Genomic DNA, 115,343 nt, shown 5'->3' on the forward strand with positions numbered 1-115,343 from the left:
CCTTGTGTCTACCGATTCCACCATCCGGCCAGGGAAGAAAGTGGAGGCGCGTTCCGGAGTCGAACCGGACTAGACGGATTTGCAATCCGCTACATAACCGCTTTGCTAACGCGCCTTAAATCTTTTGTCTCTCGACTCACACCCGCAATTGCCGATGTGTTTAATCTGGAGCGGGAAACGAGACTCGAACTCGCGACCCCGACCTTGGCAAGGTCGTGCTCTACCAACTGAGCTATTCCCGCATGTCACCAGGTAATTATCTAATCACTTGATTTCATTATCGTCCGGCTAGCTGTGCCGCCGTTCGATGCGTTGCATTCTACTTATATGACGTTTTGAGTCAACGTTATTTTTTGCATCCCTGGATCGTTTGCTGAAATTTACGGCGAAACGATCACTGTTCAAGCAAATCCCCGCGCGCAGCATTCAAATATTGCAACATTGACCACAATGTCAGAACCGCAGCGACCCACAGCAAACCAATACCGGCCCACTCAACCCAGGCGTTAGGACGCCACAGCATCCAGACCAGCGCTGCCATTTGCGCCGTTGTTTTAACTTTACCGATCCACGACACAGCCACGCTGCTGCGTTTGCCCAGCTCCGCCATCCACTCGCGCAGCGCAGAGATAATAATCTCACGACCAATCATCGTCGCCGCAGGCAGTGTCACCCACCAGGTGTGATAGTGTTCGGCCACCAGCACCATGGCGATAGCCACCATGACTTTATCAGCAACCGGATCAAGGAATGCGCCAAAACGGGTGCTTTGGTTCCAGCGGCGAGCCAGATAACCATCGAACCAGTCAGTTACGGCAGCAACAAGGAAAATCAGTGCACACGCGAAAGGCGCCCAGACAACCGGCAGGTAAAACGCCAATACAAAGAACGGGATGAGCACGACGCGAAAGAGAGTGAGCAACGTAGGGATATTAAATCGCATAATGACGGTAACTGTCTGTTGTCAGTAAAATTTAGCTCTATGTTGCTACAGAGCCCTCAATGTTTCAACGAGTAGTAGATCTTTTCTGCCAGTGCTTGCGAAATACCCGGCACTTTTGCAATTTCCTCAACGCTCGCATTGAGTAATCCTTGCAATCCACCCATATACTTCAACAGCATCTGGCGACGTTTTGGACCCACGCCATCAATGGTTTCAAGTGTACTGGTGTTCTTCACTTTTGCCCGTTTTTTACGGTGTCCGCTGATAGCATGATCGTGGGACTCATCACGAATGTGCTGAATCACGTGCAGCGCAGGAGAATCCGGCGGCAAACTGAACCCCTCACCTTCAGGCTCGAAGAACAACGTTTCCAGCCCCGCTTTACGATCCGCCCCTTTTGCGACCCCTAACAGCAACGGATGTTGTTTGTCCCAGGTCACGTCCAGCGATTCAAAAACAGCTTTCGCCTGACCAAGCTGCCCTTTGCCGCCGTCAATCAGGATAACATCCGGGATCTTGCTCTCTTCTATCGCTTTGCCATAACGACGACGCAGCACCTGATTCATGGCCGCGTAGTCATCGCCTGGCGTGATGCCGGTGATGTTATAGCGACGATACTCGGCCCGCACCGGACCGTTCGCATCAAACACCACACAGGACGCCACCGTCTGTTCACCCATCGTATGGCTGATGTCAAAACACTCCATACGCTTCACTTCAGGTAATTTCAGGCGCGTTGCCAGGGCGGTCAAACGCTGACTGACTGTCGACTGCTGCGAGAGCCTGGTGGTCAATGCCGTGGCGGCATTGGTTCGCGCCAGCTTGAGATAACGCGCACGATCGCCACGCGGTTTGGTCTGGACATTGACGCGCCGCCCGGCCAGCTCAGAAAGTGAATCGGCCAGCAGGGTTTTATCATCAAGATTGAAATCGAGCAGGATCTCAGAAGGCAGCGTACGCATCTGGCTGCCCTGGAGGTAGAACTGGCCCACAAAGGTTTCAACAACCTCGCCAAGTTCCGTACCTCCTGGCACTTTCGGGAAATAACTGCGGCTGCCGAGCACTTTGCCCTGGCGAATAAACAACACGTGAACGCAGGCCAGCCCGGCATCAAAGGCAACGCCGATCACATCAAGATCGTCACCCGTATTAGAAACAAACTGCTTCTCGGTCACCCTGCGCACGGCCTGGATCTGATCGCGAATGCGCGCAGCTTCTTCAAACTCCAGCGTGCTGCTGGCTTTTTCCATGCGGGCAATCAGCTGTGTCAGCACCTGATCGTCTTTTCCGGCTAAAAACAGGCGCACATACTCCACCTGCTGGGCATACTCTTCTTCCGTCACCAGGCCGGCAACGCATGGCCCCAGGCAGCGCCCAATCTGGTATTGCAGGCAGGGACGTGAGCGGTTGCGATATACGCTGTTCTCGCATTGACGAACCGGAAAGATTTTTTGCAGCAGCGCCAGGGTTTCACGCACGGCGTACCCGTTAGGGAACGGACCAAAATATTCACCCTTCGCATGTTTTGCGCCACGGTGCATTGCCAGGCGTGGATGGGTATCACCGCTCAGAAAAATAAAAGGGTATGACTTGTCGTCACGCAACAACACGTTGTAGCGCGGCTGATAAAGTTTGATGTAGTTATGTTCGAGCAGCAGCGCTTCTGTCTCGGTGTGGGTCACAGTGACATCAATGCTGTTGATAAGCGCGACCAGCGCTTCGGTCTTACGGGAGGCTAGATTGCTGCGAAAATAACTGGAGAGACGCTTTTTGAGATCTTTCGCCTTCCCCACATAGATAACCGTACCGCCAGCGTCATACATCCGATAAACGCCTGGCTGGCTGGTAACGGTTTTCAGAAATGCTTTTGAATCGAACACATCACTCACTGGCTGGTTAAGGTTTCTGCATTACACAGACCATGGCGAATTGCCAGGTGAGTCAGTTCGACATCGCCGTGAATGTTCAGTTTACTGAACATTCGATAGCGGTAGCTGTTCACCGTTTTCGGGCTGAGATTCAACTGCTCTGAAATCTCATTCACCTTCTGGCCTTTGGTGATCATCAGCATAATCTGTAATTCGCGCTCAGACAAACAGGCGAATGGCGATTCTGTTTTGTCGGGTTCAATCTGGCTCAACGCCATTTGTTGAGCGATGTCCGACGCGATATAACGCTGACCAGCAAACACTGAACGGATAGCATTGACCACTTCCTGCGGAGCAGCACCTTTGCTGAGATACCCGGCAGCACCCGCCTGCATCACTTTGGCGGGCAACGGATTTTCAGTGTGCACTGTCAGCATGATGACTTTTGTATCAATAAAGGTACGGGCGATTTTACGCGTGGCTTCCAGTCCGCCAATACCGGGCATGTTCATATCCATCAACACGACGTCCGCCGAGTTAGTGCGACACCATTTAACGGCATCTTCACCACAGCAGGCTTCGCCGGCAACTTTGATACCTTTTATATCTTCAAGAATGCGTCGTATCCCTGCGCGCACCAGTTCGTGGTCATCAACAAGAAGGACGTTGATCAAAGGAAATGTCTCCAGAATAGGGATAACGCAACTGACTGCTAATTTGGTTTATATTAACGGTTTTCCTCACAAGATTAAAACGTTAAAAAACCCGCTATTCGATTTTGCTCTCGTTTTTGGAAATTAGCCTGTACACCAGGTGGAAAGAAACGCAGCGCTGACAGGGTTTATGAGGCTATTTTTAAGCATCTGTATTCAAAAGGTTACAAAACAACCCTAAAAAAACCTAAGAAAAAACAGAACTCAAATTTTTGTAACAATAATTAACGGCAGCGGTACCAACGTTAAACAATTAATTGCAGATAATCTGGCGTACAGATTACCGCCGTTTGTTGTTTACGCGAATAAACAAAAAGCGGAAAAGTACAAAAAACAACCACTGCATTTTTTGGTGCGGCTTGTGGTATACTCCGCGGCCTTAACTTTCATCGTCGCGCTCAAGCGCTGTTTTATAATGAGGAAAATAAATGAGCACACCTGAATTCGCCACTGCGGAGAATAACCAAGAACTGGCACAGGAAGTAACCTGCCTGAAAGCGCTATTGACGCTTATGCTACAGGCAATGGGTCAGGCTGACGCCGGTCGTGTGATCATTAAGATGGAAAAACAAATCGCGCAAATGGAAGACCAGGCTGAATCAGCGGTATTTGCCAATACGGTTAAGCAAATTAAACAAGCTTACCGCCAGTAAAAAAAAACGGCTGGATGCGTCGCATTCAGCCGTTTTCCTCGTCTGCCACGCAGAACGTCTTTTGCTTCAGATAAGCCCCGTCGCCGCCGCATAGCAGGCAATCTGCGTTTTGTTGGGTGCGTTGAATTTCTTCTGCATATTCTTCTGATGGAAGTTAACCGTATTCTCTGAGATTGAGAGAATAATTGCTATTTCCGCAGAGGTTTTGCCTTCCGCAGTCCACTTCAGAATTTCCCGCTCGCGTTTGCTGAATTTCATCTCAGGCGGCATTACCGTCTCGTGTTCAAATCGAAGTAAAGACGTTAAGGCCATTTGCACCAGCATTTGTAAGCGCAGTTCTATTTCTTCGCTGACGAAGGTATTCTCCACCAGACTAGTACGCGATACAGAAAGGAAACCCAGTGCATGATTGGGAAGCATCAGGCATTGTGTTATTCCCTTACGCAAGCCGTGGTCGCGTGCCCCATCCCATAATTCCTGAGCATCAGTGAATAATTCATCTGTCCAGGGTAAATGCCCCTGAACGAAATTCTCAGGTTTCAGCACCGGGTCAATGGCGAAATAATTCTCTGACTGATATTGCGCTATCCACTCTGCCGGGTAAGTGGTCTGCACAGAAATCTTAGGGCGTGTAAATGGCACTGGATGACGAACGCAGAGAGCGAAATAATCAAATTCTAGTTCCTGAGTTTGTCTCTGAAGTTCGAGATAAACCTCGTCGGCGGTTGTCATTTCCTGAAACCGGAGGAAGCATTTCCGACGCCATGTGAAAAAGTCTGTATCCTTCATACTTACTGAATGAAGCCTCTGATAAAGATAATCATTATTATGGTGAATATAAACTAACACATAAAACTTATTTAGATATACAAAATATCGGCTATATGACTGTTAACTTCAGTTTTAATACGGTTAATCCGAACTGTGTGGAATAAAAAAACAATACGAATGCGCTCAGGGGAGAATAATTTGCTCCAGGGGGAAAATCTGGAGCAAATTAGTGCAAAAATGCTACTGCATAAGGAATTTTTCAAGGAACTGGCGGGTACGCGGCTGTTGTGGGTTAGCAAATAAGCTCTTTGCAGGCCCTTGTTCTACAATTCGCCCCTGATCCATGAATATAGCCCGGTCAGCCACATCCCTGGCGAAGCTCATCTCATGCGTCACGATAACCATTGTCCGTTTCTCTTTCGCCAGCTGGCGGATGGTGTTGAGCACCTCCCCCACCAGCTCAGGATCAAGCGCGGAGGTAGGTTCATCAAACAGGATCACATCAGGGCGCATGGCCAAGGCGCGGGCGATGGCGACACGCTGCTGCTGGCCGCCCGACAAACGACGCGGGTAGCTGGTCTCCTTCCCGGCAAGCCCCACTTTCGCCAGCAGTTCGCGAGCGCGGGCTGTAGCTTCGTCTTTAGGCTCACCTTTTACAATAACCGGCCCTTCGATAATGTTTTCCAGCACCGTCCGGTGCGGGAAAAGATTAAAGTTCTGAAAGACAAACCCGACATGCTGACGCAGGCGGCGGATTAGCCCTTTCTGCTGGTTGATGGACTTCCCGGTGTCGATGGTGATATCACCCACGCGAATAGTTCCACCTTCCGGTTGCTCCAGCAGATTGATACTGCGCAACAGCGTGGTTTTCCCGGAGCCGCTTGGCCCGATAATCGCTACCACTTCCCCTTGCTCAACTTCAAGGTCGATACCGTGCAGTACCGTCTGTCCGTGGAATTTTTTCACCAGGTTTTTGACGTCGATAGCACTCATTTCGGATCACGCTCCTGGCGGTTAAGCTGGTTTTCAAAATAGTTTTGCAGTGCAGACAGTACCGTCGCCATCACCCAGTAAATCAGCGAGGCCGCCAGATACATGGTGAACACTTCGAGTGTACGCGAGGTAATAAGCTGCGCCTGGCGGAACAGCTCAGGCACCTGGATAGTCGCCGCCAGCGAGGTGTCTTTCACCAGGCTGATAAAGCTGTTGCTGAGCGGCGGGAGCGCCACGCGTGCCGCCTGCGGCAGAATTGCCCTGCGCAGCGTCTGCCACGGCGTCATACCGATACTGGCCGCTGCTTCCCATTGGCCTTTATCAATAGAGGAAATCGCCGCGCGCAGAGTTTCCGAGGTATAGGCCGCGGTATTCAGCGACAACCCGATCATCGCCGCCGGGATCGGATCAAGCTCAATCCCAAACTGCGGTAAACCGTAGTAAATCATAAAGAGCTGGGCGATAAGCGGCGTTCCGCGAAAGACAGAGATATAAAAACGCGCCAGCCAGCGCACCGGCCCAACCGGCGACATCCGCATCAATGCCAGCAAAAACCCCAGCATCAGGCCAAAGAACATCCCGCCGATACTGAGCTGTAATGTAAATACCGCGCCTTTAAGCAGGAACGGCAACGAATCAATAACCAGTTGAATACTTTCTTGCATTATTATTTTTCGACCTGATGTTTAGACATGAGGATGGTAGGCAAACAACGCGGGTGCCCCGCCAGTGTGAACAAATAAGATCGGGCCTTCATCCTTAAAGCGTTTCTGCGCAACACCGTCGATAAGCCCTGCCATTGCCTTGCCGGTATAAACCGGGTCAAGCAGGATGCCTTCCAGGCGCGCCAGCAATTTTACCGCTTCCATGCCTTCTTCATTTGGCGTGCCGTAGCCTGGGGCAAAGTAGTCATCCCAGAGAATAATATCGGCCTTCGCCTGAAGTTCGAGTTGCTCTGCCACCGCCTGCTGCAAGGTCACCACTTTCGGTTTTTGATCGGCAACGCTTCGGGAAACCGTCACACCAATCAGCTCAGCGTCGGGCATCAGTTGCTCCAGACCTATCGCCAGCCCGGCGTGTGTTCCTGCACTGCCAGAGGCGACCACCACCGAAGACAAATTAACTGCGCCTTCACACTGCTGAGCAATCTCCAGCGCGCTTTCCACATAGCCCAGCGCCCCCAGCGCATTCGAGCCACCCACCGGAATAACATACGGACGAAAACCCTGCGCTTCCAGTCGCGTAGCCAGCTCATCAAGCTGTGCCGTCGGGTTGGTCAACGCATCACACATTTCGACCTGGGTATTAAACAAGTCCAGCAGCAGGCGGTTACCGTTGGTCAGGTAATTTTCTGCGCGCGTGCCAATCGGGTTTTCCAGCAGAGCGACACAATGCAGGCCCAGTTTTGCCGCCACGGCTGCCGTCTGACGTACATGGTTGGACTGAATCGCCCCGGCGGTCACCAGCGTATCCGCCCCTTCGCGCAGCGCATCTGCGGCCAAAAACTCCAGCTTGCGCAGCTTATTGCCGCCCATCGCCATTGGCGTCACATCGTCACGTTTAATAAAAATATCGCGCCCTAAATAATCAGAAAATCGCGGTAAATACTCCAGCGGCGTGGGTGCGCCAATGAACTCCAGGCGTGGGAAGCGCGTTAAATTTTGCAGTGACATGGATCCTCCGGTAACGCTGTCTTTAATAGATACTTTTTATTATGCACGCAGACGCGTAAGAAATAAAAAAGGCGCTTTTAAAAGCACCTTTTTTTTACAGCCAACGACTTATTTCGTGACGTCAGCACCGAACCACTTCTCGGAGAGCGCCTTCAGGCTGCCATCCTTTTGCATGTCGGCGATGGCCGCATCAATGGCTTTCACCAGATCGTCGTTGCCTTTACGCACCGCAATACCTGACTCCTGACGAGAGAACGCATCACCCGCTACGGCCAGGGTGTTGTTGGTTTTCTTCACCAGATCCAGCGCCGCCAGGCGGTCAACCAGGATGGCATCGATACGACCAACACGCAGATCCTGGTATTTAGTTGGGTCATCATCATAGGTACGGATATCAACGCCCTGCACGTTCTGGCGCAACCACTCTTCGTAGTTCGTCCCCAGACCAACACCCACTTTTTTACCTTTCAGGTCAGCAGCAGTTTTGATGCTGCCTTCGTTACCTTTCTTCACCAGCGCCTGGATGCCCGACACGGTATATGGCGTAGAGAAGTCATACTTCTTCTTACGCTCATCAGAAATGGTCACCTGGTTAATCACCACGTCGATACGTTTAGAATCCAGCGATGCCAGCATCCCGTCCCATTTGGTCGGTTTGAGCGATGCTTTCACGCCAAGATGTTTCGCCAGCTCTTCGGCAAACTCCACTTCGAAACCGGTCAGTTTTCCGTCATCGCCCTGGAAGCTGAACGGAGGATAGGTTCCTTCCAGCCCAACCAACAGCGTGCCGCGTTCTTTGACTTTATTCAGCAGATTTTCCGCCGCGAACGTTTTCACGCTCATGCCAGCGACCAGCGCAACTGCCATTACACCCATCAGCGCCTGACGACCCAGAAGTGCTAATTTCATAATTACCCCGATATAGTGGAATTTTTGAGTAGTGTAGTGAATTCGCCTGCAACGTCAAAGGCGGCTACGCTACATCTTATTCTTTTTTAATATATATCAGAAGTTGTCTCTGCGTGGACTTTCTGCTTCCCCACACCCGGCATTTGTACCTTATATTGCGCGTACTTGCGCAGTGCAATGCGGTAGTTATTGGTGCTGGTTGCAGGCAACCACGGCTCCAGATTTTCATCAAGATAGCCGGTCTTAAGCAGATCGCGAGAAATGTTATGCACGGTCAGATGCTGGCCAAGGCGACGCAGGCGAACCACATATTCGCGCACGGTGCCGTGACTCATCTCCGTTTGTTCAAACAGGAATTGTTTGAAGCCGATAATGTCGAAGAAGTCGCTTTGCTCTTTGCAGTGTAAATCGCCACAGAAGCGGCAAAGCGCCACCCACTCTTTTTGCTCTTCAAACCATGCTGATTCATCCATCAACGTGTCGAGGCGAGAGATCGCAATTTTGTTAACGATTTCGCCACGACGAACCAGCGTGATACGGTCGAGTAATTTATTACAGTGGGCGCAATGCGTCTGGCTGTGTTTAAAGTCTTTCAGGTAGCGGCTTAGAGGCCGTCTTTTTGATTGCTGCACCGTCATGATAACTCCTGGTTGTCAATACGTTGTGCGGCATTTCTCAGGTGAATCAATCACCTATAACTTACCCAGCTTAGTACGTAAGCGCTTAATGGCCTGGCTGTGCAGCTGGCTGACCCGCGACTCGCCCACTTCAAGAACAGCGCCAATCTCTTTGAGGTTGAGCTCTTCCTGATAATAGAGGGTCAACACCAGTTGTTCACGTTCTGGTAAAGCTTCAATAGCTTCCATTACGCGATGGCGTAAATTACCTTCCATTAAATGGTGTAACGGGTTTTCTTGCTGGTGTTCATCTGTTACCAGCTCGATGCTATCGCCATGCTCTTCACGCCACTCATCATAAGAGAAGAGTTGGCTATTATTGGTATCGAGCAACATCTGACGATACTCTTCAACAGCAATGCCAAGACGTTCCGCTACTTCAGTTTCCGTCGCGTTGCGTCCCAGTTCCTGTTCCAGCTGCCCCATCGCATGTGCCACTTCGCGTGCGTTGCGGCGAACACTGCGCGGCACCCAGTCACGGCTGCGCAGCTCGTCCAGCATCGCACCACGAATACGCTGTACTGCGTAAGTCGTAAATGCCGTTCCTTGCAGAGCGTCGTATCGGTCAACTGCATTCAATAACCCGATACCGCCCGCCTGTAGCAGATCGTCCAGTTCCACGCTCGCCGGCAAACGCACCTGGAGGCGCAATGCTTCGTGACGCACCAGCGGAACATAACGCTGCCACAGCGAATGTTTATCCATTACACCATCAGCGGTATAGAGTGAATTCACGATAAACAGCCCTGCGTTAATTGAGTTATCGGCATGATTATCCGATTCTGCAGGGGTTTTAATTGGGTGAATAGTGGGTGAAATGAGGGGTTATTTGGGGGTTACGAATGAATTCGAGCGGAAAAAAACCCCGCCGAAGCGGGGTTTGTGCGTAATCAGGCGATTAGCCCTGCAGCAGAGACAGAACCTGCTGAGGAACCTGGTTAGCTTTGGACAGCACGGAGTTACCAGCCTGCTGAACGATCTGCGCTTTAGACATATTTGACACTTCGGTCGCATAGTCGGCGTCCTGAATACGGGACTGCGCTTCAGACAGGTTAGTGGTGGTGTTGTTCAGGTTGGTTACAGCAGAGCTCAGACGGTTCTGTACCGCACCCAGAGAAGAACGGAATTTATCAACAGAAGCGATAGCTTTGTCCAGCAGAGCCAGTGGATCTGCGGTAGAAACGCCGGTGAACTCGCCAGCGGTGTTCAGGGTCACAGGTTCAGCAGTGTTCAGAGTACCGGCCGCGCCGCCATCAGCGATAGACGCTGCACTCAGGGAGTAGTTTTTACCCTGAACTTGCGCGTAACCAGCCGCAGCACCAGCACCAGTAGCATCAGCGCCAACTTTAACTGCAACGCCAGTCAGAGTACCAGTACCACCGGTAGCATCGGTATAGGTCACGTCAGCGGTGTTCAGTTTCACGCTGCCAGTTGCATCGTCAACAGACACAGCGTAGTTGTCAGAACCAGAAGAAACCACGTAGGTAGACGTCGCGGCACCAGCAGAAGTCTGCACGTTGTGCAGGCTCAGGCTGCTTGCATTCACACCCAGAGAAGTTGCAACTGCGCTCAGGTCAACATCTTTCAGAGAGCCGCTTGCGCCAACCTGAGTGATAGAATCGCTCAGTTTCAGTGCATTGTTAGAAACAGAGAAGCCGCCCAGGCCCAGAGTAGAAGAGTCGATTTTCTGCAGGTCGATGTTGATGGTCTGACCATCGTTCGCGCCAACCTGAATCGCCATAGAACCGTTTTTAGCCAGTACGTTCACGCCGTTGAACTGAGTCTGACCAGATACGCGGTCGATTTCAGACAGACGGGATTTGATTTCGTCCTGGATTGAAGACAGGTCAGAATCGGAGTTAGTACCGGTAGTTGCCTGAACAGTCAGTTCACGAACACGCTGTAAGTTGTTGTTGATTTCAGACAGTGCGCCTTCAGTGGTCTGTGCCAGAGAGATACCGTCGTTTGCGTTACGCGCAGCCTGAGTCAGACCTTTGATGTTAGAAGTGAAGCGGTTAGCAATCGCCTGGCCCGCAGCGTCATCTTTAGCGCTGTTGATGCGCAGACCGGAAGACAGACGCTCGATAGAAGAAGACAGAGCAGACTGGTTCTTGTTGATGTTGTTCTGAGTGATCAGCGAGAGGCTGTTGGTATTAATGACTTGTGCCATGATTTCGTTTCCTGTTGTTCATCAAATCTGTTTGGTTAGATTTGGGTTTCCACCCTTCGGCTTCATCGCCGTCAAAGGTGTTATCGTCTGGTCCAAAACAACCTTTAGATTTTTTTTCAGGATCTCGTTATTTTTTTTAGCCACAGAAATACTCTTCTCTATTAGCGTTATTCCCGCCATTAAAAAAAAAGAATTAACCGTAAACTTTCCCCTGATGAGGCCGATAACCCCAGTATTCGTTCTACGTGTCGATACATTAAGGAATAAATATGGCAAGTATTTCAACGCTGGGTGTGGGCTCGGGTCTGCAATTAAGCGATATTCTGGACAGCCTGACAGCCGCAGAAAAAACGCAGCTGACCCCGATTTCAAATCAGCAGTCGTCTTATACAGCCAAGCTGAGCGCTTACGGCACCTTAAGTAGCGCTGTGTCAGCATTCCAGACGGCAAACACCGCGCTGAATAAAGCCGACCTGTTTACTGCAACCAGCACGTCGAGCAGCTCCACTGCGTTTAGCGCCACCACAACCGGTAGCGCTATTGCGGGTAAATACACCATTAGCGTGTCACAGCTGGCGCAAGCCCAGACGCTGACAACCAAAAGCACGCAGACCGATACCAAAACGGCTATCGCCTCGGCCGACAGCAAAATCACCTTTACCGCGGGCAACGGAAAAGACCCGGTGAGTGTGGATATCAGCGCTGCGAACTCGTCGCTGTCGGGCATTCGTGATGCCATCAACAAGGCGGATGCCGGCGTAACAGCCAGTATTATCAACGTCGGCAATGGTCAGTATCGTCTGTCTATCACCTCTACCGAAACCGGTTCTGATAATGCGGTAAGCGTCAGCGTAAGCGGTGACAGCGCCCTGCAATCCTTTATGGGTTACAACGGCACCAGCACTGATGCCAGCAACGGCATGACCGAAAGTGTGACTGCACAAAACGCAAAATTGAAAGTGAACAACGTTGATATCGAAAACAGCAGCAACACCATCAGTGATGCGCTGGAAGATATCACCCTGAACCTGAATGACGTCACCTCCGGCAACCAGACGCTGACTATCTCAAAAGATACGTCTAAAGCGGAAAGTGCACTGAAAGCCTGGGTAGATGCCTATAACACCCTTCAGGACAGCTTTGCGTCGTTAACCAAATATACTGCCGTTGATGCGGGCACCAGCTCACAGGATTCCAGCAACGGCGCACTGCTTGGCGACAGCACGCTGCGTACTATCCAGACTCAGCTGAAAAGCCTGCTCACAAACTCTGCGGGCGGAACGTCATATAAATCTTTAACCCAGCTTGGCATTACCAGTGATCCATCGACAGGTAAATTGTCGCTGGATAGCACCAAACTGGAAACTGCCCTGACAAACAACCCATCGGCCGTGAAAGATCTGGTTGTGGGTGACGGTAAAACGACCGGCATCACCACCACCATGGCGACCAAACTGACTGACTGGCTTTCAACGAAAGGCATCATTCAGGCTGCAAAAGATGGCGTCAGTAAAACGCTGAACAATTTGACCGACCAGTACAACGCTGTAAGCACGCGTATTGATGCCACCGTGGCACAGTACAAGGCCCAGTTTACCCAGCTGGACGTACTGATGACGTCACTGAATAACACCAGCAGCTACCTGACTCAGCAGTTCGATACTTCATCGTCCAGTAGCAAAAGCTAATCACACCCGAGGGGGATAACATGTACGGCGCAAAAGGCACGCAAGCCTACGCAAAAATAGAGGTTGAAAGCGCGGTGATGAGCGCCAGCCAGCATCAGCTGGTTATCATGCTATTTGATGGAGCCCTCAGCGCGCTGGTACGCGCGCGTCTGTTCTTGCAGGACGGCAATATCCCGGCTAAAGGACTGGCGCTTTCGAAAGCCATCAACATTATCGAGAATGGGCTGAAGGTTGGCCTGGTCGAAAATAATGGTGATGAGCTGACACAAAACCTGATCGCACTTTATGCCTATATGGTAAGACGCCTACTGCACGCCAACGTGAATAACGACGCCAGTGCCATCGAAGAGGTGGAAAACTTGCTGCGCAATATCGCTGACGGGTGGAAGGAAGTTGCCGGTTCGCCACAACTGATTCAGGACGCCGTCTAATGAGTAATGCACCGCAACTCTACACCCTTTATCAGCAGCTCCTGGATCAAAGTCAGATGATGCTGCGCCTTGCTCGTCAGGGCTTATGGGATGAACTGATCGCCTGTGAAACCGATTATGTTAATGCGGTGCACTCGCTGGCTCAACTCACAGAAGAAATTCAGCCCTCTTCACAAGTGCAGGAACAACTTCGACCTACCCTGCGGGTGATCCTGGACAACGAAAGCCAGGTCAAAATGCTGCTGCAAAACAGAATGGATGAACTGGCAAAGCTGGTTGGTCAAAATTCTATGCAAAAGTCAGTTCTTTCTACCTACAGCAACCAGGGCGGCCATGTTCTGGTTCCGCAAAGCAATTTCGATTTAAATTAGCCATCAGTTGGCGAACGAGCGTTTCTCGCTTCGTTCGCCAAGCATTTCTGCGCGACCTATCCCATACTTGAGTTTCGCGACCTCATGGAGATGGTACATGCGCAATCCAACCTTACTGCAATGCTTTCACTGGTATTACCCCGCTGGCGGTGAATTGTGGCAAGAAGTGACAGCTTTAGCCCCTAATCTTAACGAAATCGGCATCAATATGGTCTGGCTTCCCCCGGCTTATAAAGGGGCATCGGGCGGATTTTCTGTTGGATATGATTCTTATGATCTCTTTGACCTCGGTGAATTTGATCAAAAAGGATCTGTTCCCACCAAATATGGCGACAAAGCACAGTTGCTGGAAGCTATCGCCGCGTTAAAAAGTAACGATATCGCCGTGCTGCTGGACGTGGTGGTGAATCATAAAATGGGGGCAGATGAGAAAGAGCTTATTCACGTTCAGTGTGTAAACGAACAGGACCGCACGCAAATTGACGATGAAATCATTAACTGCGAAGCCTGGACCCGTTACACCTTCCCTGCCCGCGCGGGTGAATATTCGCAATTTATCTGGGATTTTAAATGTTTCAGTGGCGTTGACCACATTGAAAATCCCGATCTTGACGGCATCTTTAAAATCGTTAATGACTACAGCGGTGAAGGCTGGAATGACCAGGTTGATGATGAACTGGGTAATTTTGATTACCTGATGGGCGAGAATATCGACTTTCGTAATCATGCCGTAACCGAAGAGATAAAATACTGGGCACGCTGGGTCATGGAGCAAACCCAGTGCGATGGTTTTCGTCTGGACGCGGTAAAACATATTCCGGCCTGGTTTTACAAAGAGTGGATTGAGCACGTCCAGGAGGTAGCCACGCACTCCCTGTTTATTGTGGCGGAATACTGGTCTCATGAAGTGGATAAATTGCAGAATTACATCAACCAGGTTGACGGCAAAACCATGCTGTTTGATGCGCCTTTGCAAATGAAATTTCACGAGGCCTCACGCCAGGGGCGTGATTATGATATGAGCCAGATTTTTACCGACACGCTGGTTGAGAGTGACCCTTTCCATGCCGTTACTCTGGTTGCAAACCACGACACTCAGCCCTTGCAGGCCCTGGAAGCACCGGTTGAATCCTGGTTTAAACCGCTGGCCTACGCCCTGATATTACTGCGTGAAAACGGCGTACCGAGCGTGTTCTACCCGGATTTATTCGGCGCAAGCTATGACGATGTGGGCGGTGATGGCGAGACTTATCATATTGATATGCCGGTTATCGAACAACTGCACGAGCTTATTCTGGCGCGCCAGCGCTTTGCCCACGGTATTCAGACGCTGTTCTTTGATCATCCAAACTGTATTGCGTTTAGCCGTAGCGGGACGGAAGACTATCCTGGCTGTGTGGTGGTGTTGTCTAACGGTGATGATGGGGAGAAAACCCTGTGTCTGGGCGAGAACTACGGGAATAAAACCTGGCGTGATTTTTTGGGCAATCGCGAAGAAACCGTCACAACGGCAGCAGACGGTGAAGGGATTTTCACCTGCAACGGCGGAAGCGTTAGCGTGTGGGTGATGGAGGATGTTCTGTAAAAATCAGCGGTGATTTATAGGCCGGGTAAGGCAGAGCCGATACCCGGCAACAACGCTTAAGGCAGCTTACTCTCCAGCGGATTTTTGCTCAGGTAATCTGCGCATTCCACGGTAGGACGGTCAACCTTTTGCAGTTCCAGGCCATCGTACTCCAGCGTTGAACCATCACGTTCAAGCGGATAGATATCCAGTTTACTGGTCACGTTATAATAGCTGTCTGAACGCAACATGATTTTCCCCGGCACAGCCAAAACGCGCTGCCACTGACGGCAATCCAGCGTATCGCCCTCTTCCGTTACCACCAGCGTGGCAATCGCCTTCGGGCTCACCATTTTGCTTTGCGGCCCTTTCGACTGCCAGTACCCCGCCAGATGCTTTGGAACCGGATGCTTGATGACATCCTGATAGTTATCCACCTGAACACACCCGGTCAATGCCAGCAGCGCGCCAGCAATTGCTATTTTTTTCATCATCTTTCCTGTGTGCGAAGAAAAAAAGATTGTGGCATTAAAGCGTTGAGGGTGCCAGTGGAAGATAATTTCCTGCCATGCTCAAGATTGTTTTTTCGACGAAACCAACAGAGCACTGTATAGAATTACAGTTCACTTAATAATTATATGTTGCCATTACTGCCAGTGATCTGGCCTTTACCGTTTGAACCGCGATCTCTTGCTAACTTCATCTTTGTATTGCTAGATAAATTTACGCCAGATGTATTGATACATGAGTCGTTCAAAAAAACAACCAATACATCTATCTTATTGAAGCATTGATCATGAACACCTGAGATATGACGCTGTAGATACACAGAGTCATTGCAATTGATTGTCGACCACATGATTTTCTGATGTTAAACTATATTCATGACAGAGTTAATTAATTTCTATAGGCTTAAATTACAATCGCCATAGTTATAAAAAATTGCAACAATCGAAAAATAAAGAATTACCCTCCCTGGGTTTTATGAAATAGTTACTTATCCCTTTGTGTTATATCCAAAGTGGCCATGTTTAATGACTAATCACCGCATCTATTCTGTGAACACGAATTTCTTCGCACATACTAATTTTCCTCTACAATTTTCCGCATAGCTCGATGTAACCATGACAATACAAAAAAGCAGAGTCAAAAGGTTAAGGTAGATTTGTTGTAGAAATAAATATTATTAATCGACTGATAGATATGGCATTGTGATGTGATGCCCTGCACTGATAGAATGGGTATTACTGAAGGATAATTCTATGGCCACCCCATGAAAACAGACAAAGACAGTATCATTCAAAAGCTTACGAATGAACAGCGCACAACAGTGAAGGAAGTGTCGTGGCTGGTGTCAATACTCCCTCGGATCCCTTTCATCATCATGACTATCACGCTTCATAGTCCGACAGAGGCATATGATTACGTTCTGGACAATCTTTCCTGATGTGGAGACAGGGCACATATGCGAAATTATCTATACTGGAAATGTAACGCATGGCTTTTCTGATTTTTCCTGTTGCTTTGCTCATTCTTGCGATCGTTGAGCAAAGAGGACTTTTTAAAGTATCGGTTCTCGTTACCGGGATCTACTTTGGGTGTACCTGGGGCTATGGTTACGATTGGATCAACTATCGTGATACATACGATATGCTCCATAATCCGACCTACGGATACTTCTTTGCAGAACCTGGACTCTATTGGTTGATGCTTGCCGGAAGTTATCTGGGGCTGTCTTATGGTATGTTCTCATTCTTTGTGACGATGTTCATCTACTATGCAGTGTATAAATTCTGTGATCGACTTAATAACCCATCTGCTGCGTTCTTTACTGTCTTTGCATTTCTTGGATATTTTGTTTTCACCGAGTGGGTACGACAAGGTCTTGCAATTTCCATAATAATGTTAAGCATTAAACATCATGAAAAAGACCATTATGTACGGTTTGTTCTTAGTGTTGCACTTGCTTGTCTTTTCCATGCATCAGCTGTAGTTGCTCTTTCTTATCTGCTTATTTCTTCAAAAAGCCGGCTGCGCATGAAGATGTTCCTTATCATCGCATCTGCCGTCATGTTCTCTGCAATGCTGATTATCTACAATCCATCAGTGACTGCGAACTTACCCTTCATCGGAGCAAAGGTTACTGCGTATAGTAGTCTCCTCCTTGAGAATAATGATGGGTTCTGGAAGTACATCCTCTCTTCTAAAGTGGTTTTTGCATACCTGATCATTCTGGTTATGCTATATAGCCAAGCCAGAAAATATCATTCTTTGTTTTCTGCGATTAGTGCGATGTACTTCATGCTTCTCACCCGCTTTGTCAGTGTACTTATCCGGGTTGGGTATATTCTGGTCCCAGTCTTTGTCGTATCAATGGATGAGTATCTAACCGCTAAAGGGAGGGGGTTTCATACAAGATTTCCGAAGCTTGTTTATCTGGCGCTTATTTTTGGAGTGTCAACAATCCCAGTATGGAATGCCGTTTTTTGGGAAGCAGCCAGAAGCAATTTAAATATTGTATCTGACAAATCTGAAATAGAGAGCGAGATCGCTAATAAATGCAACATTATCAATAAGTATTATGATTACAATGTTATTGAACGTTGCCGATAAAATATAAAAACGGGTTTAAAACCCCGTTTTTATTGAATTTCATTAATGATGAAAGCAACAACATTCAAATATCATCTCTCCTGTTCATGACACCAAAACAGAAAAATCAGAATATCGTCAACATCCTTAATGACTGTTTTACTGAAAACGAGGTGCCACTTTTGCTCCACACCATGCGACGGGATGGTGCTTAACAATCCATATAACCAGCTCAAATAACCTAAACCTGCATTCCCATCACTTCCTGGTACGCAGAAACCATCTTATTCCTTACCTGGATCCCCATCTGCAACGACACAGACGCTTTTTGCAAATCGGTCATCACATCGTTAAGCGCCACGCCTGGTTCACCAAGACTGAACTTCTCCGCCTGTGTACGCGCAGCGGTCTGGGTATCGCTGATACGGTCAAGAGCGGCGTGCAGTTGTCCCGCAAAGCTGATGGTCGGCTGTTCTTCTGCCACGTTCTGATTACGGGCCGTCATCGCCGTTGCCTGCAACTGACTGATCACCCCTTCAATGCCCTGTATAGCCATGACTCTCCCCTGGATGGTTTTTTACGCGGACAAGACTAACAGCTTGTCAATAAGATAAAGGCGGTAAATAGCGTGAAAAAACCAGGTTATTTGACGCATAGAAAATCCCGAATCATCAAATAATGGCAGGGCCATCAGTATGGAACTTTTGTCGTGTTTGCCGACCCGGGAGTCAGTTTTGTTTCTCTACACGAATAACGTAACCCACCAGGATTTAAGAGGTGTGCAATGAGTGCGACAGCATCGACAGCACCGCAGACTAAATCACTAGAGTGGATGAACCGCCTTCGCGCGAATCCTAAAATCCCGTTGATCGTGGCAGGCGCTGCCGCAATTGCGATTATTGTTGCGATGGTCTTGTGGGCGAAAAGCCCTGACTACCGCACGCTCTACAGTAATCTTTCCGACCAGGATGGCGGTGCCATCGTCACCCAACTTACCCAGATGAACATCCCTTATCGCTTCGCCGATAATGGCGGTGCGCTTGAGGTTCCGGCGGATAAAGTGCACGAACTGCGCCTGCGTCTCGCGCAGCAGGGTCTGCCAAAAGGCGGCGCGGTAGGTTTTGAACTGCTGGATCAGGAAAAATTCGGTATCAGCCAGTTCAGCGAGCAGGTTAACTACCAGCGTGCGCTGGAAGGTGAACTGGCCCGCACCATTGAAACATTAGGCCCAGTGAAAAGTGCCCGTGTGCACCTCGCCATGCCAAAACCTTCTCTCTTTGTTCGTGAACAAAAATCCCCGTCTGCTTCTGTGACTGTTAACCTCGAGCCTGGCCGCGCGCTGGATGAGGGGCAAATCAGCGCGGTGACACATCTGGTATCCAGCGCTGTTGCCGGTTTACCGCCAGGTAACGTTACCCTGGTTGATCAGAGTGGCCATTTGCTGACGCAGAACAACAGCGCAGGTCGCGATTTAAATGATGCACAGCTGAAATATGCCGCCGATGTCGAAGGCCGCCTGCAACGTCGTATCGAAGCCATTCTTGGCCCGGTCGTGGGGAATTCCAACGTCCATGCGCAGGTTACTGCTCAGATTGACTTCGCGAATAAAGAACAAACAGAAGAACAGTACAGCCCGAATGGCGATCCTGCTCAGGCCGTGATGCGTTCTCGCCAGGTTAATGAAAACGAACAAGTCGGTGGTCCTTACCCGGGTGGCGTACCAGGCGCGCTGTCTAACCAGCCTGCCCCGGCTAACGCTGCACCAATTTCTACTCCGCCAGCAAACCAGCAGAACGGTCAGCAAACTAATCAGCAAACGACCTCTTCAGGCACGTCTTCTGGCCCGCGTACCAGCAGCCGTAATGAAACAACCAACTACGAAGTCGACCGTACCATTCGCCACACCAAGCTGAACGTGGGCGATGTTCAACGTCTTTCAGTTGCCGTGGTTGTGAACTACAAAACGCTGCCAGACGGCAAACCGCTGCCGCTGACCGCAGAACAAATGAAGCAGATCGAAGACCTGACCCGTGAAGCCATGGGTTACTCCGAGAAGCGTGGCGATACCCTCAACGTGGTGAACTCACCGTTCAACTCGGTTGATGAAACAGGTGGCGAACTGCCGTTCTGGCAACAGCAGGCGTTTATCGATCAGCTGATGTCTGCCGGTCGCTGGCTGCTGGTTCTGATTGTCGCGTGGCTGCTGTGGCGTAAAGCGATTCGTCCGCAGCTAACGCGCCGCGCGGAAGAAGCCAAAGCCGCTCAGGAACTCATGAGTACGCGTCAGGAAGTAGAAGAAGCCGTTGAAGTTCGCCTGAGCAAAGACGAACAAATGCAGCAGCGCCGTGCTAATCAGCGCATGGGTGCTGAGGTAATGAGTCAACGTATTCGCGAAATGTCAGATAACGATCCGCGCGTCGTCGCGCTGGTCATCCGCGGCTGGATGGGTAACGAACATGAGTAATACGCTTACAGGTACCGATAAAAGCGTCATCCTGCTGATGACCATTGGCGAAGACCGCGCGGCAGAGGTGTTCAAACACCTCTCCCAGCGAGAAGTGCAAATTCTCAGTGCGGCAATGGCGAACGTTCGTCAGATCTCCAATAAACAGCTGACCGAAGTGTTAGCTGAGTTTGAGCAGGAAGCCGAGCAGTTTGCCGCGCTCAATGTCAACGCCAACGAATACCTGCGCTCCGTGCTGGTTAAGGCGCTTGGCGAAGAACGCGCCGCCAGCCTGCTGGAAGATATTCTGGAAACCCGCGATACCGCCAGCGGTATCGAGACGCTCAACTTTATGGAGCCGCAGAGTGCCGCCGACCTTATTCGCGACGAGCACCCACAGATTATCGCTACCATCCTGGTTCACCTCAAACGTGGCCAGGCGGCCGATATTCTGGCGCTGTTCGAAGAGCGCCTGCGTCACGACGTTATGCTGCGTATCGCCACCTTTGGTGGTGTCCAGCCGGCAGCACTGGCAGAACTGACTGAAGTCCTGAACAGCCTGCTCGATGGCCAGAACCTCAAGCGCAGCAAAATGGGCGGCGTGAGAACGGCGGCAGAGATCATCAACCTGATGAAAACGCAGCAGGAAGAAGCGGTTATTACGGCGGTTCGCGAATTCGACGGCGAGCTGGCACAGAAAATTATCGACGAGATGTTCCTGTTCGAAAACCTGGTCGAAGTGGACGATCGCAGCATCCAGCGCCTGCTTCAGGAAGTGGACTCCGAATCGCTGCTTATCGCCCTCAAAGGCGCCGAACAGCCACTGCGCGAGAAGTTCCTGCGCAACATGTCTCAGCGTGCGGCCGATATCCTGCGCGACGACCTTGCCAACCGTGGCCCGGTGCGTCTGTCTCAGGTGGAAAACGAACAGAAAGCCATCCTGCTTATTGTTCGTCGTCTGGCAGAAACCGGCGAGATGGTGATTGGCAGCGGAGAAGACACGTATGTCTAATGAGCTGCCGTGGAAGCGCTGGACGCCCGACGATCTGGCCCCTCCTCTTTCCGAGTTTACCCCGGCTATGATATCGCCCGACGAGGGCGATACTGGCACAGAACCCCCTGCGCTCAGCGAAGAAGAGCAACGCGCGCAGATGCTGGCGCAGATGCAAATGCAGGCGCACGAACAGGGTTATAACGCGGGTTTGAATGAAGGACGGCAGAAAGGCCAGGAGCAGGGTTACCAGGAAGGTCTGGCGAAAGGGTTAGAGCAAGGTATTGAACAGGCGCGCCAGCAACAGGCGCCGCTTCATGCCCGGATGCAGCAACTGGTCAGCGAATTCCAGCACACCCTCGATGCGCTCGACAGCGTGATTGCCTCACGCCTGATGCAGATGGCGCTTGAAGCCGCACGTCAGGTGATTGGCCAGACGCCAACGGTAGATAACTCGGCGCTGATCAAACAAATTCAGGGCCTGCTTCAGCAGGAGCCGTTGTTCAGCGGCAAACCGCAGCTGCGCGTTCATCCTGACGATTTACAACGTGTGGAAGAGAGCCTCGGTGCCACGCTCAGCCTGCACGGCTGGCGTCTGCGCGGCGATCCGTCCTTACACCACGGCGGCTGCAAAGTCTCTGCGGATGAGGGCGATCTGGATGCCAGCGTCGCCACCCGCTGGCAGGAACTGTGCCGCCTGGCGGCACCGGGAGTCATCTGATGACCGCACGGCTCACTCGCTGGCTTACCACCCTTGATAACTTTGAAACGAAGATGGCGCAACTGCCATCTGTTCGTCGTTATGGACGTCTGACCCGCGCGACAGGCCTGGTGCTGGAAGCCACGGGCTTGCAGCTTCCGCTGGGCGCCACTTGCGTTATCGAACGTCAGGACAGGAACGAAACACGCGAAGTGGAAAGTGAAGTCGTTGGTTTTAACGGCCAGCGTCTGTTCCTGATGCCGCTTGAAGAGGTCGAAGGCATTCTGCCCGGCGCGCGCGTCTATGCAAAAAACAACTCAGGCGATGGCCTGCAAAGTGGTAAACAATTGCCGCTTGGCCCGGCGCTGTTAGGCCGTGTGCTGGACGGGAGCGGCAAGCCGCTCGACGGCCTCCCCTCTCCTGACACCACCGAAACCGGGGCGCTGATTACTCAGCCATTTAACCCGTTGCAACGTACCCCTATCGAGCATGTGCTTGATACCGGTGTGCGCCCGATTAACGCCTTGCTCACCGTTGGGCGCGGGCAACGTATGGGCCTGTTCGCCGGTTCCGGCGTGGGTAAATCGGTACTGCTCGGCATGATGGCACGCTATACCCAGGCCGATGTCATCGTCGTGGGGCTTATCGGTGAACGTGGTCGTGAAGTAAAAGACTTTATTGAAAATATTTTGGGTGCAGAAGGCCGCGCACGCTCGGTAGTGATCGCCGCCCCGGCGGATGTTTCGCCCCTGCTGCGTATGCAGGGTGCAGCCTATGCCACCCGTATTGCCGAGGATTTCCGTGACCGCGGGCAGCACGTGCTGCTGATCATGGACTCCCTGACCCGTTATGCGATGGCGCAGCGTGAAATTGCGCTGGCTATCGGCGAACCGCCAGCCACCAAAGGCTATCCACCTTCAGTGTTTGCCAAGCTGCCAGCACTGGTTGAACGTGCCGGTAACGGCATCACCGGTGGCGGTTCGATTACCGCGTTTTACACGGTTCTGACCGAAGGCGATGACCAGCAAGACCCAATTGCCGACTCCGCGCGTGCAATCCTTGACGGCCACATAGTGTTATCGCGTCGTCTGGCCGAAGCCGGGCACTATCCGGCTATCGATATTGAAGCATCGATTAGCCGTGCGATGACGGCACTGATTACAGAGAAGCATTACGCCCGCGTGCGTAACTTCAAACAACTGCTTTCCAGCTTCCAGCGTAACCGTGATCTGGTGAGCGTAGGGGCGTATGCCAAAGGCAGCGACCCGATGCTCGACAAAGCGATTGCTCTGTGGCCGCATCTGGAGGCATTCCTGCAACAAGGTATTTTTGAACGCGCCGACTGGGACGATTCGATTCAGGCTCTGGAGCTGATTTTCCCGCAGGTGTAATACAGGTGGAGGGCGAAGGTCATGGCGCAAAATAGCGCGTTATCAACGCTAAAAGATCTGGCAGAAAAAGAAGTTGATGATGCCGCATTGCAGCTTGGCGCAATGCGACGCGGGTGCCAGCAGGCTGAAGAACAGTTGAAGATGTTGATCGACTATCAGCATGAATATCGCACCAACCTCAATACTGACATGACGCAGGGCATTGGTAGCCAGCGCTGGATTAACTATCAGCAGTTTATCCAGACGCTCGAAAAGGCGATTGAACAGCATCGCCATCAACTTAACCAGTGGACCCAAAAAGTCGATACGGCGCTGAACTTTTGGCGTGAGAAAAAACAGCGGCTCCAGGCATGGCAAACCTTGCAGGACCGGCAGGTGGCTGCAACAACCCTCGCCGAGAACCGACTGGATCAGAAAAAAATGGATGAGTTTGCACAGCGCGCATCAATGAGGAAACCTGAATGATCACACTGCAACAACTGCTGATGACCGACAGTGACCTGTCAGCCGGCACGCAGACGGGAAAAGGCACCGACGGTGCGCAAGATTTTCTCTCCCTGTTGGCTGGCGCCCTGACGGATGCGACCGGTCAGGGTAAAGATGCGCCGCTGACCCTTGCCGACCTGAAAGCGGCCGGCAGCAAGCTGGCAAAAGTCGCACAGGATAAAGACGGCGATACCACCCTTCAGGCAAAAATTGCCGATCTGTTGTCACGCCAGGACACGCTCACCGGGGATGAAACCGCGCAATCCACCGCGCTTCAAAGCCTGGTATCCGGGCTAATGCCTGCAACCCACAGCGATGCCCTGAAAAGCCTGACATCAACGGCCGCCAAAGATGACACCAAAACCGACCTGAACGAAGAAGAGCTGGCCGGATTAAGCGCGTTGATGGCGATGCTGCCACACCAGCAGACCGCAACCGCGGTAACTACCCAGGCCGTCAGCACTGAGGGCCAGGCGGAGAATGTGCTGGCAGGCACTTCACTGGCGCAAGCCAGCACCGGGCAACAACCGGCCCTGACGACTGCCCCGGCGGCTCATGAAAAAGCGCAAACTCCGCTTCAGTACGCACCTCAGCCACAAACCGCTGATGCTTCAGCCGCTAACGCCCCACTGACGCCCGCTGTAGCCGTTACCGCTGAAAAGCAGGACCTGGCAAGCCAGTCCTCTTCAACCAGCCCAACGGCAACGCTTGCGCCGATCGTCAGCAGCCAGGCTACCTCACAGCCAGCCGCTACGGTCGCTACCGCGCCGGTACTGAGCCAGCCGCTTGGCACCAGCGAATGGCAGCAGACACTGAGCCAGCACATCACCCTGTTCACCAGACAAGGGCAACAAACGGCTGAGCTGCGCCTGCACCCGGAAGATCTGGGCCAGGTACAAATTTCGATTAAGATTGATGATAACCAGGCGCAGTTGCAGATGGTGTCTGCGCACAGCCACGTACGTGCGGCACTGGAAGCAGCGCTGCCGGTTCTGCGTACTTCGCTTGCTGAGAACGGTATTCAGCTTTCACAAAGCAGCGTCAGCAGCGAGAGCTTCTCAGGCCAGCAGCAGTCTTCATCACAGCAGCAACAGCAGGCCTCGCGTTCCGACCAGCAAGGCGGTTTTAATGAAGAGAGCGACGAGTTACTGACAGCCCCTGCCGCACTGCAATCCGCCGCGCGTGGTAACAGCGCTGTAGACATCTTTGCCTAAACGCCAGAGGTAGCGTGATTATCCCCGTCTTTTCCACGCTTTGAGATAAGGCGGACACGGGATAATCACCTTATTAAGCTGTACCGAAACAGGAAGCTCGTATCAGATGACTGACTCCGCTATAACCAAAAAAAGTAAGCGTTCCATCTGGATCCCGCTGCTGGTGTTGATCACGCTCGCCGCCTGCGCTACCGCGGGCTATAGTTACTGGCGTATGCAGCAGGAACCTTCCTCTGCTACGGCCAAAGCCGAACCACCACCACCACCGGCCCCGGTATTCTTCCCACTGGATACCTTCACCGTTAACCTGGGTGATGCGGATCGGGTGCTTTATGTTGGCATCACGCTGCGCCTGAAAGACGAAGCCACCCGTTCTCGTCTGAACGATTACCTTCCTGAAGTGCGTAGCCGTCTTCTGCTGCTGTTCTCTCGTCAGGATGCTTCCACGCTTGCCACCGATGACGGTAAGCAGAAGCTGGTCGATGCCATTAAACAAACGCTGGCCACGCCGCTGGTAAATGGTCAACCTAAGCAGGAAGTCACTGACGTTCTGTATACAGCCTTCATTCTGCGGTAACGACATGGGCGACAGTATTCTTTCTCAGGCAGAAATCGATGCGTTGCTTAACGGCGACAGCGATAAGAGTGATGATCCGCAACCGGGTCTGAGTGGCGATGACAATATTCGTCCCTATGACCCGAATACCCAGCGTCGCGTGGTGCGCGAGCGTCTTCAGGCGCTGGAGATCATCAACGAACGTTTTGCGCGTCAGTTCCGTATGGGGCTGTTTAACCTGCTGCGTCGTAGCCCGGATATCACCGTCGGTGCGATCCGCATTCAGCCGTATCATGAGTTTGCCCGCAACCTGCCGGTGCCAACCAACCTTAACCTTATTCATCTGAAACCGCTGCGCGGCACCGGGCTGGTTGTGTTCTCGCCAAGCCTGGTCTTCATTGCGGTTGATAACCTGTTTGGTGGCGATGGCCGTTTCCCGACGAAAGTTGAGGGACGCGAGTTTACCCACACCGAGCAGCGCGTTATCAACCGGATGCTGAAGCTAGCGCTGGAGTCCTATAGCGACGCGTGGAAAGCGATTAACCCGCTGGATGTGGAGTACGTCCGTTCCGAGATGCAGGTGAAATTTACCAATATCACCACATCGCCGAACGATATCGTCGTTAACACCCCGTTCCATGTCGAGATCGGAAACCTGACCGGTGAGTTCAACATCTGCCTGCCGTTCAGCATGATTGAACCACTGCGCGAGCTGCTGGTGAACCCTCCGCTGGAGAACTCACGCCACGAAGATCAGAACTGGCGTGAAAACCTGGTGCGCCAGGTTCAACACTCTCAGCTTGAGCTGATCGCGAGTTTTGCCGATATCCCGCTGCGGTTATCCCAGATCCTGAAATTACAACCCGGCGATGTTCTGCCGATAGAAAAACCCGACCGCATTATTGCCCATGTCGATGGCGTGCCTGTGCTGACAAGCCAGTACGGCACGGTAAACGGCCAGTATGCATTACGCGTTGAGCACTTGATCAACCCGATATTGAATTCGCTGAATGAGGAACAGCCCAAATGAGTGACATGAACAATCCGTCCGATGAAAACAGCGGAGCACTGGACGATCTGTGGGCTGACGCGTTAAACGAGCAACAATCCACCCCGAGTAAAAGCGCGGCGGATGCGGTATTCCAGCAGTTAGGCGGCGGCGATGTCAGCGGCACATTGCAGGATATCGACCTGATTATGGATATCCCGGTCAAGTTGACCGTTGAACTGGGCCGTACCCGCATGACCATTAAAGAACTGCTGCGCCTGACGCAGGGTTCCGTGGTGGCGCTGGATGGCCTGGCCGGTGAACCGCTGGATATTCTGATCAACGGTTATCTGATTGCCCAGGGTGAAGTTGTGGTGGTGGCCGATAAATACGGCGTGCGTATCACTGACATCATCACCCCGTCTGAACGTATGCGTCGTCTGAGCCGTTAAGAATGAAAACCGAGGCAACAGTATCGCAGCCTTCAGCCGTACCCGGTTCGCCCCTGCTCCAGGTGAGCGGCGCGCTGTTTGGTGTTATTGCCTTTATTCTTATCGTCGCCTGGATTGCTAAACGCTTTGGTCTGGCGGGTAAAACCGCCGCCGGGCGAGGCATTAAGGTCAGCGCCAGCACCACGCTTGGGCCACGCGAACGCGTGGTCATTGTCGATGTTGAAGACGCGCGGCTGGTGCTGGGCGTTACCGCAACAAACATCAATGTATTACATAAACTGCCGCCTGCGCCGGATACGGCTGAAGCGAATGCAGAACCCCCAGCGGATTTTCAGTCCGTCATGAAGAGTTTGCTTAAGCGTTCCGGGAGATCCTGATGCGCCGTTTGTTATCCCTTACGCTTGCGGGCATCGCCCTGTTTGCGCCTTCCGTTTACGCGCAACTACCTGGTCTGGTCTCCACTCCGCTCGCTGGCGGCGGTCAAAGCTGGTCGCTTCCCGTTCAGACACTGGTGTTCATTACCTCGCTGACTTTTATCCCGGCAATCCTGCTGATGATGACCAGCTTTACCCGCATCATTATCGTCTTTGGTCTGCTGCGAAATGCGCTGGGTACTCCATCCGCACCACCTAACCAGGTGCTGTTGGGCTTAGCCCTGTTTTTAACCTTTTTCATTATGTCGCCGGTTATCGACAAGATTTATACCGACGCCTATCAGCCCTTCAGCGAAGACAAGATTTCAATGCAGGATGCGCTTGAGAAAGGCGCGCAACCGCTGCGTGAATTTATGCTGCGTCAGACCCGTGAAGCGGATCTGGCCTTATTTGCACGCCTGGCGAACACCGGCGAATTGCAGGGGCCAGAAGCCGTGCCGATGCGCATTCTGCTGCCCGCTTATGTTACCAGCGAACTAAAAACCGCTTTCCAGATTGGTTTTACCATCTTTATTCCGTTCCTGATTATCGACCTGGTGATCGCGAGCGTGTTGATGGCGCTCGGTATGATGATGGTGCCGCCGGCAACCATTGCCCTGCCCTTTAAGATCATGCTTTTTGTGCTGGTTGATGGCTGGCAATTGCTGGTCAGCTCGCTGGCACAGAGTTTCTACAGTTAAGGTACGCGCAATGACGCCAGAATCGGTCATGATGATGGGCACGGAGGCGATGAAAGTCGCGATTGCCGTTGCCGCTCCACTGCTGCTTGTTTCACTGGTGACGGGTCTTATCATCAGTATTTTGCAGGCCGCCACCCAGATTAACGAAATGACGCTGTCGTTCATTCCGAAAATTATCGCGGTCTTCGTGGCGATGATCATTGCCGGGCCGTGGATGCTGAATTTGCTGCTGGACTACATGCGTAACTTGTTTACCAATCTGCCGTACATTATCGGCTGAGATAACGATGCTGCACATCACAAGCGATCAGTGGGTTCAGTGGCTGGGAGTCTACTTCTGGCCAATGCTTCGCATCATGGCGCTTATCTCAACTGCCCCCATTCTTAGCGAAAAGTCTGTCCCCAAACGGGTCAAAGTAGGGCTGGGCATCATCATTACCATCATTGTGGCCCCTTCGCTGCCGCCAGTGAATATCCCGATTGTGTCAGCAAATGCGCTGTGGGTTGCCATGCAGCAGGTAATGATTGGCGTTGCCGTTGGCTTTACCATGCAACTTGCCTTTGCGGCGATTCGTACCGCGGGCGAGCTGATCGGCCTGCAAATGGGCTTATCCTTCGCGACCTTTGTTGACCCGGGTAGTCACCTGAACATGCCGGTACTGGCCCGTATCATCGACCTGCTGGCAATGCTGTTGTTCCTGTCGTTCAACGGACATCTGTGGTTGATCTCGATGCTGGTGGATACCTTCCACACGCTGCCGATTGGCGAGTCGCCGGTCAACAGTAATGCGTTCCTGGCGCTGACGCGTGCCGCCGGGCTTATTTTCCTGAACGGGCTGATGCTGGCGCTGCCGATCATTACGTTGCTGCTCACCGTTAACCTGTCATTAGGTTTACTGAACAGAATGGCACCACAGTTATCGGTATTTGTCATTGGCTTCCCGGTGACGCTGATGGTCGGCCTTTTATTAATGTCATTACTCATGCCACTTATCGCTCCGTTCTGTGAACATTTATTCAGCGAGATATTCAACCTGTTAGCAGATATTGTCAGTGAACTGCCACGTAAATAATAACCCGCAATGTTTACATTGTCTTTCTGAGGATATTCCTAAAATAAAACCCGTAAAACATCTTCCAGGATATATCTGACGCGGTTTAATTGTTTCTAAGCAACTCACAATACTTAATATTTACTTTACTTTAAGATGATTCCTGGCAAATTATACGTAACTTTACGGGATAGTGAGTCCGCCTGAAAGTCTTTGTCATGCTCACAGGTTTATTATGTTTTTCCATCCCGTATGGCTGTTTATGAGCTCTCAGGCAGATGGTGAATTATCGTTACGCATTGAGTGAGGGTATGCCATGTCAACGATCATTATGGATTTATGCAGTTACACCCGGCTAGGGTTAACCGGGTACCTGGCAAGCAGAGGGGTAAGAAAGAGGGACATCAACGATGCACACACCGTTGACGAACTTGCAGCCGCTTGCGATGAACTTAAGCCAGGCGTGGTGTTTATTAATGAGGACTGTTTCATTCACGACCCAGCCAACAGTCAGCAAATAAAGCAAATCATTAATCAGCATCCTAAAACTCTGTTTATTGTTTTTATGGCGATCGCAAATATCCATTTCGATGAATATTTGTTAGTCCGTAACAATTTATTGATCAGTTCTAAGTCGATTAAACCAGAGTCGCTGGATGACATTCTGGGCGATTATTTGAATAAAGAAGTTAAGAATGTAGGAGCGGTTAACTTACCGACCCTATCATTAAGCAGAACTGAATCAAGTATGTTAAAAATGTGGATGGCAGGGCAAGGGACAATTCAGATTTCTGACCAAATGAATATCAAAGCCAAAACGGTATCGTCACATAAAGGAAATATTAAAAGGAAAATTAAAACGCATAATAAGCAAGTGATCTACCACGTCGTCCGCCTGACCGATAATGTGACGAACGGGATTTTCGTTAACATGCGCTAACCCGCTTTTTATCTTTCGTACTCTACCTTTGATCTCTGGCCTGGCCAGAGATTTTTGCATGTATTTAGCCAGATGCCGGGCACGCAGAGTGCTGCCCGACCCGCGATTATTCCACCGTTTCCACAAAAATCCCATCCGGGTGCCCCAGTTCGTTAAAGAACCAGATACCGAGCGGGTAGTCTTCCAGCGACACCAGGTACATGATGCCTTCATTGAACTCTTCTATTGCCAGCACGACGCCTGGGCGGCGCGGCCCACCGTCCGTTTTGACAGTTACCCGATCGTTGACCTTCATACATTCCTCCTGTGGTTTTGAGCCAGTGTAGAACAAATCTCAAAAACTCACATCGGCGCCTGGCGCGAATGGCGTTTTTGTGTGCGGTCTATACTTAAGAGTGGACGGGTTGAAGGAGGTGTAAGTAATGAAGACCGGAAATGAGAAGAGCGATATCGATGTGAATGTCGATGCCCTGCTCGCCGCCATTAATGAAATTAGTGAGAGTGAAGTTCGCCGGAGGGAAGACGACCCTACGCGAGTCATGGTAAACGGGCGGGATTACCATACCTATCGCGAGCTCGCCGAAGCCTTTGAGCTTGATATTCACGACTTTAGCGTGACGGAAATAAACCGTTAACGCGAAAAAAATCCCGGTCATGGGGATGGCCGGGATGAAACTTGCTTATGCAAGAAGCACTTGAAAATTCGTTACACCAGGAAATCTGATGTGCCATCCACACTATCCCCAACAATTTTGTATGACAAGCAAATATTCTCTATATAAATATTACTTAGTACCAATGTTCGTTTGAGTTATGTGTACCAACATGCGACGTCAGCGGGTTTAACGGTATCGGTTCCATAACAAAACCATTCGACGCGTGGCTCTTTTTTAGGAATATTCTTAAAAAATAGCTAATTCTATATCAGGAGTTGTTATGCCTTCACTACAGGACACCCTGCTGGTTTTTACTGACCTCGACGGTACGCTGCTGGATATCCATACCTACGACTGGCAACCCGCGATGCCCTGGCTGGACAGGCTCCAGGACTATCAGATCCCGGTCATTCTCTGTAGCAGTAAAACGGCAGCGGAGGTTATTGCTATCCAGCAGGATCTGGGTCTTGAAGGATTACCGTTCATTGCTGAAAACGGCGCGGTGATACAGTTGGATGTACGCTGGGAAGCACACCCAGCGGCACCCCGGCTGATAAAAGGCATTTCGCACAGCAACATTCGCCACTTTATCGAACAACTCCGCCAGCAAGAGGGCTACAAATTCACCACCTTTGACGACGTTGACGAGCGCGTCATCAGCGAGTGGACCGGCCTTAACCGCCCCCGTGCAACGCTGGCGCGCCGGCATGAGGCTTCCGTTACGCTTATCTGGCGCGACAGCGATGAACAAATGGTACGCTTTGAAGATGATCTCGCCCGTCGGGGGCTGAAGTTTGTTCAGGGTGCCCGCTTCTGGCACATACTGGATGCGCGTGAAGGGAAAGATCGGGCGGTAATCTGGTTAATTGAACAATACCGCGTGCTTGAAGGGATAACACCCACCACGCTGGGCCTGGGTGATGGTCCCAATGATGCCCCGCTTCTGGACAGCGTTGATTTCGCCGTGATAGTCAAAGGGATCAACCGCCAGGGTGTACAGCTTAAAGATGATAATCCCGCGCGGGTGTATCACACCAGACTCCCCGGCCCTGCTGGCTGGCACGAGGGGCTGGATCACTTCTTATCCTGATCGTCCCACACTACCTGATTACGCCCACCTTGTTTTGCCAGATACAACCGGGCATCCGCTATAGACTGAAGTTGCTCGAAGTCGTAGTTGCCCTTTTCCTGCGCACAGCTCACGCCAAGTGATGCGCTGACGCGCACAGTGGTGCTTTTTTTCACCAGGATCTCTTTGCTGTTGATGCGTGACCGAATGCGCTCTGCTATCTCTGCCGCCTCTTCCAGGGCAATACCCGGCAGTACCACACAGAACTCCTCTCCACCCACGCGTCCGGCGACATCGTTGGTACGAAGCGCGCTGACAATCAGCCCCGCCGAATGTGATAACACCCGGTCCCCGGCCTGATGGCCGAAGCGGTCATTAATGTTTTTGAAGTGATCGAGATCGATCTGGATAACCGAGAATGGCAGCGACTGCTGAGAACAGCTCTTCGCCAGTATTTTTGCGCGTTCGAAGAGTGCACCGCGATTATTCAGACGAGTCAACGGGTCATGCCACGCCTGCCATTGCAAGGTGTGCTGAAGCGCATACATGTTACTGACCATCCGACGGATCACCAGCCAGGAGATCAACAGCATGGCGGTAAAGAGCGCCCACAACAACGCAAGAACAATGCTGATACTGCCAAAATCACCCCGTACACCGTCATGCAGCGTATGAACGCGCAGAACAACGCCATCAAAGTGATCCAGCCGTTCCCAGCTCACAAAGCGACTGCCCAGGCGGATCCCGCCCTCAGTATCGCTTTCGATATCATAGGCCATCTGCGCCAGCTCGCGTTCGTCAAAATGGTTAATGTTGCCCGCGGTGGGCGCTGAAGTGGCAATCAGATTGAGCCGGGTATCGTAAAGCTGGTACTCCCCTTCCGTTTGATCGGACGTCGCATCTTTCAGGAGACGCTTCATGGTGGAGAAGGAAAAATCCATCGCCACAACACCGTACCAGTAATGGTCGAAATAGATGGGCACGCTGGCGGTAATTGCCTGCTCCCCACCGGTCCAGGAGGACGGTGGGGAGATAAACCAACGCACCGCGCGCGCGCGATTCGCGCGCTCAGATTGCTGTACAAACCACGGCTGCGTCACCAGTTGATAATAGCGAGGAACGATATCTTCCGTGTGGGAGACGGTGTCCGTTGAGAGATAAAATCCGGCACGAGAAACGTACACAACCCGCTCTTCCTGACGCGTCGACGAGGAGCCAAGACGCAGCAAATACCCTACTTCAAGCGCTGCAGAGAGTTCGTTATTCAACAGATCGTCATCGCGATTCAGGAGCGTGGTTTTCTCTACAAACGCATCCGACACGCCATTTATCGGTAGCGTGCGGTCTTTATCAACCGCGAGCTGCCAGGAAGGGATGTTACGCAGGTCTTCGAAACGCTGAACGGCTTCATGTAATACGCCGAAAGCCAGTGGGAGCTGGAGCGCATCACGCATACCGTGGCGGAAAAAAAGCAGTTTATCCACGCTGAACTGCAATTGTCTGTCCAGCGCCGTAGCGACCGTTTCCAGGTGATTGTGTTGGCTGGAGACATACGCCCCCTCAAGCACCACCACTTCACGCCAGGTCAGTAGGGTGGAAAAGACTAACACCACCAGAAAACAGAGATTAACAATCAAGCGGGGATTGCTGCGTTTGCGCAGCCATTGCAGAAAAGTTTGTTTCACCACATAGGTATCGCGCTGCACACACACTCCCTGATTGCCACTCTACAGTCTCCGCCCCAACCCTGGCGCAGAAACGTGCAGTACGATTTACCTGCTTATCTGTAAAAACGCCCGGCGAGGCCGGGCGTTACGTGATTAAGCCTTGTCGCGCTTTTGCCGGCCTTCACCAGGCAATAGCTCGTCCTCACGAAAAGCCTCCCGCTTGATACCGTAACCATCATGCCACCGACACTCCACCATTCCGCTGGAATATCCGGTGACAATCATGCGTGGACCGCCATTCTTGGGCTTAACTTCATCACTGACCAAAAAGACCATACCTGCCTCCTGTATCAGGGTGAAACTGTTTCAATTTAGACGAGGAATGGCCTTTTTGCATCCCTGAGAAGGTAACAATTAGTGCGACGTTCCACGCATCTTTTCGACCAGTTTTACCACCGCGACCACCACGCCACCGATGATAAATCCCAGTACCAGATTTACCAGAGTTGGTACAACCGCCGCCGCAATGGCTCCTTGCCCCGAGGCAAACTGTTCAATAGCGTGGTGAAGTGGTGCAATGCCGTGTACCACAATCCCGCCCCCCACAAGGAACATAGCCAGGGTGCCCACAACCGACAATATTTTCATCAGCCACGGCGCCAGCACCAGTAACCCTTTACCAACTGTCTGCGCAATAACGCTCGACTTCTCGGCCAGCCAGTAGCCCATATCGTCCAGTTTGACGATAATCCCCACCAGACCATACACCCCCACGGTCACCAGAATCGCGATACCAGAGAGGATCAGCACCTGATTAAGCAGCGGCGATTCAGAGACAATCCCGAGTGTAATCGCCACGATTTCCGCCGACAGAATAAAGTCAGTACGAATGGCGCCTTTGATCTTATCGCGCTCGAAAGCCGTCGGGTCCTGAGCGGCAAGCGCCTCCAGACGTTGCTGGCGCGCCAGTGGCGTCTCATTTTCTTTTCGGGACGCAAATGAATGCAGGACCTTTTCCACGCCCTCAAAACAGAGAAACGCCCCCCCCACCATCAATAGCGGTGTAATGGCCCACGGAATGAAGGCACTAATCAGCAGCGCCAGCGGCACCAGGATCACTTTGTTAATAAACGATCCCTTTGCCACGCCCCAGACAACCGGCAATTCACGGTTTGCCCGCACCCCGGTCACCTGCTGGGCATTCAGCGATAAATCATCCCCCAGGACGCCGGCGGTCTTTTTTGCCGCCAGTTTTCCCATGACCGAAATGTCATCCAGCAAGGTGGCAATATCGTCCAGCAATGTTAACAAGCTACTTCCTGCCAAAATCTCTATCCTTCTTTTTTTGGTAATTAGGTGAATAGTATGGAGCAAAAGCCAAAACCCTGGAACAGGCACCTCAAGTCAACAAAAAATTCACATCAACTACACAATTAAAGGGCTCGCCAGCGAGATAGTTTTCACGTTTACTATCAGCGACCTTTTTATTTCGTCGTGAGGGACTATGCGTTTCCGGCACCTGTTACCGCTCCTTGGAGCGCTTTTTTCACTGTATATCATCTGGGGTTCCACCTATTTTGTCATTCGTATCGGTGTGGAAAGCTGGCCCCCCCTGATGATGGCGGGTACGCGTTTTCTCTCGGCGGGCGTGCTGCTGACGGCCTTTTTATTGCTGCGTGGGCATAAACTCCCGCCTCTGCGCCCGATGTTAAATGCGGCCCTGATTGGCGTACTGTTGCTGGCCGTGGGTAATGGTTTTGTAACCGTGGCAGAACACCAGAATGTGCCATCCGGCATCGCTGCGGTGGTCGTGGCCACAGTGCCGCTGTTTACGCTGTGCTTTAGTCGTCTTTTCGGTATCCGGACCCGTAAACTGGAATGGATGGGAATTGGTATCGGGCTTGCGGGGATTATTCTGCTTAACAGCGGCGGCAATCTGAGCGGAAATCCGTGGGGGGCAATTCTTATTCTGATTGGCTCTATGAGCTGGGCGTTCGGTTCCGTTTATGGCTCCCGCATCGAATTGCCGTCCGGCATGATGGCAGGTGCGATTGAGATGCTCGCGGCAGGTGTTGTGCTGTTCATCGCCTCCATGATTTCCGGTGAAAAACTGACAGCAATGCCGGATTTATCAGGTTTCCTGGCCGTAGGGTATCTGGCTCTGTTTGGCTCCATTATCGCCATCAACGCATATATGTTCCTGATCCGTAATGTTTCGCCGGCTGTGGCAACCAGCTATGCCTACGTCAACCCGGTTGTGGCCGTATTGCTGGGAACGGGATTCGCGGGCGAGACACTGTCGCCAGTTGAATGGCTGGCGTTAGGGGTGATTATTATGGCGGTTGTGCTGGTGACATTAGGCAAGTATTTGCTGCCCGCTAAACCTGTGGTGACGCCTTGTGAGGCGGATAAACTGTAAAAGGGTGAATGCCCTGAGTGTCTATCTGCGCGGCCTGACCGCCGCCGCAGATCCACTCTTCCAGACGCTCGGTAAGCCCTGCATCATCCAGCTTCATTTTGCCGCGTAATGCGCATTCCCACACCACCAGCACCCGCCATCCTTGCGAGATAAGCAGCCCGATATCGCGCGTGTCGCGCGCCACATTCTTGCCAATTTTGTCCAGCCAGAAATCGGTGCGGGTAGCAGGCACTTTGAACAGATAGCAGTTGTGGTGATGCCAGAAACAACCGTGGGTAAAGATGATGCACTGGTAGAGATCGATAACGAAATCAGGACGCCCCGGAAGCGCGGCATCCTGAACCCGAAAATCAAACCCTGCCTGAGCCAGCAACCCTGCCAGCCGTTTTTCGATTGCGGTATCACGCGTGCCGATAGCACGCATGTTTTTGCTGCGGGTGGCCTTATTGTGCACATCCGTCATTGACGGTCTCACTCTCACGAAGCGCAACGGCCTGTCTGATGCGCGATGCCAGCAATTTTGCTACCGCAGCAAACGCCGGAACTACCACCGAGTTACCAAACTGACGATACGCCTGGGTGTCGGACACCGGAATACGGAAGTTATACCCTTGCGGTGTTTCAAAACCCATCAGCCGGGCGCACTCGCGTGGAGTTAAACGGCGCGGTCGGTGAAGCTGGTTCTGCGGGTCGTCAAAATCCTTCTCGCCCAGTGCTTTATCCCATCCACGGTCGATGAGGATCTCTGCGCCATCTTTGTAATAGCGGGCCGATAAAGTACGGGTCACACTGCCCGGCTCTTTCGGGTTAACCATACCGAAACCGAAGCCATTACCTTTGGCCTGGTGCTTTTTGGCATAGCGATAGAGGTACTTCCACAGCACTGGCGTCAGGATGAACTTCGCGTCCACAGCAGGTTCCAGTAGTTCAGCAACGGTTAGACGACGCGCCGGATACAAAGACGGGATATCCCGCAGGGTGAAATCCCCCTTCAGATTAAGGTCGCGACGGAATCCCACCAGCACAATGCGCTCACGATGTTGCGGCAGGAAATGTTTGCCATCGATAATTTTCGGATCGTCGGCTCCCATATCCTGTGAATCCGCCACATCGTAACCAAGGTCATCGAGCGTTTGCATGATGATACGGAAGGTTTTCCCGCCATCGTGGCTCTTTAAATTCTTCACGTTTTCCAGCACAAAAATGGCCGGACGGCGGGCATCAATAATACGGGCCACATCAAAAAACAGCGTCCCCTGGGTGTCGCAGGCAAAGCCGTGGGCGCGTCCTAACGCATTTTTCTTCGACACCCCGGCTAACGAAAACGGCTGGCACGGGAAGCCCGCCAGCAGCACATCATGTTCCGGGATGGTCTGGCGTATATGTTCAGCAGCGTCTTTATCGGTTACACCGTCTTTATGGCTCAGGGTCGCTTCGCGGATATCGGCATTAAACTGGTGGCTGGCAGGATCGCAATACCAGTTCGCTTTATAGGTGCGCACGGCATGTTTGTTCCATTCGCTGGTAAATACGCACTGGCCGCCAATGGCTTCAAAACCGTGCCGGATACCGCCGATACCGGCAAAGAGATCGATAAAACGGAAAGCATAGTTCGGGTGTGCAGCCGGAGGGCGCGGAAGCAAATTTTGCAGATAGCGATATTCACCGTCGCTCAGACGATGCCCCGCCCGCTCGCTGGTCAGCAGTCTTTTCAGTATTGCCGGGCTCCAGTGGCTTTCACCGTAAGCCTCCAGCTGGTTTGCCAGGCTTTTTGCATCATAGATATCCAGCAACTGACGCAGTAATGCCTGCACAGCTACCGTAGATTTCGCCGCCTGCGCTGGCGCGGGTTCAGTCACTGATCGATTTTCCTGCATTCTTTTAACCGGACAATAAAGACTGGAAACAGATTACCACAGTTCAGGCCTGCAAACTGCGACGGAAGCGGCTCTGCACCTGGCTGTCGACACCCAGGCAGTCGCCCTGTAATTCGGCGCTCAGTTTCGCCATAAACTGAATCAGGTAATCGGCATTGTGACGTGCCATGTCGCGCCCGATTTCCGTTTGCATGGTTTCGGGCAGACGCAGCAGTTTGGTCTGGAAATGATCCAGTGCAAAGGCTTTGTCATTCAACGTACGTGAATCGGCAAAGGGATCATTAGCATCAAACAATGGCACGCCTAATGCCCCCGATACGGCAAAAACACGCGCCAGGCCAATGGCGCCAAGTGCTTCAAGCCTGTCAGCATCCTGGACAATTTTCGCCTCCTGAGTGCGAGGCGCGATCCCGGCGCTAAAGCTGTGCGCTTCTATTGCATGTTCCACGGCACTGTAGCGCTCTGGCGGAAAATCAGGGAAATCGTCCGCCAGGATCTGGCGTGCCTTGCGTGCCGCAAGCGCTGAGGACTGGCTGCGTTCAGGGTGATTTTTTGGCAGGCTGACAATGTCATGGAAATAGCATGAGGTGAGCACCACCAGCGGATCGACGGCCTCGTTGACCATCATCTTCTGTGCCGTCAGCCAGACCCGGCGAAAGTGCGAGATATCATGTGCGGTATCATCGGTAGAATGATGTTGCTCCAGCCAGCTTTCGAAGCGGCGTTGCCACTGCGCAAGTTCCATAATCTTGTCCTGTCGCCAAAACGGCTACAATAGCAACTTTCCGTACGGCTATCACGGCCTGTCGGCACGGGGACGCGTGTACCAGGCAATCCCACCCAGAATCAGGCCAACAGCACCCAGAACTAAAAACCCCAGGAATGCGCCAAGCCATTTACCGCTGGTTGACCCTAAATCGCCCTCCACAACGGCACACGACACGGCAGGAATTTTACTGACAACCCACACATAGCGGACCATGGCCCACATGAAATATCCACAAAATGCATAGAACACCCACAGGGCCAGTTTGCCTCCCAGGCTACGATCGTTTTTTTGTTCCATTCTCAACCCCAGTTTCACGGTCGCTACGTTACCGGTTTCACATCGCACATTCGTTTTTTGTGATTTTTATCACATTTTTTCGCTGAATGCTGGCCCTGGCGGCACTTTCTGCACCTCAGTTTGCGTTAAGTTGATCTCAGACAAATTTCCCACACTGCGCTTGCCACTTTGCATGGTGAAGGCACTAATTCCGATTCCCCTTCATTTAAACCGTTTGCGTAAAATACAATTACAGCAGAAAACGTTTTTCTTCCATCACCTATTTTTATAGCCATTTATTTCAATGAGATATTTAATGAACGTGTTTTAAAACCTCGAATAAATACATACAAAATACAAATACCAAAGCCCAAAATTCGTTCTAACTCATTTACAAAATCAATAACCGCAACTCACAGCCAATACATAACACCATGAAAATATAAGCATAACTCATGAAAATACTTTTCCAACACTCATAGATTTGAAAAATAAAGAGATTAATAGAAATATATTGAAATAAAAATAATCATTTAATTACATTTATTTTTGAACGAATTTCACATCACATAGAATAGTATCGACGCTGTAATTACGGAGGGTGATTACGTATATTCATAGAATCTATATTTATAGGGAATATATAATGAAAAGAAAAGTTCTGGCAATTCTTGTACCCGCAATGTTAATCGCAGGCGCAGCAAATGCGGCTGAAATTTACAACAAAAACGGTAATAAAGTTGACTTGTACGGTAAAGTCGATGCACGTCATACCTTCTCTGATAACCCTGGCGACGATGGTGATGAAACCTACGTGCAGATTGGTTTCAAAGGCGAAACCCAGATCACTAACGATCTGGTTGGTTACGGTCAGTGGGAATATAAGACCTACGCAAATGACACTGAGGGCGCCGGTGATAAATCATTCAACCGACTGGCATATGCTGGCCTGAAGTATGGTGAATACGGTTCATTTGATTACGGTCGTAATTACGGCGTTGTCTATGACGTTGAAGCCTGGACGGATATGCTTCCAGTATTCGGTGGCGATTCTTACACCTGGACTGACAACTTTATGAATGGCCGTGCTAACGGTCTGGCAACTTACCGTAACTCTGATTTCTTCGGCCTGGTTGATGGCCTGAACTTCGCGTTACAGTATCAAGGCGCTAACGAAGGTCAGGATCAAACAGAAGATCAGGAAGGCACCAAAAACGGTCATGACGATGTACGTTTCCAGAACGGTGACGGCTTCGGTATCTCCACGTCTTATGACTTCTCTGGTGATCTGTCTGGCCTGAGCCTCGGTGCAGCATACTCCTCTTCTGACCGTACTAATGAGCAAGTTGCATATGGCAAAAGCTCAGAAAGCGTCGGTTATGCTGGCGGTGAAAAGGCAGAAGCCTGGACCGTTGGTGCGAAATACGATGCTAACAGCATCTATCTGGCAATGATGTATGCTGAAACCAGCAACATGACGCCAATCGGTAACTTTGGTATCGCCAACCAGACTCAGAACTTTGAAGCAGTCGCACAATACCAGTTCGACTTCGGACTGCGTCCTTCTTTGGCATGGGTTTACTCAAAAGGTAAAGATCTGGACGGTAAGGGATTCAATAAGGACTTGGTTAACTATATCGACCTGGGCATGACCTATAGCTTCAACAAAAACTTCTCCACCTATGTTGATTATAAAATCAACATGCTGGATCAGGACGAAGCTTTGTATGATGCATACGATATTTCTACCGATGACATCGTTGGTATTGGCATGACCTACCAGTTCTAATCCCCCAAAAACACCAAAGCCCGCTTCTTGCGGGCTTTTTTGTCTCACGCTTTAGTGATTAAGGCGCTTCCTGCAAGGCCACCCGAATAAACCCATTATTCTGTGAAAGCAGTTCATGGGCATTCCACGCATCCAGGCCGGTCAGCACCATCAGCACGGCGGTTTTACAGTTGTGATTGCAGCTTTCCAGCGCGGCTTTCGCTACCGCCCGGGTACAGCCGCCCGCTTCCATCACGATTGCAATTTGCCGTTCTGTCCATTTGGTACTGCTGGCTTCAAGATCCACCCGCAGATTGCTGTAAACGCGCCCGCTACGAACCGCCAGACCGGTGGTCACCATATTAAGGATCATTTTCTGGGCGATCCCGGCTTTAGTGTTGCTAAAACCCGCCACCACATCAGCGCCCAGCTCAGGTGCGATCACCATGCTCGCCAGCTGTGCCGCTTCACTTTGCGCATCGCTGGTGATGACCGCCAGCGGCGACCCCAACGACCAGGCGTGTCGCATTGCTCCCCACACCCACGGCGTTTTACCGCTGACGGTCAGGGCCAACATCATATCGTGCTCGCCAAATTTGATTGCCTGGAGTTCGGCCACACCCCGTTCATAATTTCCGGCGCCGTCACCCGCCGTAAGGGCAATAACGGGATGCTTGCCTGGTGCATACTCTTTCGCCGCCTGTTCTGCTACCCGCCCGGAAGGCCCCGCCCCCACAATCACCAGGCGGCCGCCATGGCTCAGGGTTGCCGCAGCGTTATCAACCACGCGGGCAATGGTGTTTAAAAATGGGGTAATGGCAGAGGAGATGTTTGCGTCTTCCTGGTGAATGACTTGCAGCATGTCCAGCGTGGATAATCTATCAATGTTGATCGTGCTGGAATGCCGTCTTTCCTTGACTGAACCGGTAAGCATAGTGCTCATAAACAGCCTCCTTATTATGAGTTCACACACACTATAAAGGGTTTTATATAGATGACATGCGAGGAGGTTCACGAAAAGAGGAGCAAAGGCAAGTTTTACATAGCTTTAAGAAACGCCCGTCATCGGCGATAATTAGCCCTTTCTTATTCATCGCGGAGTGTTGATGAGCGATTTGCAGCCTTTTCCCCTGACGCGCAAGCGCCCCATGAAGCTGAACACACTGGTCACCCTGATGGTCTGCGCCATTATCGGATCGGTACTGCTGGTCGTGTTCGCGCTCTATTCTGTGCAAATCACCAGGGCAACGCGCGATGATGTTAAAGATACCGCCCTGGGGATTGCCAGAACGCTGGCCGACAGCCCGGAGGTCAAGCGCGGGCTGATGCAACCGCCGCAGGCCGATATCATTCAGCCCATTGCACAGGCCATCACGCAGCGCAACGATCTGCTGTTCACGGTCGTGACCGATATGCGGGGGATTCGGTACTCTCACCCGAACGAAGCGCTCTTAGGGCTACATTTTATCGGGGATGACCTGACCCCGGCGCTGGAGGGAAAAGAGAACGTCTCCGTCAATCGGGGCGTACTCGCAGAGGCGCTGCGTGTGTTTACCCCCATCTATGATGCGCAACACGAACAGATTGGCGTTGTCGTGGTGGGGATTTCACTCAATAAAGTTGAAGAGCAAATCACGCGCGGGCGGCAAAATGCCCTCTGGACCATCCTGTTCAGTATCCTGATGAGCTCTCTTGGGATCTGGGGCCTGGTCCGCGTCCTGAAGCGTATTCTGTTTGGCCTGGAGCCTTATGAAATCTCCGCGCTGTTTGAGCAACGTCAGGCGATGTTACAGTCCTTGCGTGAAGGAGTTGTCGCCGTCGACATTCACGGACGGGTCACGATGATAAACCACGCAGCCCGGCAGATTTTGCTGCTGCCATCGGGCCAATCCGCTGAAAACTCGGGTGAACCACCCCACTCCCCTCTACTGGCAAGCCTGAGAGAGGTGTCAAAAACCGGGGTTGCCCGTCAGGATCAGGAGATCAGCTGCAACGGCCGTTTGCTGCTCTGTAATATGGTGCCTGTTAAGAGCCAGAATCAGGTGATTGGGGCCATCAGCACTTTCCGTGATAAGACTGAAATCAGCCAGTTGATGCAACGCATTGACGGCATGGTCAACTACGTCGATGCCCTGCGTTCCCATACCCACGAGTTTATGAATAAGCTGCATGTCATCCTGGGTTTGCTGCACATGAAGCGTTACGACAAACTGGAAGAGTACATTATCCAGACCGCGCAAAATTACCAGACTGACATCGGCGCGATTCAGGGCAAGATTAAGTCCCCGGTGATCGCGGGCTTTTTACTGGGCAAAATTAATCGCGCCAAGGAGGCCGGTTTTACCCTGACCCTGGCCGATGAGTGTCTGCTCCCGGATTGCACCAACGAAGAACAGGTCGCGGTGCTCATTACCGTGCTCGGTAATTTGATTGAAAATGCACTGGATGCGATGACGGGCCAGCGCGAAGGCGAAATTAGCCTGCTACTGCACTACCAGAATGGCTGGCTCAGCTGTGAAGTTAGCGATGACGGCCCCGGAATTGACCCCGTGCGGCTGGAAGATATTTTTAATAAAGGCTACTCAACGAAAGGTGAAAACCGTGGTGTTGGGCTGTTCCTTGCTCGCCAGCAGATCCACAACCTCGGCGGAGACATCACCGTCGAGTCGGAACCTGGCGTTTTTACCCAATTTTTTGTTCAGATCCCCTGGGATAGCGAGAGGAATATCGCGTGATAAATGTATTAATTGTCGATGATGATGCCATGGTAGCCGACCTCAACCGTCTGTATGTTAACCGCGTTGAGGGATTTAGCTGCTGCGGCGTCGCCTCCACGCTCAACCAGGCCGAGGCGTATATTAATAATCCGGCTCAGCCTATCGATCTGGTGCTGCTGGACGTCTACATGCAGCAGGATAACGGGCTGGATCTCCTGCCTGTCATTCGCGCATCTGGTCGCCAGATTGACGTCATCATGATCTCTTCAGCATCCGATGCGGTGACGATCCAGACATCCATGCATTACGGCGTGGTGGATTACCTGATTAAACCGTTCCAGTTCCCGCGTTTTGAAGAGGCGCTGAACGGCTGGAAGGCGAAACACAGCCTGATGGGATCGCACCAGTATTATGAACAGGCGGATGTCGATCGGCTGCTGCACGGTGGCGCGCCGGAACTGGCAGACAGCAAGCGTCTGCCGAAAGGTTTAACTCCACAGACGTTGCGCACCATTTGTCAGTGGATCGACGGCCACCCGGATATGGAGTTTTCAACCGACGACCTGGCAAACGCAGTGAATATTTCGCGGGTGTCGTGCCGCAAATACCTCATCTGGCTGGCGCAAATCACCATTCTGTTCACCAGCATTCACTACGGCGCAACGGGGCGTCCGGTGTATCGCTACCGGCTCCAGCCGGAACAGATTGGCCTGCTCAGACAGTACTGTCAGTAACGCGGTAATCGTTATCCAGTAAGGTAAAGCGGAAGAGGTGTTTAGATGAGAAAACCACCTCTTTCGCTTTCGTGACGAAGATGGCTTCAATGTCAGGCCGCGCCCGCAACGCCACGCAGCCCTTCTCAACCCCCATGCCAAACATCAGCGTAGTCCAGATATCGCCGTCGATAGAGTTCTTTGAAACAATCGTCACGCTGTCCAGCTCATTATCCAGCGGATAACCGGTGCGCGGGTCAAGAATATGGTGATAACGTTTACCGTCTTGCTCAAAGTAACGCTCATACGTTCCGGAAGTCACAACGGACATATTCTCGACGTCCATCGAGCCAATCAGTTCATCCGCGGCAAACGGTTTTTTCAGCCCCACGCTCCAGCCGCCTTCCGGCGATCCCAGCGTCTGGATGTTGCCGCCCAGGTTAATCAGCCCCAGGTCTGCGCCCTCTTTACGCAGGTAATCGCGCACCCTGTCGGCGATATACCCTTTGGCGATGGCACCCAGGTCAATTTCCATTCCCGCTTTGGCCAGCCATACGCTGCTGTTTGCCTCATCAAGCAGGACATCTTCGGGCCGGGTAATCGAAAGCAGTGAAGCAATGTCGTCAGCTGGTGGTACGGTGTCGCCCTTAAAACCAATTTTCCAGCGTTTCACCAGCGGGCCGATCGCCAGATTAAAGGCACTTCCCGGGTACAGGCTGGTGGCTTTTGCGCAGCGAATAAGTTCAAATACAGGCTGGCTGACGGAAACCGGGTGACGCCCGGCCGCATGGTTGATATCCATCACCTGAGATTGCGCGCGGTTTACGGTGAGCAAATCTTCATACTGTTTGATTAAACGGAAAACGCGGGAGGCAAGCGCCTCGTCGTGGGAAAAAAGTTTCAGAAGGATGGGCGAACCCATCAGCACGGCGGAATAACTGTAGACACGATTGGCAGACGGCATGGACAGGGCTCCTTGGTTGACATGCCGGATGCGCAACGCGTATCCGGCCTACGGGTCAGGTGCCATTTGTACGTTTCATGCCCGGTAAGCACAGAGCTACCGGGCATGAGGCCATTACATTTTCGAACGCATCGCTGCCTGATGTCCGGCAAGCGTACCAAAAATAATGATATCTGCCACTGCGTTCCCCCCAATACGGTTACCACCGTGAATACCGCCAACCACTTCACCTGCGGCGAATGCCCCCGGGATAACCTGGTAGTCGTTGTCCAGCACACAGGTTTCGGTGTTGATGGTTACGCCACCCATCGTATGGTGTACGCCCGGCGCAATCTGAATGGCATGGAATGGCCCTTCGTTGATTGGCGCACGCAGTGCGGTGGTACGGCCGAAGTCATCATCGTGCTGTTTTTCAACAAAGCCGTTATAGCGTTCGAGCGTTGCCAGGAAAGCGTGATAATCCATTCCTAAGGTTTCAGCCAGGGCTTTTGGTGAGCTGGCACTGGTGACGAAACCTTTGGCGATATACTCATCAGCAGCTTTGTTTTTCGCACGGACATGCTCATCAAAGACGATGTAAGCGTATTTTTCAGGCAGGGCAATAATCTGGGCAGAGACTTTATCGCGCGTCTCCATTTCATTGAAGAAGCGGTTCCCCTGCTGGTTCACCAGAATCGCACCACCACCACGGATGGATTCGGAAATCAGGTAAGAGGTTTTCTGCTCAACGGTCGGGTGAATCTGAATTTCGCCCATATCAACAGTGCCAGCGCCGATACGCTCCAGCAGCGCGATACCGCCACCTGTTGCACCTTTATGGTTAGTGGTCACGAAACCTTCCAGATCCGGACGGTATTTCACGACCATCTGGCTGTTGGCGCTGAAGCCGCCGGTGGCGACAATTACGCTTTTGGTGGCCACGGTGACGGTTTCGTTATCCTCGGTTGTCAGGCGTACACCGGTCACTTCGCCGTTTTCGAAAATGATGTCACTGACGGAGGTATCCAGCATCACGTCGATGTTGCGTTTGGTGACGTTACGCACCAGGCCGCTTATCAGATATCCGCCCACCGCAGAACCATCTTTCGGACGGTGAGTACGGTCAATGCTCATCCCACCGGTGGTGGTGATGTCGTTCAGCATGATGCCGCGGGTTGCCAGCCATTCGATCGCCTCTGGCGCGTTTTCCACAAAGCGACGCAGCAGTTCCGGGTTGTTCTTGTTGCCGCCGCCTTTGAGGCTTTCCTGGTAGAACAGCTCTTTGCTGTCCTGAATGCCTTTCACACGCTGGAAGCGGGTTTCCGCTGCGTTCATCCCGGCAGACGCTTTAATGGTGTTACCGCCGATGGTTGGCATTTTTTCGACAATCAGTACACTCGCACCTTCGTCATGCGCCTGAATCGCCGCCGCCAGGCCTGCGCCACCGCTGCCGATAACCACCACATCAACAGATTTGGTTTCGTTTGGGTCGGCACCTTCTTCCGCTGCCAGTGCTTTGCTGGATTTGAGCATTGCTTTGGAAACAGCTTTTTTCACCGCTTCGCTCTGGCTGGTGGCACCAGTGATGGCATCCACATGCGGGGTGTTGGCATCCAGAATACGGGAGCGGATCTCTTCAAAACTGGTTACAAACTCCACGTCCTGGCTCGGGCCGAACGCCAGTTCGATGTCCGCAATACGGTCCGTTTCGAGGCTGACGTTAATCACCAACTCGTTTACATCGTCCTGCACTTTTTCAGCGAACATGCCCGGTTTGAATTTTGATTCGCCCATGCTCATATCGCGGATCATCGCTTCCACCAGCGAGAAGCGCCACAGCGGTTCCGGGATGCTCAGCGCTTCGCGTTGGGTGCTGTCCATAAACAGCTCAAGGGTTTCACCGGCAGCAATACGGTCGGTCCAGTCAGGATACGCGATGGTCGCACGACCAACGGCAATCAGATCGTAACCCTTGTCTATGGCGTTATTAGCATCAGCGGCATTCACCACACCGCCCACGCCCATGACCGGGATTTGTGCCAGCGTGTCGGAACGCATCGCGCAGTATTTTTCGATAAGTGGGGTTGGGTCTTGCGTGTCGACAATTGACGGGCGCAGCGTTGCCCCCACGGAGAAATGCAGATAATCCACGCCACGGGCCGCCAGTTTTTCCAGCAGGTACATGGTGTCATCAAAACGGATGCCAGGGACTTCCATCTCTTCAGGCGAGAAACGGTAGCCAATAATGAACGCGTCATCCGCGTACTGGCGTACCATTTTATGGGTTATCTCCAGTACGGCCAGCGGGAATTTCGCGCGGTTATCGCGGCTGCCACCCCACTCGTCAGTACGCTGGTTAGAGTTCGGGGAGTAAAACTGCTGGATCAGGTAGGTATTTGCGCCATGGATTTCGACGCCATCAAAACCCGCCTGAATCGCACGACGTACGCCTTCACCAAACTTGCCGATCATGCCTTCCACTTCTTTGGTGGTCAGGGCAACCGGAGTTGCGGCGCCCTCGCGCGGCGCGGCAACTGCGCTCGGCCCAACCGGTGTACGCCCGCCGATCAGTTTTGGGTCGACCATACGGCCGCCGTGGTAAATCTGAAGAAGCGCTTTAGAACCATTGGATTTGATCGCCTCGGCGATTTTTGCCAGGCCGGCGATTTTTTCGTCGTTATCGATACCGATAGCGCCCGGGAAGGCAAGCCCAAGATCGTCGATAAAGCAGCATTCAACAATGATGGTACCGATGCTGCCGGAGCGTGCCCGATAGTACTCCACCAACTCGCTGGTTACCGTACCATCGTAATAGCCGGTACAGGTTGTCATCGGAGCCATTAATAAGCGGTTTTTAAGTTCAGTACCGTTTGGCAGAGTGAAAGGGCTAAGGATGCGTTCGTTAGTACTCATAATAGAAACTCCAAACTTTAAAATTTAAGAATTCGTTATCGGGCTCAGTTTTATTTCGATTTTTTATGCCGATGTCATGATATTAATATAATGATTTTTTTAGTTTCTAAAGCTATTACGTTAGTTATAAAACTATTTAATCCCTTCGGTAACATTAATAACACATTGGTGTTAGTGATATAAATTACTTTATTCACAATAATTTAAACACCGTTAACCTTTCACTTACCAATCAGCACCTGAGTAACGCACATAAAACCCAACAAAAACAATAAAATAACCAAAACAACCCATCTCGAATGTTATCAAAAAGAAACAATTTAAATAATAAAACCAATAATATCCACATAGCTCTATAGGGTTATTTTCGAAAGATTAAAAATACTCCTGCGATTCTATTTTATTGATCGCGATCAACAGATCTGGCATCCAAAGGCGCAATATATAAACATCATCATTTTTTAATTTAACGCATCCAGAAATGCGTTGAGTCGTTATTAATGAAATTACAAAAACGCACCTTTAATAACTAAAAAAAGCAAAGAAACTAAAGAAAGCGAATTTGTCATTTCTGCATAAACCGAATTTTTGACAACTTAAGACGTGAAATTATGAATACAAAAACTGCTGTAACGCCCCCGGTGGCGAGTAAGGCAACAGACGGAAACGCAAAACGTCTGCTGATGATGGCTCTGCCAATTATCGTTGCCGTGCTGCTTCTGTTTGTTCCCGTTCCTGAAGGGTTGCCACCTTATGCATGGCACTACTTCGCTATCTTTGTGGGCGTGATCGTGGGGTTAATCTTCGAACCCCTGCCAGGCGCCGTTATCGGCCTGACGGGTGTCGTGGCTATTGCCCTGTGCAGCCAGTGGGTGCTTTTTAGCCCTGAACAACTGGCCGACCCTAAATTCAAACTGGCGGGCGCCTCCTTTAAATGGGCGGTGAGCGGTTTCGGTAACTCGACCGTCTGGCTGATTTTCGGTGCTTTCATGTTTGCAGCAGGTTATGACAAAACCCGCTTCGGTCGCCGTCTGGCGCTGATTCTGGTGAAGTATCTGGGCCGTCGCAGCCTGACGCTCGGTTACGCCATCACCTTCGCGGACTTGCTGCTGGCACCGTTTACGCCATCCAACACCGCACGTAGCGGCGGCACAATCTACCCTATCATCGCTAACCTGCCGCCGCTGTATGGTTCAAAACCTAATGACCCAAGCGCGCGTAAAATTGGTTCGTACCTGATGTGGGTGGCGATCACTGCGGCCTGTATCACCAGTTCTATGTTCCTTTCTGCTCTGGCACCTAACCTGCTGGCGCTGGCGCTGGTGAAAAGCACCGTAGGGATTAACATCTCCTGGGGTACCTGGTTCATCGCCTTCCTGCCGCTGGGCGTGCTGTTGATTATGGTGATGCCACTGCTGGCCTACTGGTTCTACCCACCAGAAGTCAAAGTGAACGACGAAGTGCCGCTGTGGGCAAGCCGTGAACTGGAAAAACTGGGCAAACTGTCCCGTAATGAAATCCTGCTGTTGGTGTTCGTGTGCTGTGCGCTGCTGATGTGGATCTTCGCTGCTGCGTGGATCGAACCGGCAATGGCTGCCCTGTTAATCGTGGGTCTGATGCTGTGGACTGGCGTACTGGAATGGAACGACATCACCGGTAACAAAGCCGCATGGAACACCTTCGTCTGGTTTGCCACCCTGGTCGCACTGGCCGATGGTCTTTCCTCAACCGGCTTTATCAGCTGGCTGGGTAAAGAAGGTGGCCAGCTGATGAGCGGCATCTCTCCGGGTGTTGCAACTATCGTTCTGCTGCTGGCGTTCTATCTGCTGCACTACCTGTTTGCCAGCACCACCGCGCACACCACGGCTCTGTTGCCAGCGATGCTGACCATCGCCTCCACCATTCCGGGCATGAATATGGAAGTGTTTGTCCTGCTGATGGTGACGTCGCTGGGTATCATGGGGATCATCACCCCATACGGTACTGGCCCAAGCCCGATTTATTACGGTAGTGGTTACCTGCCAACCAAAGACTACTGGCGCCTGGGCACTATCTTCGGTGCCATCTTCCTGGCAGCCCTGCTGCTGATTGGTTATCCGTGGATGTCCATGATGTTCTGATTTCTGACCGCCGGACCAATCCTCCGGCGGTTTAATTTTTGTGGAGCAAGTTATGTCAAACAAACCCTTTTACTACCAGAACCCCTTCCCTCTCGCGCACGACGATACCGAATACTATCTGCTGACCAAAGAGCACGTTTCTGTTAGTGAGTTCGATGGAAAGGAAATCCTCAAAGTTGAGCCTGAAGCCCTGACTCTTCTGGCACAGCAGGCCTTCCACGATGCCGCCTTTATGCTACGCCCGTCTCACCAGAAGCAGGTCGCCGCTATCCTGAACGATCCGCAAGCGAGCGAAAACGACAAGTACGTCGCGCTGCAATTCCTGCGTAACTCAGAGATCGCCGCCAAAGGCGTATTGCCAACCTGCCAGGACACCGGCACAGCAATCATTATGGGTAAAAAAGGCCAGCGCGTCTGGACCGGCGGCGGCGATGAGGCCGCACTCAGCCAGGGCGTGTATAACACCTATATTGAAGACAACCTGCGTTATTCACAGAATGCCGCGCTGGATATGTATAAAGAGGTGAATACCGGTACCAACCTGCCTGCGCAGATCGATCTTTATAGCGTTGATGGCGACGAGTACAAATTCCTGTGCATGGCAAAAGGCGGCGGTTCAGCCAACAAAACCTATCTGTACCAGGAAACCAAAGCGCTGATCACCCCGGCGAAACTCAAAAATTACCTGGTCGAGAAGATGCGTACCCTGGGTACAGCGGCCTGTCCTCCTTACCATATTGCCTTCGTTATCGGCGGGACTTCTGCTGAAAGTACCCTGAAAACCGTGAAGCTGGCGTCTACCCGTTACTACGATGGTTTGCCAACTGAAGGCAACGAACACGGCCAGGCGTTCCGCGATATTCAGCTCGAACAGGAACTGTTGCAGGAAGCGCAAAACCTGGGGCTTGGCGCGCAGTTTGGCGGCAAGTACTTCGCCCACGATATCCGCGTGATCCGCCTGCCGCGTCACGGTGCTTCTTGCCCAATTGGCATGGGCGTCTCTTGCTCCGCAGACCGTAACATCAAAGCGAAAATCAACCGCGACGGTATCTGGATTGAAAAACTGGAACATAACCCAGGCCAGTACATTCCTGATGCACTCCGCCAGCAGGGCGAAGGCGAGGTGGTCAGCATTAACCTGGATAAGCCAATGACCGAGATCCTGGCACAGCTTTCTGCTCATCCAGTGTCTACACGCTTGTCTTTGAACGGTACCATCATCGTGGCGCGCGATATCGCCCACGCCAAACTGAAAGAGTTGCTCGACAATGGCGAAGAACTGCCGCAATACGTAAAAGATCATCCGATCTACTATGCAGGCCCGGCGAAAACACCTGAAGGCTATGCCTCCGGCTCGTTAGGCCCAACCACCGCTGGCCGAATGGACTCGTACGTGGATTTACTGCAATCGCATGGCGCGAGCATGATCATGCTGGCAAAAGGTAACCGCAGCCAGCAGGTGACCGATGCCTGCCACAAACACGGTGGCTTCTACCTCGGCAGCATCGGCGGCCCGGCAGCGGTACTGGCGCAAAACAGCATTAAGAGCCTGGAATGCGTGGCGTACCCGGAACTGGGCATGGAAGCTATCTGGAAAATCGAAGTGGAAAACTTCCCGGCGTTCATTCTGGTGGATGACAAAGGTAATGACTTCTTCCAGCAGATCCAGAACAAACAGTGCGCGGGTTGTACGCAGCGTTAAGCACCATCGCGTAACCTGGTAAAACAGACTGCACTATTCAAAAGCCTGCTCCCGCAGGCTTTTTTATTCCCATCGCTTTCATATAAAAGGCCCCCTTCGCTTGTTGCTAATTGTGTGAACTCAAAGGGATAAAATTGGGTGCTAACCAGCAGATGACATGATAAAAAAGGCATCGTAACGTGAGACAGGATCAGGCTGATAAGTTTGAAGCAACACTGGCAAAGAGAGGGGAATTTATCCTTCCGGTAGCGTAACCTCTACTCTGGTTATCAACACAAATCTGTTCAGACGCTCTGGCAACCCTGTTTTGGTGGTTGCCACCATGCCGGATTGTTTGGCATGTTAACAGACCTGACCTTCCAATTTTGTTCAAGTAACGAGTTTGCGAGCAAAGCGATGATTAAGTGGCCCTGGAAATCGAATGATGCAGGTCGAAATACGGCGCTGCCCTGGGATGAAGCGCTGGCTATCCCTCTACTGGCTAATCTCCCGCCGGACGACCAGGCAAGACTGGTTCAGCTTGCCGATCGTTTCTTGCAGCAAAAACGCCTGGTTGCACTTCAGGGATTTGAACTGGATGCGCTGAAAAGTTCGCGTATCGCCCTGCTCTTCTGCTTACCGGTTCTGGAACTCGGCATCGAGTGGCTCGATGGATTCCACGAGGTGCTGATTTACCCGGCGCCGTTTGTTGTTGATGACGAATGGCAGGATGATATCGGGCTGGTGCATAACCAGCGTGTCGTGCAGTCGGGGCAAAGCTGGCTGCAAGGGCCAATTATCCTCAACTGGATGGATATCCAGGACTCTTTCGATGCATCCGGGTTTAACCTTATTGTTCATGAAGTGGCGCATAAGCTTGATACCCGCAACGGCGACCGGGCTAGCGGCGTACCGCTGATACCCTTACGCGAAGTGGCGGGATGGGAACACGACCTGCACGCGGCGATGGATAATATTCAGGATGAAATTGATCTGGTTGGTGAGAGCGCCGCCAGCATCGATGCCTATGCAGCTACCGATCCTGCGGAGTGTTTCGCCGTGCTGTCGGAGTATTTTTTCAGCGCCCCCGAGCTTTTTGCACCGCGTTTCCCGGCCCTGTGGCAGCGCTTCTGCCATTTTTACCAGCAAGATCCGTTACAGCGTTTACGTAAAAATAGCGAGTATGGTGGCAATTCATCCACTCAAGTACACTAAAACAACATTTTGAAGCTTAATTAATCATTTGAATCAGCATGTTAATTTTAGTGTTGACACAAATTAGAGAGGCCATTAACATGCGCCTCGTTCACACGATTCCTCTGTAGTTCAGTCGGTAGAACGGCGGACTGTTAATCCGTATGTCACTGGTTCGAGTCCAGTCAGAGGAGCCAAATTCTTGTTTTCATGCCTCTTTGCGAATCCTTATGTGATTTAGATTCAATAAGTTAGCGTGAAAAATATTCCCGATGCATTTTTAGTTTTCCCTCTGCATCGGGAGAATTTGGTGGTCAGATTTGGGGTCAAGTTGGTTCGATGACGGAGTGACCCCCAAATGTCTCTTAACGACACAAAAATCCGCAGCTTAAAACCATCCGCTAAACCTTTCAAAGTTTCCGATTCTCATGGCCTGTACCTTTTAGTCAATCCAGGCGGTTCACGTCTCTGGTATCTCAAATATCGAGTCAATGGTAAAGAATCCCGCCTCGGCCTAGGTGCCTATCCCGATGTTTCTCTGGCTTACGCTCGTCAGCAACGTGATGGCATACGCAAACTGCTGACGCAGAATATCAATCCATCACAGCAACGTATCGCAGAGAAAGCTGCCCGCTCACCGGAAAAAACATTTAAGCACGTTGCATTGAGCTGGCATAAAAGCAACAGAACATGGTCAGAGAACCACGCCTCCCGTCTTCTTGCCAGCATGAACAATCATATATTTCCTGTGATTGGACACTTGCCAGTAGCTGAACTGAAACCTCGTCACTTTATCGATCTGCTGAAAGGCATTGAGCAAAAAGGTCTGCTGGAAGTCGCAGCACGTACCCGGCAACATATGTACAACATCATGCGGCATGCCGTGCATCAGGGGATGATTGAGAGCAATCCGGCGTCGAATCTCGAAGGTATCATCGCAGCACCGGTTAAACGACACTATCCCGCCCTTCCCCTTGAACGACTACCCGAACTGTTGAGCCGAATTGATGGTTATCATCAGGGACGGGAATTAACCCGGCTGGCTGTTTCTCTCACCCTGCATGTCTTTATTCGCTCCAGTGAACTGCGGTTTGCCCGCTGGACGGAAATAAGTTTCAGAAACAAAATCTGGACTATCCCCGCCACACGAGAGCCGATCCCCGGAGTCCGCTATTCCGACAGGGGGACGAAAATGCGTACGCCACATATTGTCCCGCTGTCACATCAGACCATCGACATACTGAAGCAGATAAGAGAAATCTCCGGTGATCAGGAGTTGCTGTTCCCCAGCATCCGGAATCCATCCAGACCAATGAGTGAAAATACGGTTAATAAGGCGCTGCGGCTGATGGAATATAATACTAAAGAGGATGTCTGCGGCCACGGGTTTCGGGCAATGGCCTGTAGTGCCCTGATTGAATCAGGTCTCTGGTCACAGGATGCGGTTGAGCGTCAGATGAGCCATCAGGAGCGCAATAGCGTTCGGGCAGCATACATCCACAAGGCGGAGCATCTGGAAGCCCGCAAGGCGATGATGCAGTGGTGGTCAGATTATCTGGACAGATGCAGAGAGGAATTCGTGCCATCCTATATTTTGGGCCATCAGCAGTCCAAAGTCTGAACTTCGGTATATACCGATTGATAAGCTTGAAAAAGGGCTCAGCTAATGGGCCCCGTTTAAGACTAAATACTTCGCATATAGAGTTAAAATACCGTCAACTTGATACAGAGTTTGGTTTTTAGTCACAGAATGGAGCAGGATATTGAATTTGGTCCCTCACAAATCAAGCGCAATTGCATCTGTGTTGGGGGTCAAGTATTTATTCCTAACGCCGCCAGCAATGTACTGATTTTAGGCGAACGATGGCGCGATTTTGCATAAATTAATGAAAGCGGAATCGAAGCCTCGGAGTATTCTTGTAGTATCTCGACCAGTTTACCGTTTTCCAGATATTTACCGACCGCAAAATCCATTATTTGAACAACTCCCATCCCGCTAAGTGCTGCCTCTAACAGTACATCCGCAGTATCGACGACCAGATTACCTTTAATATCAAACGCCTGCTGTTCTCCCGCTATATAATAAAACCACTTTGTGCTACGCCCAGTTTTCTGTGCTTTAACAGCCAGACAGTTATGCTGTACCAGTTCCGCTGGCTCTTTAGGAATTCCGTGGCTGTTTAAATATTCCGGTGACGCAACGGTGACAAAACGTAAATGCTTGATGGTTCTTGCGATAAGCCGTGAGTCCTGTACGCTGCCAATTCTAATCGCCGCGTCAAAGCCTTCTTCCACCAAATCAACCAATCGGTCAGTCATAACCGCGTCAATTGTTAATGCCGGATATCTGTCCAGGATCTCTTTGAGCATAGGAATAATGACCAATCGGCCATAGGCAGAAGGTGTCGTTATTTTTAGTTCGCCTTCAGGGAATACAGTTCTGCCGGTAATCGAATGCCCAACTTCATCCATTTCATGCATCAGGCTTCTTGAGGATTCATATAAAAAAACGCCATCGGTAGTCAGACTTACAGAGTGGGTATTACGGTTAAGCAAGGTAACACGAAGGTCGAGCTCAAGTCTGGTAATTGCACGTGAGACTCCTGATTGGGTGAGGCCCAATGCCTGCGCAGCTTTGGTAAAACTCTGCGTTTCCCCTACCTTGATAAAGATTTTAAGCGCGTTTAAATCCATAAGTCTTCTCTTGCATCTCTTACACGAACATCTATGCCTCGTGGAGGTATCAAGATACAAAAAAAACTGACAGAAGTTAAATATCAATGTGTGATTAGTTAAAAGATAACGCTATGTCGCCACAATTATTGCAATATCTTGCGTGGCGACACACATAGAGGACTATGTACGAGTTGAGCTTAGTCCTGAGGCACGTTGAGCGTGACTTTGCCTGGAGCGAGAAGATGCAGGAAATCCTGTTTAATGACTTTATCCCAACTACCAATATTATCCGCGTATACTTTAATGATCTTCTCGGCAACGAGAGTGAGCAAGGTGTTTAAATCTTCTCCGGCCGGGGAATAATCCTTATAAGAAATCAGATCGATTCCTCGTGATACCAAAATTGTGGTGTCTATGCTCGCCACCTGCCCCGAGGCAACGCCCAGAATGAGAACTGTGCCATTAGGGACAACATTGTCTAATAGATGAGCCAGTAAATCGCCACCGACGGTATCGACCAGGGCATCAAAGGTTCCCTCAAAAGGATATTCTTTAGCCAATAGTACCTCGTTGGGTTTAACGTCGCTGGCTTGCAGCCAATCGAATCCACGCTGACTGTGCGCCACCGCCGAAACTTTAATACCGGCATGCATTGCCAACTGAACCAACAAATGCCCGACTCCGCCCGTTGCGCCGGTAACGGCCAGAGACTGGCCCGGCTGCAAATGAAGGGTCCGCAGAGAACGCAACGCCGTTAATCCTGCCACCGGCAACGCTGCTGCAACCGCTGCTGATACACTCTCTGGCACGATAGCGACATTGACACGATCGACAACGCGATATTGGCTCCAGGCCCCCGAAAAACTCCATGTTAATACCCGCTCCCCAATTTTTGGTCCCTGACCGTCGCTGCTGGTCTCGATCACAATACCAAATGCATCCCATCCGGCAGGCTTATCCGATTCCCAGGGAAAGTCTAATTCTCCCCGATTAAGTGATATATTGGAAACTCTGATTAAAATATCACTTTCCGTCCTTCTGACCGGCCGCTGTACATCGGTGAATCTAAAACCACCGGTATCTGATTTCACAATTGCTTGCACGTATTCACTCATTGTTATTTTCCTTTTCGATATTTACACATTCATAAAAATCCATTAAATAACATTTAAATAAATAACATTATCTATTTTTAAGATAAGCCAATGACGATTTAATAACCAAAATTCGATATCTCAACCTCCTAACCTAACACGACAACTCGATAAACCATCCGGTTATATTGGTGAAAAATGTCATAACAATTATGATTCATATTCTGTTTACAAAAGCCAATAATCGAGGGTATTAGTTTCATTACTGTTAATCACATCGAGTAAATTTTTATGAACAAACCACTTCCAGCGGCAATATATGTTTTAGGTTTTACTCTATTTGCCATGACAACATCTGAATACATGGTCGCAGGATTAATCACATCCATGTCATCTGATTTAGGTGTTTCCATTCCTAAAGTTGGATATTTAATTACTATTTATTCATTAGGTATGGTTTTCGGTGGCCCCTTGCTTGCTACATTTTTAGTTAAACTTAGCAATAAAGCAGCATTATTGACTATTACTGGCATATTTCTTGTCGCCCAAGTCGTCGCAACCGTTTCTGCAACTTATGATCTTTTAGCAGTAGCGAGGTTTGCGACCGGATTATCTTCGGCAGCCTTCTTCGGTTTTGCTCTGTTGACAGCGGCAAAAATGGTTCCGCCGGAACGCTTTGGCGTTGCAGCCTCCATCGTATTGGGCGGGATGATGATAGCGACGGTGGCGGGACTGCCACTATCAGCAATACTTGATCAGTATTATGGCTGGAGAGTTTCCTTCGCATTAATTATTGTCCTTACAGCTTTAGCCGGAATAGGTATTATACTGATTGTTCCTAAATTCAAGGCGGAGGCTAAGGGTAGTATTAAGGCTGAATTCGGTTCAATTATAAACAGATCAATCTGGGGGGCATTTATTACGAGTTTCTTTATTATTGCTGCAACATTCGCGACATTCAGTTACTTCGTTCCCTATTTTGAAAACACTGTCGGTTTCGATACTTCATATATCCCGGCTATTCTTTTCGGGTAATGACTCCAACTTATTGATAGTGTTTTATGTTCAGATAATGCCCGATGACTTTGTCATGCAGCTCCACCGATTTTGAGAACGACAGCGACTTCCGTCCCAGCCGTGCCAGGTGCTGCCTCAGATTCAGGTTATGCCGCTCAATTCGCTGCGTATATCGCTTGCTGATTACGTGCAGCTTTCCCTTCAGGCGGGATTCATACAGCGGCCAGCCATCCGTCATCCATATCGCCACGTCAAAGGGTGACAGCAGGCTCATAAGACGCCCCAGCGTCGCCATAGTGCGTTCACCGAATACGTGCGCAACAACCGTCTTCCGGAGCCTGTCATACGCGTAAAACAGCCAGCGCTGGCGCGATTTAGCCCCGACATAGCCCCACTGTTCGTCCATTTCCGCGCAGACGATGACGTCACTGCCCGGCTGTATGCGCGAGGTTACCGACTGCGGCCTGAGTTTTTTAAGTGACGTAAAATCGTGTTGAGGCCAACGCCCATAATGCGGGCGGTTGCCCGGCATCCAACGCCATTCATGGCCATATCAATGATTTTCTGGTGCGTACCGGGTTGAGAAGCGGTGTAAGTGAACTGCAGTTGCCATGTTTTACGGCAGTGAGAGCAGAGATAGCGCTGATGTCCGGCGGTGCTTTTGCCGTTACGCACCACCCCGTCAGTAGCTGAACAGGAGGGACAGCTGATAGAAACAGAAGCCACTGGAGCACCTCAAAAACACCATCATACACTAAATCAGTAAGTTGGCAGCATCACCTTCTTTTCGCTTACGGTGCATTCACGGTAATTGGTAACTTCCTTGTAGGTCGACTAGCAGATAAATCGCCGATTAAAGTTGTTTTCACTGGTAGCGTCGTGCTAGTACTTGCACTGTTTGGACTTTATACCTTCTACGACAATAAAATATTAGTGCTGATATCTGTAATGATTTTAGGACTTACTGGTATTACTCTCACTCCTGCCATGTCCTCACGCGTGTTTAAAGCAGCACCAAATACCTCATTGATTAACACCATGCATACTTCTGTCATTTGTCTTGGTGTAGTGATTGGCTCTTGGGCCGGTGGCTATGCAATCGATCAAGGTTATGGTTACCGTGCACCAGCGCTCATCGGCATTTTTTTAGCCGGATTGGCGATTGTCACCCTACTCCCTGTTTTGAGAAATAACCGTTACGATGAGTCTGCTGTTAATCCTCAGGCAAATATCTGACTATATCTATAGGAATAGACCATGAACAGTGAAATTAATTCATTAGACTATGAAAATAATATTCAAACTATTCCGGAGTCACATTTATTTTCCGAAAATAATTATAAACAAGGAATCCCAATTATTTACCACAGCGAGAGTGATAAAATTATTGACCAACGCTGTGAGACAAGGTTATTAGATGAGACACCCAACAAGAGGTCAATCACACATAAAATTCATGTAATACGAAAATGCAAGCCAGAACACATCGGGGATATTTTCCTGCGCTCATCAGAAAATGATGAGAACAGTATTATTTTGGATATTAGCATTCATACACCCTTAGGAGAAAAAATAAAAACTGGACTATTCCGAACACTTTCGATGCTTTTATTTAAAAAATATAAAGCACTGAGAATTGAGACGCGAACTCTGATTGACAATCATAAAGTTATTAATAGTCTTGTATTGAGTGGGTACAGTTTTGAAGGCATTTCACAAAAACTCAATTCAAAATCAGAATTACAGGAATTCGCAGTTTTTTCCTTATTGAGGGATCACAGTAATGCGGCAAAAAGTCTATTATTTCCTGCAGTGGATAGCAATATTTATCGTGATGAGAAAATTGCACTGCGTTTGGCTGAACCAAAAGACACATTTTGTATGTGGCTAGAGCAATCAAATCCTGAATCATCTAAGTGGGGTTTATTCGAAACAGCATCGCTTGATGAAATTAAACAAAAAATTAGTCGTTGTGGGCTTAATTCAGCCGTAGGCCCTAATATTTTGCTCACTATTATAGAATGCTCAACTGGTAATGCTGTAGGAAAAATTGTTATCCGTAATGTTGTACCACCTCATGTAGGTGATGTTGGTTACGGGATATTGCCGGAATATCGTGGTTTGGGCTACGCCGTAAGAGCACTGAATCTTTTGAAAAAATGGGCCTTTAATGAAGCTGGTTATGTACGTTTAGAACTTGGTGTCAAAGAAGGCAATATCGCGTCAGAAAGAGTCGCGCAAAAGGGAGGGTTTGAATTTGAGGGGATGCGTCCGGGACGATTGAAAAATCACGATGGTTCATACAGTAATGAAATGCACTATTTCTTTCTGAACCCGAATATTAGCTATCGCAAAATAGAGGATTAATTAAATGAACAAAAAGTTCATCTCCTTTCTCGAACAGCATTTAGATCATAAAAACGTCGTCACCTATGTAAACACACCGAATGATGTTGGCGAATATACTTCCCCAGCGGTTTCTGGCCGAGTGGATGTTTCCAGTATTGAACAAGTAATTCGTATTGTTAAGCTTGCAGATCAATTTGACGGGGAAACAGCGCTTTATCCCTACTCAACTGGATACAATTGGGGGTTAGGTTCAACAAAACCTCCGTCAGACAACGCCGTGCAGTTAAAGCTGACCGGATTAAATAAAATCCGCGAGATTAATATCGCAGAGGGTTATGCTGTCATTGAGCCAGGTGTGACGCAGGGAACATTATCGCAAAAATTACTGAACACCCATCGCTTTATTAATGTGACAGCCTCATCTGCAGAAACGAGTTTTTTAGGTAATGCTCTCGATCGGGGCGTAGGGTTGAGGCACCAGCGTACAGAAGATCTTCTCGGCCTGGAAATTGTTCTCGCCAACGGGACACTGCACCGAGTGGGCTGGTGGCCGGAACAGGGAAAACATAGCGCATTATACTCCCACGGGATTGGCCCTTCACTGGTACAGTTATTCACCCAATCGAATCTCGGAATTATAACCGGTGGCGTTGTACGACTACTTAATCGACCAGACAAATCTCGCGTCGCCTATATTTCCTTTTCTCCCGAAAACTTAGAGTATGCTATCAATACCTTCCAGCGTTGGTCAGCACAAGGGTTAATTCACGGTGTACTTAAGGTTTATGATGAAACCTCAACACTGACGTATGGTGCGAATAAGGGCGAGTTTCTCGTTCACCTGCCCCTTTCGGGAGCCGCCTCAGTAGTGTCGGCACTTTCCACCGCGCTGGAAACCGAGTTTGTAAAAGCTGGCGAGAAATTCATCTCTTTGATCTGGAGCGACAGCCCTACGAATCCTTATCAAGATGATATCGTCGCCAATCTAGTTACCTCTGCCTATCAAGGGGATACTAAATATCATGATATCCTTCTGGAGAAGACGCTCGGTACTACACCGGCTGAAATAGATGCCGAAGGCAAAGGCTGGATATTTTTCTTGCCTCTGCTTCCTTTTACCGGTCAGGCTATTAAAGAGGCTTATCTACATTTTGACGATATCTTCGAGTCTACTGGCGTGCGCTGCGGCGCCACAATTAATACGCTGAGTGATCAGATTATTGATCTCGTCGTATCCATTCGTTTTGAACGCGTGGAAGAGGAAATAAAAAAAGCTCATCAGGCTCTGAAACTTCTTCATGAAAAATTCAGTGCTTCAGGTTTTTATCCTTATCGTTTGGACGTCGAACATCCTCTCGCCAATAGTCGCAATGCCAGAACGCTTCGTGAAGGCGAAATCATCAGAAGTCTGCAAAAAACTTTAGATCCAAAGGGAATTTTCGCATCCGGACGATATAGTTATTAATCCTACCTAATATGTACTTTTAATATTTAATTATATAGATTCATTTATTGAGGTGTATCCATGATAACTCATGACATTAATACATTTAGCAATATATTAGTTAATCTAAGAGATTTACGCGGTGAATTACGTAACTCCTCTCGTGAAATAGAAGAGCATCGCAGGATACCACTCAATATTATTGAAAGACTACGTGGCATTGGGATATTTGGAATGTGTTTCCCGCAATCATGGGGCGGTGCCGGACTGACGTCGATTGAGCAAATCCTTGTGCTGGAAGAACTCGCCCAGGGCGATACGGCTACCGCCTGGTGCGCCATGATCGGTTGTGACTCAGGTATTTATTCAGGTTTCTTGGAAGAAAAAAGCGCCAAAGAGATCTTTCCACACGCCAATCTGGCCGTGGCGGGTTGGATACACCCGCAGGGAAAAGCCGAGATAGTTGATGGCGGCTACATCGTCACTGGCAAATGGCGTTTTGCCAGCGGATCGCCTCATGGCGATGTCATCTCGGCAGGTTGCTTCCTCTACCGTAACGGCAATCTTGTACTGGATGACAACGGCAAGCCCCTTTGGCGAGTCATGCTGGCGCGTCCTGCCGACTTCCTTTTTTCCGATACCTGGTTCACCACCGGCCTGCGGGGAAGCGGCAGTCAGGACTACTCCACGCAAGGATTGTTCATTCCCGAACAGCACGCGTTCAATTTCTCGGCACCAAAACGCCAAGGGCCACTGCACAAAACGCCGGATGCAATTTTACGCAAAATGTCCGGTATCCCGCTGGGGCTTGCGAGAGCCTGTCTGGACTATATCTACGACGTCGCCGACGACCGCACAGACAGAATCAATGATGTGAAATGGCGAAACTCAAAGCGCGTCCAGACGGCGGTGGCTAACGCAGAGAATCAGTTATTTATCACCAGAAACGCGGTGCTCACCAGCGTAAGTACATTATGGCAGGCGCTCGAAGCCGATGCCGCTCATGACGATATTACTCATTGGCGCGTGCAGTCAGCTCTGAGTCGAAGAAATGCCTTTCAAACCGCGCGAACCATCGTTTCAAGCTTGTATGACCTACAGGGCGGCGGTTCTATCTACACCCATGAAACACCTTTTGACCGCGCATTACGTGATATCAACACCATTTGCCAGCACGCTGTCGCGCAGGAAAAAGTCCTGCAGGTGTGCGGCGATATTCTCCTTGGTGGCAAAGTCGAAGATTACTTTATATAAGGAAGAGAACCGATGAGTGGTATTTTTTCGCAAAAGAAAATTCTTGTAACCGGCGCAGGCAGTGGACTTGGCAGAGAAATAGCCTTGGCATTTTCACGGCTTGGCGGAACCGTTATTCTTGCAGGTCGAAATACGCAGAAACTCGAAGAAACGGCGCAAGCGATCTCCGAGACCCCTGGCAAATCATGGGTTATTCCTTTCGACGCAAATAATAATCAATCAATAGATAACCTGTTTGATGAAATAAAACATAAAGTCGGCACTCTTGATATTGCCGTTAATAACGCCGGAGTATTTTCTTTTGGTTTTGTCGATGAAGCCTCCAATGAAGACTTTAATCACGTATTCACTACTAATGTCATTGGTTTGTTTGAAAGTCTGAAGCGCGAACTTCAGTCGATGAAAGAAAACCGGGCCGGGACTATCGTTAATATTTCATCCAATATGTCTATCGGGCTGAATATTCCGGGCACGGCGGCCTACACCGCTTCAAAGGCTGCCGTCGATGCATTGACCCGCGTCTCGGCAAAAGAGGCTATCACGCACGGCGTGCGGGTTTTCTCAATAAACCCTGGCCCATTGGCCACCGAAATGACACAACTTCCCGGCGAATCGGCGGCAGACCGTGACAAAAGATGGCGCGATTTAATCCCCATTGGGCGTATTGGTGATGTTAAAGAGATCGCTGAAGCCATTATTTGGTCCTGCTCAGGCCAGTCTGACTACTTAGTGGGTTCACGAATAGTTATCGATGGTGGCCATTCTCTTTAAATTATTATTCCCGAGGTATAAATCATGCAGCCATTTATTATTCGAGACAATGAAGGCATTCCGCTCTGGTTAAATAACAACACCTATACTATAAAGCTGGATAAAGAAAACACCGGGGGAAACATCTCTATTATCCAGGGATTTGTGGGTCCAGGCGGGGGTCCGATTTGGCATCTTCATGAAGACGCTGATGAGATTTTTTATGTACTAGATGGACAATTAACAGTAAGAGCCGGAGAAAATATTTTTCATGCCAATCCAGGCGATTTTGTTTATGTTCCCAAGGGGATTTATCATCAATTTAGAAATAACAGCATTAAACCTATCAAGATATTACTGATGTTCTCTCCTGCTGGATTCGAAGGGTTCTTTAGGGAAACAGGAATCGTAGCAAAACAGGGCGTTATACCACCACTACATATTCATGATGCCGAAGCAAACAGACGGGCTATTAAGATTGGTGGGAAATACCTTTCTTTTGTTCCTGACTTTGAAAACCCCGATGTTAATCCAAATTTATAAGAAACCAAAATGCCGCGAAGTCTTTGCGGCATTTTTATATTACAAATAAATCTGAACGGGTGTTACTTAAAAAGCCCTCTAACCTTCCATCAACCGTCATCCTTTATTCATCTTATGTGAGGACATCATATTTATCAGCACGGATATGTAAAAGGAGATATGTTATGTCAGACAGGCTCGCTTTTTTTAAGAATAAAAATCTAAACTCAGACTGGTTAACTATCAAAGAAGCAGTTAAAACATCAAAGAAAAACGGCATCAGGAAAATACAAGAAAGTGATATCTATCGATATGCTCTGCAGGGTAAAATCCTCCTTTCGATATACTTTCAGTCTCCCATTACCTTGAGGAAAATAAAATCCTATAACCATAAATTAAAGCTAAAAACTAAAGACAATAACTTACCGGACGACAAAATTATGTTGGATGAAAGCGATTTTTTTAGCGAGAGTAATTTAACTTTTAGCACCGAAGGTAAATATTTTCACACTGCTCATGGCGTCATTGATACAAGTCTTTTTGGATATGAATATTTTCTCATACAATGCCTACTTGCTCACCATCTAAAAATACCATCACCTGTACTAAGAGGGCACAATAACTATGGAATTACTGTTTCCTTATCTGGGGAAATCTTTCTAGTTCACAATAGAATTTCATTACGCGACGGAATGTCATTAAACGGCATAGATTTAAGCTTTAATGATGCCTACTTTCCTATTTATAACTTACCGAAGGATGCATGTTTTGTTATCAGGCAAACTGAGTTAAATAAACTATTCAACTGGCTGGCTGGAAAAAAAATCACCCTCGGATTCTTCCACACGCATATCATCCCCTCTATCAAGACTATTTTGGCTTGCCTGTAGAAATAATGAAACCATCAGTCCGTTAATCATGCAACCGTATAAACTATTGTCCATTTTTGAACAATGGGCATCTGAGGAAGGCATTACCGATCGATTCAGTGGCGACACGCTCAAGACTGCGCTTGAGCGCGGCTCGCCCCCTTCTCTACCAACACAAAAATAAGATGATGCCCTTCGCTATAAAAACCCGTATTAAGGATTGGATTTTCCGTAATACGGGTTCATCAACTTTCTCCACACCACGACTTTGTGTTGTCGTGTTATCTCCCGGCTAGCGCTATATCTGCCACAGGAGAAAACCGTGACATCTCATCAGTTATTACGTCTGAAACAGGTTGAAGAAAAAACTGGCCTGAAGCGCTCTCAAATCTATCTGTATATGAAAGACGGTACCTTCCCCCGCTCAATCAAGATTGGCCCGGCCAGTGTCGCCTGGCTCGAATCGGAAATTGACGAATGGATCAATATTAAATTAGTCCGCCGCTCAATAGGCTGAAGGGAGAAAATACCATGATTATCCCATCACTTAATTACGCCGTATTAACCGATGCCCTGCATGCATTGAAGGATGGCAACATTCGTTACTGCGAATCGCTAGGATTCACTTTCGACGAAATGAATGCCCTCAACCAGTTGTCACTAGACGAGCTGTTTATCATCAGTCGGGAGTCTGCACAGTTTTTGACTGTGACGGTTCATCACGACGCATTACACCTGCTTCTGGCTAAATCCCGTGAGGAGGTTCTGCAGCAACAGCGTATCAACCACGCCATCCGGCTGGGTGGATCAATTGCGCTACTCAACAAGTATTTTGGCCTCACTTCCAACGAAGTTTGCCTTCGCCGCCGGTTACTGGGCGTCCGTGTGCCTTATGGCCGGACGCCAGAGCCGGACGAAGAGACGGATGCGGCCATCTGGCTGCAATGGCAACAATGCCGGGTGGCCAACCTGGAATCGACCGATGCGCTGTCCGCCATGATGCAGGTAACGCAAACCCTGCTGCCGAAAGTCGAAGGGTTGTCACTGACCAGCGTCTGGAAACGTATCGCACTTTGCGAACAGGAGGCGTCAGACCGGAGGGCCGCACATGCCAGATGAGATCGACCGCGATCAGGAATTTAACGAGCAACGACTGGAGGAGATGATTGAACAGAGTCGTTTTAAGCCAGGGTCTACGCCATCATTATTCCATTGTCGTCTATGCGGCAAGCCCATTCCTGAAAAGCGACGGCAGGCACTGCCGGGCATAACAACCTGCACGGAATGTCAGGAAAAACTTGAACGTCGAAGATGTTAATAATGGTCACAGAGACATGCAGGAATATTTTCCCTGCATGTCTCTATCATTAACTATAAATCCACAGTCGTCTTTATTAACTATTTCACTTCCTTTTATTTACCCCAAAGCTTATCCCCCTCCACCGCTAGTTTATCTCTCTCATTTTAACTTTGAATTTATCGTTCATATACCGCCCCGGATATCTGATCCTGAAAACCTCATTACATAATAGTTACCCGTATTGACGTTAATTCGCCTGAATCAGGCATTGCTCTTTAAAAATATGGTTCGGGCTGTCACGAAACCACAATTCAGGGTGCCGCTGAATGTTCTCGCTGACCCGTTAAAACCGGAATGCAGAATTGGGATGTGACATTTATTTAACTCATCGTTGTTTTTAGTAGAGGAGACCTCATGCGAAAACCCATTTATCACGTATTTGTCACCCAGGAAAGTCAGCCCGACCCACAGGGCGAAAAAAACACCTGGTGGACGAAAGTCGGCGTGGCTTTTGCCCATCACGGTAAACCCGGCCTGAACGTGGTACTGACACCCGGCATTGCTGTCTCCGGCAAGCTGGTGCTCCTTGAGCCCAGGGATGACGGCGACGCGACACAGGATACTCAACCCGTTTAATCGCCCTTTCTTCTTTCCGGCCCTGTACCGTCTGATGGCGGTACGCGTTGCCCAGTTTATCGTTCCGAGGCCACCATGCTTTCCACCTCCGTGTTTCTGGCGGCGGCCATGCAGTGCGCCGCCAGCGTTCACCCGTCGACGGCACTTGATGTGGCGCGGGTCGAATCCGGTTTGAATCCGTATGCCATTGCTGAAATCCTGCCCGGTGGCAAAGGCGTGACTTCACATTTCCCCACGAGCAAGGATGAGGCCGTCAGCATCACCAGACAGTTGACGGCAGAGGGCCGACGTTATTCGGTCGGGCTGATGCAAATCACCAGCACCAATTTCCGTCATTACGGCGTGAACGCCCGTGACCTTCTTGACCCCTGTACCAACCTGTCCGTCTTTGAGCACATCCTCACCGACTGCTACCGCCGCGGCGGTTCCCTCAAGCGTGCGCTCAGTTGCTACTACTCGGGAAATTTCACGACCGGCCAACAGCCGGAATCCGCGTTTAACCAGACCAGCTACATCCAGCGCATCGGATACGCCGTACCGTCAACGCGGGAAGACCGGCAGCGACCTCCCACCGAAAAGCTCGTGCCGGCAATCCGTTACCCCGCCGCCGTCATGCGTGGCGAGCTTACCGATAACGCCACGCCAGTTCTGACATCCCTACGCTACCCCAACGCCCTAATACGCGGCGCGTTACCCATTCCCGGCCCCCAGGAGGAACAATGATGAAACGAAAACAGACTGACTGGCCCGTCCTCACTTGCCTGTTAATGGCAAGCCCGGTGCTGGCAGCAGACAGCGGGTTTAATAAAGCCAATGAGACGCTGAGCAACACCTCTACCGGCCTGCTCGGGCTGGCCGCCGTCACCATCACGCTGGCCACCATGTGGGTGGGGTACAAAGTGTTGTTTGACGGTAAGAGCCTGCATGACATGCGCAACGTCATCATTGGCGCCATCCTAATCGTCGGTGCGTCAGGTTTCGGTGCCTACTGGGCGTCATAAGGGAGGCAACGATGGCTACGCTGAACAAAGCGCTGACGCGACCTGCCGCCATAGCCGGCATTCCCCTCGTGCCGTTCGTGATGGTCAGCGGGGCCATCGTCCTGCTGGCGGTCTATGTCAGCTATTACCTGATATTACTGCTTATTCCCGCCTGGCTGGAGATGAAGGCAAAGGCCAGAACCGATATTCACTATTTCGGGCTGCTCTGGCTGGCCTTTAAAACCCGTGGCCGGTTTGGCACCAATAAACATTTTGGTGCCAATGCCCTGCTGGCAAACCGCTATGACGCTGTCGACGTTTCGGAGTTTATTGAAAAGATGAAGTTAAACGAGCGCGTTACGCTGGATAAGCATATTCCCTACTCATCCCATATCCATCCCCAGGTAATAAGAAACCGCCAGGGTGATTTGGTTGCCAGCTGGGAGCTGGAGGGCACCGTTTTTGAATGCGAGGACGAACATCACCTGACGTTAATGGCGACGCATCTCAATAACGTGATTCGTGCATATGAAGGCCTGCCAGTCACTTTCTATCTTCACCGTATCCGGGAAAAATACCACGATGCCTTTGATGCAAATTCAGGTATTCCCTTTTCTGATGAAGTGACCCGGCTGTATTCCCAGCCGATCAACGAAAAGCCGTTCTGGCGGCACCGGCTGTTTTTCACCGTCTGCTATGCGCCCTTCTCTCCGCTGGAGAAAAAGGCCATGAAGGCACAGCCGTCAGGTAAACGCAAAGCGGTGCTGGATGATGCCCTGAAAGTGATGCTGGAACACCGGGAGGCGCTGGCTTCGGCGCTGTCCCGCTATACGGCGACGCCACTGGGGATGTATGAAGGCAACGGGCGGGTGTATTCCGCCCAGCTGTCCTTGTATCACCGCCTGCTCACCGGCAAGTGGCAAAAGGTGGCGGTCACGCGTGCGCCGTTTTATGAAACATTAAGCACGCCGGATGTCTTTTTTACCACTGACACCGCCGAGTGCCAGACGGTCGGCGGCTCCCGTTTTTTCCGCAGTCTGGAAATCAAAGATTATTCGCCTGAAACCGCGACCGGCCTGCTGGACGCGCTGCTGTATGCCGAAAGCGAGTACGTGCTGACGCAGTCCTTCACCTGCATGGCCCGCGATGAGGCGCAGAAGCATATTCGCCTGGCGGAAAAGCGCCTGAATTCGGCGGACGACGACGCCATTTCACAGCGGGAAGAGCTGACTGTCCTGCGTGACCTGCTCCAGTCCGGGCATGTCTCGTGCGGGAAATACCACTTCTCCCTGCTGGTATCTTCAGACAGCCCAGAGCAGGTGGTGAAGGATACCAACGCGCTGGCGCAGCCCTTCGCCGACCTCGGCATCATGACGACGCTGTCCACGCTGTCGCTGCCCGCCGCGTACCTGGCGCAACTGCCGGGGGTGTATACGCTGCGCCCCCGTCTGGTGGCCGTCAGCAGCCAGAACTTTGCCGACCTGGCGAGCCTGCACAACTTTCATTCCCACAAGCGGAGCGGCAATCCCTGGGGTGACGCCATCGCGATACTCAAATCACCCGGCGGTGGCGGATATTACCTGAACCTGCATGACAGCCAAAGCGGGCGGGATGACTTCAACGAAAAAACGCCGGGTAATACAGCGATTATCGGTAAAACCGGCTCAGGGAAAACGATGCTGATGACCATGATGCAGCAACTGATGCAGAAGTACCGAAATCCGGCGACGTTCTCCGCCTCAGCCACAATCCAGCGGCTCACCACGGTGTATTTCGACAAGGACCGGGCGGCGGAGATGGCGATACGCCAGATGGGCGGACGCTACTTCCGCATCCGTACCGGCACTCCCACCGGGTTTAACCCGTTTTCGCTGGCCCCAACCCGGCGGAATATCAGCTTTATCAAACGACTGGTACGCATACTGTGCGGCCGCAACGGCAAGCCGCTCGATCCGCGCGATGAGGAGCGGATCAGTGCCGCCGTGGATACCATTATGCTCGACTACCCGCCGGAATACCGCAAGTTCGGTATCACCCGGCTGCTGGAAGTCCTGCCGGAGCCGCCAACCCCCGACGCCCGCATCAACGGGCTACGTATTCGCCTTAAACAGTGGGCGCAGGGCGGCGAGTTCGGCTGGGTCTTCGACAATGAGGAGGATACCTTCAACATCAGCAACATTGATAACGTGGGTATCGACGGTACGGAATTTCTCGATGATGACGATATTCGCGGCCCCGTCACGTTTTATCTGCTTTACCGCGTCACCAGCCTGCTGGACGGTCGCCGGCTGGTGATGTTCATGGACGAGTTCTGGAAATGGCTGGCCGATATCGAATTCTCCCGCTTCTCGCTTAATATGCTGAAAGTGATACGCAAGCTGAACGGCATCTTCGTCCCCGCCACGCAGTCGCCTGACGAAATCGTCAAACATCCAATTGCCCCGGCGATTATCGAGCAGTGCAGCACGCAGATATTTCTTGCCAACCCGAAGGCCAGCCGGGCGGATTACGTGGAAAAGATGAAAGTGCCGGAAAGCGTGTACGACATCGTCAGAAACCTCGATCCGGGGGAGCGCTCTATGGTGGTCCTGAAAACACCATTACGCGCGGGTGAAACCCGGCCTTTTGTGGTGATGGCGAAAATGGATTTAGCGGGCCTCGGGAAACTCACCAAAATGCTGAGCGGCAGCGAAGACAACCTGAAACTATTCGACACCCTGTATCAGGAAGGAATGCAGCCTGATGACTGGAAAGCCGCCTTCCTTGAACAATCCCTGTAATATTCACGACGGAGGTAATGAAAATGCGGTTCAGAGATATCATACTGACATTAGCGTTGTTTATTTCCACCCAGGCGATGAGCGCCGGAATACCGGTATTCGACGCCGTACAGAATACCGAATCCATGAATCAGTGGATCCAGAAACTCCAGCAATGGCAGGAAACCGTTACCCATTACAGAGGTGAACTTGATGCCTACAAGCAGCAATTAGCCACGGCAACGGGTGTGCGGGACATTCAGGCATTTCTCCGCGAGGCCAAAAGCCTGAAAACCGATATTGATAATCTTCGTCAGCACGGTATTTCACTGGATGACCTGCTGAGCAACCAAAACGGGTCATATTCGTCTGAACTGAATAGCTTGTATAACAAATATAAACCGTTCGATACCTGTAACCCCTCCAGCTCTTCACAACGCTATCTGGACAGCTGCAAACAGACGATCCTGAATCAGGCTGTAGCAATAGAAAATACGTCAGAAGTTGAAAACAAGATCACGGGCACGCTCGACGATATATCAGATTTATCAGACCGTATTGCTAATGCGCAGGATTCGAAAGAGTCACAGGACCTGGCTAACGCCATCGCGGCCAAAAGCGTACAATTGAATGCGCTGACCAGCCAGTGGGAAATGTCAGTCAAACAGGCAGAGCAACGTTCCACCATGCTGACTCAGCAGCGGCAAAAAACTTTCAATGAGCAGCAACTCACCGCGCCTGTTCCTGACTTTAATGATTGAGAGGGCAAACATGAAAACATCAATTTTGTTGATTCCAATTATTTCTGGATTCTTATTACTGACAGGATGTGATAACCCGAAATCAACGCAATGGTATAAAGAACACCAAGATGAAATGAATATCCGATATAAGACGTGCGAATCATCCGGTGATGATTCCCAAGATTGTAAAAACGTACGTGAGGCACGATTTGAACTCCGTCAGGGGAATGCAAAGGTTCCCGATTTAAATTAACGAGGTGACCTATGTCAGGTGGTATGTTTGTTGGAATGAACAACACTATCACTGGCGGTTTAAATGCCGTACTACAGGGACAAACTTCCGTGTACGGCAATATGATCAGTGTTATCGCCGTCAGTTCATTTACATTATTTATCACTTATCGTGGGTATCAGACTCTGGCAGGAAAACTTCAAACCCCGATAGAAGATGTCGTATGGGATGTCGGACGAATGTTGTTGATCATGACGTTCGTTTTAAATCTTGGCAGTTGGCTGGATTTAGCCATCTCGGCCATTAATGGATTAAAAGATGGTGTCAGCGGCGACGATAATGTCTGGGCATTGCTCGATACCGTATGGGAAAAAGCACAGACAATCGGACAAAAACTTTATCAAAATGATGATTCCAACTATGTAAAACTTAACGGAGGGATTGCTGAAATTCTGGTCTGGGGAGGTGCTATCGTTACCCTGCTATTCGGCTCGACCGTTAACCTTTTAGCCGAAATCACAATAGTATTAATGACCACTACCTCGCCGATTTTTATTTTCTGCCTGCTGTATAGATTCCTAACCTCCATGTTCAATAACTGGTTGAAAACTATATTTACCGTTATTCTGACGATTATGTTTTCAGCATTGTCAATCAGGATCGTGATTAATTATCTGAACGGAATATTGGATAAGGCGGTCAGTTTCGCGGATAACGCCAATATCATCACGCTCGGCGTTCAGTGCTGTGTCGCCGGTGTTATTTCAGGCGTCATCATCTACTTCTCGGCAAAAGTTGCCAGCGCATTAGGCGGTGCCGCCGTACAGGCCGTGTTACAGGGTGCAGCCATGAGCGGACTGAGCGGGCTGGTGAGCAAATCTGCCGACGTCGCCAGACCCGGCATAAAGGCCGGGGGTCGACTGACCGCCAAAGGTGGCATGGCCGCAGCAGCGACAACCGGCAGGTTCATTGCCGCAGGGGCAGGCAAAGCCGTGAGCGCCTGGCAGAAACGTGCCACCGCCATTGAAAGCATGAAACGCCAGAATCAGCAGCGTCACCGTTAATCCTCCCGACCGCTAATCTCTTTTCTCCGTCACGCCGTGGCCACTGCCAGCAGTGCGGCTTTCCTGCATTTATCCGATAAGAGGCTTCCATGAAATTCAGCATTTTGCTTCTGGTGCTGTGCGCGCTTACGGGCTGCGCGCAGCATCAGGGCGACCTCCCGCCGGTGTCCGGCGATCCCCAGCCGGTTAATTCCCCCGCCATCATTCAGGAGCTGACTCACCATGTCTGATATTCAGCGCATCATTAATGTCTCGCGCTCTTTTGAATCCATCCTGCTGGAAAAGGAAGAGAGTTCCCGTAACACCGCCTGGCGGGTGGCCGCTGCCGGGCTGATTCTGGCTGCACTGGCAATTATGGCCATTCTTATTCTGCTGCCGCTGAAAACCACTGACATTGAATTGTGGTCGGTGGATAAACAAACCGGCCGTTATGAGTATATGACCCGCATTAAAGAGCGGGATATTGCGTCTGAAAAAGCGCTGGCGCATTCACTGGCGGCACACTATGTCAGACTCCGCGAAGGGTATAATTATTTCTCCCTCCAGCGTGATTACGAAGACGTACAATTATTTAACAGCGACAGCGTGAACCGGGATTATCTGGACGGGTTTAACGGCGACCAGGCACCGGACGTTATTTTTAATAAAGCCGAATATGTCGTCTATATCGACATTATTTCCAATGTGCATGCGCCTGCCACCGGGCCGGATAACCTGGCAACCCTGCGTATCAAGCGTACCCTTCGCCGTATCTCTGATAATTCAGTGAAAACGGACTTCTGGAATATCCGCCTCACTTATCGTTATGTCCCGCATCAGCAACTGACGGACAGTCAGCGTGAAGTGAACCCGCTGGGCTTTATCGTCACCAGCTACCAGCGCGATAAAGAACTGAGGAGCGAATGATGCTGAAAAACATCCTGCTCCTGACGGGTTTAATGGTGTCATGCGCGGCATGGAGCGCCGCCACCCCGCGTGGCAGCGGCTATGACAGCCGGATGCAGAACGTATCGTATAACAGCCAGAACGCCACCGTGGTGAATACCCGCCCTGGCTACGTCACCACGCTGCTGTTTGACGATGACGAAGCTGTGATTGATGCGCAAGCGGGTTTTCCCAAAGGCTGGACGGTGACGAAGAGTGATAACCGGGTCGGCGTCAGCCCGAACCCCATCACCCAGCCGGTGACGGACGCCAGTGGCAACAACGTCAGCCAGGTGTTCCTGCCCACGGCAAAGGACTGGAAGACCAACCTCTTCGTGGTGACCTCAAAGCGTGATTACAGCCTGGAGCTGAACGTGCTGGACCACGATTCCCCCGCGCAGGCGTTCGTTATCCGTTACCACTATCCGGCCGAGGTTCGCCAGCAATCCGCCGCCGCCAGCGCCGCACGTCAGACGCAGCAGCGTGAAAGACAGGAGACGCAGCAAATAGCAGCGGCATTCGGAGAGGCCAGCATGCCACGCAACTGGCGCTACACCAAACGGGTAGCCGCCGGTTCGACCTCCATCGCACCGGATTTTGCCTGGGACGATGGTCGTTTTGCATATATCGGTTTTTCCCCCATCAGAACCCTGCCTTCCGTTTTCCAGGCGGTTAACGGACGGGAGCAGGCGGTCACGCCCAGGACGGTTAAACAGGGTAACTACATCGTGATGGTGGTGCCGGTATCACCACAACTGGTGCTGCGTTACGGCACCTCAGTGGTGGGGATCGAAAATGACGGATTCGGGCGCATCCCGATAACCCGCAGCGACACCGTTTCACCGTCCGTTACGCTGGAGGCCAAATGACCGATAAACCCGTCCCGGACGAACCGGAAAAAACCACCGCAGAGCGGGAAGCGGAAGCCCGCGAACGCGCCCGTGCGGCAATGGCGTATCAGGAGCCGGAGCAAAGAACACCGCCCGGCCAGCCGGAAGTGACCCGTTTTCGTAAGGCATCCGGTCGCCGCACGCTGATCGTCAGCCTGCTGAGTCTGGCGCTGGTGATCGCCCTGGCATCCGGCGGCGATCGTCTTTTCAGTGCATTGAAAGTGGGTAATGAGAAAGAAGCCGACACCGCGCCGCCGCCCTCCGCCGGGAAGACGCTGCATGAGCGTCAAAATCTGGGCATGGACAGTAACCCGTTTGGCCTGTTCGGGCCGCACACACAGGACGGAACAGACCCTGTCAGCCAGACCGTCTCCTCCGCACCCACCCTGCCAACAGCCCCACCCGCCCTGAACAAGGCAGCCGCGCTGGCTGAAGGGCTGAACAACGCCCGAACAATGCCGGGCGATAATACACGCACGTCCCCGGGCCAACTTCGCAGCAACGCAGAAACGTCCGACAGTCCGTCATCATCCACGACGTACACATCCTGCCCGTCAGTACTGACCCGAGGAAAGGATGGCCGCCTGCGCTGCCCGGAGACTGCCGCGCCGGAAACGGGTAACAACGACAATCCAGACGTCGCCCGTGTCACCGGCGTCAGACGGTTGGGTCTCAATCCTGATCTCTATATCCCGGTGGACCGCTATATCCCTTGTTCGATGATGTGGCGCTTCGTGTCCGATGTCGGGGGGCATATTTCCTGCCTGATCAGTGAAGATGTTTACAGCGCCAGCAACCATGTGACGCTGATCCCGGCGGGAACGGTCGCCCGTGGCATCTACCGCGCCGGGGCGCTGCAACACGGACGCAGCCGGATGTTTGTGCTGTGGACGGAGCTGCGCACGCCTGAGCCCGGCAGCCTGCAAATCCCGCTCAGCAACACGCAGGCCAGCGGCCCGCTCGGCGAGGCGGGGATCTCAGGCTGGATCGACAATCACTTCTGGGAGCGCTTCGGCAATGCCCTGATGCTTAGTACGGTGCAGGACGTGGCAGCGGCGGTGTCGGATGCTGCCCCGGGGAAAGACCGCAATACCGACTACACCGAAAACACCCGCGCCGCCACGGCTGAAATGGCGAAAACGACGCTGGATAACAGCATCAATATTCCGCCCACCCTGTACCTGAATCAGGGTGATGTCATCGGCATCATGACCGGTACCGATATTGATTTCTCATCCGTCTGGCAGCTGCGAGTGAAAAAGAGGTGGTATGAACGCTGAAAACCTGTCGCTGGATTTTATGAAAAACCAGCTGTTTGGTGATTTTATTGCGCAGGACGGCCTGACGGATATTGCCGTTAACCGGCCGGGTGAACTGCATACCAAAATCCGGGGGAAATGGCGAAGACATGAAGCCCCGATTACGCTGCGTCAGTGTTACGCCTTTGCCAGAGCGCTGGCGTCGTGGCAGGAAGATAATATCGACGACATATCGCCGATCCTTTCCGCCACGCTCGAGTCAGGCGAGCGCATTCAGGCCATTATTCCCCCGGCCTGTGAGCGTAATACCGTGTCTATTACGCTGCGCAAGCCCTCATTCGGGCAGAAAACGCATCAGTCATGGATTGATGCGGGATTTTATAACCGGGTAAGCGGTCAGGAGCGAACGGAAGGCAAAGATGTTGAACTGACCCGCTATTATCAAGATGGGGATATTTCCCGCTTTATGGAAAAAGCGGTGGAATATGGCAAGACGATTTTTATCGTCGGTGAAACCGGATCCGGCAAAACCACCTATATGAAAACGCTGCTGCACTCTATTCCCCGGCACCTCAGGCTGACCACCATCGAGGACAACCCCGAAATCCGATTCTATCATCACACCAATTATGTCCATCTCTTTTATCCGGCGGACGCCGGGGATAATGCCATTGTCACGCCCGGCAGACTGATACGTGCCAATTATCGTATGAACCCTGACCGGATATTACTGGCTGAAATTCGCGGTCGGGAAGCCTGGGATGCACTGAAAATCGTCGGTTCCGGGCATGAGGGATTGATGACCTCCCTGCATGCGGGCAGCCCGGAAGAATGTATTGAAGGGATAATTGACCGCTGCTATGAAAATCCCGACTGCCGGAACATTCCTTTCGACGTTCTGTTACGCAAGGTGCTAAAAAGCATTGATGTGATAGTCAGCATTGATATTCACGGTGACATACGCAGGATGAGTGATGTTTATTTTAAACCCCTTCATCTTAATGGCATGAGAGGTGTATTCAGCAAAGGACTTCAATAAATAACTTATCGAATTACGCAGCACTCGTTTGAATATGAAGGTGATCGAAATGAAAAAAGCAATATCCTCCGCATTATTGCTCTGCATTATGGCGTCATATTCCACCTCCGGCATGGCCGCTGACGCCTGTGAAGTGGTGTTATGCATGTACGGTAAAGCCACCGGGAACGGCGGCAATGAATGCCATTCTGCTGAACGCACATTCTTTAATATCGTCACAAAGAACAAGCACGGTTTTCTGCCGGACCATACTGCCGATGCCAGAAAATCGTTCTTACTTGAATGTGATTCAGCAGACCCGGCAATAATCAGCCAGATTATCAATAAATTTGGCCGCGTGCGTGGTTAATTAGCGGAGGTTACCTTTATGACAAAACCGGGTTTTATTCAGCATCCCTGGACACATCAGCGCGGGGATTCCATGAGCGCAGCCTGTATTATTGAACACATTGAAAATGAGGCGATGCACGGATGCGGCCTTTATTATGAAATTTATCACTACCGGGTTGCCTGCCGGTTATTGCAGTTGCTGCAAACGTTAAACGCCACCGACAAAATAACGCTGACAGAAGAAGCTAACCGGCGTGGATTTACACTGGATGAAACCAGCATTAAAGAAAGTCGTCAGTGTTATTCCGACATCATCAGGGAAATCCGCGAGAGCCACTATTAATCCCTGCATTAATTTTATTCTCAGGTCCCCTATAGCGCCAAAATATTTCAGCCGAATCAAGCTTAAGGCGTGCCGGTTTTCAGGTTTTTACGGCTCCACATTTTTCGCGGATTAAGGCGTGAAGAAATGCGGCCGTAAAAATGAGGCAGCGGACAGAATTATTTTCGCGGGTTAAGGAGCGAAAATATTTCAGGCACCGCGCCTCACCGGCAAACAGCCGCGCCCACGCGGATTTTGCCGGCCGGGGGGAGCCGAATAAATTTCGCCGCCCCGGCGAGCGAAAAGCTGTCGCCCACGACAGCGGTTTATTTGGGGGGCATCGCCCCGCACACCGTCGCGGCTAAGTCTCCGGCCAAAAGCCGGTAGCGTGGCGCGACCACCCTCTTTAAAGGTCAGCTTCCCTTTTATTCCCGCTGCGAGGAACGAGCAAAGGGAATAAGAAGGCGAAAGCGACCGTCTTAAAGGGGGTGGTCGCGCGTAGCGGGCGACGGTGTGCCGCCGTTGACGTCGGGGGTTTTGGCGCAGCGTCCAGCCGCGACATTACCCCCATGTGACATTACATAAGGGCGTCCAGCCCGCATGTACTGGCGCACGCCGTTCGGGCAGGCAAGCATGCTTTCCTGCACATGGCCGCAACGCGGCCACCTTCTTCGTCCCATACGCTCGCCCCACCTTTTCGCCCGACACCGTGGGGCGAACTGATGGGGCGATGTCATGGGGCGAACCGCTGACGAAGGAGGCATCGTGATTTTGAATAAGCTGGCCGTTTCACTGTCGCCGATAGTGAATGGCGCGCTGAGCTTCATTGCTTTTATGCAATATCATCAGCTGATGCTGGCGCTGTTATCGGGGCTGACGATGCCGCTTTTCGCGTCGATGAAAAGCGATGAACGCCAAAAAGCCCCATTGTGGCAAAAGCTGATTATTGCTTTTTCCATGCTGTGTTTTCTTTCCGGTACGATGGGGCCGGTTGTTATCTGGATTTTCCAGTGGCTTTATCAGGGTCGAACAGTTACCCGCGTTCCAGTTCTGGAATGGTCAACATTAATTACTTTCACCATAGCAGGCTTTATTTTCCATATTCTGTTGCGCAGGGTACTAACCCCTGAATTAGACAGAATAAAGAAACACCTCGTCAGAAAAACCACGCTAGAACGGGAATTACGCACCGATGTCCGTACGGTGAAATCACTGCTACCTGAAACACTGCATTATGACCCGCTGGATTATATAGACCTGAACAAAGGGTTATTTATCGGCATGGACCGCGATATTCAGCCGATGTATTTGCCGTTAAAAGACTGGCAGAAACAACACGCGGATATTATCGGCACCACCGGCGCCGGCAAAGGGGTTGCCACCGGGATATTACTTTATCAAAGTATTCTGGCCGGTGAAGGCGTATTTGTTATGGACCCCAAAGATGATGAATGGGCACCGCACCTTTACCGCAAAGCCTGCGAGGATGCAGGAAAACCTTTTGCCCTGATTGACCTGCGAAAACCCCAGTACCAGTTAAATCTGATTGAAGAGATTACCGCCGATGAACTGGAAGAGCTTTTTGTTGCCGGGTTCAGTCTGGCAGAGAAAGGTCAGGAGTCAGACTTTTATCGGATTGACGACCGGAAAGCAGCCCGGATAGCCGCGCAGTTTGTCACCCGTAATACTGCCTCAACCATTCGGGATGTTTATAACGGAGACTACGTTCAGGATATTGCCGATAAAATAAAAGCCTTTTTCGGTAAAATTGAAGAGCTGGCTTTACTCAATGCCATCAATGCCCCCACCGGATTTTCGCTTAATAAAATATTTGAGGAAGGCGGTTGCTGCTATGTGATTGGCTCAATGCGCAACAGCAAAATCATTACCGCTCAGCGCATGCTGCTGGTTCGACTATACCAACTGGCAGAAAGGCGCGAGCGGGTGAAGGACGTGCCCCGCCCCATTGCAATTTATCTTTCCGAACTGAAATACCATTTATCCAGGCCCGCGCTGGAAGGTTTAGGCGCGGCACGCGATAAAGGCGTGCACATTATTATGGACCATCAGTCGATTGCCGATTTAAAAGACTGCCCGGCAGATTTGAAAGGTGACGCCGTTGTCGGCGCGGTCGTTGAGAACGCTAAATTCAAACTGGTTTATCGGGTCATGGATCCGGACACCGCTGAATGGGTGGCAAGGATGTCCGGCACCATATTAGTCGATGATGAGGTCCGCAAAGCGAAAACCGATGCCGTACTGACAGAGACTATCGACGATGAACGCACCATCAGGCAGGCGGAGCGTTTCTTTACCGACAGCAATATGATTCTGAATCTACCCGATTTTGTCAGCTTCATCTTTACGGCAAAAACACTCCCCTCAGCTTCTCTGATTTCGCCCATCAGGGTGAGAAAACGCGAGCTGGAAATCTGTGCCGTATCGCCCTCGATTGCCGCCACCGCCGCAACGATAAACATCACCCTGGATTTTAGCGAGGAGGAAACCTCCCCCGAACCCGCATCAACACCGGATATCACCACAACGCGTCCCGATCTTTTTTTTGATGAGGCGGACAAAAAAGACATGACAACACAGAATATCGGTAACGAAGAAAGCCCGTCATTGCTGGATTTTTAAAGGGGGAATGATGCTCATCACCGCATACCGCGAACGCCAGACGCGACACCACGAAAAAATACAGCGACTGCTGAATTTTCTGAAGGAAGAGACGTACAGTGACTTTAAAACGCTGATGCTGCTGTTTGGCTTCCGGGATCATAAATCAATGTATTCCCTGCTTTCAAAAGTCGAGGCCATGGGCTTAATACACAAGCACGTCCTGGTATCGCGTACGATGAAAATTTCATTGTGGGGCATAACCAGTGACGGACTGGCCGTTGTATTAACACCCGACGATGCGCTTTTCCCGGCGCGGTTTGAGCCTTCAAAAATTACCGGCTGGACGCTGGAGCACCACCTTTATAATCAGGCAGCCCGGATCATCCTTGAGCAAAAAGGCGCATCCGGGTGGGTCAACGGCGATCGCACGACTTTCCTCAACCGGTATCAGGTCGGTCATCGCCCGGACGGTCTGATTACCCTCCCCGGCGGCACCGTGATCGCTATTGAGACCGAGCGCCGCCTGAAAACCAGAGCCCGTTATCAGTCGATCATCGCCAGCCATTTGCTGGCCCGAACCCGTAAAGACTGGATTTACGTTTTTTATATCGTGCCGGACCCGCAGAAAAAACGCGGTCTTGAACGGCTGTTTGACAGCATCCGGCACGTCATCGTTAACCATCAACACATTCCGCTGGAAACCCGCCACCGGAATGTCTTCCGCATCTATACGCTCGATGAACTGCAACGGCTCGATTTAGACCACGGCATATAGTTCTTCTGTATCACTTACAGCCCCACCCCGCCAACCGGCAGCGCAACGACCTGAAATGATGCCCCTCGAAATACTCACCCAAAATCAGAACAGACAGGACACCAAATGAAAAGAGAAGCTGACCGACTTTCGGACGTACTGACCGAAATGAGCGCAAAAGCGCTGGTGACATGGATGACGCATTCCGCATTGCAGGACATACCGCGCGAAGCATTACTGACTCGCGGCAGCGATTTTGTCTATGCTCTACAGGCAAATTTTGTGCTGCTTCGTGATGTTCTGTCAGAAACGCTGGAAGATATTGAGCAGCAGAGCTATGACCTCGAAGAAAGACTGGATAATTTGGAACGGCGGCTGCTGGCACTCCGGGCAGATGTTAATCTGTATTAGTTCGATTTGATCTAACACCATAAGGCACAAGGCTAAACCTAATCTGACAGGCTGCTCTGTGCCAGATGCCGTCCTACTGGATACGGAATACAAGGTAAGCCGGTACTTGTACAAATCTGGCAGCACCATGCTTAACGGCTATGTCAGAATCAATAATATCTTTGACCGCGAGTACTGGTTCCGCGGCGTAGATACTAGCCTTTGTGACGTCAACCAGCGCCTAGGCGTTCAGTCACTGCAGGAAATAGCTATAAATTTTAAAAAATTCAGCCCGTCTGAACTGACGGACTATTTTACTGACCGCCAACAAATAAACCAGAATAACCAATCCCAATTTTTTTTATAATTGATGACGCCAGTTCAATGTCCATTTCACATCCTGGGCTACTATTATTACCCTCTGCAAGGTAACTAAAAATATCCTTTATTTTCAGCATTATACTGTCAGGCAGTTTATTTTTGAATGTCTTTATATTGATAGCAACTAAAATATCCTGACTAGTCAAATTTGGGAAAGATAAGTATTCCGATATTTTAATTTTGGAAAAAACAGGTTTTCTATCATGAGCAGAAACGGCAATGATAAAAGTTCGCAATGACCATGATAGTTTCTTATTGGCCTCTGAGTAATCCTTTAGCATCTCGTAATTATTAAGGATGTAGTCTGCGACAAACATCGACACATTCATTTCCTGCTGATAGTTTTCTTTATAATTGAACTTAGAGAAAATGCATTCGAATATCTCATTGCCATAAATAGGCTGTGCTTCTTTAACCAAGTGTAGAGCGAATAAATCCCCATTGGTCATCATTTCGACCAATTTTTTTTCCGGGTACATGAAAAGAGAAACTGACTGCTCAGTAATGGATTTAACTGCAACCTCATCGTAAAGGCCGATTAAATCTATATCTGATGACGCTTCTCTTTCATACCGCGCAGTGCTGCCAAAAATAGCTAATGCTTTCATAATGAATTGGGGGCCTAGAGGGCCCCATTTTTTATCTCACAGTACTCTTACAGATGAGCGCACATTACCACGGTAACCTTCAAGGTCAACAGCAACATGCCAGTTTCCTTCATTTGGTATTTGAATCCGAGTAAGTGATTTCGTAGCTAGCCCACCCAGATATTGATAACGCTGGCGGCTTTTATATCTATGGAAATTAATATCATCCATGACCCGAATATTAGCGGCATTTCCTTGCAATGAGATTTCTACCACATCGCCCTTGTGACGATGATTTAAACTATAATGCTGAAAGTTCATAAAAGAACCTCTTATGTGTTGGCTGTTGACCAGAAGCTTCCGTCATGGCATTCTGATTAACAGCCTTTGGGTTAGGCACTTTCTTGGGGAAGTTAAGTGCTGAGTGCAATCATAAAGTGGATGCTTAATACAGCACCCACTTTACTTTTCCTTTCTTACACCTTTGAATGGATCACCATCTGCCTTACCATCCATAAAGCGCCCTGTCTGCGTATCACGCTTAGTCCATGTCTCCGTCAATGGATTAAACACCTGTGAGCGCTGTTTAACCATTCCATTTCTATGTCCATCTTTCGGTGGGTTAGTAGCCATCTGGGCTGCTCCTAAAAGTTACCGGTGGGACCAATTCCCACTAGTCAGCTTTAATCTAAAATGCCGCCTGCCCTTTGTCAAGCACTTACACATGAAAACATGCTACATACGAACCCATAAAATGATCGATAAGGCTATCAAAATGATAACCATGTGAGCGATGGTTTGTGGTAGAATCTACTTAGAGTAGACATGAGGCTGATACCATGACCGATAAATCTTTTACAGACATACTAAAAAATGACCAGAACTTAGCCCTGAGATTAGCTTTTATTGATTTTTTATTGCTCTACAAAGGGCAATTTTCCAGACTTGATATAACTAAAGAATTTGATGTTTCTGAAATTACCGCAACGCGCATAATTGCGGAATACAATTCTCTCAGAGAGAATAATTTCGATTATGATAAAAGCGAAAAGAAATTCATAATCAAGATTGACAGTTTTATTCCATTTGTGGACTTTAGTGTAGATGACGCACTGGAAATGTTAGCTGAAGGGTTTAACAAAAATAAGATAATCAACTCTAGAATCAACACGCCTTTCGAGAGAGTTGGTTTTATAAAATCAACTCTTAGCTCAATTGAGGTTTCTAAAATCACTAGGGCAATGCTTAATAACAAAAAAATTCTCTGCAATTACGATTCAGCGTCCAGTAAAAACACAGACAGCAGATTACTCTCTCCACTGGCTATTTTATTTGATGGCAGGAACTGGATTTTCAGGGCTTACCATGAAAACGCCCCGTCACAACCCACTGTTAGATATAAAAATTTTAATTTTTCCAGAGTTATTGATGTTTCTGAAACTAATGAAGATATAGAGAAAGAACATAGTCTTGACTATGACTCATTATGGAAACTTAACCTGCCTGTAGAGCTTGAAATTAATTCGATTCTTAATAAGAATGAAAAGGAACGAGTCGCCAGGGATTTTGGCATTCCTCGAAATGAAAATAAAATATTACTTACAGAAAGGGCAGCGTTAATATGGATAATACTGAATCAATGGATGGTGCATTACAAAGAAAAAGGAGATAATAACATCTTCTATAATTTCGAACTAAAAAATCATGATATGCTTTTTAGGTATGGTGCAATTTCCTGATATTACCTTAAATCTAAAAGCCCGCATAACTGCGGGCCTATCAATTTAATTTCCAATAAAATAATAACCCACTATAATTTATACCCGTTGACCTGCTCCTTGTTGATTGATAAACCGCGATGTTAGCAATGTCCGTTGATCGCTCTTAACTGACTGTCATATTTGGTTGTGTACTGTACGAGAAAGCTGTACAGCGATATGAGCTAATGCAATTAATCACATGGAGTAACTACACATCAATCCCTTCTTGGGGTTGTTTTAATTCCACTGCAGGAACATGACTGTTCGGTGCTCGCCCTGTCTGCGCTCCGCCTCACTCATGTCCCTACAGCGTTACTGTTTTAAAAGCCCCCTACACGGAAAGCCCCATTCCTTTGCAGTGCATTCCCGCTCAAAGCTTATCCATCAAATAACGATGCGCTTTGGATGCCGCGCTGGCGGCCTTGAAAATATAGCGCTTGTCGTTCTTCAGTGCTTTCAGCCAGGAAGCGATATAGCTTTCATGCTGCACCTCTCCAACGATCCCCAGATCCGCCACCAGGAACGCGCTTCCCAGTTCGGCGATCAACTCCTCAAACGCATATCCCTCACTGCCAAACTTCCCTTTCATTTCACGGTTCAGCCGACTTTTTGCCCCGCTCCAGTGAATCAGCTCATGCAGGCCGGTGGCGTAGAAATTGGCAGCATCGGTAAAAAGACAACGTTCCGGTAAACGGATTTCATCGGTTGATGGTGCAAAAAAGGCGTTTTGTCCCTTCTCAATGATGGTTGCACCACTGTTACGGAAAAGCGCTTCCGCACGCGGTAGCGGTTCAAAGGTCTCTGCCGGACAAACGGCTTCGTCACTTAGAGGCAAACCATCAATTTGCTCAACATTAAACACGGTGAACGTCTTCAGCATCGGGATATAGTCAGTTTCTCCGTCGTCATTTTCCTTTTCCAGCGTGGTATAGAAAATGGCGGTAGTGCCGTTTTCTCCCTTGCGTACCTGCCCGCCTTCCGCTTGCGCCTGTTTGTAAGTCATCCAGCGTGAATCCTTGAATCCCTGTTCTGACGCACTGCTCCACAACAACATGATATTCATTCCACTGTAAGCCATACCAGTTGAGTAATTTGAAGGCAATCCTGACATACCCGGTACGCGCTGCCACGGGCAGGACCATGGCTTAACGCCCGTTTCAAGGGCAGAAATAATGCTGTCAGTAACCGTCTGATAAATATCGGTTTTGCTTTTGGAAAATTTCGTTTTTGAGGAGCCTGACGGGTCCAGCGGGGATACGCTGGTCGCCGCTGCGGTGTTAGGGGCGCTAGCCTGGGTATGCAGGGAAATAGTCATGGTTTTTTCTCCGTCAGTGGTGTGATTTTCGTCTTCGTATCGCCTGACGGTTCGCTTTCCCGGCATCGTTCCGACCTGCAAGGGCGCAGAATGCGTGCTATTTACCCTTGCGGGACGGGTTGTGTTGGGAAACGATTAACCGGAAGCAGATACGAGGAACGGAAATCACGCGGGAGATAAAATCTGATCGGCATAACCAGGCGTAGCGCCCCTTGGTTAGCGGCGGTGAAATGAGTTTGGAGTTTGGGGTTTTGATTTAACGGTATTAGTTCAGACCTGAACTGTCAGTCGGTTTTAAAGAGTAGCGGACTTCATAATCCTGTTTTTAATCATTACGCAACGGCTACAACCGGTATACTCGCTCTGGATATCCGATATTCCCATGCAGGGGACCGGACTGCTGCCGTACTACAAATCCCAATGAAAGAGAGATATAGCGAGCGGCTGATTAAGGGTGGTAGTATTAAAATACTCACCGCTTGAACCTAACCGTCAGCCAGTAATATTTTGCGCTGAATCACACCCCTCACCCCTGAAACCTATAACCTATAACCTACGGAATAATATTATTATTTTATCAAGCGCTCTTGCGGCGTTTTCCACTTCAGCAACCTTTCAATCGCCGTATCCTCTGACAGGAACTGGCGAGCCAGTTCTAGCCGTTTCATAACCTGCACCTTTTGCTCAACATCAAGCGTTGCCGCATCTGATTCTGCTTCGTGAAAGAACTGTTCCAGCCGTTTATCTTCAGCCCACTGAACCATAATAGATTTGAGCTCGGCACGGCTGGCACGGTAAGCTTCCTGTTCCCGACCTATCCGCTCCTTTTCAAGATATATGGCTAATTCCAGCTCACGCTGGGCACACCGCTCCTCAGCTTTGATTCTGGCCTCTTCTAGCTGCTTTGAAATTAGCGGAACAGCCTCCTGCATCGCCGAAATCATCTTAGGGATCTGGCTAATTAACCCGCACTGTTTCGTCTGACGGAACTGTACCAACCATTCTGAGTAAGAATAAGGCGAGTAAAGCTGCAACAGAAATCGCCCGGTAGGTAGAGTATGTTTTGATACGTGTCTCAAAGACTCACTATTTTTCCCCCGAATCCACCGTCCCATCTGTTCATCACGAATATAGCGGTTTTTGACTTTTTTCGCTGGAACATACTCCGTCATTTCAGCAAGATTAAACGCAAAGTACATATCACCGACACAAATAATACTTGGCGTATAAGGCCGCCATAAATTCTCCCAGCGATATCCTCCCGCTTTTAGATCTTCCTTAATATCAATATCCGCACGATGTAGTTTTTCTCCCGGAGTATCCAGCATTACCCGATAACCCTTTTTCCCCAGAGCTTCAATGAACCGGCTCAGGAACTCAATTGCGTGCTCAAATCCCGTATCAGAAACGTTGAGATCCAGTAATTTCTTTTTCGCAGGTTTATAATAGCCATCTTCTGTAACCGAAGAGACTGGCAGATACGTTTTGAGATCATTTATCAATCCATAGCCATTACTCGTAACAGAAGCTTGCTTTGGGGCGACTGAATATGCTGATTTTGATACCGTAATGGCAGGAAATTGCATTGATGAATTGTCATTCTCGCGTACCTTTTCCGCCTTACCCTTTCTCAGAGCGGGCAGAGCTGGAATTGCAGGTGCAGTCCCATTCGCAAGTGCCTTCCAGTAACCGGCAAGCGGCCTGGGTATCCGCATTTCACTGCATCGTTTTGCCAGTAACTCAGTACTGATGTCATACAACACAGTTATACGTTCCGCGGGCTCCCTCCAGACCAAGTGATACAGCGTTTCCCGATCCTGGGGCAAAGTCTGCGCGGCATCGTGTGGATTAATCTCTGACATTGCGTCCCCCTCCTATAGGGTACATTATCAGAAATCTTTGCCTGTTGGTGATTGAAAGAAATCTGAGCGGCTTCCCATTGATTGGCGCGACTGAAACTGAGCGGAAGAGATTGACGCCATTTTGCAAGATACGTGGTAAAGCGCTGACGATGGGTTCTTTCAATAAGCCGATTTCGAATCGGGAAAATCTTGTCGTTATCAGAACTGATTGATCGGGAGAAGCGCCGTGGGGCTATATGAGAAGTGGTGTGAGTCCATTAAAGATAATGACGAACGCAAGTATTACTGGACGTATGTCGAGAAGGACGGCGGCCGCGATGATATCCGCGAGGACCTTGCTGAGACCATTCGCTCGCACTACGACCGACTTGAACGCATCGCCGATGACGTAGGGCGACTAGGATACAAGGTTGCTGCCAAGATCCTCAGCGAGGCAATGCCTAATACCCCCAAGGGCCGCTCTGGCGACCTCGGCGAAATCCTTGCGACTGAACTAGTGGAGGAAGAAATCGGTCTGCGGGTACCCGTGCGCCGGCTCCGTTACAAGGACGGCCGTAACATGGCCATGCGCGGCGATGACTTCATCGGCGCGGGCTACCAAGGCAATAAGCTCTGGCTGCTAAAAGGTGAAGCTAAAAGTAACCAGAAGCTTGGCAAAACCACGGTCACCGCCGCCCGCAAGGTCCTCGACCGCGACAATGGCCGCTGCACGCCTGACTCGCTGCTGTTCGTCGCCAATCGCCTGCTGGAGAGCAACGACGCTGGCGATAACGCACTGGGTCGCGACCTGCGCGACGAAGTGGGTCTTAAATCTATGCGAGCCGATCGCATCGACCACATGCTCTTCACCGTTTCGGGTAACGGCCCTCACGCATCCCTGAAAGAGAACCTTGAAGCCGCTGGAGTCAACAGGGACCACTACGTCGTGAACATTCACGTCGAAGACCATCAGGATTTCATTACGGCAATGTACCTAGAGGCGGAAGATCTTGGAGACGACTGAAGAATTAAGCACCTTCCTGACGGCCGCTACAGTTGACGGTATTCTCGGGCGCCTCCTCTATCGCGGTGCAGCTTGGTCGTTGATGCGCGAGGATGGCGTATTGCCGCAAAACGCTCCGCCGCTTGGCGCAACCATCGAAACAGATCTTGCCGAGCACGGTTTTGCCCTGCTTCGAGGCGCAATGGCACTGCGGGCTCAGGCTGGTGCTTCGGAACTCACTGGCAAGGCCTTTGAGCGCGCAGCCAACGCCTTCGAAGCCCTGGTGCGCAATGGTAATCCAGAGTCGCCTGATCGCGGATTCCGCCGCACCATTGCTGCTGCAGCCTACCATCTAGCCGGCTTCTCGGCCGTCGCCTTTTCAATCTTCAACGAGACAGAGGAAGACCTTAACGTCTCACCCGGCGAAATAGCGATCCGACACCTGATACTGCGCGATCTCGACCAACTTCGCGGCTTCGTTCGCGACTGGTTGGATGATGGGGCTCACGGCGATGAGCAGCTCGCGGCGGCACTGCAGGGCGGAGACGCTGACGTCGACGAAGTGCTGTCGACAATTCTCAATACGACGATCTGCCGTGCCCTGGCATTTTTCGACTTCGCGCTTGAGACGGGCGAGGTCGAGCCGATCGAAGCCGCACGAGGGCTCCTTACCACCACTGTCGGGCTTGCCAACAACGCTGAGAACGTCCCGCTGTGGTGGATCTCGAACCTCTGCCGTCACCTGATCGACGACTTGTGGCAACACTCGCTACACCAGAATTTGCCGACTGAGCCACCCGAGGGTGCGGAGGAAAAATATCCCGACCTGCGGCGGTTGTTTATATCTTCACTTTACGCCCGCAAGACCTCAGAGGTGGAGCTATGGCCATCGCAGCGCGAAGCCGCCCAGCGCTCCACAGACGTCACGGACGATCTGGTCGTCGCCCTGCCGACCAGCGCGGGCAAAACACGAGTGGCAGAGATTGCCGCGTTAATGACCCTATCCTCCGCACGCCGGGTGCTAATCGTCACACCGCTGCGCGCTCTTTCGGCCCAGACCGAACGATCTTTCAGGAAGACCTTCGCGCCACTAGGATTTGGTGTCTCTTCTCTCTACGGCGCCAGCGGCCTTTCGGTCGGTGATGAAGACGCCCTCCGCACACGGGAGATCATCATTGCGACGCCCGAAAAACTCGACTTCGCTCTGAGAAGCGACCAGACGCTGATTGACGATGTCGGCCTGATCGTCCTCGACGAAGGCCACATGATCGGTCCTAGTGAGCGCGAAATCCGCTATGAGACGCTCGTGCAGCGCCTACTTCGGCGCACGGATGCGGCAGAGCGCCGAATAGTTTGCCTTTCCGCGATCCTGCCAAGCGGCGACGAACTCGACGACCTTACCGCATGGATTCGTTCCGACGAACCCGGGGAGCCTGTGCGTTCCGACTGGCGCCCAACGCGCCAGAGATTCGGCGTGCTTACTTGGCGAGGTAAGGACGCGTTGCTACGGCTCGATCTAGACGACGATGGCCCCTTCCTTGACAAATTCGTCGCGGAAAAACCAGCGATCGGGAAGGAGAAGAAGCCCTATCCACGCAAGAACTCGCACCTCGCTCTGTTCGCGGCATGGGAGTTCGCGAGCCAGGGCAAGCGCACCTTGATCTTCTCTACCCAAGCAAACTGGGTTGAGAGCTACGGCAAACAAGTCGTGGACCTCTGCAAGCGCGGCTATCTGGACTCGTTGCTGGAAGACGAGGCTCCAATCGCCCGCGCCCTGGAAGTCGGAAAGGAATGGTTGGGCGAGAATCACCCGGCCGTGGCCAGCCTGAAGGTGGGCGTTGCCATTCATCACGGCCGACTGCCGAGCCCGTTCCTACGCGAACTGGAACTGCTCCTATCCGAAGGAGCGCTAAAGGTCATTGTCGCTTCGCCGACGCTCGCGCAGGGCCTCAATCTCAACGCTGCCGTGCTGCTTGTGCCCGCGCTCTATCGCGCCTCCGAGAAGATCAAAGGCGAGGAGTTCGCGAACGTGGCCGGCCGCGCCGGACGTGCATTCGTCGATGTCGAGGGGCTGATCGTCCATGTCATGTTCGACAAAATCAAATGGCGAAAGAAAGAATGGAGGGAACTGGTCGCCTCTGCCAAGGCTAGGACGCTTAAAAGCGGCCTTATCCAGATCGTTGCCGAAATCATTGAGCGTCTATCGCGCGAGGGCGTCTTGGATAGAGATGACGCCTGGGAATATCTCGCCAACGCCCGCGAGGCTTGGAGGTCACTTGACGAAGAAGCAGGGGTGGCAGAACGACTGGCCGCCGCCGTGGAATACGACGCTACCACCGACGATGAAGACGAGACGGACGACGAGGAGGAAACCATCGACGAGGAGCCCCTGTCTCAGCTCGTCGAACGCCTCGATGCCACCGTATTCGGTCTGATCGAAGCCCTAGATGCTGATCGCGCCGATCTACCTAAGCTTCTAGACGAGGCGCTCAGGGGGTCACTCTGGGCTCGCCAAATTGCTCGGGAGGACGAGGATGTCGCTTCCCTGCACCGGAAGGTATTCGAAGCACGCGCTGGTCTCATCTGGAAAGCCACCACCACCCCAACGCGACGCGGGCATTTCGCGATGGGAGTCGGGCTCGAAGCTGGCCTCCTCATCGACGCTATGGAGGACGAGCTGGCCGAACTCATCGACAGGGCAGACAGTGCAGCGTTGAGCGGCGACATCCACGAACTCGCCGATGCTCTCGGCGGACTCGGCGAACGCCTGCTGTTCATGCGGCCTTTCATCCCTGACAAGGCGAACGCGCTGCCGCCGAACTGGAAAGCTATCCTACGTAGTTGGGTGTCCGGGGAAGAAGTCTCCAAGATCGGACCGCAGAACATGCGGGCGGTCGAAGATGCCTTCACCTATCGGCTAGTCTGGGCGCTAGAAGCCGTCCGCACCCGGCGCATGTCCTTCGGCTGGTCGCCGGATACGGTGGCGGGCGGTGCTGCGGCTGCGGTCGAAACCGGTGTCCCCCAGTTCATGATGGCGATGCTGATCCGCGCAGGCCTGCCGTCACGGCGCGCGGCAATGGCGGCCATCGAAGATGCTGAGCCACTCTTCGTCACGCCCGCAGAAATGCGGGCCTGGCTTGAATCCGACGAGATTACGGCCAAAACCGACGCAGGCGACTGGCCAACACCCGACACCTCCGCGTTATGGGCACGCTTCCGAACCGAAGCTCTCAGCGGAGGCATCCAGAAATGGTCAGTCGAACGCTACAAGCGCCTACTCGATACCGAGTCCTCCCCGCCCGCTGGCCTCTATCGAATCCTCACCGACGAAGGGGACGCGCGGACTTGGCTGGCAACCCCCGACTACCAGCGGATCGCCGTCTTCAGGAAGCCAGCGGTTGATCCCAAGCCCAGCCTATTCTCGGGACGGTTACCGGGCAAAACCCGGCTCGTGGATGCTCTACGCGTCGGCCGCGGAAAGTTGCGTTGGCCAGCTGCCGACGCCTAAAAGGGAACGGCCAAGATGCGGTATGCCTGGATCGACGACCAGAAGCGCGCACCTGTCGCGAATGGAGAGCGAACAACCTGCCGCGACTGTGGCGACGTACTAGCCGAAACGATGATCTACGAAATGGAACGCCGCGGCGAGTTTCGGCGTCGCTTCAATCTAACGCCACGCTACGTAGTGTGGGCCTTAGCCGAAGTAGAAGCGTGGCTCGAGGAACGCAAACAATCCTCGCGCTCCGGCAGCAGATTAACAGGGCCAGACGTCACACTACGCAGGACTCGCCCCGTCAATGGGCTCATTGCAGTATCAGATAACGGCCCCTAACTTCTGTTGCTGGGCCCAGACGTTTCGAACCGACGGCGATACTCTTCCGCCCCAAGAGCCATCACCTCAACGTCATGCTCGTTCACGTCGATAGCGTTCTTTACACTAAGCTCCCGCTTGAGGATAGCAAGCTCTGGAATAAGCTTCGGCTCAACCCCTCCATTAAATATCGCGGGAAGAAGCAAATACGCGCATGACTGCCTGTAAATATCAAGAAAGCGGCTCATGTTGACATCAGTTTCTGCATACATGGTTTGCATACGTGATGCCATCATGAAGATCTTGCCTGACGTTTCGCCCTCATCATTAGAAAGCCTGGAAGTGATAAGAACACGGTAATGCGCCGGATGTTTAACGGAGATTCCCCGCAGAATCGCCATGTAAATTTCGTCCTGCTTATCGACCATTCCTAGACGTTCACGCCAACGTGCAAAGATCTTCCTGGCGGCACATCCTCGTGCTTAAACATGAGCGCAACCGCTGGTGGATACGAGGGTCCCTAATGAGTAAAAGCAGTTCCGGTCCAACCTGCTTGATTCCAAAGATGAACATCTATAACAGAGCGAACACCAAGATCACGATGGTCCCTTGCTGGGAACGGGGCACCTCGTTTTCCTATCGCCCGGAAGATCAGATGTTATGCCCGTTACACATGGTCCGGATACCTTCAACGTTGTTACAGATGAACCGCGACTTACCGTGCATCTGGATCTGGACGTCCTCAATCCGGACGTCTTCCGCTCGCTGCTGTTCCCGGAGCCCGAACCTGAATTTGACTGGCAGGCGGTCTACCCGGTAGGGAAATTAAATCTCTCCCAGACACTCAGAATAATTAGTGATGTCTCAGCAGAAACAAGAATTTTGATTATTGGTATTACCGAACATCTGCCGTGGGATGCCTGGAACCTTAAGGCGTTACTCAACAAACTGCCCTCTGCTTGATGAATAAGTGTTTTTTGTAAATATCTGCCCGCGGGGCCGCTGACGTTCATGCGGATTGTTATATCGTCAGATCAAGGTATCCCTGAAGATGTGGCCACCTGTCGCGTATTTTTTTCGGAAAAAGACGTACTCCTGATTAGAACGGTTAGATTTACCTGATGCATCACGACTGAATGTATCAGTAATAATAACAGGCTATATGGAAAGGGCTCCTGGTGCCTCGACACCCAAGAAAATACATAAAGTGTAATGCTTTTTGTAAAATTCCTTATAACACTCCCTGTTAAACATTACATTTTTGTCAGCGACTAGTGAGAAGATGGAACAGTCAAAAAACCAAGTTTGCACGGGGCAATTCTGTTTTCGTTAGATTGCCCGTTGCCTCTTAGTCTCGGCCAGTAAGCTCTGGGCTAACCCTGCAGCAAAACGCTGACGACCAACAAGCTCATCTTCGTCTTCGTCGTTTTCGCCGTGGAAGCGTGCATAAGCAACAGCTCCCACCTTCCCATAGCCTTCACCATGCTCGTCGTCCCCAAAACGTCTGCCGAGCGCCGCTAGCCCGTCCTTCAAGGCTTCTGGGTGCAGCTCTGAACGAATAGAGCTGCGACTTCCTCTATCGAGCCTGAGTATCTGATCACGTGGATTAGGTCAGCGGCATCCTTCCACTCTAGGCGTTGATCCAGAACCAGTGCGTTTCAAAATTACAAATGCTGGCACGTCCGTAAATCTCGCTATATTTGCTGATAGATCTTGTCGCCTGTCCTATAGCTGACAACGTGGAGCCTAGATGAAAATGTGGAGTGTCAGACTTTTCATCTGCTAATTAATGATATAATGCGCCATCAAATTGAGAGATATTCATGAAAAATCAGGTTGATATCAAACTCCAAAGATTGATAAGGGCGCGGTATGACGCCGTGTTCGAAAATTGGAGTGAATGGAAATGGTTAGAAATCGGGCCTGGCGGCGCCACCATATATCTCGGTTAAAATCCAAAAGAAAAACTATCGAACTGCGGTGGCTAAAACACCGAAAGTTGTAGGGGAAATTTACCAAGCACCTTGTTCATGTTCTTGTTATATTTGTGGTAATCAACGAATCAAACATGCAAGAACGCCGAGCAAAGTCTTGGCACACTGATTAATTTAGATTAAGTATTTAAGAAAATTGTCAGGCTAGTTTTGACACCAATGTATCTCCAAGCTGGAGAGAATGGTACCTAGGTCACTTTAGTATCGACAACCCCCTACAACATAGGCCAAAAGCTGTGTAGTAGGGGGCTATCTCAACGGAAAGACTCAGACGAATCTCGCCAAGCATAATTCCCATGCATAGGGCAATCATACCTGTTAGCGCTGGTGTGTGCGGCTGCCAACAGCCATTAAGGGTGCCTGATGCGCTCCCTCTCAGTATACAGCGTTGCTAAGTTTCGCGTCCAGTTCCTTTGCAAAATCAAAGTCATTCCATTTTGTAAACCAATATTCATTTAATGAGATAATTCTTTTCACACAAGATTTATCAATACCATAACGAGAAAGCAAAGATTTTTTAAAAGAAACAGGTATGTAAGGACAAGCTATTAGATCCAACGTTAAGTGAACCATTTCAGACTCATTTAGAAGAGTATCAATTTTCATGCTATAAATGTTTTCAATATGAAGCAAAAGATGTTTCCTGACTCCATCATATCTTTTTTTGTCACTCATATAAAACAATAAAGAAGTAATAGAAAAGTAATTTAAGTTATCATCAAATGTGTAGGCATCTCCATCAAAGCCAATATTAAAATATTTTATTAAGCTTTTCTCGCCTAGCCAATAATATTTACCAAGCTGCCTGATTAACACCAGCAAATACAAAGTTTCAATAGGTGTTGTTTTATCAACAGAATATTTGTCTAAAATAGAACACGAGTTATCGAATACGCATTTGAATACAATATGTTGATATTCCTCGCCTAACTTTTGATCTTTAACAAACATAATTACTTGCTGAATTATCCTGCATAATTTTATGGTGCTATTCACTTTCGGGGCAACTGCATATATAAAATATGTGAAATTCACCACAGATACAATAGCATTAATTAGTTGGCGGTCACCAGTTTCCTCTTTTGATAGTTCTTTATAATCTTTAAAAAGTGTCTTGATTTTCCTTTCAATTATAGACAATGAATAGTTTAAGATATCCGAATATGTTATGCCTGATACAGAAAGTATCGATTTAAAGTCGGTAGATAAACTATTTTGATGTATATAGACATTGCCTTTATTTGAATCTTCGTCTAAAGAATCATTGTCAATGATGTTATAAGATATTCTTTCAGATATCAAATTCGCTATTTTTTTCTTGGAAATAGTTATGGGAGTTATTATTGGACGGGAAAATTTCTCTTCTTTATATTTATTCAAACTTAGCTTGTAAGTTTTTAAATTTGTCTGAGCACTTATTCTAATTTTATTGAACACATCATCATCATTATAAAAAATGAAATAGTCATCGACATAGCGATATATTTGGTAATCTCCCCCAAGAACTAAACCCTCTTTATTAAGATCATTAATTATATTGTTATCCACTGACTGCATTATTATCTCTGCAAAAATTCTGGATAATTCCGGTCCAATTATTATGCCATTTGTTTCGTTGTAGTTAGACCTCTGCATTAATTGATCAAATTTAAATGGGAATGTCGATTTTGTCTTATTTAACTGTTGTTTTGCATAATTTTTTTGCAAAACAGCCCATGAAATTGAGTGGGTATATATTGAATCAAAACAGTTCGATACATCTAATTTAGAGAGGAAATTAAAACGTTTTTCACACCAATGATGATCTTCAGATTCATAAAACTCAAAAATATTACGATATTTCTTATAAACAAAAAAAGATTTTAAATTTTCATAATCCTGACCTTCAACCTCAATACTTAAATCTTCTTTCTCAAAACTTTCAATAAGAGACTTGGAATCGATGTAAGTACAACCAGCGACCCTTTTTGCTGATCTGAGGCTGAGTGGGCTAACATTAGAATAGTATGTTATTAAATCTTTATAATTTCTATAAAAATCAACACCTAATAACTGCCCCTTAGGATGCATTAGAGACAAATATCTGTATTCTTTATGTTTATGCGAAATTGGAAAAGTAAAGGCAATACTAGGCAGTTTAGCATGCTCGATATTTGTTTTAATATAACTAATGCCATCAACAACTATTTCAACTGTTGCAGTGCCCTTTTCAAGCCCCAATAAAAGTAGTATTAAACTATTTAAACAGTCATCTCTCTTTAACCATATAAAATTCAATCCATCATGTTTTATTTGATACTTAACAATAAAGTTATAAAAATGTCTATTTGAAAAAATAATAGGAACTTCATATGGTAAAAAATCGGAAAGAACTACTCGTTCTATAGGGAAATTTATAGATAATGCTTTTTTAGACATGTGACCATCCCTTAGATATCTCGCTAAATTCGATGAAACTAAATTTCCTGAAAACTTTATCTTCAAAACCTTTACTAAAAGAAAATCTACTAATTCTTTTTTTAAGTTTCTGATCTTGCAATCCATTTATTTTATTCGACAAATAAGCATCTAATCCACTTAAGTCAGATAAATCAGTTATGAATCGATTGCTAAAATATATGCCAACAAAAGCTTTTGACTTACTATTATAAAGCCGAGTATTTCCGGTAAGAAACTTCATTCTAAGCAAAATATTTTTTGCTGCTCTCTTCGGTGTTTTACTAACACTCTGATTATATTCATCAAATGTTTTATCAATTCGACCTCTAATTTTTTGAACTTTATTAGAACTCATTTTTATACTACAACCTCCAGCTGTTAGCTGAAATTTATATCCTAGATATTCAAAGTTTTTATTAGTTTGTGTAAATAAATCCAATTCTTTTGTTTTATTATTTAGGAACAATCCACGATCATTTATAATATTAGTGATTTTGGGGAGATAGTCATCTGTATTCCCCCCTTTATTTGGCGAGAAAACTACTATCAAGTCATCTACAAATCGTTCATAATAAGTAACATCTGGTAAGGTTCTTATTTTATCATCTACAACACTCATATACAGCTCAGATAAATACGAACTTATGCCTACACCACGAGGCACCCCTTTATCTAATCCAGTTAAAGCCTGATATTTTCTAATTAGCTGAGTAATCACCCGACGTGGAGGAACAGATAATTTAGGTGATGAATGTAACATATCTAATAAAGACTTATGATTTATAGATTCATAAAAACTTTCAACATCGGCCCTAATTATATACTTTGGACTCATTTCCTTAGCCAAAGCGCTTAGGCGACTGATAATCAGATCCCTATTATTTGATTTTATTGTATATAACGCGCTTAAAATACACTTTATTTGCCGAGACACAAATAATTCTTCAACTGAATTTCCAATTGAATATACACTTTTATTTTTCACTTGTTGTGGCAATAACGTCAAAGGTAACGTGTACCCTTTTACACTGACATTACTTGCAATAATCTTCAACTTTTCATTTACTTCATTATTATATTGTTCTTTCCTTAGTTTAATATGCGCATTAATTATATTTTTCTTTTCTTCAAATTTAGCAGCGCTAATCTGACCACTTTTAAGTCTTCTTGAGTGCCAGTAAATAAAAGCTTTTAACCTTATCATTTTCTTCCTAATTTTATAAGCATCAGGAAAGTGTTCAACTTCTATAGTACCTTTGTTTTTCCTATCTAGGTCGTATATTCTTCTAAAATTTTTTGCTGAAAAAGACTGATCAATCATTTTCAATCTCCTTTATGATCAATATTACGAAAAATTTTTCTACCGTGATTATCATCGTTTTTCACCGTCAGAACGTTCCCGGTCAATCTTTATCAACCGAGTATTAAGTTGATGTTCTGTCATTCCATGTTTGTATGCATTGTATTACCAGATCACAAACTGCTGTTTGAACCTCCGGTTCTCTTTCTTAAGCTCTTCTCTATAAGGAATTGAGCCAGAGCATGCCGTATTTCTGCTCCCGAGCCTCAAATGCGTGGCGGCCCCCTTCAAGCACATCGCAAATTGCTTTGCGCATGCTGTTTGGTGCGTCATGATCGCCGTACTCCAGTGCCCCTGCACGGTAACTGATCATCTCTTCATCGTTTGTGGCAATGATCACCTGTTCCGCATCACAATTCACCACTAGGTTAGCGTTATGAGTCACTATGATGACCTGACGGTACTGTTTGATTTTCCGGAACAGCGGCACCAGATTGTGCATGATGAAATCGTTATCCAGATCATCCTCCGGCTGGTCGAAGACAAAAGGTGAGCCAAACGCATCCGTAGCCAGTTTGAGACAGACGTAAAAGGTTCCGCGCTGACCGGCAGACAGTTTCTCGACGGTTTTTCCCTTGTATTCAAACTCTGCCCTGACGCTCAGGTATTGCTGGATATGTTCCGGGTTGAATAGGAAGCTCAGAAGGGCATATGGTCCCGGGCTGTTAAAGTACTCAATGCGCCACAGAAATTCTTCAATGGTGAGTTTCCTGTCTGGGCATTCCGGCAGTGCCATTACAGGAGCGTTGGAGAGCAGTGCATGTAAATCAGCAATGGTTTGCACTTGGAACACATCGCGTAGCCTTTCAACAGATGTCAGTTCAGCGGAAGCCCTGAACCGGCCGCGGTTCATATGATCCAGCAAGCCGCTGTAAAACGCCGCTACATCAAAATGCGGCCGGCCGTAAATACGAATGTCCGTCAGAATATCTCGGATCAGCGCCTGCTGATCTTCAGTCAGGTGTGGTCTGGTGGACAGAGAGCCATAAGCAGTATCGATAATTTCCTGCCTTGTCAGCAGCGTGTCAATAAACGCGGTAGCCAGTACGCCTCGCTGGAGTAATTCCTGCTGATACTGTGTCTCCCGGGCGTCAATAGTGCCCAAGTGTTCATCTGCACGATCCGCCTGCAGCTGATATTCCTGCACCTTCTCCAGTAATCCAGCGATATCCTGCCCTAACCCCTGCTCCTGAAACGATGAAATGATACGGCGATCATCCTCGGCAAGCCGGGCTGTATGCTCGTCAATGCTGGCCAGCTTTGTCCCGACGGCGGCATCAAGCAATGACAGATCAGGGTACGGGATAACCGTGCCGTCATCGACGGCAGCATTGACGGCGTCAACTTTTGTAATTAGATCCCGAGCGACGGTTTCAATCGCTGTTTGCAGCCCGGTGGCGTGTTTTCTTGCCTGTGTCAGGGTGGCCTGCCGGCCGCTGTTGTCACGAAATCGCGCGATCAGCTCCCTGTTACGGTTGCTGGTCAGGACATCAATTTTTTCCCGGGCCGTTCTCGCCATGGCTTCCTGAAATGCCCGCGTATTGATCGGCTCATCACGCTCATTTTTAAAGGTAAGAAACTCACGCCATGCGCGCCAGGCACTGAGGTTTTCGTTCAGCTGAATGCCCGTACTGCCGGCCTCATGGTGAGGAGACAGTCGCAGCATTTTTTTAATCTCGTCGCTGATAAGACCGGGTTCCTGGCAGAGTTTTTTGATCTCGCCCTGCGATACGTGAAGGTATTCATATCCTTCTGAATGTGCATCAAAGCGCACTTTTTCCCCGTTGGCCTTGTCCAGTTCAACGCAGAGATTCTGCACATTCACCGCACGTTGCTCACTTCCTCTGGTGGCGGCTCCGGCAAACCGGGAGCGAAGCGCATCGAGGAGCAGACTTTTTCCGGTTCCCCGGCCTCCGATAATGGCGACCATGTCCTGGCTCAGGGGGATTGCCAGTTGCCGGAAACGGATCTCCTGCCCGTCAAAAATTGTCCCTTCCACCTCGATCTTACTGAAGTGGGCCTTGGGTGTGCGAGTGGCTAGCCAGTCATCCCCTATCCTCAGTCGAGACTCGGGTTCAAGTAGGGCTTGCCGGAGTCCCTCAAAAGTCGGCATCGCCTTTACCCACGTATAACGCCCGCCAATCTGTGCCATGCTGTGCGCGTCCGAACACAGAAAGACGGGTTTGATTGTGGCGCCGGGATAACGGTCGGTCCGCAGGTAAAATGCACGATCGGCGGCACCACCGAAAATTATTTGTCCCTGGCGGTCAATCTCGGTCGCGGCGGCTACGGACCGTCCGGTGCCCCCCGGACGATATCCGCCGTAACCGTTGGGGCACACTGCAATTAGAAAATCCTGGAATGGACGCAGCGCGGAATTAAGATGGGAAGTCAGCTCTGACAGTGCAACAGTGATGGTATCGACACCGTGCCCGCTGTCGCCAAGGCTTTTCTCACAGCAGTAGACATTCTTCCCCTCACCATCCGTCAGCCTGATCGGCAGGCGGGAAAGGGCTTCATTGATGCGCTCGGTTGAGAGCTTTTCTGAAAAGAGAATATGGATGTTAATGAACTGGTCATCCCGGTTCTGCTGATCGAGACGGAATTCCACGTTGGCAAGTACCGTGATCGCCAGACCCTGCCGGGCAATCTCCTCCCGGATGATTTCCAGTTCGTTCTGCCGGAAATAAAAGTAGTTCGTCACAGCGATGAGGGACAGCTGATGCGCCCCCAGCGTGCCAACGTAATTCTCAATATCATCCGGAGTATAGCTGTTGGCCAGCCATGTCAGGGGACTGTGGATGTGTAAATCCCATTTATTCCATTGTGAGCCTATCACCGGCGTATCCTTCATACAGAAAGTGTCTCCGCCATCTTAATGAGGTTGAAACGTCCCGGCTACGTGATTAACGCACTCGCGTGAAGCAGATTTGATCCGGCGCGCTTTTTTCGTTTCCTGAGGGCAGAAAAATGAAGTGACCCGTTCCCCGTTGAACAACACATATGGATGTTAATCACTTCCGCTTTTGGCACACAGCGGACCGTTTGCTTTGCATCGAATGTTTAATCTTTTTTTCATCAAATGGCCCTCCGCTTCATCTTTCACGCCAGCACATCAGGTTGAACGGTTACCGGGATCACGACTCCGTAATTACCTATTTTTCTTTTTTAAAATTTTGTCCGCCAATCCTGCACCAATTTTACCTTTCATTGCTTTCAATATTTTTAAAAGAGTAAGTTCATTCTTGTTACGCAACTTCCTTTTAACGTAAAACTCTTGATATTCCTCAGGCAATATCTCTGATAACAGATATCTTTTCATTAATTCAATTGGTTCAATTAATAAACCTTTCGCTTGTTCTTCATTCAAAGCAGGAAGCATTAAGAAGAATAAAGGGTTTAAACGCTCTGTTATTGCGATCAAACGTTTTAAATAATGTTGCGGAACACCTCTTATTGCGAAATGCGGTGCCTGCTCAAATTCATTTAGAAAGTCGATTGCTTCACGCTTTGAAAAGAATAAAGGCATTACATCTCTTCCGTTATGTTTTTGTGCAAACTTGTAGTATGAACCTGAAACATTATCTTCCTCTCTTTCCATCAAAATCCAAAAAGGCTCACCGACCCAGTCTTTTGTAGGTAAAATTGAATTTATCAAATAATCAGCAACCAAAATGTTAAATCTTGGTAAATCTTCAGTTTTCAACAAAGTAATGCCATGTTTTTCAGCGTATTCTTTTGCACCACTTTGGTAACCAGACTTACTAACTATAACCCCAATAATATTTCCAATATCAGTAATTTTGTTGCAAAATGGCATAATAGTATCACGATCAAGCGGGCGATTGTGATATTTGCACTCTATCGCTACACGATGTATAAAGCCTGCATTTTCAAATTGGTAAAATACATCAATTTGATATTCACCTTTTAATCCTTTAAGGATAACGTTACGACTAACTTCTACTCCATTATCTCGAGGGTTAAGCAAGGTCGAGTAGACATATTGGGTATAACTTTCTAAATCATTCCAATTTTTAAGCATTGACATTGCTCCCTAATAAAATCATTAAAATAGAGTGCCTGTTGTACTCTAATAGTATATGCTCTGCTAATTATGATAACAATAATATTATACTTCCACCGAGGAACTTTAAGTTCCTTCAGGGAAATGTCTGACATAGCCGGAAATAGTTTTTACTTCTCATAGTTTCAACCCTCATTTACCACATTGGCTGCACCTATACCGACTTCAGCTTTCTCATGCTCTTCTCGTTAACAACGTCCGCTTCAGGCACATGCTGTGTGAAAACTCTAACTACAAACTATAGGACGTGCGTCTACGCGAGAACTGCGATTTGTTCCCTGGTAAGAACTCGCAGATTTAACTTAAATACGCTGGTTTTGTCTCGCATTCGGTTATTGCTTTGAGCTAAGCCGGTTTTCACACAGCCTGAACACAGAGCAGACTGCCCTTGTAGATACGATCATAGTAACGATCACCAAATGCACGAGACCGCTCAAATCAGGTTTATATAACCAACTTCGATTGGTGGTCATTTTGGTGGTCTTGACAGGATAAGAATTTAAGTTTAGTTTACTTATTAGCCAGTTACTGGCAAAGGCGATCCCAGTCAGAGGAGCCAAATTTGAAAAGCCTGCTTTTAAAGCAGGCTTTTTGCTTTTCTGCGTTCCGTAAAACTGCCGGGTGGCGGCTTCGCTTTACCCGGCCTGGTGAACCCTAATCTGGCTAAATCTGATAATCAATCGCCACTTCTTCTGGCTCCATCACCTGGCGTTTGATCTCATCCACCGACAGCCCCGCATTGCATAGCTCGATAAACCGCCACACATAGTTTCGCTGTAACTGCCCGCGTTTCAGGCCGAGCCAGACGGTGTTGGCATCGAACAGATGCCGGGTATCGAGGCGCACAAGATTTCCCACCTCACGCTCGCCGCCGGACTGCTCCGCCACAAGGCCTATCCCCAACCCCAGCTCAACATAGGTTTTGATCACGTCGGAGTCCTGCGCGCTCAGCACCACGTCCGGCGTCAACCCTTTGCGGTTGAACGCCTCATCAATACGTGAACGCCCGGTAATCCCTTGTCGATAGGTAATAAGCGGCCATTTGCCGATCTCTTCGAGAGTCAGCGGCGAAACCTGATTAAGCGGATGGTCAACCGGCAGCAGCAGGCTGTGATACCAGCGGAACCACGGGAAGGCCACCAGCAGCGGATCGTTACTCAGACGCTCACTCGCAATCCCGATATCTGCCCCGCCGTTTTGCAGCAATACTTCAATTTCCTGAGGCGTACCCTGGATAAGCTCCAGACGCACATCAGGGAAAAGTTCGCGAAACGCTTTAATCACCGGCGGCAAACTGTAACGTGCCTGGGTGTGGGTAGTGGCAATGGTCAGCACACCGGAAGCGTCGTTGGTGAAGAGATCGGCCAGGCGGCGAACGTTACTGGCCTCGTTGAGAATTCGCTCAGCGATGGTCAGTAACGCTTTACCGGGCTCCGTCATACCAAGCAGACGCTTACCACGACGAATAAAGATCTCAATCCCAAGCTCCTCTTCCAGCTCGCGGATATGGCGGCTGACGCCGGACTGAGAGGTATAAAGCATGTTGGCAACTTCGGTCAGGTTGTAATCCCGCCGCGCTGCCTCACGGATAATTTTAAGTTGCTGGAAATTCACGATTCACTCCGGCGCATCTGACATAGCTCTATTGTTAGAGTTAGCTGACCCGCAGAACAAATAATAAAAACCAGCATCTTATGCTTTTATGGAATATCAGCTTACGAGTTGCAGCTCGCGGTTTTCCAGCGACGGTTTGCTCACCAGAGACATCAGGATCTCTTTTACTGCCTGCGCCTGCGGCGACAAAGAGCCCCGCGCGGACATATTCAGCGACAGCGGTAAGCTCATGGATGGTGTCGTGATCCGCGCCATCCAGCCATTCGCTGCGCTGCACAGTGAGCGAGCCGCTGATTCTGGCAACACGGTAACCCCCATTCCGCTGGCAATGGCAGCCGTCAGCGTGGAGATTGAGTCGATTTCACCGATGATTTTTGCCGTCAGACGGCGCAGAGAAAACGCTTCATCCACACGGACACGCACGGCGCTGTAATCACGCGGCAGGAAGAGATTCATCTCCGCGACGGCGGTCAGGTCAATGCTCTGCCCCGGGCAATCACGGGTTCCCACCAGGTACAGATCTTCTTTCAGCAGCGGCTGGCTGGTGATACCGGCGACCGGGGAGCGGTCATACAGCACAGCCATATCCAGCTGCCCGCCCAGCAGTTTTTCATTCAGCACCGAACCACTGTTTTCGTGCAGATAAACCAGCACGTCAGGTAATTCGGAGCGTACTGCCTGCAACAGCGGCATGGTAATAGAAGAAGCGGCAGTGCCTGGCGCCAGCCCAATAGAGACATGTCCGCTCAGCGTCTGGCCCACGTTATTCACAGCCAGTTGTGCTTGTTCACACTGGCGCAGAATCGTACGTGCGTGGGTATAAAGGATCTTGCCGGCTTCGGTTGGCGTCACGCCACGCTTTGTACGGATCAACAGTTGCTGATCCATCTCACCTTCCAGAGTGGCCACCTGCTGACTCAGCGCAGGCTGCGCGATATGCAACACTTCCGCGGCCTGGGTCAGGCTGCCGATATCGACGATTTTTACGAAGTATTTCAGTCGTCTTAAGTTCATTTTGCCCCCTGTTCGATAATGCAGTGCCGGTACTGGCTCTAATTGTTGAAGAGGTTTTTGCAATATGAATGCCAGTTTTTATAAGAGGTCTGATATGTCTGCTAAACGCCTGAAAATAAGGAAATCTAATCGTCAGTGTCAGTTTTATTACCGAAACAGCGGTTTAGGATCTGCCCCATAAGGGGTATGCTTGCACTATAACGGTGCAATCCGTTGTCAAAAACACCACTTTGCTGATTTTGTCAGCAAACGATCAAAAGGTGGTGATCCACCCTTTGACAAGGGTAACTGACATCGATAATATGCGCCCCGTTCACACGATTCCTCTGTAGTTCAGTCGGTAGAACGGCGGACTGTTAATCCGTATGTCACTGGTTCGAGTCCAGTCAGAGGAGCCAAATTTGAAAAGCCTGCTTTTAAAGCAGGCTTTTTGCTTTTCTGCGTTCTGTAAAACTGCCGGGTGGCGGCTTCACCTTTCCCGGCCTACAGGAGCTATCCGCAACGTCAGGGTCCAATCTTCACCGGCATCCCGGAGCGACGTTCCAGCACGCTGGCAGCCCCCTCATTGTTAAGCTCTGCACGCATGGCAGAGGAAATAGGCAGCGGCACTTTATTTGTTGATTCAAATTCCGCACGATTACGCGACAACGGCTCGTGCACTTCCAGCCAGCGACTGCCATCCGGTTCGGTGGTCATTTTGACCGGCTGATCGATTATCTGAACGCGCGTCCCGACCGGAACCTGGTCGAACAGGTATTTGATATCATTGTTGCGCAGACGAATGCAGCCCTGGCTCACGCGCAGCCCGATACCAAAATTGGCATTCGTGCCATGTATTGCATACATTCTGCCAATATAAATGGCATACAGACCCATCGGATTATCAGGGCCGGCGGGCACAAAGGCTGGCAGGGTTTTGCCTTCCTGAGCATAGGCCCGGCGCGTATTCGGTGTCGGCGACCAGGTCGGCCCCACCTGTTTACGTTGCACGGATGTCACCCAGTTACGCGGTGTTTCACGTCCGGCCTGGCCAATCCCAATAGGCAGCACCTCAACGGTGTTACCGCCTTGCGGGTAGTAGTACAGACGCATCTCTGCCACATTCACCACAATCCCTTCCCGTACCGTATCTGGCAGGATCAGCTGCTGGGGAATAATAAGTTGTGAACCTGCTCTGGGTAAAAACGGATCCGCGCCCGGGTTGGCCTCCAGCATATTGCTGAGCCCCTGATCGTATTGCGCAGCAAACGCTTCAAGCGGCAAGGTACTGCCATGTGGAACGGTAATAACCTGCGTGCTCCCCACCAGCCGGCTTCCTTCTGGGGGCAACGGGTAACTTAGCGCCAGCGCACTCTGACTGACCATTAAAGCAGCAATACAACCAAACAAACTTACACGACGCATAATCCCTTCCTCAGTCGTTCCACGTATCAGATAAGTATAGTCTTTTTTATTGTTCTTACCGTCCCGCAGCGCCTCATTATGGGCACTTTTTGTGAATCATCAGGAAATAAAATCAGTTTCCTCATGCCCCCTGTCGCGGTAGTCTCATATGTTCCGCCAATATGACGGATGCAATGTGAGTAACCTTTTCTTATACCAATAATTAAAATCAGTACAGACAGGACAACTATGGACTCCACCCTCACCTCCGCACGCCCTAATGAGGAGACACCTTCGCTCAATCGTGCCCGCCGCGCCGCTCTCGGTAGCTTCGCAGGGGCCGTCGTCGACTGGTATGATTTTCTGCTCTATGGCATCACTGCCGCCCTGGTATTTAACCGTGAATTCTTCCCCCAGATTAGCCCTGCGATGGGCACACTGGCCGCGTTTGCCACGTTCGGCGTGGGATTTCTGTTCCGCCCTCTCGGCGGCGTGATCTTCGGCCACTTTGGCGATCGTCTCGGGCGCAAGCGGATGCTGATGCTCACCGTGTGGATGATGGGCGGTGCCACCGCGCTTATCGGTATCCTGCCGTCATTTGCCTCTATTGGCTGGTGGGCACCCGTTCTGCTGGTCATCCTGCGTGCGATTCAGGGTTTCGCCGTTGGCGGTGAATGGGGGGGTGCTGCGCTGTTGTCTGTGGAAAGTGCGCCTAAGAATAAGAAAGCGTTTTACAGCAGCGGTGTGCAGGTGGGGTATGGCGTTGGCCTGCTGCTCTCAACCGGGCTGGTATCGCTGATTAGCCAAATGACTACCGACGAGCAGTTCCTGAGCTGGGGATGGCGTATTCCCTTTATCTTCAGCATCGTTCTGGTGATAGCGGCACTGTGGGTGCGTAACGGCATGGAGGAATCTGCGGAATTTGAGAAGCAGCAGCAGGAAAAACCGGTGGTTAAAAAACGACTGCCCGTGATGGAAGCACTTGCCCAGCACCCTGGCGCTTTTCTGAAAATTATTGCCCTGCGTCTGTGCGAGCTGCTGACCATGTATATCGTCACCGCCTTCGCCCTTAATTATTCGACGCAGAATCTGGGGTTACCGCGCGAGCTGTTCCTGAATATCGGGCTGCTGGTGGGTGGCATAAGCTGTCTGACTATCCCCTGCTTTGCCTGGCTGGCCGACCGGTTTGGCCGCCGCCGCGTCTATATCACTGGCGCGCTGATTGGCACGCTTAGCGCCTGGCCATTCTTTATGGCACTGGAAGCGCAGTCAGTCTTCTGGATCGTCTTTTTTGCCATCATGCTGGCAAATATCGCGCATGACATGGTGGTGTGCGTGCAGCAGCCCATGTTTACCGAACTGTTCGGCGCGAGTTATCGCTATAGCGGTGCTGGCGTAGGGTATCAGGTTGCGAGCGTGGTGGGCGGTGGGTTTACCCCGTTTATTGCTGCCGCGCTGGTCACCTTTTCCGGGGGTAACTGGCACAGCGTGGCAATTTATCTGCTGGGTGGCTGCCTGGTTTCGGCGGCAACAGCCCTGTTGATGAAAGAGACCTCTCACCCTTGATCCCCAGGCGGAAGCCGTTGCTTCCGCCGCTGTTTTACGTGTCACGGCTATTGCGGCAGCCTTTTGTCATATCCCTGAATACCGACTTTTGTTTCACACTCCTGTGACATACTATCGGGTGTAGCCGCACACCTGTGGAACAAGGAGACAGAGATGAATAATAAGGGCTCCAGCCTGACCCCGGCTCAGGCACTGGAAAAACTCGATGCGCTGTACGAACAGTCTGTTAACGCGTTGCGCAGCGCCATTAGTGAGTACATTGAAAACGGAAAACTTCCCGACGATAAGGCCAGAAGCAATGGCCTTTTTGTTTATCCAGCACTCTCCGTCACCTGGGACGGAAGCGCCACCAACACGCCAAAAACCCGTGCCTATGCGCGCTTTACGCACTCAGGCTGCTACACCACTACCGTCACCCGCCCTGCCCTGTTCCGCCCTTACCTTGAAGAACAGCTCTCGCTGCTGTTCCAGGATTACGGTGCGCACATCAGTGTTGAACCCTCTCATCATGAAATCCCGTATCCCTATGTGATTGACGGCTCTGCGCTGACTCTTGACCGTTCAATGAGTGCGGGGCTGACGCGTCACTTCCCGACCACAGAGTTGTCGCAGATTGGCGATGAAACCGCGGATGGTATTTATCACCCGGCTGAGTATTCCCCGCTTTCGCATTTTGATGCCCGTCGCGTGGATTTCTCACTGGCCCGCCTGCGCCACTACACCGGCACGCCAGTGGAGCATTTCCAGCCTTTCGTGTTGTTTACCAACTACACCCGCTATGTAGATGAGTTTGTTCGCTGGGGTTGCAGCCAAATCCTTGACCCGGATAGCCCGTATATCGCGCTCTCCTGCGCGGGGGGAATTTGGATCACGGCCGAAACCGAAGCCCCCGAGCAGGCCATTTCCGACCTGGCATGGAAAAAGCACCAGATGCCTGCCTGGCACCTGATCACCGCTGACGGCCAGGGGATCACCCTGATCAACATCGGCGTTGGCCCCTCTAACGCCAAAACCATCTGTGACCATCTGGCGGTGCTGCGCCCGGACGTCTGGCTGATGATTGGCCACTGCGGCGGATTGCGTGAAAGCCAGTTGATTGGCGATTACGTACTGGCTCATGCCTATCTGCGTGACGATCACGTGCTGGATGCGGTACTGCCGCCTGATATCCCGATCCCAAGCATTGCCGAAGTCCAGCGCGCGCTGTACGACGCCACCAAAGAGGTCAGCGGGATGCCGGGCGAAGAAGTTAAACAACGCCTGCGTACCGGCACGGTTGTCACCACCGATGACCGCAACTGGGAGCTGCGCTACTCTGCCTCTGCGCTGCGTTTCAACTTAAGCCGCGCGGTGGCTATCGATATGGAAAGCGCCACCATCGCCGCACAGGGTTACCGGTTCCGCGTTCCTTACGGCACGCTGCTGTGTGTGTCTGATAAACCGCTACACGGGGAAATCAAACTTCCCGGCCAGGCAAATCGTTTCTATGAAGGCGCGATTTCCGAACACCTGCAAATCGGCATTCGCGCCATCGATTTACTGCGTGCGGAAGGCGATAAACTGCACTCCCGCAAATTGCGTACCTTCAACGAGCCGCCGTTCCGCTAATAACAAAAAGGAAAAACAATGCACACCACATCATCGCTCGCTGCACTGCGTCAGTGGCTGGAAGAAAACCATCTCGACGGGATGATCGTCCCACGTGCCGATGCCTGGCAAAGCGAGTACTGCGCGCCGTACGACGAAAAACTGGCCTGGCTGACAGGCTTTGACGGCTCCGCCGGGCTGGCGCTGGTACTGAAAGACAAAGCGCTACTGTTCGTTGATGGCCGCTATCAGGTCCAGGCGCGCGTTCAGGTCAATCTGGACGACGTTGAGATCCACCATCTGCACAACGAGCCGCTGGCACAATGGCTGGCGCAAAACATTAAGGAAGGGACGCGCATTGGTTTTGAGGCGCTGTTGATGACTAATTCAGACTATCAGCAGCTGTCAGCCACGCCGTGCGAGCTGGTGCCGCTGAAGACTTCTCCGTTCGATACGCTATGGGCAGGCCGCCCTGCGGCACCTGCGGGGCTTATCCGCGAGATGCCGGATGCGGTAAGCGGCGAGAGTAGCGCCGATAAACGCCAGCGTGTTGCGAAGATCCTCGCTGAGAAAAATGCGGATTATCTGGCCATTACGCTGCCGGACAACATCGCCTGGCTACTGAACGTGCGCGGTTCTGATATTCCGACCAGCCCGGTTCCCCTCTCATTTGCCCTGCTCAACCGTGACGGTGCTGTTGAGTGGTTTGTTAACGACAACAAGCTGAGCGAACTCCCCGACGCGGTAAAAGAGGCTTTCACGCTTTCACCGCAGGATGCTTTTATCGGGCGTTGTCAGGAGATTTCAAAGGGTAAACGCGTTCTGGTCGACGCCGATTCTGCGCCTGTGGCATTGCGTTTTGCCATTGAGCCACAGGGGGAAATTGTCTGGCAGACTGACCCAATCACTCTGATGAAGGCCGGAAAAAATCCAACTGAGCTTGCCGGATACCGTGACTGCCATCATCAGGATGGCGCGGCGTGGGTGAATTTCCTGGCCTGGCTGTCACGCGAAGTGCCACAACGCGTTGCCGCGGGCAAACCGCTGACGGAACTGGATGTTCAGGCACAGCAGTTGGTGTTCCGCGAGCGTCAGCCAGGTTTTATCGAACAGAGTTTTGCCACTATTTCTGCTTCGTCCAGCAATGCGGCGATGTGCCATTACCACTCAAGTGAAACCAGCAACAAGCCTATTGGTCATGACCATTTTTACCTGAATGACTCCGGCGGTCAGTACCGCAACGGCACCACGGACGCTACGCGCACGCTGGCATGGGGCAAAGTTGAACCACAGCAGCGTTTGCACTACACCGCCGTGCTGAAAGGCTTTTTATCGCTGATTACGCTGCAATTCCCGTCCGGGACTCAGGGGCACCAGTTGGATGCATTTGCGCGTCGCCCGCTGTGGGAAATGGGTCTGGATTACGATCACGGTACCGGACACGGGGTGGGCCATCAGCTGCTTATCCACGAGAACCCGCATCGTTTAGCGAAGAAGGTTAACCCGTGGCCGCTGGTGGCAGGAAATATCATGACCATTGAACCTGGTTACTATCTGGCTGACAGCCACGGTATTCGTATTGAAAACCAGGTGGAAATTGTCGAGAGCCGCCCGGGCTTCTGTAAATTTGCCTCTCTGACCTTGATCCCGATTGACCTGAGCCAGGTTGAGCTGCATTTGTTGAACGAGCAGGAAAAACAGTGGCTGGACGAGTACCACCAGCAGGTTCGCGATGTGTTATCGCCGCGGGTAGACAGCGATGCACGGCCGTGGCTGTTTGAGGCGACGGCGCCGATTCGCGTTACCCGGTAGGGTGCTGTTGTTTTGATGCCGGGTGGCGGCTTCGCCTTACCCGGCAGTTATATTAAAAAGCGTAACCGACAGTTAAATAGTATGCCCACCCTGTTGAATCTATAGTGGTGATATTTCCATCGCTGTTAAATGCTTTACTACCTTCATCAAATTGCCCGCCATGATAGAAATAACGAAGGGTTGCACCGTAGTTCCAGTGAGGATAAACCAGGCTGAGCACGTTGGTGGACACTATCGAACTATTTGTACGCGAGTAAAATTGTTGCTCTCCGCCTGATTCATCTTTTAGGTCTGAACCAAAATCAAAATTGGTAAAACCGACATAACTTAGTTTGCCACCAAATATTGTTGTAAGAGGTATGACATACTTTACCTTGAAGCGATATCCATCCCACTCATTTTCGTTGGCAGCATTGTAATTGTTCCCTTGATATTTGGCATAGATGTTTGCAGATAACGTCATCGGTAGCCCCGTATCAATATCTGTTCCTAGCCCCATATACCAGGTACTCTGTCGCTGCCCTGCGTTGGAACCTGCATCATAGATATAGTTGTGGGCAAAATACCATTCTTTAAATGGACCGAAGCTTAGATCGAGTCCTGTTAACTTGTCGATGCTAAAACGCGGCTCTATCTCTGCAAAAAATGGAGAACCATTGTCCCAAATACCGATATCATTATCATTGCCTATACCAAAAAACTTAGGTAAGTCTGCGTAACCGTAGAAATCAAACCAATCCACATGAGCCCAGGCACGATACTCTGGATATAAGTCTGCTCTTTTTAGTGGCCCAAAGCGAGTTGAGTTGCTTCCAACCACATTAATGCTTTGATGCCACCAGTCTGATAAATATTCATTACTTACAGAGTCTGCCAATGCTGCCGTGGGTAACAGCATAAATACACCTGATAATATATTTGTTATTTTTTGCATAAGTAGAGATTCCTTCCACAGAGGTATGTGGATAAAATTTATTCATTTATAGAAAGTATATTATTGAGTCTATTTAGCCATACTTACGTCGACCACTCTCATCTCAAGATCGGGTTTCAATGGATTATTTGTCTTGACATAATCCATGATTGACTCAGCAGAAGTTGTACTGTTGATCGTTTTGATATTCGTTCCTTTTAAGAACGCGTCAAATCCATCCCCACCCGTCGCGCAAAATGAGTGTGTAGCAACCCGATATGTTTTGGTTAGATCTACTGCTTGATTATCAATAGTGAATTTAATGATTCGCTCACCCAACGGTTTTTTACTGTCATATTCAACATGAACGTTTTTTGAGACTTGCAAAACTCCATTGGTAAGATTAGTTGCGTGGACCATTAAATTGACGAGATCCTTTCCGGTGAGATCCATTTCAATAAGTTCGTTATTAAATGGGAAGGTAGTAATTACATCACCATAACTTAACTCCCCTTGTGGTAAATCAGCACGCAACCCTCCGCTGTTTTGTAAACCCACGACGGCGTCTGGCGCTTTGGCCATCATGGCATCAATAACTAAATTACCAACAGGTGACGATTCACCATAAGAACGCGTGAATGCTGTCGTTGTCGACCCAATGATTTGGTCAGTGATACTTTTCAGTTTAGCATTCCACTCATCAATCCTGGCTTGAACTTTTGGGTCCGGTTTATATTCGTCTGCAAATATAGTGATTAGTTTACCGCTATAGCCATCAATTTTTTTAGTCTTCGGGTTTAGATTCAATACAAGTTTACCAATATCGGTACCATACGCATCCGTTGAAACGATGAGCGTGTCATTCACTTTTATTGGCTCAGGTGTACCCACATGAGCATGACCGGTGATTAACACATCAATGCCCTTAAATTTCTTTGCGGTATCGATATCGGCTTGCAACATCCTGGCTACGTCTTTATTTCCATAACTTGACTGGCGCGCTGGCGTACCTTCATGGATAAGCAATACGATGATATCAACCTTGCCTTTTAACGCATCAAGCCCTTTTTGAATGTAAGGTACTTCATCACGGGTCTCTGCGCCAGCGTAAGCCTTAGCGGCAACTGTGTCATAAAATGCAAATTTCTGATGTATACCAATTACGCCAATTTTAACGCCATCTTTTTCGACAATCGTCCAGGGGTTATTCCATACGGGCTTGTCACTTTTGGCATAAAATACATTACCCAGTAAAATAGGGAAATCCGCTTTTGATAACTGTTTAACCATATTATCAACGCCATGGTCAAATTCATGATTCCCCACTGACACCGCATCAAAGGGCATTGCATTCATTATGTCAATAATTGCTTCACCTTTGGTTAAGGTGCTTATATAAGGCCCGGTAAAATAATCTCCCGCATCAAAGAAAAATACATCTTTACTTTTTTTCTTTGCATCATTAACGATGGTTGCTATGTTCGCAAAACCACCGACCAAACGTTCTTTGTCGACGACGGGAACTTTCCCTGGAGATACATGAGCATGTAAATCGTTGGTGTAATAGATCGTCACATCCTTTGCGCTAACTGATGCTGTTAATGTTGCAGACAAACACAATGCAATCAAACTAAGCTTAGTTCTTCTCTTCATAATAAAACCCTTTCAACTTTATGAATAATTATTATATTTCAGTCAAGATCTCATGCAGACATTTGCATGTTTTCATTGTTTTACAGTAACGCCTTCATATCGGCTTTAAAGGCAAGAAATAGTCAATAAAGCCGATTATTCATCAACTGATGACACCACTCGGAAACTATTGCGGCAGAAAAACTTATTTTTTCACATCAGCAACGCGCATACCGGTAAGTTGTTCATCGGTAATGGTGTTACCTGCTTTAAAGTAATCGATCACTGCGTTGTAAACGTAATACCCACCGTTTGTATTACGCGCTTTACCCTCGGTAAACGTGGTGAAGCCGTCGCCACCATCAGCAAGGAAGTTTTGGGTAGCAATGTGATAAACCGTCGCATCCTCAATCGCTTTGCCATTAAGTGTAAGTTCCAGAACTCGTTGTCCAACAGGCTTACTACTGTCGTACTTCATTTCCACGCCTTTTGAGACCTGCAGCACCCCGTTACTTAAACTTGCACCATGCTCCATCAGACTACGTAATTGTTTACCGGTAAGATCCATAGTGACCAGCTCGTTAGGGAATGGGAATGTACTAATGACCCCCCCCATCGTAATCGCACCAGACGGGATCTCACTGCGGATACCGCCAGAGTTGGTTAAAGCCAACTGTGTAGTTTTACCTGCAGCGGCCAGCAAAGCGTCCGCAGCAAGATTGCCAAGTGAGGCTGATTCACCATATGCACGTGTTAATTCAACCGGCGACTGCGCCACCGTTTGTCCTACCACTTCATCAAGTTTCTTATTCCAGCGGTCAATCACCTGCTTCGTTTGCGGATCCGGCTTCCACTCATCAGCGTATATGGTTTTAAGCTCGAAATTTTTCACCGTAAAGCTATGTGGCTTCTCTTTGTAGTCCAGTACCAGTTTCCCTACATCGATACCACCGCTGTCGGTCGAGAGGATTAGCGTATTACCTACTTTAATCGGTTCCGGCGTACCGACATGCGCATGTCCGGTAATCAGAATATCCAGACCTTTCACCTGGCTTGCCGTCTGAATATCCTTATCCAGCGCACGACGCACATCTGTGCTTCCTATACTGGACTGACGGGCAGGTGTGCCTTCGTGGACCAGCAATACGGTCAAATCCACTTTTTCCTTAAGTTCATCGATATAACGCTGTAACCATTTAATCTCATCCCGTGCTTCAATACCTTCGCGCGTTGTAGCGGAAACGGTATCATCAAAGGCAAACACGCCGTGCAAGCCTATAACGCCAATTTTCACCCCCTCTTTCTCAATAATGGTATATGGCTTATCCCAAAACGCTTTATCGCTGTTCTGATAAAAAATATTGCCCTGTACAATGGGGAATTTCGCCTGGCTAAGCTGGAGCAACGTATTATCCCAGCCATCATCAAATTCATGATTGCCCATTGTGACTGCATCAAACGGCATGGTATTCATAATATCAATGATCGCCTTGCCCTTCGTTAAACTGCTGATATAAGGGCCGGTAAAATAGTCACCTGCATCAAAAAACCATGTAGCTTCGTTTTTGCTTTTTTCCTTTTTTACCAGCGTGGTGATATTTGCCCAGCCACCGACGTCACGTTTACCGTCAGCAATCCATGGCACTTTATAAGGTTCCACATGGGCATGGAGATCATTGGTATAAATAATAGTGACATCCTTGGCACAGGCCCAGAATGGTAATGTCAACAAAATACCCGTAGCAATCACTTTTAATTTCATAATTTTCACCTTCATTCACATTAATTTCGGGTATTTTACGTTCTGAAAGACATTGATATGTGCGTCTGTTCACACAATCAAATCGACGTTATAGTTCAAAATCACCGACCTCTTGAAATCGTTGGTGGCTTATGTCGA

108 protein-coding genes, 4 tRNA genes and 2 pseudogenes (1 of these 114 running past the window's edge) are annotated in these 115,343 nt (G+C 50.1%); 69 read left to right on the top strand and 45 right to left on the bottom strand.

Translation table 11 applies throughout. The annotated features are described in order from the left end of the window. Window positions 1–41 precede the first annotated feature (41 nt). From HV107_RS00005 to uvrY, 5 genes are all read right to left on the bottom strand, one after another. Window positions 42–115 (bottom strand) — tRNA-Cys (locus HV107_RS00005). Between the two features lie 51 nt (window positions 116–166). After that, a tRNA-Gly gene (locus HV107_RS00010) sits at window positions 167–242 on the bottom strand. 152 nt (window positions 243–394) lie between these two features. Then, window positions 395–943: a CDP-diacylglycerol--glycerol-3-phosphate 3-phosphatidyltransferase gene (gene pgsA, locus HV107_RS00015; protein ID WP_006176115.1), complete on the bottom strand. Its 549-nt coding sequence runs from the start codon at window positions 941–943 to the stop codon at window positions 395–397. 56 nt (window positions 944–999) lie between these two features. Further along, window positions 1,000–2,832, bottom strand: coding sequence for an excinuclease ABC subunit UvrC (gene uvrC / locus HV107_RS00020; RefSeq protein WP_182061558.1), 1,833 nt, complete (start codon window positions 2,830–2,832; stop codon window positions 1,000–1,002). After that, window positions 2,829–3,485 (bottom strand): UvrY/SirA/GacA family response regulator transcription factor, encoded by a 657-nt coding sequence (uvrY, locus tag HV107_RS00025; protein ID WP_182061559.1) that lies wholly within the window; start codon window positions 3,483–3,485, stop codon window positions 2,829–2,831. The genes uvrC and uvrY overlap by 4 nt, the downstream gene beginning before the upstream one ends. Before the next feature lie 467 nt (window positions 3,486–3,952). Between uvrY and HV107_RS00030 the strand changes: the two genes are divergently transcribed. After that, window positions 3,953–4,177, top strand: a complete 225-nt coding sequence (locus HV107_RS00030; RefSeq protein WP_182061560.1) for a DUF2594 family protein — start codon at window positions 3,953–3,955, stop codon at window positions 4,175–4,177. Between the two features lie 66 nt (window positions 4,178–4,243). Here the strand turns inward: HV107_RS00030 and sdiA are convergent, their stop codons facing one another. The 8 genes from sdiA to HV107_RS00070 form a co-directional block, all read right to left on the bottom strand. Further along, window positions 4,244–4,966 (bottom strand): transcriptional regulator SdiA, encoded by a 723-nt coding sequence (gene sdiA / locus HV107_RS00035; RefSeq protein WP_182061561.1) that lies wholly within the window; start codon window positions 4,964–4,966, stop codon window positions 4,244–4,246. 222 nt (window positions 4,967–5,188) lie between these two features. Next, a complete protein-coding gene (gene tcyN, locus HV107_RS00040; RefSeq protein ID WP_182061562.1) occupies window positions 5,189–5,941 on the bottom strand; it encodes an L-cystine ABC transporter ATP-binding protein TcyN in 753 nt (250 codons plus the stop codon). Continuing rightward, window positions 5,938–6,606, bottom strand: a complete 669-nt coding sequence (gene tcyL / locus HV107_RS00045; RefSeq protein ID WP_182061563.1) for a cystine ABC transporter permease — start codon at window positions 6,604–6,606, stop codon at window positions 5,938–5,940. The genes tcyN and tcyL overlap by 4 nt, the downstream gene beginning before the upstream one ends. A 21-nt stretch (window positions 6,607–6,627) precedes the next feature. Continuing rightward, entirely contained in the window at window positions 6,628–7,614 is a 987-nt protein-coding gene (gene dcyD / locus HV107_RS00050) for a D-cysteine desulfhydrase (RefSeq protein ID WP_182061564.1), read from the bottom strand. Window positions 7,615–7,722: 108 nt separating this feature from the next. Then, the gene (gene tcyJ / locus HV107_RS00055; protein ID WP_182061565.1) at window positions 7,723–8,523 is read right to left on the bottom strand and encodes a cystine ABC transporter substrate-binding protein; all 801 of its coding nucleotides are present in this window, start codon (window positions 8,521–8,523) and stop codon (window positions 7,723–7,725) included. 86 nt (window positions 8,524–8,609) lie between these two features. Continuing rightward, on the bottom strand, window positions 8,610–9,161 hold the full coding sequence (gene fliZ, locus HV107_RS00060) for a flagella biosynthesis regulatory protein FliZ (protein WP_182061566.1): 552 nt from the start codon (window positions 9,159–9,161) through the stop codon (window positions 8,610–8,612). Between the two features lie 54 nt (window positions 9,162–9,215). Next, on the bottom strand, window positions 9,216–9,935 hold the full coding sequence (locus HV107_RS00065; RefSeq protein WP_014070758.1) for an RNA polymerase sigma factor FliA: 720 nt from the start codon (window positions 9,933–9,935) through the stop codon (window positions 9,216–9,218). Between the two features lie 163 nt (window positions 9,936–10,098). Then, on the bottom strand, window positions 10,099–11,370 hold the full coding sequence (locus tag HV107_RS00070) for a FliC/FljB family flagellin (RefSeq protein WP_182061567.1): 1,272 nt from the start codon (window positions 11,368–11,370) through the stop codon (window positions 10,099–10,101). 269 nt (window positions 11,371–11,639) lie between these two features. Here HV107_RS00070 and fliD point away from each other — a divergent pair, with 269 nt between their 5' ends. From fliD to amyA, 4 genes are all read left to right on the top strand, one after another. Then, window positions 11,640–13,058 carry a flagellar filament capping protein FliD gene (gene fliD / locus HV107_RS00075; RefSeq protein WP_182061568.1) on the top strand — a complete coding sequence of 473 codons (1,419 nt, stop codon included), beginning with the start codon at window positions 11,640–11,642 and terminating at the stop codon, window positions 13,056–13,058. A gap of 20 nt (window positions 13,059–13,078) precedes the next feature. Continuing rightward, window positions 13,079–13,489, top strand: coding sequence for a flagellar export chaperone FliS (fliS, locus tag HV107_RS00080; RefSeq protein ID WP_182061569.1), 411 nt, complete (start codon window positions 13,079–13,081; stop codon window positions 13,487–13,489). Continuing rightward, the gene (gene fliT / locus HV107_RS00085) at window positions 13,489–13,860 is read left to right on the top strand and encodes a flagella biosynthesis regulatory protein FliT (RefSeq protein WP_182061570.1); all 372 of its coding nucleotides are present in this window, start codon (window positions 13,489–13,491) and stop codon (window positions 13,858–13,860) included. The genes fliS and fliT overlap by 1 nt, the downstream gene beginning before the upstream one ends. A 97-nt stretch (window positions 13,861–13,957) precedes the next feature. Next, window positions 13,958–15,445, top strand: coding sequence for an alpha-amylase (amyA, locus tag HV107_RS00090; RefSeq protein WP_182061571.1), 1,488 nt, complete (start codon window positions 13,958–13,960; stop codon window positions 15,443–15,445). A gap of 56 nt (window positions 15,446–15,501) precedes the next feature. Here amyA and yedD read toward each other — a convergent pair whose 3' ends face one another. Next, window positions 15,502–15,915, bottom strand: coding sequence for a lipoprotein YedD (gene yedD / locus HV107_RS00095; RefSeq protein WP_182061572.1), 414 nt, complete (start codon window positions 15,913–15,915; stop codon window positions 15,502–15,504). Window positions 15,916–16,921: 1,006 nt separating this feature from the next. Between yedD and HV107_RS00100 the strand changes: the two genes are divergently transcribed. After that, the gene (locus tag HV107_RS00100) at window positions 16,922–18,037 is read left to right on the top strand and encodes an EpsG family protein (RefSeq protein WP_182061573.1); all 1,116 of its coding nucleotides are present in this window, start codon (window positions 16,922–16,924) and stop codon (window positions 18,035–18,037) included. 220 nt (window positions 18,038–18,257) lie between these two features. Here the strand turns inward: HV107_RS00100 and fliE are convergent, their stop codons facing one another. After that, window positions 18,258–18,572 carry a flagellar hook-basal body complex protein FliE gene (fliE, locus tag HV107_RS00105; protein ID WP_182061574.1) on the bottom strand — a complete coding sequence of 105 codons (315 nt, stop codon included), beginning with the start codon at window positions 18,570–18,572 and terminating at the stop codon, window positions 18,258–18,260. A gap of 228 nt (window positions 18,573–18,800) precedes the next feature. Between fliE and fliF the strand changes: the two genes are divergently transcribed. From fliF to rcsA, 14 genes and pseudogenes are all read left to right on the top strand, one after another. Further along, a complete protein-coding gene (gene fliF / locus HV107_RS00110; RefSeq protein WP_182061575.1) occupies window positions 18,801–20,480 on the top strand; it encodes a flagellar basal-body MS-ring/collar protein FliF in 1,680 nt (559 codons plus the stop codon). Continuing rightward, the gene (gene fliG, locus HV107_RS00115) at window positions 20,473–21,471 is read left to right on the top strand and encodes a flagellar motor switch protein FliG (protein ID WP_182061576.1); all 999 of its coding nucleotides are present in this window, start codon (window positions 20,473–20,475) and stop codon (window positions 21,469–21,471) included. The genes fliF and fliG overlap by 8 nt, the downstream gene beginning before the upstream one ends. Next, window positions 21,464–22,171 carry a flagellar assembly protein FliH gene (gene fliH / locus HV107_RS00120; protein WP_182061577.1) on the top strand — a complete coding sequence of 236 codons (708 nt, stop codon included), beginning with the start codon at window positions 21,464–21,466 and terminating at the stop codon, window positions 22,169–22,171. The genes fliG and fliH overlap by 8 nt, the downstream gene beginning before the upstream one ends. Then, entirely contained in the window at window positions 22,171–23,541 is a 1,371-nt protein-coding gene (fliI, locus tag HV107_RS00125; RefSeq protein WP_182061578.1) for a flagellar protein export ATPase FliI, read from the top strand. Before fliH ends, fliI begins: the two co-directional genes overlap by 1 nt. Before the next feature lie 21 nt (window positions 23,542–23,562). Next, a complete protein-coding gene (gene fliJ, locus HV107_RS00130) occupies window positions 23,563–24,006 on the top strand; it encodes a flagellar export protein FliJ (protein WP_182061579.1) in 444 nt (147 codons plus the stop codon). After that, window positions 24,003–25,241: a flagellar hook length control protein FliK gene (fliK, locus tag HV107_RS00135; RefSeq protein WP_182061580.1), complete on the top strand. Its 1,239-nt coding sequence runs from the start codon at window positions 24,003–24,005 to the stop codon at window positions 25,239–25,241. Before fliJ ends, fliK begins: the two co-directional genes overlap by 4 nt. A 106-nt stretch (window positions 25,242–25,347) precedes the next feature. Beyond that, a complete protein-coding gene (fliL, locus tag HV107_RS00140; RefSeq protein ID WP_014070855.1) occupies window positions 25,348–25,818 on the top strand; it encodes a flagellar basal body-associated protein FliL in 471 nt (156 codons plus the stop codon). A gap of 4 nt (window positions 25,819–25,822) precedes the next feature. Continuing rightward, window positions 25,823–26,827, top strand: coding sequence for a flagellar motor switch protein FliM (fliM, locus tag HV107_RS00145; protein ID WP_182061581.1), 1,005 nt, complete (start codon window positions 25,823–25,825; stop codon window positions 26,825–26,827). Continuing rightward, the gene (gene fliN / locus HV107_RS00150; protein ID WP_028019594.1) at window positions 26,824–27,237 is read left to right on the top strand and encodes a flagellar motor switch protein FliN; all 414 of its coding nucleotides are present in this window, start codon (window positions 26,824–26,826) and stop codon (window positions 27,235–27,237) included. Before fliM ends, fliN begins: the two co-directional genes overlap by 4 nt. A gap of 2 nt (window positions 27,238–27,239) precedes the next feature. Then, window positions 27,240–27,614 (top strand): flagellar biosynthetic protein FliO, encoded by a 375-nt coding sequence (gene fliO / locus HV107_RS00155; RefSeq protein ID WP_182061582.1) that lies wholly within the window; start codon window positions 27,240–27,242, stop codon window positions 27,612–27,614. Next, on the top strand, window positions 27,614–28,351 hold the full coding sequence (gene fliP / locus HV107_RS00160) for a flagellar type III secretion system pore protein FliP (RefSeq protein WP_014070859.1): 738 nt from the start codon (window positions 27,614–27,616) through the stop codon (window positions 28,349–28,351). The genes fliO and fliP overlap by 1 nt, the downstream gene beginning before the upstream one ends. A gap of 10 nt (window positions 28,352–28,361) precedes the next feature. After that, the gene (gene fliQ / locus HV107_RS00165; protein WP_182061583.1) at window positions 28,362–28,631 is read left to right on the top strand and encodes a flagellar biosynthesis protein FliQ; all 270 of its coding nucleotides are present in this window, start codon (window positions 28,362–28,364) and stop codon (window positions 28,629–28,631) included. A gap of 7 nt (window positions 28,632–28,638) precedes the next feature. Continuing rightward, window positions 28,639–29,431: pseudogene (gene fliR / locus HV107_RS00170) on the top strand (flagellar biosynthetic protein FliR); the annotation flags it as partial. A 288-nt stretch (window positions 29,432–29,719) separates the two neighbouring features. Next, window positions 29,720–30,343, top strand: a complete 624-nt coding sequence (gene rcsA, locus HV107_RS00175; protein WP_182061585.1) for a transcriptional regulator RcsA — start codon at window positions 29,720–29,722, stop codon at window positions 30,341–30,343. Window positions 30,344–30,449: 106 nt separating this feature from the next. On the opposite strand, the gene dsrB is transcribed toward rcsA, so the two are convergent. Then, window positions 30,450–30,638 carry a protein DsrB gene (gene dsrB, locus HV107_RS00180; RefSeq protein ID WP_182061586.1) on the bottom strand — a complete coding sequence of 63 codons (189 nt, stop codon included), beginning with the start codon at window positions 30,636–30,638 and terminating at the stop codon, window positions 30,450–30,452. Between the two features lie 127 nt (window positions 30,639–30,765). On the opposite strand from dsrB, the gene yodD reads away from it, so the two are divergent. Both yodD and HV107_RS00190 read left to right on the top strand, forming a co-directional pair. Beyond that, window positions 30,766–30,978, top strand: a complete 213-nt coding sequence (yodD, locus tag HV107_RS00185) for a YodD family peroxide/acid resistance protein (protein WP_014070864.1) — start codon at window positions 30,766–30,768, stop codon at window positions 30,976–30,978. Window positions 30,979–31,279: 301 nt separating this feature from the next. Further along, window positions 31,280–32,089 carry a mannosyl-3-phosphoglycerate phosphatase-related protein gene (locus HV107_RS00190; RefSeq protein WP_182061587.1) on the top strand — a complete coding sequence of 270 codons (810 nt, stop codon included), beginning with the start codon at window positions 31,280–31,282 and terminating at the stop codon, window positions 32,087–32,089. Here HV107_RS00190 and dgcQ read toward each other — a convergent pair. The 3 genes from dgcQ to HV107_RS00205 form a co-directional block, all read right to left on the bottom strand. Continuing rightward, window positions 32,074–33,774 (bottom strand): cellulose biosynthesis regulator diguanylate cyclase DgcQ, encoded by a 1,701-nt coding sequence (dgcQ, locus tag HV107_RS00195; RefSeq protein ID WP_182061588.1) that lies wholly within the window; start codon window positions 33,772–33,774, stop codon window positions 32,074–32,076. The two genes, HV107_RS00190 and dgcQ, sit on opposite strands and share 16 nt — an antisense overlap. 114 nt (window positions 33,775–33,888) lie before the next feature. Then, entirely contained in the window at window positions 33,889–34,071 is a 183-nt protein-coding gene (locus HV107_RS00200) for a YodC family protein (RefSeq protein WP_014070867.1), read from the bottom strand. 78 nt (window positions 34,072–34,149) lie between these two features. Beyond that, window positions 34,150–35,061, bottom strand: coding sequence for a DUF808 domain-containing protein (locus HV107_RS00205; RefSeq protein WP_409050240.1), 912 nt, complete (start codon window positions 35,059–35,061; stop codon window positions 34,150–34,152). A 178-nt stretch (window positions 35,062–35,239) separates the two neighbouring features. Here HV107_RS00205 and yedA point away from each other — a divergent pair, with 178 nt between their 5' ends. Next, on the top strand, window positions 35,240–36,154 hold the full coding sequence (yedA, locus tag HV107_RS00210) for a drug/metabolite exporter YedA (protein ID WP_182061589.1): 915 nt from the start codon (window positions 35,240–35,242) through the stop codon (window positions 36,152–36,154). On the opposite strand, the gene HV107_RS00215 is transcribed toward yedA, so the two are convergent. The 4 genes from HV107_RS00215 to drpB form a co-directional block, all read right to left on the bottom strand. Further along, window positions 36,114–36,617: a very short patch repair endonuclease gene (locus tag HV107_RS00215; RefSeq protein WP_182061590.1), complete on the bottom strand. Its 504-nt coding sequence runs from the start codon at window positions 36,615–36,617 to the stop codon at window positions 36,114–36,116. The two genes, yedA and HV107_RS00215, sit on opposite strands and share 41 nt — an antisense overlap. Then, window positions 36,598–38,013, bottom strand: a complete 1,416-nt coding sequence (locus tag HV107_RS00220; protein WP_310649386.1) for a DNA cytosine methyltransferase — start codon at window positions 38,011–38,013, stop codon at window positions 36,598–36,600. Before HV107_RS00220 ends, HV107_RS00215 begins: the two co-directional genes overlap by 20 nt. Before the next feature lie 61 nt (window positions 38,014–38,074). After that, window positions 38,075–38,776: a phosphohydrolase gene (locus HV107_RS00225; RefSeq protein ID WP_182061592.1), complete on the bottom strand. Its 702-nt coding sequence runs from the start codon at window positions 38,774–38,776 to the stop codon at window positions 38,075–38,077. A 51-nt stretch (window positions 38,777–38,827) separates the two neighbouring features. Further along, window positions 38,828–39,097: a cell division protein DrpB gene (gene drpB, locus HV107_RS00230; protein WP_182061593.1), complete on the bottom strand. Its 270-nt coding sequence runs from the start codon at window positions 39,095–39,097 to the stop codon at window positions 38,828–38,830. Window positions 39,098–39,722: 625 nt separating this feature from the next. Between drpB and ompC the strand changes: the two genes are divergently transcribed. Next, window positions 39,723–40,865 carry a porin OmpC gene (gene ompC, locus HV107_RS00235; RefSeq protein ID WP_182061594.1) on the top strand — a complete coding sequence of 381 codons (1,143 nt, stop codon included), beginning with the start codon at window positions 39,723–39,725 and terminating at the stop codon, window positions 40,863–40,865. A gap of 58 nt (window positions 40,866–40,923) precedes the next feature. Here ompC and HV107_RS00240 read toward each other — a convergent pair whose 3' ends face one another. Beyond that, window positions 40,924–41,787 (bottom strand): N-acetylmuramic acid 6-phosphate etherase, encoded by an 864-nt coding sequence (locus HV107_RS00240; RefSeq protein WP_182061595.1) that lies wholly within the window; start codon window positions 41,785–41,787, stop codon window positions 40,924–40,926. A gap of 163 nt (window positions 41,788–41,950) precedes the next feature. Between HV107_RS00240 and HV107_RS00245 the strand changes: the two genes are divergently transcribed. Further along, on the top strand, window positions 41,951–43,579 hold the full coding sequence (locus HV107_RS00245) for a sensor histidine kinase (RefSeq protein WP_182061596.1): 1,629 nt from the start codon (window positions 41,951–41,953) through the stop codon (window positions 43,577–43,579). Continuing rightward, window positions 43,576–44,295, top strand: a complete 720-nt coding sequence (gene dcuR, locus HV107_RS00250; protein ID WP_182061597.1) for a two-component system response regulator DcuR — start codon at window positions 43,576–43,578, stop codon at window positions 44,293–44,295. Before HV107_RS00245 ends, dcuR begins: the two co-directional genes overlap by 4 nt. Here the strand turns inward: dcuR and HV107_RS00255 are convergent. Both HV107_RS00255 and HV107_RS00260 read right to left on the bottom strand, forming a co-directional pair. Continuing rightward, window positions 44,276–45,238 (bottom strand): FAD:protein FMN transferase, encoded by a 963-nt coding sequence (locus HV107_RS00255; RefSeq protein ID WP_182061598.1) that lies wholly within the window; start codon window positions 45,236–45,238, stop codon window positions 44,276–44,278. The two genes, dcuR and HV107_RS00255, sit on opposite strands and share 20 nt — an antisense overlap. A gap of 114 nt (window positions 45,239–45,352) precedes the next feature. After that, on the bottom strand, window positions 45,353–48,130 hold the full coding sequence (locus tag HV107_RS00260; RefSeq protein WP_182061599.1) for a flavocytochrome c: 2,778 nt from the start codon (window positions 48,128–48,130) through the stop codon (window positions 45,353–45,355). Between the two features lie 611 nt (window positions 48,131–48,741). On the opposite strand from HV107_RS00260, the gene HV107_RS00265 reads away from it, so the two are divergent. From HV107_RS00265 to HV107_RS00285, 5 genes are all read left to right on the top strand, one after another. After that, window positions 48,742–50,250, top strand: coding sequence for an anion permease (locus HV107_RS00265; protein WP_220458423.1), 1,509 nt, complete (start codon window positions 48,742–48,744; stop codon window positions 50,248–50,250). Between the two features lie 52 nt (window positions 50,251–50,302). Then, window positions 50,303–51,952 (top strand): class I fumarate hydratase FumA, encoded by a 1,650-nt coding sequence (fumA, locus tag HV107_RS00270; protein ID WP_182061600.1) that lies wholly within the window; start codon window positions 50,303–50,305, stop codon window positions 51,950–51,952. 396 nt (window positions 51,953–52,348) lie between these two features. Continuing rightward, a complete protein-coding gene (gene mtfA / locus HV107_RS00275) occupies window positions 52,349–53,146 on the top strand; it encodes a DgsA anti-repressor MtfA (protein WP_182061601.1) in 798 nt (265 codons plus the stop codon). Between the two features lie 100 nt (window positions 53,147–53,246). After that, window positions 53,247–53,322 (top strand) — tRNA-Asn (locus HV107_RS00280). Between the two features lie 161 nt (window positions 53,323–53,483). Beyond that, window positions 53,484–54,746 carry a phage integrase central domain-containing protein gene (locus tag HV107_RS00285; RefSeq protein WP_134706140.1) on the top strand — a complete coding sequence of 421 codons (1,263 nt, stop codon included), beginning with the start codon at window positions 53,484–53,486 and terminating at the stop codon, window positions 54,744–54,746. Between the two features lie 191 nt (window positions 54,747–54,937). Here HV107_RS00285 and HV107_RS00290 read toward each other — a convergent pair whose 3' ends face one another. After that, complete coding sequence (locus HV107_RS00290; RefSeq protein ID WP_182061602.1) at window positions 54,938–55,819, bottom strand: LysR family transcriptional regulator; 882 nt, start codon at window positions 55,817–55,819, stop codon at window positions 54,938–54,940. A 179-nt stretch (window positions 55,820–55,998) separates the two neighbouring features. Further along, the gene (locus HV107_RS00295; RefSeq protein ID WP_182061603.1) at window positions 55,999–56,916 is read right to left on the bottom strand and encodes a zinc-binding dehydrogenase; all 918 of its coding nucleotides are present in this window, start codon (window positions 56,914–56,916) and stop codon (window positions 55,999–56,001) included. Window positions 56,917–57,186: 270 nt separating this feature from the next. On the opposite strand from HV107_RS00295, the gene HV107_RS00300 reads away from it, so the two are divergent. Beyond that, on the top strand, window positions 57,187–57,930 hold the full coding sequence (locus HV107_RS00300) for an MFS transporter (RefSeq protein WP_182061604.1): 744 nt from the start codon (window positions 57,187–57,189) through the stop codon (window positions 57,928–57,930). A gap of 10 nt (window positions 57,931–57,940) precedes the next feature. Here the strand turns inward: HV107_RS00300 and HV107_RS00305 are convergent. Then, window positions 57,941–58,638, bottom strand: a protein-coding gene (locus HV107_RS00305; protein ID WP_225988001.1) for an IS1-like element IS1A family transposase whose coding sequence is annotated in 2 segments (ribosomal slippage) — window positions 57,941–58,389 and window positions 58,389–58,638 — 699 coding nt in all. Because the reading frame shifts where the segments join, the coding sequence is not laid out codon by codon here. Window positions 58,639–58,689: 51 nt separating this feature from the next. Between HV107_RS00305 and HV107_RS00310 the strand changes: the two are divergent. From HV107_RS00310 to HV107_RS00440, 27 genes and pseudogenes are all read left to right on the top strand, one after another. Further along, window positions 58,690–59,148 (top strand): annotated as a pseudogene (locus tag HV107_RS00310) (MFS transporter); the annotation flags it as partial. 21 nt (window positions 59,149–59,169) lie between these two features. Then, complete coding sequence (locus tag HV107_RS00315) at window positions 59,170–60,279, top strand: GNAT family N-acetyltransferase (protein WP_182061605.1); 1,110 nt, start codon at window positions 59,170–59,172, stop codon at window positions 60,277–60,279. Window positions 60,280–60,283: 4 nt separating this feature from the next. Further along, window positions 60,284–61,726: an FAD-binding oxidoreductase gene (locus HV107_RS00320; RefSeq protein WP_182061606.1), complete on the top strand. Its 1,443-nt coding sequence runs from the start codon at window positions 60,284–60,286 to the stop codon at window positions 61,724–61,726. A 60-nt stretch (window positions 61,727–61,786) separates the two neighbouring features. Then, window positions 61,787–62,959 (top strand): acyl-CoA dehydrogenase family protein, encoded by a 1,173-nt coding sequence (locus tag HV107_RS00325; protein ID WP_182061607.1) that lies wholly within the window; start codon window positions 61,787–61,789, stop codon window positions 62,957–62,959. Window positions 62,960–62,971: 12 nt separating this feature from the next. Further along, entirely contained in the window at window positions 62,972–63,730 is a 759-nt protein-coding gene (locus HV107_RS00330) for an SDR family NAD(P)-dependent oxidoreductase (protein ID WP_182061608.1), read from the top strand. Between the two features lie 24 nt (window positions 63,731–63,754). Continuing rightward, window positions 63,755–64,252, top strand: a complete 498-nt coding sequence (locus HV107_RS00335) for a cupin domain-containing protein (protein WP_182061609.1) — start codon at window positions 63,755–63,757, stop codon at window positions 64,250–64,252. A 164-nt stretch (window positions 64,253–64,416) separates the two neighbouring features. Next, window positions 64,417–65,121 carry a hypothetical protein gene (locus HV107_RS00340; protein WP_310649365.1) on the top strand — a complete coding sequence of 235 codons (705 nt, stop codon included), beginning with the start codon at window positions 64,417–64,419 and terminating at the stop codon, window positions 65,119–65,121. Window positions 65,122–65,422: 301 nt separating this feature from the next. After that, on the top strand, window positions 65,423–65,617 hold the full coding sequence (locus HV107_RS00345) for an AlpA family transcriptional regulator (RefSeq protein WP_009635172.1): 195 nt from the start codon (window positions 65,423–65,425) through the stop codon (window positions 65,615–65,617). Window positions 65,618–65,631: 14 nt separating this feature from the next. Further along, on the top strand, window positions 65,632–66,219 hold the full coding sequence (locus HV107_RS00350; protein WP_182061610.1) for a DUF2857 domain-containing protein: 588 nt from the start codon (window positions 65,632–65,634) through the stop codon (window positions 66,217–66,219). Further along, window positions 66,209–66,418: a TraR/DksA family transcriptional regulator gene (locus tag HV107_RS00355; RefSeq protein WP_182061611.1), complete on the top strand. Its 210-nt coding sequence runs from the start codon at window positions 66,209–66,211 to the stop codon at window positions 66,416–66,418. Before HV107_RS00350 ends, HV107_RS00355 begins: the two co-directional genes overlap by 11 nt. 396 nt (window positions 66,419–66,814) lie before the next feature. Next, window positions 66,815–67,036: a hypothetical protein gene (locus HV107_RS00360; RefSeq protein WP_119823805.1), complete on the top strand. Its 222-nt coding sequence runs from the start codon at window positions 66,815–66,817 to the stop codon at window positions 67,034–67,036. 75 nt (window positions 67,037–67,111) lie between these two features. Beyond that, window positions 67,112–67,759 carry a lytic transglycosylase domain-containing protein gene (locus tag HV107_RS00365; protein ID WP_182061612.1) on the top strand — a complete coding sequence of 216 codons (648 nt, stop codon included), beginning with the start codon at window positions 67,112–67,114 and terminating at the stop codon, window positions 67,757–67,759. Then, window positions 67,759–68,037, top strand: a complete 279-nt coding sequence (locus HV107_RS00370) for a TrbC/VirB2 family protein (protein WP_047611357.1) — start codon at window positions 67,759–67,761, stop codon at window positions 68,035–68,037. The genes HV107_RS00365 and HV107_RS00370 overlap by 1 nt, the downstream gene beginning before the upstream one ends. Before the next feature lie 11 nt (window positions 68,038–68,048). Next, window positions 68,049–70,796, top strand: a complete 2,748-nt coding sequence (locus HV107_RS00375; protein ID WP_182061613.1) for a VirB3 family type IV secretion system protein — start codon at window positions 68,049–68,051, stop codon at window positions 70,794–70,796. A 23-nt stretch (window positions 70,797–70,819) separates the two neighbouring features. After that, entirely contained in the window at window positions 70,820–71,536 is a 717-nt protein-coding gene (locus HV107_RS00380; protein ID WP_182061614.1) for a type IV secretion system protein, read from the top strand. Window positions 71,537–71,546: 10 nt separating this feature from the next. Continuing rightward, window positions 71,547–71,771: an EexN family lipoprotein gene (locus tag HV107_RS00385; protein WP_182061615.1), complete on the top strand. Its 225-nt coding sequence runs from the start codon at window positions 71,547–71,549 to the stop codon at window positions 71,769–71,771. Window positions 71,772–71,782: 11 nt separating this feature from the next. After that, entirely contained in the window at window positions 71,783–72,814 is a 1,032-nt protein-coding gene (locus tag HV107_RS00390) for a type IV secretion system protein (protein WP_182061616.1), read from the top strand. 89 nt (window positions 72,815–72,903) lie between these two features. Then, window positions 72,904–73,044 (top strand): hypothetical protein, encoded by a 141-nt coding sequence (locus HV107_RS00395; RefSeq protein WP_015696803.1) that lies wholly within the window; start codon window positions 72,904–72,906, stop codon window positions 73,042–73,044. Continuing rightward, the gene (locus HV107_RS00400) at window positions 73,037–73,720 is read left to right on the top strand and encodes a virB8 family protein (RefSeq protein WP_182061617.1); all 684 of its coding nucleotides are present in this window, start codon (window positions 73,037–73,039) and stop codon (window positions 73,718–73,720) included. Before HV107_RS00395 ends, HV107_RS00400 begins: the two co-directional genes overlap by 8 nt. Further along, complete coding sequence (gene virB9 / locus HV107_RS00405) at window positions 73,720–74,607, top strand: P-type conjugative transfer protein VirB9 (protein ID WP_182061618.1); 888 nt, start codon at window positions 73,720–73,722, stop codon at window positions 74,605–74,607. Before HV107_RS00400 ends, virB9 begins: the two co-directional genes overlap by 1 nt. Further along, the gene (locus tag HV107_RS00410) at window positions 74,604–75,908 is read left to right on the top strand and encodes a TrbI/VirB10 family protein (RefSeq protein WP_182061619.1); all 1,305 of its coding nucleotides are present in this window, start codon (window positions 74,604–74,606) and stop codon (window positions 75,906–75,908) included. Before virB9 ends, HV107_RS00410 begins: the two co-directional genes overlap by 4 nt. Next, a complete protein-coding gene (gene virB11 / locus HV107_RS00415; RefSeq protein WP_182061620.1) occupies window positions 75,898–76,926 on the top strand; it encodes a P-type DNA transfer ATPase VirB11 in 1,029 nt (342 codons plus the stop codon). The genes HV107_RS00410 and virB11 overlap by 11 nt, the downstream gene beginning before the upstream one ends. A gap of 49 nt (window positions 76,927–76,975) precedes the next feature. Beyond that, on the top strand, window positions 76,976–77,275 hold the full coding sequence (locus HV107_RS00420) for a TrbM/KikA/MpfK family conjugal transfer protein (protein WP_182061621.1): 300 nt from the start codon (window positions 76,976–76,978) through the stop codon (window positions 77,273–77,275). 18 nt (window positions 77,276–77,293) lie between these two features. Beyond that, window positions 77,294–77,599, top strand: coding sequence for a hypothetical protein (locus HV107_RS00425; protein ID WP_182061622.1), 306 nt, complete (start codon window positions 77,294–77,296; stop codon window positions 77,597–77,599). A 744-nt stretch (window positions 77,600–78,343) separates the two neighbouring features. After that, a complete protein-coding gene (locus HV107_RS00430) occupies window positions 78,344–80,218 on the top strand; it encodes a type IV secretory system conjugative DNA transfer family protein (protein WP_182063431.1) in 1,875 nt (624 codons plus the stop codon). Window positions 80,219–80,228: 10 nt separating this feature from the next. Then, on the top strand, window positions 80,229–80,975 hold the full coding sequence (gene mobC / locus HV107_RS00435) for a MobC family replication-relaxation protein (protein WP_182061623.1): 747 nt from the start codon (window positions 80,229–80,231) through the stop codon (window positions 80,973–80,975). Between the two features lie 105 nt (window positions 80,976–81,080). Then, window positions 81,081–81,365: a hypothetical protein gene (locus HV107_RS00440; protein ID WP_182061624.1), complete on the top strand. Its 285-nt coding sequence runs from the start codon at window positions 81,081–81,083 to the stop codon at window positions 81,363–81,365. Between the two features lie 293 nt (window positions 81,366–81,658). Here HV107_RS00440 and HV107_RS00445 read toward each other — a convergent pair whose 3' ends face one another. The 3 genes from HV107_RS00445 to HV107_RS00455 form a co-directional block, all read right to left on the bottom strand. Further along, window positions 81,659–82,333, bottom strand: coding sequence for a hypothetical protein (locus HV107_RS00445; protein ID WP_182061625.1), 675 nt, complete (start codon window positions 82,331–82,333; stop codon window positions 81,659–81,661). Window positions 82,334–82,369: 36 nt separating this feature from the next. Further along, window positions 82,370–82,633, bottom strand: coding sequence for a DUF1883 domain-containing protein (locus HV107_RS00450; RefSeq protein WP_151711923.1), 264 nt, complete (start codon window positions 82,631–82,633; stop codon window positions 82,370–82,372). 141 nt (window positions 82,634–82,774) lie between these two features. After that, entirely contained in the window at window positions 82,775–82,945 is a 171-nt protein-coding gene (locus HV107_RS00455; RefSeq protein WP_169804715.1) for a hypothetical protein, read from the bottom strand. A gap of 206 nt (window positions 82,946–83,151) precedes the next feature. Between HV107_RS00455 and HV107_RS00460 the strand changes: the two genes are divergently transcribed. Further along, window positions 83,152–84,051 carry a WYL domain-containing protein gene (locus HV107_RS00460; protein WP_151711922.1) on the top strand — a complete coding sequence of 300 codons (900 nt, stop codon included), beginning with the start codon at window positions 83,152–83,154 and terminating at the stop codon, window positions 84,049–84,051. A gap of 391 nt (window positions 84,052–84,442) precedes the next feature. On the opposite strand, the gene HV107_RS00465 is transcribed toward HV107_RS00460, so the two are convergent. Further along, on the bottom strand, window positions 84,443–85,387 hold the full coding sequence (locus tag HV107_RS00465) for an ArdC family protein (protein WP_182061626.1): 945 nt from the start codon (window positions 85,385–85,387) through the stop codon (window positions 84,443–84,445). Window positions 85,388–85,956: 569 nt separating this feature from the next. Continuing rightward, the gene (locus HV107_RS00470) at window positions 85,957–87,249 is read right to left on the bottom strand and encodes a hypothetical protein (protein WP_151711920.1); all 1,293 of its coding nucleotides are present in this window, start codon (window positions 87,247–87,249) and stop codon (window positions 85,957–85,959) included. Between the two features lie 226 nt (window positions 87,250–87,475). Between HV107_RS00470 and HV107_RS00475 the strand changes: the two genes are divergently transcribed. The 3 genes from HV107_RS00475 to HV107_RS00485 all read left to right on the top strand — a co-directional run bounded on the left by HV107_RS00475 (window position 87,476) and on the right by HV107_RS00485 (window position 92,063). After that, on the top strand, window positions 87,476–88,252 hold the full coding sequence (locus HV107_RS00475; protein ID WP_151711919.1) for a DUF1837 domain-containing protein: 777 nt from the start codon (window positions 87,476–87,478) through the stop codon (window positions 88,250–88,252). Further along, a complete protein-coding gene (locus HV107_RS00480; protein WP_182061627.1) occupies window positions 88,239–91,739 on the top strand; it encodes a DEAD/DEAH box helicase in 3,501 nt (1,166 codons plus the stop codon). Before HV107_RS00475 ends, HV107_RS00480 begins: the two co-directional genes overlap by 14 nt. Window positions 91,740–91,850: 111 nt before the next feature. Further along, window positions 91,851–92,063 (top strand): AlpA family phage regulatory protein, encoded by a 213-nt coding sequence (locus HV107_RS00485; protein ID WP_223226875.1) that lies wholly within the window; start codon window positions 91,851–91,853, stop codon window positions 92,061–92,063. On the opposite strand, the gene HV107_RS00490 is transcribed toward HV107_RS00485, so the two are convergent. Beyond that, on the bottom strand, window positions 92,060–92,470 hold the full coding sequence (locus HV107_RS00490) for a hypothetical protein (RefSeq protein WP_182061628.1): 411 nt from the start codon (window positions 92,468–92,470) through the stop codon (window positions 92,060–92,062). The two genes, HV107_RS00485 and HV107_RS00490, sit on opposite strands and share 4 nt — an antisense overlap. Before the next feature lie 232 nt (window positions 92,471–92,702). Between HV107_RS00490 and HV107_RS00495 the strand changes: the two genes are divergently transcribed. Next, complete coding sequence (locus HV107_RS00495; protein ID WP_182061629.1) at window positions 92,703–93,005, top strand: hypothetical protein; 303 nt, start codon at window positions 92,703–92,705, stop codon at window positions 93,003–93,005. A gap of 1,406 nt (window positions 93,006–94,411) precedes the next feature. Here HV107_RS00495 and drt3b read toward each other — a convergent pair. From drt3b to nac, 6 genes are all read right to left on the bottom strand, one after another. Further along, a complete protein-coding gene (gene drt3b / locus HV107_RS00500; protein ID WP_182061630.1) occupies window positions 94,412–96,454 on the bottom strand; it encodes an antiviral reverse transcriptase Drt3b in 2,043 nt (680 codons plus the stop codon). After that, window positions 96,447–97,796, bottom strand: coding sequence for an antiviral reverse transcriptase Drt3a (gene drt3a / locus HV107_RS00505; protein WP_151711915.1), 1,350 nt, complete (start codon window positions 97,794–97,796; stop codon window positions 96,447–96,449). The genes drt3b and drt3a overlap by 8 nt, the downstream gene beginning before the upstream one ends. Window positions 97,797–97,995: 199 nt before the next feature. Beyond that, on the bottom strand, window positions 97,996–100,674 hold the full coding sequence (locus HV107_RS00510) for a TrlF family AAA-like ATPase (RefSeq protein ID WP_151711945.1): 2,679 nt from the start codon (window positions 100,672–100,674) through the stop codon (window positions 97,996–97,998). Window positions 100,675–100,986: 312 nt separating this feature from the next. Further along, window positions 100,987–101,880 carry a restriction endonuclease gene (locus HV107_RS00515; RefSeq protein ID WP_172972901.1) on the bottom strand — a complete coding sequence of 298 codons (894 nt, stop codon included), beginning with the start codon at window positions 101,878–101,880 and terminating at the stop codon, window positions 100,987–100,989. Window positions 101,881–102,585: 705 nt separating this feature from the next. Continuing rightward, window positions 102,586–103,536 (bottom strand): HTH-type transcriptional regulator Cbl, encoded by a 951-nt coding sequence (gene cbl, locus HV107_RS00520; protein WP_182061631.1) that lies wholly within the window; start codon window positions 103,534–103,536, stop codon window positions 102,586–102,588. Window positions 103,537–103,632: 96 nt separating this feature from the next. After that, complete coding sequence (nac, locus tag HV107_RS00525) at window positions 103,633–104,550, bottom strand: nitrogen assimilation transcriptional regulator NAC (protein ID WP_014070886.1); 918 nt, start codon at window positions 104,548–104,550, stop codon at window positions 103,633–103,635. Window positions 104,551–104,872: 322 nt separating this feature from the next. Here nac and HV107_RS00530 point away from each other — a divergent pair. Next, window positions 104,873–104,948: transfer RNA gene (locus HV107_RS00530), tRNA-Asn, on the top strand. Window positions 104,949–105,054: 106 nt separating this feature from the next. Here the strand turns inward: HV107_RS00530 and ldtA are convergent. Then, window positions 105,055–105,954, bottom strand: coding sequence for a L,D-transpeptidase (gene ldtA / locus HV107_RS00535; protein WP_182061632.1), 900 nt, complete (start codon window positions 105,952–105,954; stop codon window positions 105,055–105,057). 228 nt (window positions 105,955–106,182) lie between these two features. Between ldtA and shiA the strand changes: the two genes are divergently transcribed. From shiA to HV107_RS00550, 3 genes are all read left to right on the top strand, one after another. Beyond that, window positions 106,183–107,499 (top strand): shikimate transporter, encoded by a 1,317-nt coding sequence (shiA, locus tag HV107_RS00540; protein ID WP_182061633.1) that lies wholly within the window; start codon window positions 106,183–106,185, stop codon window positions 107,497–107,499. 153 nt (window positions 107,500–107,652) lie between these two features. Next, the gene (locus tag HV107_RS00545) at window positions 107,653–109,107 is read left to right on the top strand and encodes an AMP nucleosidase (RefSeq protein ID WP_182061634.1); all 1,455 of its coding nucleotides are present in this window, start codon (window positions 107,653–107,655) and stop codon (window positions 109,105–109,107) included. Between the two features lie 18 nt (window positions 109,108–109,125). Beyond that, window positions 109,126–110,898: an aminopeptidase P family protein gene (locus HV107_RS00550; protein WP_182061635.1), complete on the top strand. Its 1,773-nt coding sequence runs from the start codon at window positions 109,126–109,128 to the stop codon at window positions 110,896–110,898. Window positions 110,899–110,950: 52 nt separating this feature from the next. Here HV107_RS00550 and HV107_RS00555 read toward each other — a convergent pair whose 3' ends face one another. From HV107_RS00555 to HV107_RS00565, 3 genes are all read right to left on the bottom strand, one after another. Further along, window positions 110,951–111,832 (bottom strand): nucleoside-specific channel-forming protein Tsx, encoded by an 882-nt coding sequence (locus tag HV107_RS00555; RefSeq protein WP_182061636.1) that lies wholly within the window; start codon window positions 111,830–111,832, stop codon window positions 110,951–110,953. A gap of 69 nt (window positions 111,833–111,901) precedes the next feature. Then, window positions 111,902–113,464: a bifunctional UDP-sugar hydrolase/5'-nucleotidase gene (locus tag HV107_RS00560; RefSeq protein WP_182061637.1), complete on the bottom strand. Its 1,563-nt coding sequence runs from the start codon at window positions 113,462–113,464 to the stop codon at window positions 111,902–111,904. A gap of 184 nt (window positions 113,465–113,648) precedes the next feature. Beyond that, window positions 113,649–115,205, bottom strand: coding sequence for a bifunctional UDP-sugar hydrolase/5'-nucleotidase (locus HV107_RS00565; protein WP_182061638.1), 1,557 nt, complete (start codon window positions 115,203–115,205; stop codon window positions 113,649–113,651). Between the two features lie 131 nt (window positions 115,206–115,336). On the opposite strand from HV107_RS00565, the gene HV107_RS00570 reads away from it, so the two are divergent. Next, window positions 115,337–115,343, top strand: the 5' end (the start) of a protein-coding gene (locus tag HV107_RS00570; RefSeq protein WP_182061639.1) for a cytoplasmic protein. Its footprint extends 1,133 nt past the window's final position; 7 of the gene's 1,140 nt are visible here — the first part of the coding sequence; the start codon lies at window positions 115,337–115,339; the stop codon falls past the right edge of the window.

It is taken from the genome of Enterobacter sp. RHBSTW-00175, from assembly GCF_013927005.1.
In the GTDB taxonomy this organism is placed as follows: domain Bacteria; phylum Pseudomonadota; class Gammaproteobacteria; order Enterobacterales; family Enterobacteriaceae; genus Enterobacter.

Excerpts from the sequence above, each read along its gene's own strand:
- HV107_RS00515 (WP_172972901.1), bottom strand. The coding sequence starts at position 101,880 with ATGCTTAAAAATTGGAATGATTTAGAAAGTTATACCCAATATGTCTAC.
- HV107_RS00315 (WP_182061605.1), top strand. The coding sequence starts at position 59,170 with ATGAACAGTGAAATTAATTCATTAGACTATGAAAATAATATTCAAACT.
- HV107_RS00070 (WP_182061567.1), bottom strand. The coding sequence starts at position 11,370 with ATGGCACAAGTCATTAATACCAACAGCCTCTCGCTGATCACTCAGAAC.
- HV107_RS00225 (WP_182061592.1), bottom strand. The coding sequence starts at position 38,776 with ATGGAACTTGCGCAGTGGCAACGCCGCTTCGAAAGCTGGCTGGAGCAA.
- HV107_RS00445 (WP_182061625.1), bottom strand. The coding sequence starts at position 82,333 with ATGAAAGCATTAGCTATTTTTGGCAGCACTGCGCGGTATGAAAGAGAA.
- HV107_RS00425 (WP_182061622.1), top strand. The coding sequence starts at position 77,294 with ATGACAAAACCGGGTTTTATTCAGCATCCCTGGACACATCAGCGCGGG.
- HV107_RS00450 (WP_151711923.1), bottom strand. The coding sequence starts at position 82,633 with ATGAACTTTCAGCATTATAGTTTAAATCATCGTCACAAGGGCGATGTG.
- tcyJ (WP_182061565.1), bottom strand. The coding sequence starts at position 8,523 with ATGAAATTAGCACTTCTGGGTCGTCAGGCGCTGATGGGTGTAATGGCA.
- fliQ (WP_182061583.1), top strand. The coding sequence starts at position 28,362 with ATGACGCCAGAATCGGTCATGATGATGGGCACGGAGGCGATGAAAGTC.
- HV107_RS00550 (WP_182061635.1), top strand. The coding sequence starts at position 109,126 with ATGCACACCACATCATCGCTCGCTGCACTGCGTCAGTGGCTGGAAGAA.
- HV107_RS00410 (WP_182061619.1), top strand. The coding sequence starts at position 74,604 with ATGACCGATAAACCCGTCCCGGACGAACCGGAAAAAACCACCGCAGAG.
- shiA (WP_182061633.1), top strand. The coding sequence starts at position 106,183 with ATGGACTCCACCCTCACCTCCGCACGCCCTAATGAGGAGACACCTTCG.
- fliO (WP_182061582.1), top strand. The coding sequence starts at position 27,240 with ATGAAAACCGAGGCAACAGTATCGCAGCCTTCAGCCGTACCCGGTTCG.
- fumA (WP_182061600.1), top strand. The coding sequence starts at position 50,303 with ATGTCAAACAAACCCTTTTACTACCAGAACCCCTTCCCTCTCGCGCAC.
- HV107_RS00360 (WP_119823805.1), top strand. The coding sequence starts at position 66,815 with ATGCGAAAACCCATTTATCACGTATTTGTCACCCAGGAAAGTCAGCCC.
- HV107_RS00365 (WP_182061612.1), top strand. The coding sequence starts at position 67,112 with ATGCTTTCCACCTCCGTGTTTCTGGCGGCGGCCATGCAGTGCGCCGCC.
- HV107_RS00440 (WP_182061624.1), top strand. The coding sequence starts at position 81,081 with ATGAAAAGAGAAGCTGACCGACTTTCGGACGTACTGACCGAAATGAGC.
- fliL (WP_014070855.1), top strand. The coding sequence starts at position 25,348 with ATGACTGACTCCGCTATAACCAAAAAAAGTAAGCGTTCCATCTGGATC.
- yedA (WP_182061589.1), top strand. The coding sequence starts at position 35,240 with ATGCGTTTCCGGCACCTGTTACCGCTCCTTGGAGCGCTTTTTTCACTG.
- HV107_RS00455 (WP_169804715.1), bottom strand. The coding sequence starts at position 82,945 with ATGGCTACTAACCCACCGAAAGATGGACATAGAAATGGAATGGTTAAA.
- fliT (WP_182061570.1), top strand. The coding sequence starts at position 13,489 with ATGAGTAATGCACCGCAACTCTACACCCTTTATCAGCAGCTCCTGGAT.
- dsrB (WP_182061586.1), bottom strand. The coding sequence starts at position 30,638 with ATGAAGGTCAACGATCGGGTAACTGTCAAAACGGACGGTGGGCCGCGC.
- HV107_RS00375 (WP_182061613.1), top strand. The coding sequence starts at position 68,049 with ATGGCTACGCTGAACAAAGCGCTGACGCGACCTGCCGCCATAGCCGGC.
- HV107_RS00460 (WP_151711922.1), top strand. The coding sequence starts at position 83,152 with ATGACCGATAAATCTTTTACAGACATACTAAAAAATGACCAGAACTTA.
- fliI (WP_182061578.1), top strand. The coding sequence starts at position 22,171 with ATGACCGCACGGCTCACTCGCTGGCTTACCACCCTTGATAACTTTGAA.
- virB9 (WP_182061618.1), top strand. The coding sequence starts at position 73,720 with ATGCTGAAAAACATCCTGCTCCTGACGGGTTTAATGGTGTCATGCGCG.
- HV107_RS00395 (WP_015696803.1), top strand. The coding sequence starts at position 72,904 with ATGAAATTCAGCATTTTGCTTCTGGTGCTGTGCGCGCTTACGGGCTGC.
- fliJ (WP_182061579.1), top strand. The coding sequence starts at position 23,563 with ATGGCGCAAAATAGCGCGTTATCAACGCTAAAAGATCTGGCAGAAAAA.
- HV107_RS00355 (WP_182061611.1), top strand. The coding sequence starts at position 66,209 with ATGCCAGATGAGATCGACCGCGATCAGGAATTTAACGAGCAACGACTG.
- mobC (WP_182061623.1), top strand. The coding sequence starts at position 80,229 with ATGCTCATCACCGCATACCGCGAACGCCAGACGCGACACCACGAAAAA.
- rcsA (WP_182061585.1), top strand. The coding sequence starts at position 29,720 with ATGTCAACGATCATTATGGATTTATGCAGTTACACCCGGCTAGGGTTA.
- fliM (WP_182061581.1), top strand. The coding sequence starts at position 25,823 with ATGGGCGACAGTATTCTTTCTCAGGCAGAAATCGATGCGTTGCTTAAC.
- ompC (WP_182061594.1), top strand. The coding sequence starts at position 39,723 with ATGAAAAGAAAAGTTCTGGCAATTCTTGTACCCGCAATGTTAATCGCA.
- HV107_RS00190 (WP_182061587.1), top strand. The coding sequence starts at position 31,280 with ATGCCTTCACTACAGGACACCCTGCTGGTTTTTACTGACCTCGACGGT.
- drpB (WP_182061593.1), bottom strand. The coding sequence starts at position 39,097 with ATGGAACAAAAAAACGATCGTAGCCTGGGAGGCAAACTGGCCCTGTGG.
- HV107_RS00340 (WP_310649365.1), top strand. The coding sequence starts at position 64,417 with ATGTCAGACAGGCTCGCTTTTTTTAAGAATAAAAATCTAAACTCAGAC.
- HV107_RS00400 (WP_182061617.1), top strand. The coding sequence starts at position 73,037 with ATGTCTGATATTCAGCGCATCATTAATGTCTCGCGCTCTTTTGAATCC.
- yodD (WP_014070864.1), top strand. The coding sequence starts at position 30,766 with ATGAAGACCGGAAATGAGAAGAGCGATATCGATGTGAATGTCGATGCC.
- tcyL (WP_182061563.1), bottom strand. The coding sequence starts at position 6,606 with ATGCAAGAAAGTATTCAACTGGTTATTGATTCGTTGCCGTTCCTGCTT.
- HV107_RS00265 (WP_220458423.1), top strand. The coding sequence starts at position 48,742 with ATGAATACAAAAACTGCTGTAACGCCCCCGGTGGCGAGTAAGGCAACA.
- tcyN (WP_182061562.1), bottom strand. The coding sequence starts at position 5,941 with ATGAGTGCTATCGACGTCAAAAACCTGGTGAAAAAATTCCACGGACAG.
- HV107_RS00295 (WP_182061603.1), bottom strand. The coding sequence starts at position 56,916 with ATGAGTGAATACGTGCAAGCAATTGTGAAATCAGATACCGGTGGTTTT.
- fliF (WP_182061575.1), top strand. The coding sequence starts at position 18,801 with ATGAGTGCGACAGCATCGACAGCACCGCAGACTAAATCACTAGAGTGG.
- HV107_RS00215 (WP_182061590.1), bottom strand. The coding sequence starts at position 36,617 with ATGACGGATGTGCACAATAAGGCCACCCGCAGCAAAAACATGCGTGCT.
- HV107_RS00370 (WP_047611357.1), top strand. The coding sequence starts at position 67,759 with ATGAAACGAAAACAGACTGACTGGCCCGTCCTCACTTGCCTGTTAATG.
- HV107_RS00490 (WP_182061628.1), bottom strand. The coding sequence starts at position 92,470 with ATGGTCGATAAGCAGGACGAAATTTACATGGCGATTCTGCGGGGAATC.
- HV107_RS00255 (WP_182061598.1), bottom strand. The coding sequence starts at position 45,238 with ATGCCGTCTGCCAATCGTGTCTACAGTTATTCCGCCGTGCTGATGGGT.
- HV107_RS00560 (WP_182061637.1), bottom strand. The coding sequence starts at position 113,464 with ATGAAGAGAAGAACTAAGCTTAGTTTGATTGCATTGTGTTTGTCTGCA.
- HV107_RS00545 (WP_182061634.1), top strand. The coding sequence starts at position 107,653 with ATGAATAATAAGGGCTCCAGCCTGACCCCGGCTCAGGCACTGGAAAAA.
- HV107_RS00200 (WP_014070867.1), bottom strand. The coding sequence starts at position 34,071 with ATGGTCTTTTTGGTCAGTGATGAAGTTAAGCCCAAGAATGGCGGTCCA.
- HV107_RS00565 (WP_182061638.1), bottom strand. The coding sequence starts at position 115,205 with ATGAAATTAAAAGTGATTGCTACGGGTATTTTGTTGACATTACCATTC.
- fliG (WP_182061576.1), top strand. The coding sequence starts at position 20,473 with ATGAGTAATACGCTTACAGGTACCGATAAAAGCGTCATCCTGCTGATG.
- yedD (WP_182061572.1), bottom strand. The coding sequence starts at position 15,915 with ATGAAAAAAATAGCAATTGCTGGCGCGCTGCTGGCATTGACCGGGTGT.
- dcyD (WP_182061564.1), bottom strand. The coding sequence starts at position 7,614 with ATGTCACTGCAAAATTTAACGCGCTTCCCACGCCTGGAGTTCATTGGC.
- fliE (WP_182061574.1), bottom strand. The coding sequence starts at position 18,572 with ATGGCTATACAGGGCATTGAAGGGGTGATCAGTCAGTTGCAGGCAACG.
- pgsA (WP_006176115.1), bottom strand. The coding sequence starts at position 943 with ATGCGATTTAATATCCCTACGTTGCTCACTCTCTTTCGCGTCGTGCTC.
- HV107_RS00320 (WP_182061606.1), top strand. The coding sequence starts at position 60,284 with ATGAACAAAAAGTTCATCTCCTTTCTCGAACAGCATTTAGATCATAAA.
- drt3a (WP_151711915.1), bottom strand. The coding sequence starts at position 97,796 with ATGATTGATCAGTCTTTTTCAGCAAAAAATTTTAGAAGAATATACGAC.
- fliS (WP_182061569.1), top strand. The coding sequence starts at position 13,079 with ATGTACGGCGCAAAAGGCACGCAAGCCTACGCAAAAATAGAGGTTGAA.
- amyA (WP_182061571.1), top strand. The coding sequence starts at position 13,958 with ATGCGCAATCCAACCTTACTGCAATGCTTTCACTGGTATTACCCCGCT.
- HV107_RS00555 (WP_182061636.1), bottom strand. The coding sequence starts at position 111,832 with ATGCAAAAAATAACAAATATATTATCAGGTGTATTTATGCTGTTACCC.
- HV107_RS00390 (WP_182061616.1), top strand. The coding sequence starts at position 71,783 with ATGTCAGGTGGTATGTTTGTTGGAATGAACAACACTATCACTGGCGGT.
- nac (WP_014070886.1), bottom strand. The coding sequence starts at position 104,550 with ATGAACTTAAGACGACTGAAATACTTCGTAAAAATCGTCGATATCGGC.
- fliK (WP_182061580.1), top strand. The coding sequence starts at position 24,003 with ATGATCACACTGCAACAACTGCTGATGACCGACAGTGACCTGTCAGCC.
- HV107_RS00100 (WP_182061573.1), top strand. The coding sequence starts at position 16,922 with ATGGCTTTTCTGATTTTTCCTGTTGCTTTGCTCATTCTTGCGATCGTT.
- fliP (WP_014070859.1), top strand. The coding sequence starts at position 27,614 with ATGCGCCGTTTGTTATCCCTTACGCTTGCGGGCATCGCCCTGTTTGCG.
- HV107_RS00300 (WP_182061604.1), top strand. The coding sequence starts at position 57,187 with ATGAACAAACCACTTCCAGCGGCAATATATGTTTTAGGTTTTACTCTA.
- HV107_RS00335 (WP_182061609.1), top strand. The coding sequence starts at position 63,755 with ATGCAGCCATTTATTATTCGAGACAATGAAGGCATTCCGCTCTGGTTA.
- fliH (WP_182061577.1), top strand. The coding sequence starts at position 21,464 with ATGTCTAATGAGCTGCCGTGGAAGCGCTGGACGCCCGACGATCTGGCC.
- fliN (WP_028019594.1), top strand. The coding sequence starts at position 26,824 with ATGAGTGACATGAACAATCCGTCCGATGAAAACAGCGGAGCACTGGAC.
- fliZ (WP_182061566.1), bottom strand. The coding sequence starts at position 9,161 with ATGACGGTGCAGCAATCAAAAAGACGGCCTCTAAGCCGCTACCTGAAA.
- ldtA (WP_182061632.1), bottom strand. The coding sequence starts at position 105,954 with ATGCGTCGTGTAAGTTTGTTTGGTTGTATTGCTGCTTTAATGGTCAGT.
- HV107_RS00330 (WP_182061608.1), top strand. The coding sequence starts at position 62,972 with ATGAGTGGTATTTTTTCGCAAAAGAAAATTCTTGTAACCGGCGCAGGC.
- HV107_RS00380 (WP_182061614.1), top strand. The coding sequence starts at position 70,820 with ATGCGGTTCAGAGATATCATACTGACATTAGCGTTGTTTATTTCCACC.
- fliD (WP_182061568.1), top strand. The coding sequence starts at position 11,640 with ATGGCAAGTATTTCAACGCTGGGTGTGGGCTCGGGTCTGCAATTAAGC.
- HV107_RS00350 (WP_182061610.1), top strand. The coding sequence starts at position 65,632 with ATGATTATCCCATCACTTAATTACGCCGTATTAACCGATGCCCTGCAT.
- HV107_RS00290 (WP_182061602.1), bottom strand. The coding sequence starts at position 55,819 with ATGGATTTAAACGCGCTTAAAATCTTTATCAAGGTAGGGGAAACGCAG.
- HV107_RS00470 (WP_151711920.1), bottom strand. The coding sequence starts at position 87,249 with ATGTCAGAGATTAATCCACACGATGCCGCGCAGACTTTGCCCCAGGAT.
- sdiA (WP_182061561.1), bottom strand. The coding sequence starts at position 4,966 with ATGAAGGATACAGACTTTTTCACATGGCGTCGGAAATGCTTCCTCCGG.
- mtfA (WP_182061601.1), top strand. The coding sequence starts at position 52,349 with ATGATTAAGTGGCCCTGGAAATCGAATGATGCAGGTCGAAATACGGCG.
- HV107_RS00495 (WP_182061629.1), top strand. The coding sequence starts at position 92,703 with ATGCCCGTTACACATGGTCCGGATACCTTCAACGTTGTTACAGATGAA.
- HV107_RS00485 (WP_223226875.1), top strand. The coding sequence starts at position 91,851 with ATGATCTACGAAATGGAACGCCGCGGCGAGTTTCGGCGTCGCTTCAAT.
- HV107_RS00240 (WP_182061595.1), bottom strand. The coding sequence starts at position 41,787 with ATGAGCACTATGCTTACCGGTTCAGTCAAGGAAAGACGGCATTCCAGC.
- virB11 (WP_182061620.1), top strand. The coding sequence starts at position 75,898 with ATGAACGCTGAAAACCTGTCGCTGGATTTTATGAAAAACCAGCTGTTT.
- HV107_RS00465 (WP_182061626.1), bottom strand. The coding sequence starts at position 85,387 with ATGACTATTTCCCTGCATACCCAGGCTAGCGCCCCTAACACCGCAGCG.
- HV107_RS00030 (WP_182061560.1), top strand. The coding sequence starts at position 3,953 with ATGAGCACACCTGAATTCGCCACTGCGGAGAATAACCAAGAACTGGCA.
- HV107_RS00420 (WP_182061621.1), top strand. The coding sequence starts at position 76,976 with ATGAAAAAAGCAATATCCTCCGCATTATTGCTCTGCATTATGGCGTCA.
- drt3b (WP_182061630.1), bottom strand. The coding sequence starts at position 96,454 with ATGTCTAAAAAAGCATTATCTATAAATTTCCCTATAGAACGAGTAGTT.
- HV107_RS00325 (WP_182061607.1), top strand. The coding sequence starts at position 61,787 with ATGATAACTCATGACATTAATACATTTAGCAATATATTAGTTAATCTA.
- HV107_RS00260 (WP_182061599.1), bottom strand. The coding sequence starts at position 48,130 with ATGAGTACTAACGAACGCATCCTTAGCCCTTTCACTCTGCCAAACGGT.
- HV107_RS00285 (WP_134706140.1), top strand. The coding sequence starts at position 53,484 with ATGTCTCTTAACGACACAAAAATCCGCAGCTTAAAACCATCCGCTAAA.
- HV107_RS00385 (WP_182061615.1), top strand. The coding sequence starts at position 71,547 with ATGAAAACATCAATTTTGTTGATTCCAATTATTTCTGGATTCTTATTA.
- HV107_RS00245 (WP_182061596.1), top strand. The coding sequence starts at position 41,951 with ATGAGCGATTTGCAGCCTTTTCCCCTGACGCGCAAGCGCCCCATGAAG.